General features: G+C 70.9%; 115 protein-coding genes and 4 tRNA genes (2 of these 119 only partly in view). 59 read left to right on the top strand and 60 right to left on the bottom strand.

Translation table 11 applies throughout. The features are described 5' to 3' along the window. Both ACYQ77_RS20125 and ACYQ77_RS20120 read left to right on the top strand, forming a co-directional pair. On the top strand, positions 1-274 hold the 3' portion of the coding sequence (locus ACYQ77_RS20125) for a DUF3566 domain-containing protein (RefSeq protein ID WP_459713964.1). It extends 455 nt beyond the left edge of the window; only the last 274 of its 729 coding nucleotides appear in the window; its start codon lies beyond the left edge, outside the window; it ends in the stop codon at positions 272-274. Positions 275-325: 51 nt separating this feature from the next. Beyond that, positions 326-399: transfer RNA gene (locus ACYQ77_RS20120), tRNA-Ile, on the top strand. A 61-nt stretch (positions 400-460) separates the two neighbouring features. Here the strand turns inward: ACYQ77_RS20120 and ACYQ77_RS20115 are convergent. Together ACYQ77_RS20115 and ACYQ77_RS20110 are read right to left on the bottom strand one after the other, a co-directional pair. Then, positions 461-787 (bottom strand): hypothetical protein, encoded by a 327-nt coding sequence (locus ACYQ77_RS20115; protein ID WP_459713465.1) that lies wholly within the window; start codon positions 785-787, stop codon positions 461-463. A gap of 407 nt (positions 788-1,194) precedes the next feature. After that, the gene (locus tag ACYQ77_RS20110; protein WP_459713463.1) at positions 1,195-1,374 is read right to left on the bottom strand and encodes a hypothetical protein; all 180 of its coding nucleotides are present in this window, start codon (positions 1,372-1,374) and stop codon (positions 1,195-1,197) included. Between the two features lie 551 nt (positions 1,375-1,925). Between ACYQ77_RS20110 and ACYQ77_RS20105 the strand changes: the two genes are divergently transcribed. Both ACYQ77_RS20105 and ACYQ77_RS20100 read left to right on the top strand, forming a co-directional pair. After that, complete coding sequence (locus ACYQ77_RS20105; protein WP_396108948.1) at positions 1,926-2,054, top strand: DLW-39 family protein; 129 nt, start codon at positions 1,926-1,928, stop codon at positions 2,052-2,054. Positions 2,055-2,104: 50 nt separating this feature from the next. Then, positions 2,105-2,177 (top strand) — tRNA-Ala (locus ACYQ77_RS20100). A gap of 160 nt (positions 2,178-2,337) precedes the next feature. Here the strand turns inward: ACYQ77_RS20100 and ACYQ77_RS20095 are convergent. Next, the gene (locus ACYQ77_RS20095; protein ID WP_459713461.1) at positions 2,338-2,580 is read right to left on the bottom strand and encodes a hypothetical protein; all 243 of its coding nucleotides are present in this window, start codon (positions 2,578-2,580) and stop codon (positions 2,338-2,340) included. On the opposite strand from ACYQ77_RS20095, the gene ACYQ77_RS20090 reads away from it, so the two are divergent. The 3 genes from ACYQ77_RS20090 (at position 2,573) to ACYQ77_RS20080 (ending at position 5,720) form a co-directional block, all read left to right on the top strand. Further along, the gene (locus ACYQ77_RS20090) at positions 2,573-2,899 is read left to right on the top strand and encodes an HAD family hydrolase (RefSeq protein ID WP_459713459.1); all 327 of its coding nucleotides are present in this window, start codon (positions 2,573-2,575) and stop codon (positions 2,897-2,899) included. The two genes, ACYQ77_RS20095 and ACYQ77_RS20090, sit on opposite strands and share 8 nt — an antisense overlap. 244 nt (positions 2,900-3,143) lie before the next feature. Next, positions 3,144-3,455, top strand: a complete 312-nt coding sequence (locus tag ACYQ77_RS20085; RefSeq protein WP_459713457.1) for a hypothetical protein — start codon at positions 3,144-3,146, stop codon at positions 3,453-3,455. A gap of 969 nt (positions 3,456-4,424) precedes the next feature. Further along, positions 4,425-5,720, top strand: a complete 1,296-nt coding sequence (locus ACYQ77_RS20080; protein WP_459713455.1) for a ferredoxin reductase family protein — start codon at positions 4,425-4,427, stop codon at positions 5,718-5,720. A gap of 1 nt (position 5,721) precedes the next feature. Here the strand turns inward: ACYQ77_RS20080 and ACYQ77_RS20075 are convergent, their stop codons facing one another. Further along, positions 5,722-5,958 (bottom strand): DUF6289 family protein, encoded by a 237-nt coding sequence (locus ACYQ77_RS20075; RefSeq protein ID WP_459713453.1) that lies wholly within the window; start codon positions 5,956-5,958, stop codon positions 5,722-5,724. Positions 5,959-6,018: 60 nt separating this feature from the next. Beyond that, a complete protein-coding gene (locus tag ACYQ77_RS20070; RefSeq protein ID WP_459713451.1) occupies positions 6,019-6,555 on the bottom strand; it encodes a DUF6506 family protein in 537 nt (178 codons plus the stop codon). Positions 6,556-6,606: 51 nt separating this feature from the next. Here ACYQ77_RS20070 and ACYQ77_RS20065 point away from each other — a divergent pair, with 51 nt between their 5' ends. Next, the gene (locus tag ACYQ77_RS20065; protein ID WP_459713449.1) at positions 6,607-7,146 is read left to right on the top strand and encodes a DUF2020 domain-containing protein; all 540 of its coding nucleotides are present in this window, start codon (positions 6,607-6,609) and stop codon (positions 7,144-7,146) included. A 54-nt stretch (positions 7,147-7,200) separates the two neighbouring features. Here ACYQ77_RS20065 and ACYQ77_RS20060 read toward each other — a convergent pair whose 3' ends face one another. Then, a complete protein-coding gene (locus tag ACYQ77_RS20060) occupies positions 7,201-7,884 on the bottom strand; it encodes a hypothetical protein (protein WP_459713446.1) in 684 nt (227 codons plus the stop codon). Positions 7,885-7,966: 82 nt separating this feature from the next. Between ACYQ77_RS20060 and ACYQ77_RS20055 the strand changes: the two genes are divergently transcribed. Then, positions 7,967-8,524 (top strand): peptidylprolyl isomerase, encoded by a 558-nt coding sequence (locus ACYQ77_RS20055; RefSeq protein WP_459713444.1) that lies wholly within the window; start codon positions 7,967-7,969, stop codon positions 8,522-8,524. After that, complete coding sequence (locus ACYQ77_RS20050) at positions 8,525-9,448, top strand: rhomboid family intramembrane serine protease (RefSeq protein ID WP_459713442.1); 924 nt, start codon at positions 8,525-8,527, stop codon at positions 9,446-9,448. Here the strand turns inward: ACYQ77_RS20050 and ACYQ77_RS20045 are convergent. Both ACYQ77_RS20045 and crgA read right to left on the bottom strand, forming a co-directional pair. Continuing rightward, positions 9,445-9,819, bottom strand: coding sequence for a PH domain-containing protein (locus ACYQ77_RS20045; protein ID WP_459713440.1), 375 nt, complete (start codon positions 9,817-9,819; stop codon positions 9,445-9,447). The genes ACYQ77_RS20050 and ACYQ77_RS20045 overlap by 4 nt on opposite strands. A 195-nt stretch (positions 9,820-10,014) precedes the next feature. Further along, positions 10,015-10,281 carry a cell division protein CrgA gene (gene crgA, locus ACYQ77_RS20040; protein WP_459713438.1) on the bottom strand — a complete coding sequence of 89 codons (267 nt, stop codon included), beginning with the start codon at positions 10,279-10,281 and terminating at the stop codon, positions 10,015-10,017. Positions 10,282-10,440: 159 nt separating this feature from the next. On the opposite strand from crgA, the gene ACYQ77_RS20035 reads away from it, so the two are divergent. Genes ACYQ77_RS20035 through ACYQ77_RS20025 form a run of 3 tightly spaced genes read left to right on the top strand, consistent with a single transcriptional unit; the run spans position 10,441 to position 12,166 of the window. Continuing rightward, positions 10,441-11,331, top strand: coding sequence for a class E sortase (locus tag ACYQ77_RS20035; RefSeq protein ID WP_459713437.1), 891 nt, complete (start codon positions 10,441-10,443; stop codon positions 11,329-11,331). Continuing rightward, positions 11,331-11,489 (top strand): hypothetical protein, encoded by a 159-nt coding sequence (locus tag ACYQ77_RS20030; RefSeq protein WP_459713435.1) that lies wholly within the window; start codon positions 11,331-11,333, stop codon positions 11,487-11,489. Before ACYQ77_RS20035 ends, ACYQ77_RS20030 begins: the two co-directional genes overlap by 1 nt. Before the next feature lie 23 nt (positions 11,490-11,512). Then, positions 11,513-12,166, top strand: a complete 654-nt coding sequence (locus ACYQ77_RS20025; RefSeq protein WP_459713433.1) for an aminodeoxychorismate/anthranilate synthase component II — start codon at positions 11,513-11,515, stop codon at positions 12,164-12,166. Between the two features lie 873 nt (positions 12,167-13,039). Here ACYQ77_RS20025 and ACYQ77_RS20020 read toward each other — a convergent pair. The 8 genes from ACYQ77_RS20020 to ACYQ77_RS19985 form a co-directional block, all read right to left on the bottom strand. After that, on the bottom strand, positions 13,040-14,095 hold the full coding sequence (locus ACYQ77_RS20020; RefSeq protein WP_459713432.1) for an NAD(P)/FAD-dependent oxidoreductase: 1,056 nt from the start codon (positions 14,093-14,095) through the stop codon (positions 13,040-13,042). Between the two features lie 13 nt (positions 14,096-14,108). Then, entirely contained in the window at positions 14,109-16,103 is a 1,995-nt protein-coding gene (pknB, locus tag ACYQ77_RS20015) for a Stk1 family PASTA domain-containing Ser/Thr kinase (protein WP_459713430.1), read from the bottom strand. 79 nt (positions 16,104-16,182) lie between these two features. Beyond that, on the bottom strand, positions 16,183-17,646 hold the full coding sequence (locus ACYQ77_RS20010) for a serine/threonine-protein kinase (RefSeq protein WP_459713429.1): 1,464 nt from the start codon (positions 17,644-17,646) through the stop codon (positions 16,183-16,185). A gap of 2 nt (positions 17,647-17,648) precedes the next feature. After that, a complete protein-coding gene (locus tag ACYQ77_RS20005; protein ID WP_459713427.1) occupies positions 17,649-19,154 on the bottom strand; it encodes a peptidoglycan D,D-transpeptidase FtsI family protein in 1,506 nt (501 codons plus the stop codon). Further along, positions 19,151-20,608 carry an FtsW/RodA/SpoVE family cell cycle protein gene (locus ACYQ77_RS20000; protein ID WP_459713425.1) on the bottom strand — a complete coding sequence of 486 codons (1,458 nt, stop codon included), beginning with the start codon at positions 20,606-20,608 and terminating at the stop codon, positions 19,151-19,153. Before ACYQ77_RS20000 ends, ACYQ77_RS20005 begins: the two co-directional genes overlap by 4 nt. Continuing rightward, a complete protein-coding gene (locus tag ACYQ77_RS19995) occupies positions 20,608-22,041 on the bottom strand; it encodes a PP2C family protein-serine/threonine phosphatase (RefSeq protein ID WP_459713423.1) in 1,434 nt (477 codons plus the stop codon). The genes ACYQ77_RS20000 and ACYQ77_RS19995 overlap by 1 nt, the downstream gene beginning before the upstream one ends. After that, on the bottom strand, positions 22,038-22,496 hold the full coding sequence (locus tag ACYQ77_RS19990; RefSeq protein ID WP_133904080.1) for an FHA domain-containing protein FhaB/FipA: 459 nt from the start codon (positions 22,494-22,496) through the stop codon (positions 22,038-22,040). The genes ACYQ77_RS19995 and ACYQ77_RS19990 overlap by 4 nt, the downstream gene beginning before the upstream one ends. 57 nt (positions 22,497-22,553) lie before the next feature. Next, entirely contained in the window at positions 22,554-23,711 is a 1,158-nt protein-coding gene (locus tag ACYQ77_RS19985; RefSeq protein WP_459713422.1) for a DUF3662 and FHA domain-containing protein, read from the bottom strand. Positions 23,712-23,826: 115 nt separating this feature from the next. Between ACYQ77_RS19985 and ACYQ77_RS19980 the strand changes: the two genes are divergently transcribed. The 3 genes from ACYQ77_RS19980 to ACYQ77_RS19970 all read left to right on the top strand — a co-directional run bounded on the left by ACYQ77_RS19980 (position 23,827) and on the right by ACYQ77_RS19970 (position 26,795). Further along, a tRNA-Leu gene (locus ACYQ77_RS19980) sits at positions 23,827-23,909 on the top strand. A gap of 1,672 nt (positions 23,910-25,581) precedes the next feature. Next, a complete protein-coding gene (locus tag ACYQ77_RS19975; protein WP_459713420.1) occupies positions 25,582-26,148 on the top strand; it encodes a hypothetical protein in 567 nt (188 codons plus the stop codon). Continuing rightward, a complete protein-coding gene (locus ACYQ77_RS19970) occupies positions 26,145-26,795 on the top strand; it encodes an SDR family oxidoreductase (RefSeq protein ID WP_459713419.1) in 651 nt (216 codons plus the stop codon). Before ACYQ77_RS19975 ends, ACYQ77_RS19970 begins: the two co-directional genes overlap by 4 nt. On the opposite strand, the gene ACYQ77_RS19965 is transcribed toward ACYQ77_RS19970, so the two are convergent. Then, positions 26,784-28,079 (bottom strand): D-arabinono-1,4-lactone oxidase, encoded by a 1,296-nt coding sequence (locus tag ACYQ77_RS19965; RefSeq protein ID WP_459713417.1) that lies wholly within the window; start codon positions 28,077-28,079, stop codon positions 26,784-26,786. The genes ACYQ77_RS19970 and ACYQ77_RS19965 overlap by 12 nt on opposite strands. Positions 28,080-28,104: 25 nt before the next feature. Further along, complete coding sequence (locus ACYQ77_RS19960; RefSeq protein WP_459713416.1) at positions 28,105-28,890, bottom strand: SDR family NAD(P)-dependent oxidoreductase; 786 nt, start codon at positions 28,888-28,890, stop codon at positions 28,105-28,107. 607 nt (positions 28,891-29,497) lie between these two features. On the opposite strand from ACYQ77_RS19960, the gene ACYQ77_RS19955 reads away from it, so the two are divergent. Next, entirely contained in the window at positions 29,498-30,709 is a 1,212-nt protein-coding gene (locus ACYQ77_RS19955) for an amino acid deaminase/aldolase (RefSeq protein WP_459713415.1), read from the top strand. Here the strand turns inward: ACYQ77_RS19955 and ACYQ77_RS19950 are convergent. The 3 genes from ACYQ77_RS19950 to ACYQ77_RS19940 form a co-directional block, all read right to left on the bottom strand. Further along, positions 30,706-31,308 (bottom strand): TetR family transcriptional regulator, encoded by a 603-nt coding sequence (locus ACYQ77_RS19950; protein ID WP_459713413.1) that lies wholly within the window; start codon positions 31,306-31,308, stop codon positions 30,706-30,708. The genes ACYQ77_RS19955 and ACYQ77_RS19950 overlap by 4 nt on opposite strands. Positions 31,309-31,649: 341 nt before the next feature. Then, positions 31,650-32,003, bottom strand: a complete 354-nt coding sequence (locus tag ACYQ77_RS19945; protein WP_184810914.1) for a hypothetical protein — start codon at positions 32,001-32,003, stop codon at positions 31,650-31,652. 13 nt (positions 32,004-32,016) lie between these two features. Next, positions 32,017-32,283, bottom strand: coding sequence for a hypothetical protein (locus tag ACYQ77_RS19940; protein ID WP_459713411.1), 267 nt, complete (start codon positions 32,281-32,283; stop codon positions 32,017-32,019). A 216-nt stretch (positions 32,284-32,499) separates the two neighbouring features. On the opposite strand from ACYQ77_RS19940, the gene ACYQ77_RS19935 reads away from it, so the two are divergent. From ACYQ77_RS19935 to ACYQ77_RS19925, 3 genes are all read left to right on the top strand, one after another. Next, positions 32,500-33,891, top strand: coding sequence for a helix-turn-helix domain-containing protein (locus tag ACYQ77_RS19935; protein ID WP_459713410.1), 1,392 nt, complete (start codon positions 32,500-32,502; stop codon positions 33,889-33,891). Positions 33,892-33,901: 10 nt separating this feature from the next. Continuing rightward, positions 33,902-34,834 carry a phosphotransferase family protein gene (locus ACYQ77_RS19930; RefSeq protein WP_459713408.1) on the top strand — a complete coding sequence of 311 codons (933 nt, stop codon included), beginning with the start codon at positions 33,902-33,904 and terminating at the stop codon, positions 34,832-34,834. 201 nt (positions 34,835-35,035) lie between these two features. Next, a complete protein-coding gene (locus ACYQ77_RS19925; RefSeq protein WP_459713406.1) occupies positions 35,036-35,338 on the top strand; it encodes a hypothetical protein in 303 nt (100 codons plus the stop codon). A 150-nt stretch (positions 35,339-35,488) separates the two neighbouring features. Here the strand turns inward: ACYQ77_RS19925 and ACYQ77_RS19920 are convergent, their stop codons facing one another. The 5 genes from ACYQ77_RS19920 to ACYQ77_RS19900 form a co-directional block, all read right to left on the bottom strand. Next, positions 35,489-36,511, bottom strand: a complete 1,023-nt coding sequence (locus tag ACYQ77_RS19920; protein WP_459713405.1) for a copper resistance D family protein — start codon at positions 36,509-36,511, stop codon at positions 35,489-35,491. Further along, complete coding sequence (locus tag ACYQ77_RS19915) at positions 36,508-37,071, bottom strand: copper resistance CopC family protein (protein ID WP_459713403.1); 564 nt, start codon at positions 37,069-37,071, stop codon at positions 36,508-36,510. Before ACYQ77_RS19915 ends, ACYQ77_RS19920 begins: the two co-directional genes overlap by 4 nt. Then, a complete protein-coding gene (locus tag ACYQ77_RS19910) occupies positions 37,068-37,829 on the bottom strand; it encodes a YcnI family copper-binding membrane protein (RefSeq protein WP_459713402.1) in 762 nt (253 codons plus the stop codon). Before ACYQ77_RS19910 ends, ACYQ77_RS19915 begins: the two co-directional genes overlap by 4 nt. Before the next feature lie 65 nt (positions 37,830-37,894). Further along, positions 37,895-38,431, bottom strand: a complete 537-nt coding sequence (locus ACYQ77_RS19905) for a hypothetical protein (RefSeq protein ID WP_459713400.1) — start codon at positions 38,429-38,431, stop codon at positions 37,895-37,897. Positions 38,432-38,820: 389 nt separating this feature from the next. Continuing rightward, the gene (locus ACYQ77_RS19900) at positions 38,821-39,183 is read right to left on the bottom strand and encodes a winged helix-turn-helix transcriptional regulator (protein ID WP_459713398.1); all 363 of its coding nucleotides are present in this window, start codon (positions 39,181-39,183) and stop codon (positions 38,821-38,823) included. A 55-nt stretch (positions 39,184-39,238) separates the two neighbouring features. Between ACYQ77_RS19900 and ACYQ77_RS19895 the strand changes: the two genes are divergently transcribed. Next, positions 39,239-40,072 (top strand): SDR family oxidoreductase, encoded by an 834-nt coding sequence (locus ACYQ77_RS19895; protein WP_459713396.1) that lies wholly within the window; start codon positions 39,239-39,241, stop codon positions 40,070-40,072. 11 nt (positions 40,073-40,083) lie between these two features. After that, positions 40,084-42,831, top strand: coding sequence for an FAD-binding and (Fe-S)-binding domain-containing protein (locus ACYQ77_RS19890; protein WP_459713394.1), 2,748 nt, complete (start codon positions 40,084-40,086; stop codon positions 42,829-42,831). Here ACYQ77_RS19890 and ACYQ77_RS19885 read toward each other — a convergent pair. Genes ACYQ77_RS19885 through ACYQ77_RS19865 form a run of 5 tightly spaced genes read right to left on the bottom strand, consistent with a single transcriptional unit; the run spans position 42,809 to position 45,881 of the window. Next, entirely contained in the window at positions 42,809-44,146 is a 1,338-nt protein-coding gene (locus ACYQ77_RS19885) for a HAMP domain-containing sensor histidine kinase (RefSeq protein WP_459713393.1), read from the bottom strand. The two genes, ACYQ77_RS19890 and ACYQ77_RS19885, sit on opposite strands and share 23 nt — an antisense overlap. Next, a complete protein-coding gene (locus ACYQ77_RS19880; RefSeq protein WP_459713392.1) occupies positions 44,143-44,811 on the bottom strand; it encodes a response regulator transcription factor in 669 nt (222 codons plus the stop codon). Before ACYQ77_RS19880 ends, ACYQ77_RS19885 begins: the two co-directional genes overlap by 4 nt. A gap of 18 nt (positions 44,812-44,829) precedes the next feature. Beyond that, a complete protein-coding gene (locus tag ACYQ77_RS19875) occupies positions 44,830-44,973 on the bottom strand; it encodes a hypothetical protein (protein WP_459713391.1) in 144 nt (47 codons plus the stop codon). Then, positions 44,970-45,347 carry a hypothetical protein gene (locus ACYQ77_RS19870; protein ID WP_459713390.1) on the bottom strand — a complete coding sequence of 126 codons (378 nt, stop codon included), beginning with the start codon at positions 45,345-45,347 and terminating at the stop codon, positions 44,970-44,972. The genes ACYQ77_RS19875 and ACYQ77_RS19870 overlap by 4 nt, the downstream gene beginning before the upstream one ends. Before the next feature lie 60 nt (positions 45,348-45,407). Then, the gene (locus tag ACYQ77_RS19865; RefSeq protein ID WP_459713389.1) at positions 45,408-45,881 is read right to left on the bottom strand and encodes a DUF6474 family protein; all 474 of its coding nucleotides are present in this window, start codon (positions 45,879-45,881) and stop codon (positions 45,408-45,410) included. Between the two features lie 82 nt (positions 45,882-45,963). Between ACYQ77_RS19865 and ACYQ77_RS19860 the strand changes: the two genes are divergently transcribed. Both ACYQ77_RS19860 and ACYQ77_RS19855 read left to right on the top strand, forming a co-directional pair. Continuing rightward, on the top strand, positions 45,964-47,604 hold the full coding sequence (locus tag ACYQ77_RS19860; RefSeq protein WP_459713388.1) for a TM0106 family RecB-like putative nuclease: 1,641 nt from the start codon (positions 45,964-45,966) through the stop codon (positions 47,602-47,604). A 691-nt stretch (positions 47,605-48,295) separates the two neighbouring features. After that, entirely contained in the window at positions 48,296-49,051 is a 756-nt protein-coding gene (locus ACYQ77_RS19855) for an SDR family NAD(P)-dependent oxidoreductase (RefSeq protein ID WP_459713387.1), read from the top strand. On the opposite strand, the gene ACYQ77_RS19850 is transcribed toward ACYQ77_RS19855, so the two are convergent. Then, entirely contained in the window at positions 49,048-50,010 is a 963-nt protein-coding gene (locus ACYQ77_RS19850) for an aldo/keto reductase (protein WP_459713386.1), read from the bottom strand. The genes ACYQ77_RS19855 and ACYQ77_RS19850 overlap by 4 nt on opposite strands. A gap of 126 nt (positions 50,011-50,136) precedes the next feature. Here ACYQ77_RS19850 and ACYQ77_RS19845 point away from each other — a divergent pair, with 126 nt between their 5' ends. Both ACYQ77_RS19845 and ACYQ77_RS19840 read left to right on the top strand, forming a co-directional pair. Beyond that, positions 50,137-51,075, top strand: coding sequence for an oxidoreductase (locus ACYQ77_RS19845; protein WP_459713384.1), 939 nt, complete (start codon positions 50,137-50,139; stop codon positions 51,073-51,075). Beyond that, positions 51,072-51,752, top strand: a complete 681-nt coding sequence (locus ACYQ77_RS19840) for a class I SAM-dependent methyltransferase (protein ID WP_459713382.1) — start codon at positions 51,072-51,074, stop codon at positions 51,750-51,752. The genes ACYQ77_RS19845 and ACYQ77_RS19840 overlap by 4 nt, the downstream gene beginning before the upstream one ends. A 1,341-nt stretch (positions 51,753-53,093) precedes the next feature. On the opposite strand, the gene ACYQ77_RS19835 is transcribed toward ACYQ77_RS19840, so the two are convergent. Further along, positions 53,094-53,930 (bottom strand): class I SAM-dependent methyltransferase, encoded by an 837-nt coding sequence (locus ACYQ77_RS19835; protein ID WP_459713380.1) that lies wholly within the window; start codon positions 53,928-53,930, stop codon positions 53,094-53,096. Between the two features lie 306 nt (positions 53,931-54,236). Here ACYQ77_RS19835 and ACYQ77_RS19830 point away from each other — a divergent pair, with 306 nt between their 5' ends. The 4 genes from ACYQ77_RS19830 (at position 54,237) to yidC (ending at position 58,395) form a co-directional block, all read left to right on the top strand. Then, positions 54,237-55,250, top strand: a complete 1,014-nt coding sequence (locus tag ACYQ77_RS19830) for a hypothetical protein (RefSeq protein ID WP_459713378.1) — start codon at positions 54,237-54,239, stop codon at positions 55,248-55,250. Next, positions 55,247-57,169 carry a glycosyltransferase gene (locus tag ACYQ77_RS19825; RefSeq protein WP_459713376.1) on the top strand — a complete coding sequence of 641 codons (1,923 nt, stop codon included), beginning with the start codon at positions 55,247-55,249 and terminating at the stop codon, positions 57,167-57,169. Before ACYQ77_RS19830 ends, ACYQ77_RS19825 begins: the two co-directional genes overlap by 4 nt. Positions 57,170-57,186: 17 nt before the next feature. Beyond that, a complete protein-coding gene (locus tag ACYQ77_RS19820) occupies positions 57,187-57,492 on the top strand; it encodes a DUF6412 domain-containing protein (protein WP_459713375.1) in 306 nt (101 codons plus the stop codon). A 69-nt stretch (positions 57,493-57,561) separates the two neighbouring features. Continuing rightward, positions 57,562-58,395 (top strand): membrane protein insertase YidC, encoded by an 834-nt coding sequence (yidC, locus tag ACYQ77_RS19815; protein ID WP_459713373.1) that lies wholly within the window; start codon positions 57,562-57,564, stop codon positions 58,393-58,395. Here the strand turns inward: yidC and ACYQ77_RS19810 are convergent. Further along, the gene (locus ACYQ77_RS19810; protein ID WP_459713372.1) at positions 58,392-59,168 is read right to left on the bottom strand and encodes an alpha/beta fold hydrolase; all 777 of its coding nucleotides are present in this window, start codon (positions 59,166-59,168) and stop codon (positions 58,392-58,394) included. The genes yidC and ACYQ77_RS19810 overlap by 4 nt on opposite strands. Positions 59,169-59,242: 74 nt before the next feature. Between ACYQ77_RS19810 and ACYQ77_RS19805 the strand changes: the two genes are divergently transcribed. Further along, positions 59,243-59,866: a TetR/AcrR family transcriptional regulator gene (locus ACYQ77_RS19805; protein WP_459713371.1), complete on the top strand. Its 624-nt coding sequence runs from the start codon at positions 59,243-59,245 to the stop codon at positions 59,864-59,866. Here the strand turns inward: ACYQ77_RS19805 and ACYQ77_RS19800 are convergent. From ACYQ77_RS19800 to ACYQ77_RS19730, 15 genes are all read right to left on the bottom strand, one after another. Further along, positions 59,796-59,999, bottom strand: a complete 204-nt coding sequence (locus ACYQ77_RS19800; protein ID WP_459713962.1) for a DUF4253 domain-containing protein — start codon at positions 59,997-59,999, stop codon at positions 59,796-59,798. The genes ACYQ77_RS19805 and ACYQ77_RS19800 overlap by 71 nt on opposite strands. A 130-nt stretch (positions 60,000-60,129) precedes the next feature. Then, positions 60,130-63,690, bottom strand: coding sequence for a glycosyltransferase (locus ACYQ77_RS19795; RefSeq protein WP_459713369.1), 3,561 nt, complete (start codon positions 63,688-63,690; stop codon positions 60,130-60,132). A gap of 22 nt (positions 63,691-63,712) precedes the next feature. Continuing rightward, a complete protein-coding gene (locus ACYQ77_RS19790; RefSeq protein ID WP_459713368.1) occupies positions 63,713-64,849 on the bottom strand; it encodes an SHOCT domain-containing protein in 1,137 nt (378 codons plus the stop codon). A gap of 104 nt (positions 64,850-64,953) precedes the next feature. Beyond that, on the bottom strand, positions 64,954-66,111 hold the full coding sequence (locus tag ACYQ77_RS19785) for an SHOCT domain-containing protein (RefSeq protein WP_459713366.1): 1,158 nt from the start codon (positions 66,109-66,111) through the stop codon (positions 64,954-64,956). Continuing rightward, complete coding sequence (locus tag ACYQ77_RS19780) at positions 66,065-67,183, bottom strand: acyltransferase family protein (RefSeq protein ID WP_459713365.1); 1,119 nt, start codon at positions 67,181-67,183, stop codon at positions 66,065-66,067. The genes ACYQ77_RS19785 and ACYQ77_RS19780 overlap by 47 nt, the downstream gene beginning before the upstream one ends. After that, the gene (locus tag ACYQ77_RS19775; RefSeq protein ID WP_459713363.1) at positions 67,180-68,091 is read right to left on the bottom strand and encodes a hypothetical protein; all 912 of its coding nucleotides are present in this window, start codon (positions 68,089-68,091) and stop codon (positions 67,180-67,182) included. Before ACYQ77_RS19775 ends, ACYQ77_RS19780 begins: the two co-directional genes overlap by 4 nt. Continuing rightward, a complete protein-coding gene (locus ACYQ77_RS19770; protein WP_459713362.1) occupies positions 68,076-68,648 on the bottom strand; it encodes a hypothetical protein in 573 nt (190 codons plus the stop codon). Before ACYQ77_RS19770 ends, ACYQ77_RS19775 begins: the two co-directional genes overlap by 16 nt. Positions 68,649-68,658: 10 nt before the next feature. Continuing rightward, positions 68,659-69,765, bottom strand: coding sequence for a methyltransferase domain-containing protein (locus ACYQ77_RS19765; protein WP_459713361.1), 1,107 nt, complete (start codon positions 69,763-69,765; stop codon positions 68,659-68,661). A 53-nt stretch (positions 69,766-69,818) separates the two neighbouring features. Beyond that, the gene (locus tag ACYQ77_RS19760) at positions 69,819-70,754 is read right to left on the bottom strand and encodes a lysylphosphatidylglycerol synthase domain-containing protein (RefSeq protein WP_459713359.1); all 936 of its coding nucleotides are present in this window, start codon (positions 70,752-70,754) and stop codon (positions 69,819-69,821) included. Then, complete coding sequence (locus ACYQ77_RS19755; protein ID WP_459713358.1) at positions 70,747-71,454, bottom strand: class I SAM-dependent methyltransferase; 708 nt, start codon at positions 71,452-71,454, stop codon at positions 70,747-70,749. Before ACYQ77_RS19755 ends, ACYQ77_RS19760 begins: the two co-directional genes overlap by 8 nt. Beyond that, positions 71,451-72,446, bottom strand: coding sequence for a glycosyltransferase family 2 protein (locus ACYQ77_RS19750; protein WP_459713356.1), 996 nt, complete (start codon positions 72,444-72,446; stop codon positions 71,451-71,453). The genes ACYQ77_RS19755 and ACYQ77_RS19750 overlap by 4 nt, the downstream gene beginning before the upstream one ends. Positions 72,447-72,457: 11 nt before the next feature. Further along, the gene (locus ACYQ77_RS19745) at positions 72,458-74,206 is read right to left on the bottom strand and encodes a hypothetical protein (protein ID WP_459713355.1); all 1,749 of its coding nucleotides are present in this window, start codon (positions 74,204-74,206) and stop codon (positions 72,458-72,460) included. Between the two features lie 83 nt (positions 74,207-74,289). After that, on the bottom strand, positions 74,290-75,996 hold the full coding sequence (locus ACYQ77_RS19740; RefSeq protein ID WP_459713353.1) for a hypothetical protein: 1,707 nt from the start codon (positions 75,994-75,996) through the stop codon (positions 74,290-74,292). A 9-nt stretch (positions 75,997-76,005) separates the two neighbouring features. Then, entirely contained in the window at positions 76,006-77,322 is a 1,317-nt protein-coding gene (locus ACYQ77_RS19735) for an alginate O-acetyltransferase AlgX-related protein (RefSeq protein ID WP_459713352.1), read from the bottom strand. A 19-nt stretch (positions 77,323-77,341) separates the two neighbouring features. Further along, positions 77,342-77,641, bottom strand: coding sequence for a hypothetical protein (locus ACYQ77_RS19730; RefSeq protein ID WP_459713350.1), 300 nt, complete (start codon positions 77,639-77,641; stop codon positions 77,342-77,344). Between the two features lie 143 nt (positions 77,642-77,784). Between ACYQ77_RS19730 and ACYQ77_RS19725 the strand changes: the two genes are divergently transcribed. Continuing rightward, positions 77,785-78,030 (top strand): helix-turn-helix domain-containing protein, encoded by a 246-nt coding sequence (locus ACYQ77_RS19725; protein ID WP_459713348.1) that lies wholly within the window; start codon positions 77,785-77,787, stop codon positions 78,028-78,030. A gap of 3 nt (positions 78,031-78,033) precedes the next feature. Here the strand turns inward: ACYQ77_RS19725 and ACYQ77_RS19720 are convergent. Then, positions 78,034-78,109 (bottom strand) — tRNA-Gly (locus tag ACYQ77_RS19720). A gap of 183 nt (positions 78,110-78,292) precedes the next feature. Here ACYQ77_RS19720 and ACYQ77_RS19715 point away from each other — a divergent pair. The 4 genes from ACYQ77_RS19715 (at position 78,293) to ACYQ77_RS19700 (ending at position 82,404) form a co-directional block, all read left to right on the top strand. Beyond that, the gene (locus ACYQ77_RS19715; RefSeq protein WP_459713346.1) at positions 78,293-79,702 is read left to right on the top strand and encodes a sigma-70 family RNA polymerase sigma factor; all 1,410 of its coding nucleotides are present in this window, start codon (positions 78,293-78,295) and stop codon (positions 79,700-79,702) included. A 73-nt stretch (positions 79,703-79,775) separates the two neighbouring features. After that, complete coding sequence (locus tag ACYQ77_RS19710; protein WP_459713344.1) at positions 79,776-80,228, top strand: DUF983 domain-containing protein; 453 nt, start codon at positions 79,776-79,778, stop codon at positions 80,226-80,228. Positions 80,229-80,255: 27 nt separating this feature from the next. After that, entirely contained in the window at positions 80,256-81,119 is an 864-nt protein-coding gene (locus tag ACYQ77_RS19705) for an Fpg/Nei family DNA glycosylase (protein ID WP_459713343.1), read from the top strand. Between the two features lie 43 nt (positions 81,120-81,162). Then, positions 81,163-82,404 (top strand): GAF domain-containing sensor histidine kinase, encoded by a 1,242-nt coding sequence (locus tag ACYQ77_RS19700; protein ID WP_459713341.1) that lies wholly within the window; start codon positions 81,163-81,165, stop codon positions 82,402-82,404. Here the strand turns inward: ACYQ77_RS19700 and ACYQ77_RS19695 are convergent. The 3 genes from ACYQ77_RS19695 to ACYQ77_RS19685 are packed head-to-tail and all read right to left on the bottom strand — an operon-like array spanning position 82,401 to position 84,756. Next, entirely contained in the window at positions 82,401-83,801 is a 1,401-nt protein-coding gene (locus ACYQ77_RS19695; protein WP_459713339.1) for a tetratricopeptide repeat protein, read from the bottom strand. The genes ACYQ77_RS19700 and ACYQ77_RS19695 overlap by 4 nt on opposite strands. 11 nt (positions 83,802-83,812) lie before the next feature. Then, positions 83,813-84,442, bottom strand: coding sequence for a hypothetical protein (locus tag ACYQ77_RS19690; protein WP_459713337.1), 630 nt, complete (start codon positions 84,440-84,442; stop codon positions 83,813-83,815). A gap of 11 nt (positions 84,443-84,453) precedes the next feature. After that, positions 84,454-84,756, bottom strand: a complete 303-nt coding sequence (locus ACYQ77_RS19685) for a hypothetical protein (RefSeq protein ID WP_459713335.1) — start codon at positions 84,754-84,756, stop codon at positions 84,454-84,456. A 47-nt stretch (positions 84,757-84,803) separates the two neighbouring features. Here ACYQ77_RS19685 and ACYQ77_RS19680 point away from each other — a divergent pair, with 47 nt between their 5' ends. The 10 genes from ACYQ77_RS19680 to ACYQ77_RS19635 all read left to right on the top strand — a co-directional run bounded on the left by ACYQ77_RS19680 (position 84,804) and on the right by ACYQ77_RS19635 (position 94,548). Continuing rightward, a complete protein-coding gene (locus ACYQ77_RS19680; protein ID WP_459713333.1) occupies positions 84,804-85,637 on the top strand; it encodes a S49 family peptidase in 834 nt (277 codons plus the stop codon). Positions 85,638-85,692: 55 nt separating this feature from the next. Next, complete coding sequence (locus tag ACYQ77_RS19675; RefSeq protein ID WP_459713331.1) at positions 85,693-86,526, top strand: LytR/AlgR family response regulator transcription factor; 834 nt, start codon at positions 85,693-85,695, stop codon at positions 86,524-86,526. Further along, on the top strand, positions 86,523-86,951 hold the full coding sequence (locus tag ACYQ77_RS19670; protein ID WP_459713329.1) for a hypothetical protein: 429 nt from the start codon (positions 86,523-86,525) through the stop codon (positions 86,949-86,951). The genes ACYQ77_RS19675 and ACYQ77_RS19670 overlap by 4 nt, the downstream gene beginning before the upstream one ends. Before the next feature lie 10 nt (positions 86,952-86,961). After that, positions 86,962-88,755, top strand: coding sequence for a sodium/solute symporter (locus tag ACYQ77_RS19665; RefSeq protein ID WP_459713327.1), 1,794 nt, complete (start codon positions 86,962-86,964; stop codon positions 88,753-88,755). Between the two features lie 60 nt (positions 88,756-88,815). After that, entirely contained in the window at positions 88,816-89,331 is a 516-nt protein-coding gene (locus ACYQ77_RS19660; RefSeq protein WP_459713324.1) for an RNA polymerase sigma factor, read from the top strand. Next, positions 89,321-90,193: a hypothetical protein gene (locus ACYQ77_RS19655; protein ID WP_459713322.1), complete on the top strand. Its 873-nt coding sequence runs from the start codon at positions 89,321-89,323 to the stop codon at positions 90,191-90,193. Before ACYQ77_RS19660 ends, ACYQ77_RS19655 begins: the two co-directional genes overlap by 11 nt. A 63-nt stretch (positions 90,194-90,256) precedes the next feature. After that, a complete protein-coding gene (locus ACYQ77_RS19650) occupies positions 90,257-91,273 on the top strand; it encodes a sensor histidine kinase (RefSeq protein ID WP_459713320.1) in 1,017 nt (338 codons plus the stop codon). Further along, positions 91,270-92,025, top strand: coding sequence for a LytR/AlgR family response regulator transcription factor (locus ACYQ77_RS19645; protein WP_459713319.1), 756 nt, complete (start codon positions 91,270-91,272; stop codon positions 92,023-92,025). Before ACYQ77_RS19650 ends, ACYQ77_RS19645 begins: the two co-directional genes overlap by 4 nt. Beyond that, the gene (locus ACYQ77_RS19640; RefSeq protein ID WP_459713317.1) at positions 92,025-92,375 is read left to right on the top strand and encodes a DUF485 domain-containing protein; all 351 of its coding nucleotides are present in this window, start codon (positions 92,025-92,027) and stop codon (positions 92,373-92,375) included. The genes ACYQ77_RS19645 and ACYQ77_RS19640 overlap by 1 nt, the downstream gene beginning before the upstream one ends. Positions 92,376-92,865: 490 nt before the next feature. Continuing rightward, on the top strand, positions 92,866-94,548 hold the full coding sequence (locus tag ACYQ77_RS19635) for a sodium/solute symporter (protein ID WP_459713315.1): 1,683 nt from the start codon (positions 92,866-92,868) through the stop codon (positions 94,546-94,548). Here ACYQ77_RS19635 and ACYQ77_RS19630 read toward each other — a convergent pair. Next, positions 94,521-94,736, bottom strand: coding sequence for a hypothetical protein (locus tag ACYQ77_RS19630; protein ID WP_459713314.1), 216 nt, complete (start codon positions 94,734-94,736; stop codon positions 94,521-94,523). The genes ACYQ77_RS19635 and ACYQ77_RS19630 overlap by 28 nt on opposite strands. Before the next feature lie 75 nt (positions 94,737-94,811). On the opposite strand from ACYQ77_RS19630, the gene ACYQ77_RS19625 reads away from it, so the two are divergent. From ACYQ77_RS19625 to ACYQ77_RS19610, 4 genes are all read left to right on the top strand, one after another. Beyond that, positions 94,812-95,636 (top strand): helix-turn-helix domain-containing protein, encoded by an 825-nt coding sequence (locus ACYQ77_RS19625; protein ID WP_459713312.1) that lies wholly within the window; start codon positions 94,812-94,814, stop codon positions 95,634-95,636. Between the two features lie 11 nt (positions 95,637-95,647). After that, the gene (locus ACYQ77_RS19620) at positions 95,648-95,827 is read left to right on the top strand and encodes a DUF397 domain-containing protein (protein WP_459713311.1); all 180 of its coding nucleotides are present in this window, start codon (positions 95,648-95,650) and stop codon (positions 95,825-95,827) included. Positions 95,828-95,965: 138 nt separating this feature from the next. Then, positions 95,966-96,301 (top strand): DUF485 domain-containing protein, encoded by a 336-nt coding sequence (locus ACYQ77_RS19615; RefSeq protein ID WP_459713309.1) that lies wholly within the window; start codon positions 95,966-95,968, stop codon positions 96,299-96,301. Then, a complete protein-coding gene (locus ACYQ77_RS19610) occupies positions 96,298-97,920 on the top strand; it encodes a solute symporter family protein (protein WP_459713307.1) in 1,623 nt (540 codons plus the stop codon). Before ACYQ77_RS19615 ends, ACYQ77_RS19610 begins: the two co-directional genes overlap by 4 nt. On the opposite strand, the gene ACYQ77_RS19605 is transcribed toward ACYQ77_RS19610, so the two are convergent. Together ACYQ77_RS19605 and ACYQ77_RS19600 are read right to left on the bottom strand one after the other, a co-directional pair. Continuing rightward, positions 97,917-100,343: a P-loop NTPase fold protein gene (locus ACYQ77_RS19605; RefSeq protein ID WP_459713305.1), complete on the bottom strand. Its 2,427-nt coding sequence runs from the start codon at positions 100,341-100,343 to the stop codon at positions 97,917-97,919. The two genes, ACYQ77_RS19610 and ACYQ77_RS19605, sit on opposite strands and share 4 nt — an antisense overlap. 15 nt (positions 100,344-100,358) lie before the next feature. Continuing rightward, positions 100,359-100,748, bottom strand: coding sequence for an SgcJ/EcaC family oxidoreductase (locus tag ACYQ77_RS19600; protein WP_459713303.1), 390 nt, complete (start codon positions 100,746-100,748; stop codon positions 100,359-100,361). A gap of 104 nt (positions 100,749-100,852) precedes the next feature. Here ACYQ77_RS19600 and ACYQ77_RS19595 point away from each other — a divergent pair, with 104 nt between their 5' ends. From ACYQ77_RS19595 to ACYQ77_RS19580, 4 genes are read left to right on the top strand one after another with little or no spacing between them, the layout of a single operon-like run. Next, entirely contained in the window at positions 100,853-101,359 is a 507-nt protein-coding gene (locus ACYQ77_RS19595; RefSeq protein ID WP_459713301.1) for a SigE family RNA polymerase sigma factor, read from the top strand. Further along, positions 101,352-102,227 (top strand): hypothetical protein, encoded by an 876-nt coding sequence (locus ACYQ77_RS19590; protein ID WP_459713300.1) that lies wholly within the window; start codon positions 101,352-101,354, stop codon positions 102,225-102,227. The genes ACYQ77_RS19595 and ACYQ77_RS19590 overlap by 8 nt, the downstream gene beginning before the upstream one ends. Before the next feature lie 47 nt (positions 102,228-102,274). Beyond that, a complete protein-coding gene (locus ACYQ77_RS19585; RefSeq protein WP_459713298.1) occupies positions 102,275-102,613 on the top strand; it encodes a rhodanese-like domain-containing protein in 339 nt (112 codons plus the stop codon). Between the two features lie 12 nt (positions 102,614-102,625). After that, a complete protein-coding gene (locus ACYQ77_RS19580) occupies positions 102,626-103,522 on the top strand; it encodes a DUF4328 domain-containing protein (protein WP_459713296.1) in 897 nt (298 codons plus the stop codon). A gap of 1 nt (position 103,523) precedes the next feature. Here the strand turns inward: ACYQ77_RS19580 and ACYQ77_RS19575 are convergent, their stop codons facing one another. Next, complete coding sequence (locus tag ACYQ77_RS19575) at positions 103,524-103,886, bottom strand: DoxX family protein (protein ID WP_459713294.1); 363 nt, start codon at positions 103,884-103,886, stop codon at positions 103,524-103,526. Between the two features lie 102 nt (positions 103,887-103,988). Between ACYQ77_RS19575 and ACYQ77_RS19570 the strand changes: the two genes are divergently transcribed. After that, on the top strand, positions 103,989-104,360 hold the full coding sequence (locus ACYQ77_RS19570; protein WP_459713293.1) for a winged helix-turn-helix transcriptional regulator: 372 nt from the start codon (positions 103,989-103,991) through the stop codon (positions 104,358-104,360). On the opposite strand, the gene ACYQ77_RS19565 is transcribed toward ACYQ77_RS19570, so the two are convergent. Further along, on the bottom strand, positions 104,357-105,538 hold the full coding sequence (locus ACYQ77_RS19565) for a cytochrome P450 (RefSeq protein WP_459713960.1): 1,182 nt from the start codon (positions 105,536-105,538) through the stop codon (positions 104,357-104,359). The two genes, ACYQ77_RS19570 and ACYQ77_RS19565, sit on opposite strands and share 4 nt — an antisense overlap. 23 nt (positions 105,539-105,561) lie before the next feature. Here ACYQ77_RS19565 and ACYQ77_RS19560 point away from each other — a divergent pair, with 23 nt between their 5' ends. The 3 genes from ACYQ77_RS19560 to ACYQ77_RS19550 are packed head-to-tail and all read left to right on the top strand — an operon-like array spanning position 105,562 to position 108,583. Beyond that, positions 105,562-106,368, top strand: coding sequence for a glycerophosphodiester phosphodiesterase (locus tag ACYQ77_RS19560; protein WP_459713291.1), 807 nt, complete (start codon positions 105,562-105,564; stop codon positions 106,366-106,368). 11 nt (positions 106,369-106,379) lie between these two features. Beyond that, entirely contained in the window at positions 106,380-107,321 is a 942-nt protein-coding gene (locus ACYQ77_RS19555) for a DUF5926 family protein (RefSeq protein ID WP_459713289.1), read from the top strand. 5 nt (positions 107,322-107,326) lie between these two features. Then, the gene (locus ACYQ77_RS19550; RefSeq protein WP_459713287.1) at positions 107,327-108,583 is read left to right on the top strand and encodes a DUF2185 domain-containing protein; all 1,257 of its coding nucleotides are present in this window, start codon (positions 107,327-107,329) and stop codon (positions 108,581-108,583) included. A 203-nt stretch (positions 108,584-108,786) separates the two neighbouring features. Here the strand turns inward: ACYQ77_RS19550 and ACYQ77_RS19545 are convergent, their stop codons facing one another. Then, on the bottom strand, positions 108,787-109,362 hold the full coding sequence (locus ACYQ77_RS19545) for a TetR/AcrR family transcriptional regulator (protein ID WP_459713285.1): 576 nt from the start codon (positions 109,360-109,362) through the stop codon (positions 108,787-108,789). Between the two features lie 41 nt (positions 109,363-109,403). Between ACYQ77_RS19545 and ACYQ77_RS19540 the strand changes: the two genes are divergently transcribed. Further along, positions 109,404-110,516: an MFS transporter gene (locus tag ACYQ77_RS19540; protein WP_459713283.1), complete on the top strand. Its 1,113-nt coding sequence runs from the start codon at positions 109,404-109,406 to the stop codon at positions 110,514-110,516. Here the strand turns inward: ACYQ77_RS19540 and ACYQ77_RS19535 are convergent. Beyond that, on the bottom strand, positions 110,513-111,031 hold the 3' portion of the coding sequence (locus ACYQ77_RS19535; RefSeq protein WP_459713281.1) for a ferritin. The gene runs 9 nt beyond the window's last position; 519 of the gene's 528 nt are visible here — the last part of the coding sequence; its start codon lies beyond the right edge, outside the window; it ends in the stop codon at positions 110,513-110,515. The genes ACYQ77_RS19540 and ACYQ77_RS19535 overlap by 4 nt on opposite strands.

The following is a 111,031-nucleotide window of genomic DNA, read 5'->3' as shown; positions in this document are numbered from 1 at the left end:
CGTGTGGCTGGTAGCCGTCGGCATCCTGTACGCCGTCCTCGACGGCATGGGCGTGTGGGACAACCTGAACGGCATCTCCGACGAGCTGCTGCAGGGCGCCAACGAGAGCGGCACCCCCCTCATCAGCGCAGGCAGGGTCTTCGGCGTCGCGGCGATCATCGGCGCGGTCAACATCGTGCTGTTCAGCGCCCTGTCCACGGTCGGCGCCTTCATCTACAACGTCTCCGCCGACCTGGCCGGAGGCCTGGAGGTAACCCTCGCCGAACGCGAGTGACACCCCGTTGGGAGCCCAACCGGCCGTGTTGTAGAGTTTCCCTCGCAACAGGGGCCTATAGCTCAGGCGGTTAGAGCACTTCGCTGATAACGAAGGGGTCGGAGGTTCAAGTCCTCCTAGGCCCACCGCATCTCAGGGCCGGTTTCCCAAGCCAGGGAAACCGGCCCTGAGACTCTAACTGGGCCACTAAGAGCCTGGCCCGCGTCGATTGTCGGGGGATCGCGGTCGTCGTACAGGAGGCTGTTCGTAGGAGAACAGTTCTGCGCTGTACCTGGTCATGACCACGTTCCCGACTTCCGTCTTGCCTTGCCGTTGTTTGTGCCACTGGTCGATCTCGTCCCAGCGGTCGGGTGACCAACCGCGCGTGACGCGACCATCGGTTTCGACGATTTCCACGTCGGGCGCAGGGAACGGATTCAGGGCGTCGGCAAACCGGTTGATCCACTTTGTGATGGTGCCGGTCGCAACACCGAGTCCCTCGGCAAGTTGAGACGCTCCCCAGTACTGGGCCATCGAACTCCTCCTGTCTCTGACTGTCTGCTTACCCGACAACCCGCGTAAGGTGCGAAAGGTCAGCGGGTCCCTCCGCTGTACGGCGAATCGACGGGGTTCGCGATGCGTCTGCCGGTCGGGTCGCGGATGGGTCAGATCCGGCGACACGACCGGCAGACGTCAATCAGTTACATGGTCGCCATGACCGAGGGATGTCAATCCTGATCATCACCTCCTGACCGGCTACGCCGACCAAGCACAGCAGCCATGATGGTGCCGACAGCGGAAATGATCGCTGCTAGCACGACGGGATCAGGCATCGACGGGGTTCTCCTTACCTACGCGCCGTACCGGACGGTTCCGGTGGGCATATGAGTAAGCGGCGAACCACCGCTTGATTACGCAGTTGGAGGGCTCGATCGGGTGATTCACCCGCTCGGTCCATCGTCTGATGCCTTGAAGATCCGATCCATCGCTTCAGCACCGTGCTCCATGATTGGCCCGAGCTGACGGCGGTAGACCAGTTCGGTCACCGCCATCGCGTTGTGGCTCATCAGCCAGGAGATCTGTTCGAGCCCCGGCCCGGCGCCTCGCGCTCTGCCTGCCACCTCGCCACGTCCTGCTGGTTCCGCCGGCCGCGCCCGGCATTGGCGCCCTCTCGCCTCGCTCTGTTCGGCCTCGCCGCCTTGCGCTTGACTGACCTCGCCCTCCTGGGTCTCGCGTCGCCGCGCCTGCCGCGTCTTCTGCGTTTCTCGCGTCCGCGGTACAGGCCTCGCTGTTCCTGTTTCGCCGTACCCGCGGTTACCGGCCGCTTCCTGCCGCTTACGGCGCGGCCTGCCGTTCTTGCCGTGCCTCATTCGCCCCCGCCCTGCCCTACTCGGGCCGTCGGCTCGGGCTGTCTTGTCTTGAGTGTCTCGTCCTCGGGTTCCGAACTCCGCTGCGTTGTCTTGCCTCCGCTCAGTTCGCCCTTGCGGTGTCTCGCGGTGGGTCCTCCGCTGGTGGTGGGCTCTCGTGTGGGCTGGGCTTCGGGTCTTGGGGTGGTTGTGGCGGGGGCTCCTCCTCCGGGTGGGGGGTTGTGGCAGACTTGTGGGGCCCCGGCCACAGGGATCGCAGGGGTCGTGGTTGGGCTTGATCTTGTTTGCCGAAGGAGGCAATGGACGTGAAGAAGCTTCTCGCTCTGGTGGCTGTCGCTGGCACCGTTCTCTTCGTGGTGCGCCGGAACAAGTCGGCCAAGGCGCAGGACGAGCTTTGGCGTGAGGCCACCGCGCCCGCCGGCAAGAAGGCCTGACGTCGGCTGCTTCACCCGCAGCTGTGCGTGGGCTCGGGGCCCGCGCGCTCGGGGACGTAGCTCAATTGGCAGAGCACTGCCTTTGCAAGGCAGGGGTTAGGGGTTCGATTCCCCTCGTCTCCACGACGTTGTCGAGGGAGAAAGTCCTAGTCAACTGACGATTGATTGGGCTTGCTCCCCTTGGGGTTCATCACGTCACGACGGAACGTGCCCCTCGCGTGCCCTAGCTACTTCGGGCCCTTGAGTGGACTCGTGGAAGTGATGTTGAGCTTGAGTTTTTTGCTCAGTCTTCGCGGGCATCCCCGCGTCTGTGGTCGCCGATCAACTTCGGAGAATCCTTGCCGAGGGCAACCACGTCGACCTGCCACCGGACGTTCAAACCTCTGACGACCCGTTCGATGTGCTCTTCTATGCCGCCAAACTCGGCCACGATGAGGCGCGCTACATAGAAGCAGCCTTTACTGCGCATGAAGTCGAGGCGGTGCAATCCGCCCAAGCGACGCCCGAACGTGGCGGTGGTGAGCAACAACAGCTGTGTCGCTGTCGAGACCTATCTCGACATCCATGATCTACGTGCGTTCATCGATGTCGTCTCGGCACGTGCCAGTGCAGACGTCACACTGCTCAAGCCCAGTCCGTTTTTGGTCGCTGAGGCCATAGGCAGGCTCGACGTCGCCGCATCGCAAAGCGTCCTGGTTGGCGAGTCAACTACCGATGTTCAAGCCGCGCATGCCGCGTCCGTTCGCGTCAGTGGCTACGCGAATAGACCGGCGAAGATACCCAGCCTCGATGCGCATGAACCCGATGTGATCACGACATCCATGGACTTGTTCGCCTACCTCTAGCTAGGTTGCATGCTTCGAACAAACGTTTGATCCTTGCCCGGGGGGATGCACCACGCTGAGCCCGCGACACGCCGAGGTGCGCGCAACACGCCGGGTTAGTTTCCACACCGCCTGTATATGGCTTGTGACCTGCGGGTTTGACCGCAGACGGGATGCGAGTACCCAGGTTGTCCCCAGGTGGCAGCGCTACCTGGGGACGTACAGGTGTGGCTGTTCACAGCCTGTCCACAGGGGTGTTTTGCGCGTGGCCGACTGGTGGTTCAAACTCCTCGCACGCACCGCAGCCAGTGGTGCCAATGGCAGCTCGACCAGCCTCGCGCCGTGCCCGACCTTCGACCGGTTGGGCCGGGCATACCGGCTCCGGCTCACGTCAATGAGACAGCCGGTACAGGAGGCGAGGGTGGCCAAGCGCCACGAAGAAGAGGGCGATGACCGCGACGATAGATCGCGGGCTGGCCGGAACAGGGATTGCAGCCCTGCCCGGCTCAGCACCATCGGCCTGGTGATTCAGATCATCGCGCTCATCCGCATGATCATCGAGTATCTGGATCACTAGGGGCGTCGCCGGGCGGGAGCTTGCTCTTCGCTCGGCGACCTGCCCAAACGGATCGATGCGGCGTGGCCTCTTGCCATATGGGCACGGCGACAGTAAGCCGCACTTGAGTCACCGTCAACGTGAGCCACCCGACCGAGGTCGCCAACCGCGAGAAAACCAGAGCAGGTCGGCGTCCCTGTCACCGGCAGTTCCGTCGGGTGAGCGGTGATGTTCGACGTCGCTCTACTGCCGAACCTGGCTCTATGGGATCAAGGCGGCGCGCAAGCGCGCCGCAGCCGACCGGACGGCCTGCCGCTCCGCTCACAGCCGCCGGTCGGCGACTTCAGGCTTACAGCACGCGGCTTGCCATGAGCCAGCGTTGGTACCAGCGCCTCACGAATGCCGACCCCTCAGACGCCCGGTGATCGTTTAACACCGGCCCGCCAGCATCAAGGGCACTTCGTGTCGCTGACGCGATCGAGCTTCGCTCGCCCCTTGACACTGGCGACCCGGTGCTAAGTGCGGCCGGGGCGAGGGGACGGCGGCGAGTAGGCGTCGACGAGACTGGACAGCTCGTGAGCTAGACGAAAGCACAGCTCAGGGCCGTGCCCCTGTCGTGCCCCTCACGTGCCCGGAGGAGGGGGGAGCCACGGGGAATCACGGCCAAGATCGGTCAGAAACTCACTCAGCGTCTAGCAAGGTGGAGATCAAGGTCGCGGCGCGTAACTGCAAGCACCTTTGCAAGGCAGGGGTTAGGGGTTCGATTCCCCTCGTCTCCACGAAAGTCACCTGAACAGCCGGCGCGGTTTCCCGTGAAACAATCGCGCTGCGCATGGTGTCATCGTCCTCAATAGACGTGTGGCGTGCTGCCGACGTCGCCTTCGCCCCTTCGGGCAGTGGTTGCCGGACAAGCGGGCAGACGACCTCCTCCTCTGAACCCTTCGCGGCTTTCCCGCGTGTCATCGGATGTCACAGGGGACGGGAGTTGCGATGGTCGTGCGGGCACGGTGGGCGTTGTGGACGTTCGTCCTCGTCAACGTCGTGATCGTGGAGGTGCTGTTCTTCACCGCGGGGGCGGGGAAGAACGACGTGCTGACGGTGGCGAAGTTCTTCGGGCTGCACGCCGCCCTGCTGTTGTTCATCCAGCTGCTGCTGATCGCGCGGCTGCCGTGGCTGGATCGCCGCATCGGGATGGACCGGCTCACCGTGTGGCACCGGTGGGTGGGGTTCGGGTTGTTCTGGACGATCCTGACCCACGCGTTCATCGTGGTGCTCGGCTACGCGGTGCTCGACGACGCGTCGATGATCAGCACCTTCCTCGCGCTGGCCGGGGTGCCCGCCTCGCTGCTCGGCATGTGCGCGGCGCTGCTCGTGGTGGTGGTCGCGACCGTCTCCACGCGGTCCGTGCGGCGCAGGCTGCGGTACGAGACGTGGCACGCGCTGCACATGCTGGTGTACGTGGTGCTGGCGCTCGCGTTCACGCACCAGCTGCTGGAGACCACCACGTTCACGTCGTCGCCGTTCGCGTTCGCCTACTGGTGGGTGCTGTGGCTGTTCTCCTTCGGCGCGTTGATCGCCGGGCGTGTGGTGCTGCCGCTGGTCCGCAACCGGCGGCACCAGTTCCGGGTCGAGGCCGTGGTGCCGGAGTCGGACAACGTGGTCTCGGTGTACGTGACCGGCCGCGATCTGGACCGGCTGCCCGCGCGAGCGGGCCAGTTCTTCGTGTGGCGCTTCCCCGGGCACCACGGCTGGTGGCGCGCCAACCCGTTCTCGCTCTCCGCCGCGCCGGGCGGTGGCCAACTGCGCCTCACCGCGAAGGCCGTCGGCGACACCAGCGCGAGCCTGCGGCACCTCCGCGTCGGCAGCCGGGCGTTCCTGGAGGGGCCGTACGGCGCGTTCACGTCGTTGCAGCGCACGTGCCGCGGCACGCTCCTCATCGCGGGCGGGGTCGGCATCACACCGATCCGCGCGCTGCTGGAGGAGGGCATGCCGGGCGACGTCGTCGTCCTCTACCGCGTGCGCGACGAACGCGACGCCGTGCTGCTCGACGAGGTGCGGTCGCTCGTCGCGGCCCGCGGCGGGCGGCTGCACCTGCTCACGGGCCGGACAGCCGACGGAGCCCGCCCGTTCACCCCGGACGGGCTCCGCGGTCTCGTCCCCGATCTCACCGACCGCGACGTCTACGTCTGCGGTCCCGCCGCCATGACGGCGACCGTGCGCGCGAGCCTCAAAGCCCTCGGCGTCCCGGAACGCCAGGTGCACTCCGAGCGGTTCGCGCTCGTCTGAATCAGTTGCACTGGGCCTGCATGGTCTCCACGTACGCGCTGGTGGTGCCCCAGCGGTCGGTGGTGCCGTCGCAGAACCTGGTGTAGCCGCCGACGGGCGTCTCGTAGGTGATGTCCGAGTAGTAGATGCGCGTGCACTGGTACCCGGCCAGGCACGCGGGGATGGACTGGGCGGGCACCGCCGTGAGCAGCGGCGCGATCACCAGGGCGGACACGAGCAGGGCGACTCTCCGAACCATGTGAATCCTCCCGAAGAACGTGACTCTATTTCACGTTAACGGGAGGATCACGCTGTGCAATCAGCCGTTCGGCGTCAGTGACGACTCGAAGCGGGCGCGGTACGCCGCCGCCGACGGCAAGGACTCGAATCCGAACAGCACCGTCGTCACCGGCACGTCGACCACCGCGCGCACGGCGGCCGCCGGCACCGGCCCCATGCCACCGCACAGCTCGATGCGGGTGGCGCCACCCGCCACCAGCGCCGCCGCGGCCGCCGGCGCCTCGTCCGCGGAGGCGACCGTGGCCACCGTCGCGCTGCCGAACCGCCAGGTCCTCGGCGCCGGGTCCTCGAACAGCACCCCCACGGCGGGTGACGGTTCGACCGCTCCCGCGAACCCCACCGGCACCCCCGGCGCGGCCGCGACGACCGCGGCCGCCGCGTCGATGCCCAGCCCGCCGTACAGCTCGATCAGGTCCAGCTCACCCGCCGACCCGACCACGGCGACCGCCTCGTCGACCGACGTCACCGGCACGATCGTCGTCGTCGACAGGTCGTCGGCGTGCACGACCGGCTCCGCCGGTTCGGCGACCAGCAGCAGGAAGAGGTTCCGGAACATCGTGACTCCCTCGGTCTCGGGCGACAACGCGTGTGGTTGACTCTCCGCCCTATGAAACGCGTGCTTCTGCTCGGGCCCGTGCTGCTGGCCGCGCTCACCGCGTGCACGGCGAAACCCGTCGACAACGCCACGGACGACGTCGCCACCGAGACCCTGTCCACGACGACGAGCGAGGCGCCGGTCCAGCTCCCGCCGGACCCGGAGCCGACCGCCGACGGGCCCTGCCCCTACCTCGAGGAAGCCTACGTCGAGGAGACCAACGGGCAGCGCGTGTCCAAGGTGCAGACCTCGGCGGACGACCCGCCTGCGTGCTTCTTCTACCGCCCGGACGGCAACGTGCAGCTGACCGTGCGTGTCTACAACGGCGAGGAAACGGTCGCCCGCGGCCTGGTCGACGCCGCCGCGCCGGTCGCGACCTCCAACCCGGCCGAGCTGTCCGGCGGCTGGGAGGGCGGCTCCGAGGCCAAGGACACCGGCGCGGTGTACGCGGTCGCCAAGGGCGGCACCGCGGTCGTCGTGACCACCAACCAGGAGCAGACGATCAAGGCCAAGCAGATCGCGCAGGAGTCGATCGGCGCGCTCGGCCTCTAGACACACACCGAGGGCCCGCCGGCACGTGACCGGCGGGCCCTCATGGTGTCACCGCTAGTTCTTCGCGGACGACGACTTCTGGTGCTGGCCGTTCAGCTGCGCGTTCGCGGTGGCCTCCGCGTCCGCCTTCGCCGTCTCCGGCTTGGCGGTCTCGTCCCGGCGCGGCTCCGGCACGGACTGCTCCTGTGCCGACGCCTTGCTGCGCACCACGTACGCGATCCCACTCGCGATGATCACGAGCAGCATCACCTTCGGCCAACGGCGCTTCGGCTTCGGCTTGGCGCCGACCGCCCCGGCGGCACGCGTCCTCAGCGCCTTCGCCTCGGCCTTGACCTGCGACTTCAGCTTCTTCGCGTCCGCCTTGGCCTGCTTGACGGACTTGCGCGCCTGCTTCGCCGTCTTGCTCTTCGCGGCGTCCTTGCGGGCCTGCTTCGCGGCCTTGGCGAGGTCCTTCCGCGTGTGCTTCGCCGTCTTCGCCAGCTTGCGCCGCGCACGCCGGGTGGTCTTCACGACCTCCTGACGCGCGACCTCGGCGCCCTCCGCGATTGCCTCCGCGACCTGGCGAGGCGCGAGCCCACGCTCCGTCAGCTTGCGGTCGGCGGCCTGCGCGGCCCGGGACGTGGCCTCCGCGCCGGCAAGACCAGCACGTTTCGCGTTGTGGCGCGCCGAACGCCAGCCGGAGCGGGCGGCCTTGCCGACCGTCTCTCCGGCCCGGGTCATGGCCTTCACATCGTCCATAGTCTGCTCCAGGGTGGCTTATCGGACACCTACCATCCTGCCCCTTCCGGACCGATCTCGCTGTGGATGGCACGATGACCGGGTGGCAGACAGCAACGAGTCCCTCGTCGGGGTGAAGGTTTCGGCAACCCTCCACACCACCAAGGGCGACATCCGGATCAACCTTTTCCCTGACTACGCGCCCAAGACCGTGTCGAACTTCGTCGGCCTGGCAGAGGGCACGAAGTCCTACAGCCCGCGCAACGCCAAGGGCGGGACCTCCGGCCCGTACTACGACGGCATGATCTTCCACCGCGTCATCGACGGGTTCATGATCCAGACCGGCGACCCGACGGGCACCGGCCGCGGCGGCCCCGGCTACGAGTTCGCCGACGAGTTCACCCCGGAACTGCAGTTCAACAAGCCGTACCTGCTCGGCATGGCCAACCCCGGCCGCCGGGACGCCAACGGCTCGCAGTTCTTCATCACGGTGGCGCCGACGACGTGGCTGAACTTCAAGCACACGATCTTCGGCGAGGTCGCGGACCAGGAGTCGCGCAACGTCGTGGACACCATAGCCACGACGAAGACGGCGCCGCCGCACGACAAGCCGCTGGAGGACATCGTCGTCGAACGGGTCACCGTCGAACGCGAGGGCTGAGTGTCCGTCAACAGGCACCAGGACCTGCCGGCCTGCGTGCGGCACCCGGACCGGCCGACCGGCCTGCGCTGCGTGCGGTGCGACCGGCCGGCCTGTCCGGACTGCCTGCGTGAGGCCTCCGTCGGCTACCAGTGCGTCGACTGCGTCGCCGACGGCAACAAGACGGTCCGCCCCGCCAGGAACACCGGCGGGGCGCGGACCCGGCCCGGTGGGCGCGCACTCGTCGTGGTGCCCGCGCTCATCGGGATCAACGTGCTGGTGTTCGTGGCCACCGCGCTGCAGGCGGGCAGCATCACGGACAACCAGCGTTCCGAGCTGTTCATGCAGGGCACGCTCATCCCGGGGACGGTCGCGGCGGGGGAGTTCTGGCGCCTGCTGACGTCCGGGTTCCTGCACTTCGGCAACTACGGCGGCTACGGGCCCGTCCACCTGGTGTTCAACATGTTCGCCCTGTGGGTCATCGGGCGGGACCTCGAGGTAGCGCTGGGCAGGGCCCGGTTCCTGGTCGTCTACCTGCTGGCACTGCTCGGCGGGTCGACCGCGGTGATGCTGTTCGGCGACCCCATGGGCAGCGTCGCGGGCGCCTCCGGCGCCATCTACGGCCTGTTCGGCGGCATCGCGGTGGTGGTGTTCCGCGCCAAGCTGAACCCCGCGCCGGTGCTGACCCTGCTGGGCATCAACATCTTCCTGAGCGTGGCGCTGCCGGGCATCTCCCTGCTCGGCCACCTCGGCGGGCTGGTGATCGGCGCGCTGGCGACGGCAGCGCTGGTCTACGCGCCCCGCCAGCACCTGGTGCGCTTCCAGACGATCGCGTGCGCCGCGATCGCCGTGCTGCTGGTGGTCATGCTCGTGACCAGCGCGGCCACCATGGGCGTGCACTGCGAGATCACGTCGTTCGACCGCGGGATCTGCTACGACGTCTAGGTCCGCAGGGCCAGCAGCTCCTCGACGACGTCCTCGGGATCGGCGCCGAGGTCCAGCCTGCCCAGCACGACCAGGGCGGGCGGCTCGGCGCCGTCCGCGTCGACCTCGAGGGTGGCGGTGTCGCGGCCGAGGCGGCGCGTGCGGACCAGCCGCACGTTCACCTCGCCCCACCGCCACGTCCTGGCGCCGGTGAGCCCGCGCACGGTGACGCCCTCGTGGTCGGCGGCGAGCCGCGGCCGTGCGACCGTGGCGAACACGGCGGCCAGGGCCATCAGCAAGGCCACGACCCCGAGTAACACCCGACCGGGTGGGTCATCGGTGAAGACGGCGCCCGCGGCGGCCACCACGGCCAGTACCCAGGCCAGGACCACGACGGAGGGCTGCGGAGCCCACGTTTTCGCTGATGGCTGGGCCACGGGCGTCGTCACGCTCCGAATTCACGAAGGCGGTCAACCAGAGTTATCCACAGCAGTTGTCCACACTGGGGATGACTTACACCCTTGTGGTTCAATCACGCTGGGCCAACCGGGTGTACGCGGACCTACTGCCGGTAGAGCGCAGGCAGGTCAGCGCCACCGCATCGTCATCAGCAGCCCGCCGATCATCAGGGCGAAGCCGATCGCGAAGTTCCAGTTGCCGAGGTCCGCCATGAAAGGGATGCTTTCCCCGGCGATGTAGTTGACCACCAGCCACGCGAGGCCGACGACCATCAGCCCGAGCATCACCACGACGTAGATCGGGTGGGAGGGACCCGCGGACTTCACCTTCACCGGCGTGCGGCGGTCGGTGGGTGGCGTGTAGACCGCCTTCTTGCGGACCTTGGACTTGGGCATCGGAGTCCTCACTGGCGTGTAACTTTGGGCGCGACAGTGTTGTGCCTGAACCCGACGCGCGCCTCATGCGTAGGAACCGGCACGAACACCACTCTGCAACACGTTAACGTAGCCGAGGGCCTCGGCGAACCAATAGGTCGGGGACCGAGAGGAGCGCGCGTGGGCACCGTGGAACACATCGGTCACGGCGCGGGTCGGATCTCCGGCGACCTGGGCGACCTCGTTCCGTCCCCCCGTCCGCGCGTGCGCCCGCCCGCGCCGCCGCCCAAGGACCCGCTCCGCACGGCCGTGCGGACGTTCGGCGAGGTCCTGATCACGCTGGGCGTCGTCGTCCTGCTGTTCGTGGTCTACGAGGTCTACTGGACCGACGTGATCTCCGCGGGCAAGCAGAAGGACGCGACGGTCGCGCTGGACGACAAGTGGAAGCAGGAGCGCCAGGAGCACTTCGACGGCCTCGGTGAGGGCGACGGCTTCGCGAAGATGTACATCCCCGCGTTCGGCGCCGACTACCACTTCACGATCGTCGAGGGCACCACCGAGGAGAGCCTGGAGATCGGGCCGGGCCACTACACGCAGACCGCGTACCCGGGGCAGACCGGCAACTTCTCCGTCGCCGGGCACCGGGTGGGCAAGGGCGCGCCGTTCAACGACATCAACCTCATCAACTCGTGCGACGCGATCGTCGTCGAGACGGCGGACAACTGGTTCGTGTACCGCGCGCTGCCGAAGGCCGAGGAGAAGGCGGGCTGGGCCGAGGGCAAGGGCAAGGAGGCGCAGTGCAAGGGCGTCTCGGTGCTCGGCGCGCCCTACGACAAGGTCGTCGGCCAGACGATCGTGCCGCCGACCGACGGGTCCGTGATCGCCCCGGTGCCGGGCGCCGACGTGGTGCCCAGCGCCGGCGAGCAGGTCGCGCTGATGACGCTCACGACGTGCCACCCCAGGTTCTCGGACAAGGAACGCCTGATCGTGCACGCCGTGCTGGTCAAGCAGTGGCAGAAGGACCCGGCCAAGCCCGACTGGACGCCGCCGGAGATGAAGGAGACCGCCTGATGTACGGGTGGATCTGGCGGCACCTGCCGGGCCCCGTGGCCGTGCGGATCGTGCTCGCGCTGGCACTGGTCGCGGGCGTGATCGCGTTGCTGATGTTCGTGGTGTTCCCGTGGGCGGAGCCGCTGCTGCCGTTCAACAACGTCACGACCGAGCAGTAGACCGGGCCAGTATCGTCTGACGTATGCGCGTCCTGGTCGTCGACAACTACGACAGCTTCGTCTACAACCTGGTCCAGTACCTGGCCCAGCTGGGGACGGAGTGCGTCGTGCTGCGCAACGACGCCCCTGAGCTGGCCTCCCCGGAGGTGCTCGACGGCGTCGATGCGGTGCTGCTCAGCCCCGGCCCGAGCACGCCGGAGCGGGCGGGCGCGAGCATTCAGGTCGTGCACTGGTGCGCGGCGGCGGCCAGGCCGCTGCTGGGCGTGTGCCTGGGCCACCAGGCGATCGGCGTCGCGTACGGCGGCACGGTCGGCTGCGCGCCTGAGTTGCTGCACGGCAAGACGAGCCAGGTCCACCACAAGGGCGTCGGCGTGCTGGCCGGCCAGCCGGACCCGTTCACCGCGACCCGCTACCACTCGCTGACCGTGCTCCCGGACACCGTGCCGGACGAGTTCGAGGTGACGGGCGAGACGGACACCGGTGTCGTGATGGCCATGCGGCACCGCGAGCTGCCCATCGAGGGCGTCCAGTTCCACCCGGAGTCGGTCCTCACCGAGGGCGGCCACCGCATGCTGGCGAACTGGCTCGCGTCGGCGGGTTTCGAGGTGCCCGCGGAACGGGTCCGCGAACTGGAGGACGGCATGCGCAACCTGGCGGAAGCAGCCGCCCGCCCCTGATGGGGCGCGGCCTCCGGCCCCCTCGAACCACGTTACCGGCGACCACCGACAACGCCGGGCTCGTGTGCGCGGGTTGTCCACAGGCTCGGCCCCGCTTGAACGGGGTTCGGCAGGTCGTCGCGCCACGGGGGCTGAACGCCCTTCGAACCAAGCACCGACACTGCGGAGCTTGCTCGAACGTGGTCGCGCGGCTCGGTCTCGAAGGGGCGGGGCATCGTCTGAACCGCTGCGAGCTGTGTGATGGCCTCCGGCCCCTCGAACCACGCTACCGGCGGGTACCGACGACGCCGGGCCCGCGCGAACGGGTTGTCCACAGACGTGCGGCCCCGCTTGAACGAGGCCCGACAGGCCGTCGCGCCACAGGGTCTGAGCACCATCGAGCCATGCTCCGGCAACCGACACTGCGGGCTTGTCGCGCGCGGCTCCGTCGCGAAGGGGCGGAGCATCGTCTGGACCGGTGCGAGCCGCGGGGCGCGGCCTCCGGCCCCCTCGAACCACGCTACCGGCCACCACTGACAGCGCCGTGCCGTGTGAGGGGGTTGTCCACAGCCTCGCGGCTCGCATTCCCGGCAGCGCACCGCGTCGCGGCTTCTCCCTGATGGGCGTGCCCTCCAACCACGTTCCCGCGACCACTGACAACGCCGGGCCCCGGGCATCGCGCCGAGGCGTCTGAATCGGCGCTCGTCGCCTGATGGGCGTGGCCTCCGGCCCCCTCGAACCACGCTACCCGCGACCACCGACAACACCGGGGCCCGTGCGAGCGGGTTGTCCACAGGTGAGGGGGTTGTCCACAGCCAGGCTCGGGACAACCCTCACTGTCGGTGGGCTGCCGTACGCTGGAAACCGGGGGGCCGGAGGCCGCCGGACCCGGGCTCACTCCGAGCGGGGGACCTGCGGCGACACGCCGTTCACCGCCGCGTTGGCCAGGGTCTGGCCGATCGCCGGGGCGTGCTTGAAGAGGTTCGCGCCCCAGATGACCGTCACCGGGCCGGTGGTCGCCACGTGGACTCCGTCGCCGAGGGTGGTCGGGGTGTCGCAGTAGACCTCTTCGACGATCTCCTTGCCCACGCCGACCAGGGTCTCGTGCACGTAGGTCACCGCCAGCTCGCGGGCGTGGGCGACGACCTCGTCGCGGCCGCGTTCCCACAGTTCCATGTCCAGGGGCAGGTTCAGGCCGATCGACCACAGGCCCGGGCCGGACGAGTGCTGGTAGCTGGTCACGCCCTCGCGCCACGACTCGGTCTGGTCGATCCAGCACGGCGGGTTCAGCTCCGGGTCCTTCAGCCGGAACGTGAACCGCACGTGGTGGGACAGCTGGGTCGGCAGGTACATGTCGACCTGCGCCGCCAGTTCCGTCGAACCGCGGCCTGCCGCGACGACCACGTGGTCGACCTCGTGCACGCCGCCCGAGCCGTGCACCTCGACCCAGTCGCCGTGCGGCTGGATGCGGTGGATGTGCTCGCGGCGCACCCTGTCGCCGATCGCGGCGCGGAGGAACCTGCCGGTCGCCGTGGCGTCGATCACGCCGCCCGCTGGGTCGATCAGCGCCGGGCCCGGCAGCGCCTCCACCGGCAGGCCCAGCTCGGCGGTGTCGAGGTCGTCCTCGTCCACGAACGTGTGATCGGCGCCGGCGGCGGCCATCGCGTCGGCCCATTCCTCGGCCTGTGGACCCGTCAGCACCATCGTCTGCTGCCCGAGCAGCCGGTTGCCCGCCCGGTGCGTCCAGTCCGCCCACAGGCCCGCCGCCGCGGCCGCGTACGCGACCAGGCCCGGGTCACCGTGTGCGAGCCGGAAGATCCGGGAGCTGCCCGCCGACCGCGCGGCCATCGGGGCGCCCGTCTCGAACACGACGACCTCGGAACCGTGCCGCAGCAGCGCGTACGCCGTCGACAGGCCGACCACACCGGCCCCGACGACGGCGGTACGCATCTGCATCAGTAGGTCAGCGCCCTCCGCCGCCTATGCCGAACTTGGCCACGACGATCCCGACGTCCTGGTCCTTGTCGATCTTGGAGTTGGGGCCCTGCTCCTGGTCGAGGATCTTGTCGGTCTGGGTCGGGTCTTCCGTCTCCTCCTCGACGACGTTGAAGTTGCCGGTCCAGCCCATGCCGCGGAGCAGCTGCTCCGCCTGGTTGACGGTCATCCCGCTGAGGTCCGGGATCGTGATCTTCTGGTCCTGCTGGTCACCCTTCGAGACCACCAGCGTGATCTCGGTGCCCGGCTCGTGCTCGCCGTCCTTCGGGTTCTGGTCGATGACCTGGTTGGCGGGCTTGTCGGACGACTGCTCCTCCCGCTTCACCGTGAACCCGAGGTTCTCGAGGTTCGACTTCGCGGTCTCGAAGTCCTGCCCGATCAGGTTCGGCACGCCGTTCTTCTCCTTGGCCTTGCCGATCGTGATCTTGACGGGGGTCTTCTGCGCCACCTGGGTACCGCTCGGCGGGTTCTGGCCGATGACCTTGCCGACCAGCGAATCGTCGTCGACCTCTTCCTCCTCGACCGCCGGGTCGAGGGTGAGGCCCGCCTTCTCGATCTCCGTCCGCGCCTGGTCACGGGTCTTGCCGGACAGCTCGGGCACGGTGGCCTTCGGAGCCGCCCGGCCGACGCGCAGCACGATCGGGTCCGACTTGCTCACCTTCGTGCCCGCCGCCGGGTTGGTCTCGATGACCTTGCCCACGGAGTCCGGGCCGCACTGGCCGGGCGCGTCCGTCGCGGTCGGCTGGCAGACGAGGTCGTCGATGCGCACCTCGAAGCCCCGGCCCTCCAGCTCGGCGCGGGCGTCGGCCTCCAGCTGCCCAACCACGTTCGGCACCGCGACCTGGTCGGACGCGGGTTCGTCGCCGAACGCGGTGCTCATCAGCCAGATCAGCACCGCCACCAGCGCCACACCGAGCACGGTGAGGAGCGCGATCAGCCAGCCCTTGCGGCGCTTGCGCCTGCGCTCCTCCTCGTCGTCCTCGTACGGGTCGTAGTCGTCGTAGTCGTCGGCGAGCGCCGCCGGGCGGTGCCTGCCGCGCTGCTGCGGCATCGCGGTGGTGCGGCCCTGCGACAGGATCGTCGTGCGGTCCTCGTCGGTCATCACCATCGGCGCGAGCGGCCGCTGGCCGGACAGCACGCGCACCAGGTCGGTGCGCATCTCGGCGGCCGACTGGTACCGGTTCGGGGCGCCCTTCGACATCGCCTTCAGCACGATCGCGTCCAGCGCCGGGTTGACCCTCGGGTTCAGCGCCGACGGCGGCTTCGGGTCCTCCCGCACGTGCTGGTAGGCCACCGCGACCGGCGAGTCACCGGTGAACGGCGGTTCGCCCGTGAGCAGCTCGAACAGCACGCAGCCCGCCGCGTACACGTCGGAGCGCGCGTCGACCTGCTCGCCGCGGGCCTGCTCGGGGGAGAGGTACTGGGCGGTCCCTATCACCGCCGCCGTCTGGGTGACCGCGGCCTGGCCGTCGTGGACGGCGCGGGCGATGCCGAAGTCCATCACCTTGACCGCACCGGTCTTGGTGATCATGACGTTGGCGGGCTTGACGTCGCGGTGGACGATGCCGTGGCGGTGCGAGAAGTCCAGCGCGGCGCACACGTCGGCCATGATCTCCATGGCGCGCTGCCCGGGGAGCGGGCCCTCGGTCTTGACGATGTCGCGCAGCGTCCGGCCGTCCACGTACTCCATGACGATGTACGGGAGCGGGCCGTTCTCGGTCCTGGTCTCGCCGGTGTCGTACACGGCCACGATCGCCGGGTGGTTCAGCGCTGCCGCGTTCTGGGCCTCGCGGCGGAACCGCTCCTGGAACTGCGGGTCGCGGGCCAGGTCCTGACGCAGGACCTTCACCGCGACATCACGCCCGAGACGGACGTCGCGACCCTTGTGCACCTCGGACATGCCGCCGTAACCGAGCGTGTCGCCCAGCTCGTAGCGGTTCGAGAGCAGTCTCGGTGTGGTCATCGGTCTTTCGTCTCGATCCTCGTCGGGTGTGCGCCGCTCGCGCCCATGATGCCTGTCCGGTGCCGGTGACGTCCGTCAATCATCGCGGCGGTTCCTCATCTTCTTCGCAGCGCACGACCACTTCCGTCGCCATCGGCACGTGTCCGTCGGGGGTGACCTCGGTCACCGCGCACCGGCTCAGGTCCTTCGGTGGTTCGCCGAACTGGTTGGTCACGGTCGGGGCAAGGCCCGCCTTCTCCAGCGTGTCCACGGCGAAGGCGGCCTGCCTGCCGACGAACAGCGACTCGTCGACCTCGACGTACTTCTCCTTCGTCGGGATCCCGGTCATCGGCGGGTTGCCCGGACCGTTGCCGCCGCCGTCCTCGTCCTCGTTGACGGGATCCTCGCCGCTGTCCGCGGGCGCCGACGTGGTGGTCTCCGGCGTCGACGTGCCGTCGGTGTCCCGGTCCGCGCCGAGCAACGATGCCACGCCGAGCACGGCGAGCACCAGGAGCACCACCCCGAGGACAATGAGCAGCGCCCACAGCCCGGCCCTGCTCCTGCGCGGCGGCCCCGGCGGCGGGCCCATCGGGAACGAACCCGTGCCCGCGGGCGTGTGCGGCGCGCTGGGCGGCCCCACCGGCAGCATGCTGGGGTTGCTGGCGCCCGGTGCGCCGACGTACTGCGCGACCCGCCCGGACGGGGCGGGCAGCGGGTGACCGGCGCGGACCGCGGCCACGGCGGCCGCGAACTCGCCGCCGCTCGAGTACCGCTGCGCGGGGTCCTTGACCAGGGTCGCCTCGATCACCGCGCGGGCGTACATCGGCACGTCCGGCGGCAGCGGCGGCGGTGCGTCGCGGATGTGCATCATCGCGACCGTCACCGCGTTCTCGGACAGGAACGGCCGGTGCCCGGCGAGGCACTCGTAGCCGACCACGGCGAGGGAGTACACGTCGCTGGCGGGCGACGCCTCGTGCCCCAGCGCCTGCTCGGGCGCGATGTAGTGGGCGGTGCCCATGACCATCCCGGACCGGGTCACCGGCGCGGCGTCGGCCGCCTTCGCGATGCCGAAGTCGGTCAGCTTCACCACGATCCGGCCGTCGGCGCCCGGGGTGACCATGATGTTGCCCGGCTTCACGTCCCGGTGGACGTACCCGCGTTCGTGCGCGGCCTGCAGCGCGTTGCCCGCCTGCTCGAGCACCTCGAGCGTGTACTCGGCCGACAGCCGGCGCTCCTTGGCGAGGATCGCGGCGAGCGGCTCACCCTCGACCAGCTCCATCACCAGGTACGCGGTGTCCTTGGGGCCGTCGACGATCGCGGCGGTCTCGCCGTAGTCGTGCACGGCGGCGATGCCGGGGTGGTTGAGCGACGCGGTCGTCCGCGCCTCCGTGCGGAACCGGTGCAGGAACTCGGCGTCCCCGCACAGCTCGGGCTTGAGCACCTTGATGGCGACGCGCCGGTCCAGGCGCGTGTCCGCGGCCTCCCAGACCTCACCCATGCCGCCGACGGCGATGCGGTTCGCGAGCCGGTAGCGGTCGGCCAGGAGCTGCCCTGACGTCAGCATGCTCAGCTCCCCCCGACCAGCGCGTTGATCGTCGCCCGCCCGACCGCGGCGGACAGCTTGCCGCCGGTCGCGGCGACGTCCTTGCTTTCTACCACCACGGCGACGGCGATCTGGGGGTTATCGGCAGGAGCGAACGCCACGTACCAGGCGAACGGCGGGGTGGTCTTCGGGTCGAGGCCGGTCTCGGCGGTACCGGTCTTCGAGGCGATGGTCAGGTTGTCCCGCTTGCCGTCGCCGCCGGTGTTCTCCTCCGACTTGACCATCATGTCGCGCAGCTCGGCCGCGTCCTCGCTCGACATGGCCTCGCCGAGGGACTCCTCGTCGTAGCCGGAGATCTCGTCGAGGTCCGGCGCCAGGATCCGCTGCACGAGCTGCGGGCGCATCCGCTCGCCGCCGTTGGCGATGGTCGCCGCGATCGACGCGTTCTCGAGCGCCGTCATGCGGACGTCCTTCTGCCCGATGCCCGACTGGAACAGCGACGGGCGGTCGGCGATCACCATGCAGTTGCCATCGGCACGCGGCCCGAGGCAGGACGGCACCACCGTCATCGGGATGCCGAGGTCGGTCTGGCCCATGCCGAACTTCTCCGCCTGGTCCCGCAGCTTGTCCGCGCCGAGCTGGTCGGCCAGCTGCGCGAACGCGGTGTTGCACGAGTGCTGCAGCGCGGACTGCAGCGTCCCGTCCCCGCAGGTGCCGCGGCTGTAGTTGGCGAGGCAGGTGCCCTCGGAGGTGTCGCAGTTCGTGTCGCCGTTGATCACGTTGATGCCCGGCGCCGTGGTCACCTGGCTGTTCTTGTCCTTGCCGTCCGCGAGCGCGGCGGCGGCGGTGACCAGCTTGAACGTCGAACCCGGGGTGTAGTTCTCGGAGATCGCCCGGTTCAGCATCGGCTTGGCCGGGTTGTTCGCGTCCCGGTACTTGTCCCATGCCTGCTGCTGCTCGGTGCCGTCCTGGCTGGCGAGCCCGCTCGGGTCGAAGGACGGCGTGGACACCATCGCGAGGATCTGCCCGTCGTCCGGCTTGATCGCGACGACCGCGCCGGTGAAGCCGTTCTTCGTCATCGCGTTGTAGGCGGCGGTCTGGACCTTGGAGTTGACCGTGGTCACGATGTTGCCGCCGCGCGGGTCGCGGCCGGTGATCAGGTCGGACAGGCGGCGCACGAACAGCCGGTCGTCGGAGCCGTTGAGGATCTCGTCCTCCGCGCTCTCCAGCCCGGTCGAGCCGTAGCGCACCGAGTAGAAGCCGGTGACCGGCGCGTACAGCGGGCCGTTCGCGTACGTCCGCTGGTACTGCAGCCTGCCGCTCGTCGACTTGACGTTGGCGATGATCTGCTCGTCCGAGGTGAGGATCTTGCCGCGCTGCCGCGCGTACTCCTCGAGCAGGACCCGCCGGTTGCGCGAGTCCGTGCGGTAGTCGTCGGCCTTGACGATCTGGATGTAGGTGAGGTTGGCCAGCAGCAGCACGATCATCGCGAGCATCGCGAGGCCGACGCGGCGCAGCGGGGTGTTCATTGGGGCCGCTCCACCATGACCGTGTGTGCCTCCGCGATCGGCGCCTGGTTCGCCGGCTTGGGCTTCTGCCCCGTCTGCGGCCGCCGGGCCGCGTCCGAGATCCGCAGCAGCAGCGCCACCAGGACGTAGTTGGCGAGCAGCGACGAGCCACCCGCGGACAGGAACGGCGCGGTGATACCGGTCAGCGGGATCAGCTTGGTCACCCCGCCGACGACCACGAACACCTGCATGACCAGCGCGAACGACAGGCCGCCGCCGAGCAGCTTGCCGAACGTGTCGCGCACGGCGACCGCGCTGCGCATGCCGCGCATCGCCAGCAGCATGTACACGAGCAGCACCGCCGCGAGCCCGATGAACCCGAGCTCCTCGCCGATGGCCGCGGTGATGAAGTCGCTGTTGGCGAACGGCACGATGTCCGGCCTGCCCGCGCCGAGGCCGGTGCCGCCGATGCCGCCGGTGCCGAGTCCGAACAGCGCCTGCACGATCTGGTAGCCGCCGCCGTCCGGGTCGGCGAACGGGTCCAGCCAGTTCTCCACGCGCAGCTGCACGTGGCTGAACAGCTGGTAGGCGAGCAGGCAGCCGACGGCGAACAGCGACAGGCCGACACCGACCCAGATGGCCCGCTCGGTCGCCACGTACAGCATCACGAGCACGGTGCCGAAGAACAGCAGCGAGGTGCCCAGGTCCTTCTCGGCGACCAGGACCATCACCGAGACGCCCCAGCAGAACAGGATCGGGCCCAGGTCACGCGCACGCGGCAGGTCCACGCCGAGGACCCGCCTGCCCGCCGCGATGAACAGGTCGCGCTTGGACACCAGGAACGCCGCGAAGAAGATCAGCAACATGATCTTCGCGAACTCGCCGGGCTGGATGGAGAAGATGCCCACCCGCAGCCAGATCTTCGCGCCGTTGATGGTCGGTGCGATCACGCTCGGCAGCACCGCGGGCAGCGCCAGCAGGAACAACCCGGCCAGGCCGAACGTGTAGCCGTACCGGGTGAGCGTGCGGTGGTCCTTGATCACGTAGAGCACCGCGAGGAACATCACCAGCGCGATCGTGGTCCACAGGATCTGCTTCGGGACCGCGTTCTCCCACTCGGACTCGGTCTGCAGCGCCGCCTCGGCCTTGGCCAGGTCGATCCGGTAGATCATCACCAGGCCGAGCCCGTTCAGCAGCGCGACGCACGGCAGGATCAGCGGGTCGGCGTAGGGGGCCCACTTGCGGACCGCGGTGTGCGCGATGCCGAACAACGCCAGGTAGGCGAGGCCGTACCAGAGGATGCGGATCGTCAGCGACTCGTTCTGGTTCGCCTCGACCAGCATCAGCGCGGCGGTCACCAGCCCGGCCGCGAAGGCCAGCATGGACAACTCGGTGCCGCGCCGGGTCGGAGCGGTCTTGCCTTGCGCGTCGCCGGACTGTCCCGCCAGCAACCCCGCCGAGCCCGGCTGTGCCATCAGCCGCCGCCCTCACGGGGTTCGCGGCAGTTCACGCCCGGCTCCGGCGCCTCGGACTCCTCGGTGGCCGAGGACGGGGTGCCGGTGGTCGCGCCGGTTGTCGTCGTGGGCTTCGCGCCCGTGGTGGTCCGGGGTGCGGCCGGGGTGGTCGTGGTCGTCGGCTGGCCGACGGAACGCTCCTGCTGCTTGCGCAGCGTCTCGCACGGGGGCAGCGGGTACTTCGTGCGCAGGTAGCGGATGAACTCGCGGGCGTCCGGGATGTTGTCGAAGCTCTCGGTGCCCTCTCGGACGGTGTCGCGGCCCAGCTCCCGCAGGTCCTCGACGTAGAACTTGTCGCAGGTGGGGACGGACGGGTCGCACGAACCCTGCACCTGCCGGTTCAGCGAGATGCCGAAGATGCTGCCGCGCACGCCCTGGAAGATCGCGATCTCGCCGTCCTGCGCCTCACCGACGAAGTACTGCTTGTTCACGACGACCCAGGTGGCGACGCCGCCGCCCGCGAGCAGCAACAACACCACGAACACGAGCGCGAACACGCGGAAGCGCTTGCGCCGCTTGGCCTTGGGGTCCGGCGGCGGGGGCGGCGCCTCCACCGGCTTCGGGATCTCGCGGGGCCCGGTGATCGCGCTGGCCCGCGCCGCGGGGGAGTCCGCTGGCTGGCCCTGGTCCTGGCCGTTGCCCGCCGCGCCGCCCACGATCGGGGCGTCCTCGCCGAAGTCGATGTCCACGACGTCCGCGACGATCACCGTCACGTTGTCCGGGCCGCCGCCCTTCAACGCCAGCTCGATCATCCGGTCGGCGCAGGCCTGCGCGTCCGGGATCTTGATCGTCTCGGCGAGCGTCTCGTGGCTCACCACACCCGACAGGCCGTCGGAGCACAGCAGGTAGCGGTCGCCGGCGCGGGCTTCCCGGATCGTGAGGTTCGGCTCGACCTCGTGCCCGGTCAGCGCCTTCAGCAGCAGCGACCGCTGCGGGTGCGTCGCCGCCTCGTCCTCGGTGATGCGGCCCTCGTCGATCAACGACTGGACGAACGTGTCGTCGTGCGTGATCTGCGCGAACTGGCCGTTGCGCATCAGGTAGGCGCGCGAGTCGCCGATGTGGACCAGGCCGATGCGGCTGCCCGCGAACAGGATCGCGGTCAGCGTCGTGCCCATGCCGTCGAGCTCGGGATCGCTGGCGACGAGTTCCGCGATGGCGCCGTTGCCGGCCTGGGTCGCCTCCCGGAGCTTGCCGAGGAGGTCCTCACCCGGCTCGTCGTCGTCGAGGGGGGCCAGCGCGGCGATGACGACCTTGCTGGCCACCTCACCTGCCGCGTGTCCGCCCATCCCGTCGGCGAGGGAAAGCAGGCGAGGGCCCGCGTACACGGAGTCCTGGTTGTTCGAACGCACCAGGCCCCGGTCGCTGCGGGCCGCGTAGCGAAGGACGAGGGTCATGACCGTAGCTCGATCACCGTCTTGCCGATTCGGATCGGGGCCCCGAGAGGCACCCGGAGGGGTGCCGTGACCTTAGCCCGGTCCAGGTAAGTGCCGTTCGTCGAGCCCAGATCTTCCACGTACCAGTCCGTTCCGCGCAACGAGATCCGCGCGTGGCGGGTCGACGCGTAGTCGTCGTCCAGCACCAGCGTCGAGTCGTCGGCGCGGCCGATCATGATCGGCCTGCCGTCCAGCGAGATGCGCGTACCCGCGAGCGCCCCGTGGGTCACCACCAGCTGGCGGGGCGCCTTCCCCCTGGTCTTCTTGGCCGCCGAACGGCGGAAACCGGGTACCTCGACCCGGATACCCGCTGCCGCGTAGAGGTCGGAACGAACAACCCTTAACGCGGCCAGCACGAACAACCAGAGCAGGGCGAGAAACCCTGCTCTGGTCAGCTGCACAACCAGCTCTGGCACCTGTAGCGAACGCTCCCGCCTTGAGGGGATAGGTGAGACCGCCCGGTCTAGACCGTGTCAGCCCTGAGTACGGAACACCAACGACGAGTGACCGATGCGGATCACGTCACCGTCGGCCAGCTGCCAGGTCTGCACCGGGGTGCCGTTCACCGTAGTGCCATTGGTCGAACCGAGGTCCGCCAGAGTCGCCGACTGGCCGTCCCACGTGATTTCCAGGTGCCGGCGGGACACCCCGGTGTCCGGCAGACGGAAGTCCGCGTCCTGGCCGCGGCCGACCACGTTGCCGCCCTGCTTCAGCGAGTAGGTGCGGTTCGACCCGTCGTCGAGCTGCAGGCTCGCGTTGAGCTGGCGGGGGCCGGTCTGCACAGCGGGGGGCGCGTAGCCCTGCTGGGCGTACGGGTCGCCGCCGCCCTGGCCGTAGCCCTGCTGGCCGTAACCCTGCTGCTGGCCGTAGCCCTGGTCGTAACCCTGCTGGCCGTAACCCTGGTCATAGCCCTGCTGGCCATAGCCCTGCTGCTGGCCGTAACCCTGGTCGTAGCCGCCTTGCTGGCCGTAGCCCTGGTCGTAGCCCTGCTGGCCGTAGCCCTGCTGCTGGCCGTAGCCCTGGTCGTAGCCCTGTTGGCCGTAACCCTGGTCGTAGCCGCCTTGCTGCTGGCCGTAACCCTGGTCGTAGCCCTGCTGCTGCCCGTAGCCCTGGCCTTGCTGGCCATAGCCGTACTGCTGTCCGTAAGGATCGCCCTCGGGCGGTTGGCCGTAGCCGGGAGGCTGGCTCATGGATCGGTCTCCTGCGTTGCGGGGTTGTGCCGACTGTGCATCCCCAGGTGCCCTGGCCGGAGCCTTGACGTCCGGGTCGACAGTCGAGCGTATTCGGAACTGTCCGGTGTGCAGCGCGTCGGAGCGCTCCAGGGAGACTACGACGTCACCGTATGTGTCCCACTGCTGCTCCGCGAGATACTCCTCGACACAGTCCGCGAGCAGCGCGGTGGTGCGGTCCGCTTCCCCGGCGAAGTTGCCGTAGTCCTGGGCGCCCAGTTGCACTATGTAGTGGTTCGGGGCCAGGAGCCGGCCGCCAGCCAGCTCGCGGAGGTTGACCTCACCTTCACGCAGCAGCGCCTGTGCCAGCTCCTGGGGCACCACACTGCCACCGAACACACGCGCGAAGGTGTTCCCCACGGCGTTCTCCAGCTTGCGGTTGAGCCGCTGCCCGAGGCCCATGGGTCCCTCCTTCCGTCGTGTGCTCCTCGGTCGATCGTATCCGGCTCCGGCCCCAACGACAGGGCGATGTGCAAACCCGATTCGGCACCGTGTACTGTTCGTCGCACACCACTCCGGGCGAGTGGCGGAATGGCAGACGCGCACGGTTCAGGTCCGTGTGTCCGCAAGGACGTGAGGGTTCAACTCCCTCCTCGCCCACGACCGATGGCCGATCTGTGCCTGCGGAAAGCGCAGGCCGGGTCGGTCGTTGTTGTATTGGGGGGCCGAGCCCCCCATGCCCCCACGGTGCGGCTGGTTCCTGACCCAGCTTGGCTGGGTTTCTCTGGGGTTGCGTTCGTCACGTTCGGGTCTGGCCGGTTCCTGCCCCTGGGGTGTTTGGGTTCGCAACTGATCTTCGGGGTTGCCACTTTCTTCGGGTGGTGGTGCGTCTCGGGATGTGTCTGGCGTGTATCTCTTGGGGGCTCCGCTTCGCGGTCGCTTGCTCCGCTGCCTGCTCTGTCTGTGCGGGTCCACCGCGGCCCGTGTCACCGATCCGCTGGCTCCCCTGGAGCTTTCGGCCGCCGGTTTGTCCGCTTACACAGCCCGTCCAGCCCGTCTGCTCACTCGGCCGAACCCACTTCTCCGGCCTAGCCCCGCCCGCGGGCCGGGTCGGGGTGCCCGGCTTGCCGCCCGCTCGGCTCCCCGGCCCACCCGGCCTCGTCTGGCCTGCCCGCCACTTTCGGTTGGTCCGGCTCGTCTGCTTGCTTGTTCTGCGCCTTCGCCCGCGCGGTCTTCTCGCCAACGCGGTTCACCCTGTGGGTGTCGGCTGCCTCTTCGACCGCTCGTCTGCGCCAGGCGCCTGTCTGGGCCAGCAGTGCCAGCTGCCCGGCCTTCGGCTGCCCGGCCTTCGGCTGCCCGGCCTTCGTCTCGCCCGTCCGTCTGTCCCGTTATTGGTCCGCCACCTCGCGTCCCTGCTTCGCTCGCCTGCCGGGTCGCTCACTCGGCCTTCTCGCGTCCCGGTCCGTCTGCCTGTCATCGCCGCCCACCTCGCGTCTCCTGCCTCGACCACTGCCGGGGTCGCTCGCTCGGCCCAGTGCCCTGCCGCCCGTCTGCCTGTGCTGGTGCCGTGCCGGTGGCTCCTCGGGCTGGTCCTCCTCTTGCGCGCCCCTCCTGCCGGGCCTCTCCTGCCGCTTCTTCTCTGCCTCGCCTCCCCGCCTGCTCTTGCTCGGCCGTTTCTTTCTCTTCTCCATTTGCGTTTGAGCTGCCCTTCGCCAGGGCTTCTGCCTGCTGTTTCTCTTCCGGATGTGCTCCTCTGTCCACTCCGGGCACCGCTTCTCCTCTTGTTGTTTTCTCCCTTCCGATTACGCGTGCGCGTTGAGCTGCTGTTTGGTGGTCTGGACCTCTTGTCGGGATTGAGTTCCGGTCTTTTCCCGGGGGCGTCCGGGTATTTCCTGGCTGTCCGCAGGGTGGGAACTCGGTGGGTTTTCCTGTTGTTCGGCTGCGGTTTTCTCGCGTGGGGTTGCGGGGCTTGGCTGCGGTGTCTTGTTGATCTTCTTGCTGGTGAGGGGGTGCTCGTGCACATTGCCGTGCGCGACTTTGGGTGTTGCCCTCTGTTCAACCGCCCGGCCTACGACTCACCCAGACGGCGGCATCGTCGGGCAGAAGTCCTAATGCCGGTCGTCGACCGGTCACCGACCGCTCAGCGCCGTCGGTCGCAGGAGGGTCGTTTCCGTCTGCGGTTGGTGGGGGCGGGGAAGGTAGGACAGTGAGGTAACCAAAAACGCCGCGCTTGGCAGGGGATGGCGAAGCCGACGGCACGGCGGTAGTGGAGAGGGTTGGGTTCGTGACGGGCATACCAGGACGCACGGCGGTTTCGGACAACCTGACGGCGGTGCCATCGCCGCTCGTCCCTCCCGTCGAGCTTCCCGCGAAGGCGGACGAGCTGGCGGCTGCCGCGGCTCGTGACCTCGGGTGGCAGGGCATCGTCCTCCCCGAGATGAAGCTGCTCGGCCGGCGCATCTCGCTCGTGGCGCAGCTGATGCCCGACGCGCACGCCGAGCGCATCTGCCTCGGCCAGGCGCCCGAGGTCGACCGCGCCACCGTCGCCACCTGGGTGTGGCCGGAGTTCAACGGCCGCGTGCCGGCACCCGCCGTGCGGATCGTCGGGGCGATCGCCGTCGCCCGGCACTGGCGGACCGGGCTGATCAACGCCGTGCCGTTCCTGCGCTACTGCGACGCCGCGATGGTGCTGCCGATGTCGGTCGTCATCACGAACGACTACCTGGTCAACTGCCTGCCGCGCGCCCGCGCGTACGGCGTGGCCATCGCCTCCGCGTCGCCCGGCCCCGAGGTCCGGATGGACCTTCCCGGCCGTCCCGACCGGGTCGCCGCCGACGTCGACGGCACCCACCGCTGGCTCGGCGAGCTCGCCTACGAGCAGATACTGTCCGCTGCGTGAGGGTTGTCATCGCAGGCGGTCACGGACAGATCGCACGTCGCCTGACCAGCCTGCTCGCCCAGCGCGGCGACACCGCGGTCGGCATCGTGCGCAATCCCGACCACGTCGAGGACGTGCGCACGGCGGGCGGTGACGCCGTCGTCCTCGACCTCGAGCAGGCCGGTGTCGACGAGGTGGCCGCGGCGCTCGCCGGGGCGGATGCCGTCGTCTTCGCCGCCGGAGCCGGGCCCGGCAGCGGGGTCGCGCGCAAGGACACCGTCGACCGGGCCGCGTCCGTGCTGTTCGCCGACGCCGCGGAGACGGCGGGTGTCCGGCGGTTCCTGCAGGTCAGCGCCATGGGCCTGGACCGGGCCGACGACCCGTCGATGGACGAGGTGTTCGCCGCCTACCTCCGCGCCAAGGACGCCGCCGACCGGGACGTCATGGCACGCACCGGCCTCGACTGGACCATCCTGCGGCCCGGGCGCCTCACCAACGACCCCGCCACCGGGACCGTCACGCTCGCCGAGCACGTCCAGCCCGGCGCGGTCACCCGCGACGACGTGGCCGCCGTGCTCGTCGCGCTGCTCGACCGGCCGGACACCGCCGGCCGCGTCTACGAGCTGGTCGGCGGCGACACCCCGATCGAGGCGGCACTAAGCGCCTAGGACCCGCTTCAGGTACGGGTTCAGGAACTTGCCCTCGGGGTCCAGTTCCGCCCGCAACGTCGTGAAGTCGTCGAACCTCGGGTAGCGGGCACGCAGCTCCTCCGCGCCGAGCGAGTGCATCTTCCCCCAGTGCGGCCGGCCGCCGACCGCGCCCGCGACCTGCTCGAACAGGTCGAAGTACGCCCGGTACGGCATGCCGACGAACTGGTGCACCGCGATGTACGCCGAGTCCCGCTCGTACGCCGTCGACAGCCAGATGTCGTCCGCGGCCGCCACCCGGATCTCCACCGGGAACATCACCGGGTCCGGCAGCTCCGGCACGCGCTTCCGCAGCTCAGCCAGCACCTCGGGGAGGGCGGCGCGGGGCACCGCGTACTCCGACTCCACGAACCGCACGTCCCGGTTCGTGACGAACACCTTGTGCGACACGTCCGAATAAGCCCGCGCCGACAGCACCGCGGACGACAAGCGGTTGAGCGGTCGCACGAGCGGACGAACGGCCCTCCCGACACGACAAACGGCACCGAACAGGGTGTTTTCCATGAACCGGTACTCGATGAACCGCCGCGCGGGCGACAGCGGCTCCGGCGTCGAACCGGCGGGCAGGCGGTTGTTGCGCTTGGTCAGCGCGTTGCGGCCGTAGGGGAACCAGTAGAACTCGAAGTGGTCGTTCTCCGCGCAGTTCGCGTCCAGGTTCGCGAGCACGTCGTCCAGCGGCTCCGGCCGCTCCTCGGCGGCCAGCACGAACGACGGCTCGGTCTTCAGCGTCACCGTCGACACCACGCCGAACGCGCCCAGCCCGACCCGGCCCGCCGCGAACAGCTCCGGCCGCTCGTCCGGCGAGCACGTCACCACCGACCCGTCCGCCAGCACCAGCTCCAGCGCGGCCACCTGGGTGGAGATCCCGCCGAACCGGGCGCCGGTGCCGTGCGTGCCGGTGGAGATGGCGCCCGCAATCGTTTGCGCGTCGATGTCGCCGAGGTTGGTCATGGCGAGCCCGAGCCGGTCCAGCTCGGCGTTGAGCGCCCGCAGCGTGGTGCCCGACCGCACGGTGACCAGGCCCGCGTCGACGTCGGCCGAGACGACCCCGGTCCACGCCGACAGGTCGACCGCCCGGTCGTGCGCGGCGCCGACCGCGGTGAACGAATGGCCGCTGCCGCGTGCCCGCACGGTCTGCCCCGCGCCGGCGACCGCCGACGTCAGCTCCTCGAGATCCCTCGGCCGCACGACCTCGGTGGCGACCGCCGCCTCGGTACCCGCCCAGTTGCGCCACGCCGTCGTCATGGGGGGATCTTCGCAGGTCGTCGTGTCAGTCGATGCCCGGGTGGCCGACCAGTTCCAGGCTGCGCCGCCACAGCTCACGCCGTGCGCTCGCGTCGTACGCCTGGGCGTTGGCCCTGGCCTCGCGGGTGCGGTCGAAGAACCTGCCGGTCGCGGAGCCCGCGTCGCCGACCGCCAGCCGGTGCACGGACTCGACGCCGGTCGCCAGGGTGTCGACGGAGTGGCCGATCTCCCGCAGCACCATCTTGGTCGGCATGTAGGTGCCGGGGTGGACGCTGGTGACCGCGACGTCCGGCGCCCTCTCGGCCAGCTCGAACCCGGACATGATCTGCGCCAGCTTGCTCTGGCCGTACGCGCGCGTGCCGCTGTAGCCGCGTTCGATCATGAGGTCGTCGAAGTCGATCGGGTGCTGACCGAGCGAGGCGACGTTCACGACGCGGCGCAGCAGCGGCAGCAGCTCCACCGTGAGCAGGAAACCCGCCAGGTAGTTCACGGCGAACCGCAGTTCGTGGCCGTCGACGCTGGTCCGCCGCTCGCGCCCGTCCGGTTCGCCGGAGCCGATGCCCGCGTTGCTGACCAGCACGTCGACGCGGTCGGTGCTGTCCCGGACCTCGGCCGCGAGCCGCCGCACCTGGGCCAGCTCGGCGAGGTCGGCGACGACGGTCCGCACGTCCGTGCTGGGCAGGGACTCGACGATCTTGTCGAGTTTTCCGGCGTCGCGGCCGTGCAGGATCAGCGGCCGCCCCTCGGCGGCGAACCGCTCGGCGAGCGCGCGGCCGAGGCCGTCGGTGGCGCCGGTGATGAGGATGGTCATGCGGCGATCCTTCCCGAGGACGGCCTCGCGGCCGTTTTGAACCGGGCTCAGGGGTTGTCCACAGCCGGTCCGGTTGTCCACAGGCAAGATCGACTTCCGTCCCTCTGTCGGTGGGTACCTGTAGACTGGCATGGCGGGTGGCCCCCGGGAATGGGTGGGGGTTCACGTACGTACTGGGTGGGGCGTTTTCGCAGGTCAGCGCCATTGTGGCGGTTCGTGTTCCCGGGTTTGGTGGTGTGCCTTGCCTGGGTTTTTCCCTCCGGGGGGTCCTCGCCGGACGGGCTGGTCTCCGGGATGGCAGCGGGTCTTGCACGGGGTTGGTTTGGCAAGGACTGGTTTCCGGGGTCTGCCTGCCATCCCGTCGACCTCCCGGAGGGCTATCACACCGCGTCAAGGGGGCCCGGCAGCTTTGGGCATGTGGGCGCGTCGTGCTTCGGGCCCCCTTGACACGGTGTGATCGGGCTTCGCCAGGTCGACGGGATGGCAGGCAGGCAGTCCTTGTGTAGTGGGCTTACGCCCCTCGGTGGGGCCTTGGTTGCAGTGGCTTGACCTGCGGCTTTGGTGGGCGTGGGTGGTTGGGTGCCCTGGGTGGCCGTAGTGTTGGTTCGTGTCTGATGAGACGTTGCGTGCCCGCCTTGATGCGGCCACCAAGCAGCTCGAAGCGCCCCTCGCCGTCGTTGATCTCGCTGCTTTTGATCGCAATGCCGGTGATCTCGTGCGGCGGGCTGCCGGGCGGCCGATCCGGGTGGCCAGCAAGTCCGTGCGCTGCCGGTTTCTCCTCGAGCGGGTGCTGCGCCGGGACGGTTTCCGGGGCGTGATGTCCTACTCGCTGCCAGAGGCGCTCTGGCTGGCCGGCGCGTGGGCCGACGGCGATCTGCGCGACGTCGACTTCCTCGTTGCCTACCCGACCGTCGATCACTCCGCGCTTCGGCGGCTCGCCGGTGACGAGCACGCCCGCGGGCTGATCACGATCATGGTTGACTCCGTCGCTCACCTCGATCTCGTCGACGCCGCGCTCGGGGACGGGCACCCCGAAATCCGGGTCTGTCTCGAGCTCGACGTGTCCTGGCGACCCGTCGCCGGACGTGAGTTCGCTCACATTGGGACCCGTCGGTCGCCCGTTTTCACCGCCGGGCAGGCCGAGGCCCTGGCGAAGGTCATCCGGGAGCGGCCCGGGTTTCGGCTGGTCGGGTTGATGGGGTACGAGGGGCAGATCGCCGGGCTCGGTGACCAGCCCGCCGGTAAACCGCTCATGGGCGCGGCGCTGCGGTGGATCCAGGACCGTTCGTCGCGGGAGCTTGCCGTTCGGCGGGCGGAGGCTGTTCGGCGCATCGGTGACCTGGAGTTTGTCAACGGCGGGGGCACCGGCAGCATCGAGACCACCGGGTTCGACGACTCCGTCACCGAGGTCGCGGCCGGGTCCGGGCTGATCGGGCCCACGTTGTTCGACAACTACCGGCGGTTCTCGCCGGATCCGGCCGTGCTGTTCGCCCTGCCCGTGGTCCGCAAGCCGCGGCGGAAGACGGCGACCCTCTTCTCCGGCGGCTACATCGCGTCCGGGCCGCCCGGCAAGGACCGGTCGCCGACGCCCTACCTGCCCGCGGGGCTGTCACTCCTCGGGTTCGAGGGTGCCGGCGAGGTGCAGACGCCCGTGACCGGTCGCGCCGCACGTGACCTGCGGGTCGGCGACCGCGTGTGGCTGCGGCACACGAAGGCCGGTGAGCTGGCCGAACGGTTCACCGAGTACCACGTGCTGGAGGGCGACCGGATCACGCGAACCGTGCCGACCTACCGGGGCGAAGGGCGCTGCTTCGGCTAGTCCTTCTGGTGCATCTGCCCGGCGAGGTAGGCCTTGACCACCTGTTTCGCCTCGTTGATCATCTCTTTCTCGTCGAAGAGCTTGCGGCGGAACGCGAGCGCGAGGATGGCGTCGCCGATCTCGCTCGCGACGGTGATCTGCTTGTAGAGGCTCTCGACCGGCAGGTTGTGCTTGCTCGCGACGACGCCCGCGATCTGCTCGGCGATCACCGAGTTGTTGTCGCGGCCGTCCTCGATGAGGCGGATGTCGATGACGTCACCGAACCGGACGCGGCTGAAACCGGGGATGGTCCGGTACATCTCGACGTAGATGTCGATGATCTTGTCGACGCCGTCCCACCAGTGTTCGAGGTGCTCCCAGTCGAGCCGCTGCTCGATCTCGTTGGTGAAGTGGTCCAGGTGGCGCTTGGTGAGCGCCTGCACGACCGCCCGTTTGTCGGGGAAGAACTGGTAGAGCGACCCGACGGCGACCCCGGCCCGTTCCGCGATCAGCGTCGTGGTGACGCCGTCGTAGCCGAGTTCGTCGATGAGGGCGGCGCAGGCCTCGAGCATCTGCTCGACGCGCTTCGCGCTGCGCTGCTGCACGGGTTGCTTTCGCAACGGCACTTGGGTCGACACAACACCATCCTGCCCCGAGTGGACCAGACCTTCCACCAGATTGTGTATACGAGATGGCCCGAACGACGCAGGACTTTCGGGCAACCGGCACAGCACACGGCCCCGGACCGCGTGATCGCGGGTCCGGGGCCGGTAGTTGGAGCCGAGAACCGATGCTGGTCGGGGGAGGGGAGTACTGCAGCACCGGTTCTCGGAGACTGGAGCTGTGGCGGCGGTTCGTCCGTCTCGCTCGGGGGTGCGTACGAACGAACCGCCGGCCACAGGTGGCGTCCCTCCTGGCCACACGCCGCGCGGGGTCGCGGCGGGCGGGGGATCGCCCTCGTTTACCTGGCGCCCGTGGCCAGCCGGCCGGTGTGCGTCACGCGTGTGCGGGTCGCGTGACGGGCGGGCTGCGGTGTAGGCGCGAGCCCGCCGGCAACCAGGTGCTCGTAGGCGGCCTGCCACACAGAGCAAGGCGCCTTCTGTTGCCGCCACCGCGACGAGCACGCGGGGCAGTTTCCCTTCTCGTCGGGCTCGTGAGCGGCGAGCATCGCCCGCCAGCCCTCGGTCAGCCTGGGAAGTTCGGAACGCGCCACGGACAGCAGGGACGGTGCGTCCGCGCGGTTGGCCAGCTCCGACAGCATGTCGAGCCGCTCCCACACCGCGTTGCGGAGCACCTGTCCGAGGATCTCGTCCATCGAAACGTCACCGCTACCTTTCCGCCTGCTCGGCGGCCTCGCGAAGCGCGGTGCGCAGCTGGCCGAGCTGGCCAGACGTCAGCACCGCGGTTTCGCCCGGCGGCCCTACCAGGACCACCCGATTACGTTCTACGAGCACGGTGAGGCAGCGTTCCCGGTTGACGACATCGCCACAGTTGATGCGCCAGACCTTCCGCCCGAGTGCCGAGCCGTGCAGCTCGCCGCGGTGGTCCGCGTCCTCGGCATCAAGTCGAGGTGGTGCCGTCCTGACCAGTTCCACAGTCTCGGCTTCCCTCCGTGCTCGTACGCTTACAAGCAACTACATTGGTGGCTTGAGACACAGATTGGTGCGTCATAGCGCCGATCGGCGGCCGTTTCACGGTAAGCGGTCGAGTAACTTCGGTCGGGCCGATCAGGTTCGCCGATCCGGACTTTTAGTAGCTCGTGAAGTGCGCTTACTCTGCGCCTGACGCCCAGCGGACTGTGAGGGGGCGGAATGAACTCCATCGGGTCTCAGAGCTCTTCTGTTACGCCAGAGGCGTGGGAAGACCAAGAGATGCGGAACGCGCTCGCCGCGCGGGAGGTCAGCACGATCTACAAGCTGCTACGGCGCAAGGGCGTGTCCCAACGCCAGATCGCCGCGATGACCGGTCAGTCACAGTCCGAGGTGTCGGAGATCCTCAAGGGTCGTCAGGTCATGGCCTACGACGTCCTGGTGCGGATCGCCGACGGCCTGGGTGTCCCCAGGGGATACATGGGCCTCGCGTACGACGAAGTCACCGCGCAGCGGGTGGCCGAGCGGAGCGAGACCCCGGAGGCTGAGGAGCCGGAGAACGTGAAGCGTCGGAAGTTCCTTGCGCACGCGGCCGCGGTCGCGGTGGGTGCGCATGTGCTCGGCGCGGACTCGGGATCGTGGGTGTCCAACCCGGTGTTGACGCCGGCGCCGGGCCGGATCGGCATGACCGACGTCCGGCAGGTCGAGGCCGCGACCAGGGCACTCCGCTCGCTGGACTACCAGTACGGGGGCGGGTTCTGCCGCGACGCGGTGGTCGCCCAGCTGTCCTGGGGCCAGCAGATGCTCAACTCGTCGGGGACCGACGTCGTCAAGCAGCGGCTCCACGTCGCGCTCGCCGACCTGCACAACCTCGCGGGCTGGACGTCGTTCGACGTCGGCCTGATCGACTCCGCGCGCAACCACTTCGGCCGGGCGCTGGAGCTGGCGAAGGCGGGCGAGAGCGACGAGCTGGTCGCGAACATCCTGTACCGCATGGGCCGCGTCTACCTGCACAAGGAAGCCCCGGACGACGCGCTGAAGATGTTCCAGCTCGGCCAGATCGCCGCCCAGCAGTCCGGGTCCGAGCTGGCCGTGGCCGTCATCTGCGCGAACCAGGCCTGGGCCTACGCGATGATGGGCCACGAAGAGCAGACGATGAAGCTCATCGGCAGAACCCGGGACGAGTTCGCCCGCGCCAACCACGGCGAGGCCGCCGACTGGGTCAAGTTCTTCAACGAGGACGACGTCTACTCGATGATCGGCACCGTGCACACGGTGCTCGCGCAGAAGGTCGACGCCCGGCACACGAAGTACGCCATCCCGGCGCTGACCAGGGCGATCGACTCCTACGGCGACGAGGTCGCGCGCAACAAGGCGTTCAACCTGTCCTCGCTCGCCACGAACCACCTGCTCGACGGCGACATCGACCACGGGTCGAAGGTGGGTGTGCAGGCCGTCGACCTGGCGCAGCACCTGAAGTCCAAGCGCGTCCGCGACCGGCTGGAGCCGCTGCGGGTCGAGGCGGAGAAGCGGCGCAACTTCACCGACGCCCGCGAGCTCGCGGACCTCATCGGCCGGTTCACCGACGACGACCACGGCGCCACCGCGGTGTGACGAGGCCGACGTGACGGTGTTACCGACCCCGGAGTCCACCTCGGACACCGTCCGGGGCGGTCCGTTCTCCGGCGAGCGCCTCGCCGAGGCGCTGGCGGGGGTCTGTGCCGCCGCCGGGCTCGACCCGGAGGGCGCGACGCTCATCAAGTGCACGGCCAACGCCGTGTTCCGGCTGGCCGGCGCGCCCGTGGTGGTCCGCATCGGCGCCTCCACGGCCCTGAACCACCGGGTCGAGAAGGTCGTCCACGTGGCCACCTGGCTGGCCGAGAACGACGTGCCCGCCGTGCGCCTGCTGCCCGGGGTGCCGCAGCCGGTCACCTACGACGGCTACGTGGCCACGATCTGGGAGGCGGTGCCCGCGGGCGGCAAGCGGCCACGCGGTCGTGACCTGGGCAAACTGCTCCGCCGGATCCACGACCTGCCGGAACCGGCGTCGTGGCTGCCGCCGTGGCGACCACTCGCCGACGTGGCCGCGCGGATCGGCGAGGCCACCGACCTCGCCGACGCCGACCTGGCGTTCCTGCGGGACCGCTACGCCGAGGTGGCGGACCAGCTGTCGCGGCTGGAGTTCCCGTCGCCGCCGTCGCTGGTGCACGGCGACGCGCACCTCGGCAACCTCATCCCCGGCCCGGCGGGCCCGGTGCTGTGCGACTTCGACTCCTCCAGCTACGGCCCGCCGGAGTGGGACCTGACGCCGCTGGCCGTCGGCGTGATCCGGTTCGGGGAGCCCGCGGGCCGGTACCGGGAGCTGGTCCGCACGTACGGCATGGACGTGACCACATGGCGGGGTTTCCCCGTGCTGCGAGCCGTGCGGGAGCTGAAGCTCATCACCAGCGTGCTGCCGATCATCGGCACCCGCCCCGCGGTGCGCGCGGAGTTGTTCCGGCGGATGGCGGACGTCCGCTCGGGTAACACGTCCGCGCGCTGGGCCCGCTACACCTGACTCGTCCGGCCCAGCCCCCGTAACGCTGCGTCGCCGGGATCCGACACCTCATGTGTGCCTGCGGGGATGTCTTCGCAGGTCGTGGCGGTTGCCCGGAAATTTCACTCGTTTGGGTGACCGGGAAGGGTAGTCGTTGGCGCGAAGCGCGCTACGCTGTGTCGAACTAGCCTCTATCCGCTCCCCGAACGAGGTGTCCACCAAGTGGCTAGGGTGATCAAGCAAAGTCGCAGGGCGCGCCGCGCCCTCGCATCGGCACGGGTTCTCGACCAGGTCGTCGAGAATCAGCTGCCGCTTGTCGCCCGCCTGCCGGAGGGCCGGAGCAGGACGCGGGCCGCGGACTTCCTCGCCGAGCTGGTCCTGCTGTCGCAGGCGTACCGGCACCACGCGGAAGGCTGGATCACCCGCCGCGAACTCGAACGGCGCGGCCACGCGACCATGCGGAAGCTGTCCAGGATCCGCGAGCGCTCTCCCTTGTCGCACACGCAGTTCACCGAGCAGGACTGACCACTCACCGTTGGTCCGATTCGCGGCCCTTCCTCGGCTCTGTGGCCCAGCGCACACCGCCGATCGGACGCCGAACGGTCGTTGGTCTGCCGCTCACCGTTCGCCGCCACCGAACTCGGTGCTGAATCGAACAAGACGAGCAACCGAAACCTAGCCGACCGGCGTCCGCGTCAGCACGACCGCGAACCCGAAGGCCGCGCACATGACAGCGAGCTCGAGCGCGGCCCAGCCGATGAGCGCGGTGCGCTGGTGGCGCACGACGCCGGGCAGCAGCCGCCACCGGATGTGGGCGCCGAGCGCGGCGAGCCCGGCGAAGCAGGACAGCTTGAGGATGACGAGCGTCCCGTAGCCGGTGCCGACGAGCACCTCGAGCAGGTTCCTGCCGGGTACGGACGTCAGCTCCACCGCCGCGTTGAACACGCCGGTCGCCGCGACCACGCACAGGCAGGCCGTCGCGAGCTTCGAGAACCGGGGCAGCGTGTGCGCGAGCAGCGTGCGGTTCGCCGCCAGCACCACCGCGACCGCGCCGAGCCCGCCGGTCCACACGGCCGCGCCGAGCACGTGCAGCTCCATCGAGATCATCGCGTAGTCCTGCCAGCGCCAGTTCGTGGCGTGCCCGGTGACCGGCAACGGCAGCAACGCGAACAGCGCGACCGCCGCCCGCAGCTCGGCGGGCACCGACTCACCGGCCCGCACCGCCCACAGCGACAGCCCGCACGAGACGAGCGCGACCGCGGCGACGAACACCAGCGCCTTGCCCGCGCTCACCGTCGTCACGTACTCGCTGACCAGCCCGAACGAGATGGCCTCCGCCTCCGGCAGCACCTCGGCGGTCTGCAGCACCAGCGTGACGAGCGCCGTCACGGCGAGTGCCAGCGCGCTGAACGCGGCCGCTCGCCGCGCGCCGAGCAGCACCCGCTCCGCGCCCTTCGGCCGGGCGAGCCCGACGAGGATCGGCAGCAGGTTCAGCCCGACGGTGGCGACGGCGGCCAGGTCGAACAGGACCCGTACGACCGGGAGGCCGTACCGGACCACCGCGTCCGGCTCGAGCACGCCCGTGATCGGGCGCACCGGGGTGAGCACGAGACCGGCGAGCACCGCGAGCAGTGCCGCGCCGATCCCGATCCCGACCAGGTGCAGCCGGGAGAACGCGGTGGTCCGGCCGTGGGTCATTCCGGCTGCTTACCGCCGCCGATGCGCAGCGCCACGAACAGCCCGGCGCCGAGCAGCACGACCGCGCCGACGAGCCACACCCAGATCGGCACGCCACCGTCGTCACCGCCGGAGTCGCGGCCGGCGCTGCCGTTGGTGTCGATCCAGCCGGCGTCGCCCTCGGCGGCCGGGGTGCCGTTGCCCGCCTTGCTGAGCATGAACGTCAGCTCCCCGGACACCGGGTGACCGTCGGCCGACACGATCCGGTAGCCGATCGTGTAGGTCCCCGACGGGCCCAGCTCACGGACCGGCGCGGTGACGACGTTGCTGTCGACCGTCGCCGGACCGCCCTGCCACTGCTCGCCGTCCGGTCCGGTGACGGCGATGGAGTTCAGCCCCTCGCCCTCCTGGACCGGCTGGTCGAACGTGAGCACGATCTCGGCGGGGCCCGCGTCGAGCACCGCCTTGTCGGCCGGGTTGCTGCCGGTCAGCGAGTTGTGCGCGAACGCGGGCGAGGCCAGGGCGAACAGCCCGAGCCCCGTCAGCACGAGCACGGAAAGACCCTTGGCGAACTTCCTCATGACTGGCTCTTCGCCGACCCAGCCTTGCGGGCCCGCATCGTCGCGCCGACACCGAACCCGAGGCCGAGCGCGCCGACCACCAGACCGGCGCCACCCAGCCAGCGGGCGGTGTCGTCGGTGCCCGCCGCCGCGGCCTCGTTGCCGTCGTCGTCCGACTCGGCGGACGCGTTCTCGACCGCGGGGTTGCCGCCGCCGTGGGCGTCGCCCTCCTCGGCTGCCAGCTCGATCACCGGCGCCGGGTGCTCCGGCTCGGAACCGTCCTCGGCGGGCGGCTGGTCCCACGCGACGACCTTGCCGCCCTCGTAGGTCTGGATCGCGGGGATGACCAGCTGCTCGGTCTCCGGCAGCGGGCCGACGGACAGCTCGAACTCCTCGAACTCACCGGGCGCGATGCGGGTGCCTGCGGCCGCGGTCCAGGTGACCGTGCTGACGGCCTCCTTGATCTCGGCGCCGTGCACCGTGATCGGCTTGTCCAGCGTGACCTTGGTGATCTTCGCGGTCCAGCCCGCCATGGGCTTGGTCCGCGCACCCGTGATCGGAGCGTCGGCGGGCAGCTTGACCTCGAGCTTCACGGTGCCCGCTGCGTCGTCCTCGTTCGGCACCCGGAACGTGATCTTCGAGTAGCCGCCCTGCTGGGCGGCCTCGCCGAGAACCTTCGCGGTGACGTGCGCGGACGCGAGGCCGGTGCTCAGCATCGTGGCCACGCCCGCGGCGACGGCGACGACGCCGGCGCGCGCGAGGAAGCGTGTGGTGGACATGTCTCTCCTGAGATAGGTGGGAATGCCGGACGCGCGGGGGCGCGTCCGGTGGGGTGTCTGGTTTCTCAGGAGTGGACGGGCGGCCCTCGACGGCCGCAGACCTCGCGGAACAGCACCTCGAGCAGCGCGCCCGGGCGTGCGGGCAGCGGCGAGCCGACCGGGTTCGCCGTGGCGCGCACGGGCCCGCCGACCAGCGCGGTGAGCCGCGAGAGCAGCCAGGCGAACGCGCAGGAGACCACCGCCAGCGCCGTGCCGGCCCTGGTCAGCAGTACCGCGGTCAGGACCGTGGCGACGGCGTGCGCGGTGAACATCGTCCAGGGGTCGAACAGCGCCTGCCGGTGGCCGTGCCCGTTCGCGAGCTCGGTGAGCAGCAGGTGCTGGCAGAGCTGTGTCACCCCGAGCACGCCGACCAGCGCGGGCGTCCCGCCCCGCCGGGCGAGCGACATGCCACCCCACGCGAGCAGCGTGGCCAGCAGGACGGTGAACAGCGAGTCGGACGCGGCCCCACCACCGACACCGTGCGCGGCGATCGCCAGCGCGGCCGACGACGAGGCGAGCAGCACGCCACTGGCGTGCTCGGTCCGCGCTCGTCTCCCGCTCACGGGTCACAAGCGTACTGGCCCGGTCACCCCTCCCGGCTGTCCTCGATTGCTCGGAACCGCCGCCGAGGTGGCGGAGCGCCCAGTGGAAGATCCCGTCGACGGTCCGGAGAAGCCCGGCGTGCCCCCATGGCACCCGGCACGGACGTGCCGGCCCGGTCGGCCTCCGGCCCCCGGTCACCACGCTACGGCACACCACCGACAACCCGGCCCGTTCGCGCGGGGGTTGTCCACAGGTGGCCCGGTTGTCCACAGGCAAGATCGACATCCGGGGTTCCGTCGGTGGGTACCGGTAGACTGGCAAGGCGGGTGGCCCCCGGGAACGGGTGGGGTTCGACGTACGTACTGGGCGGCGGGGTTTTCGCAGGTCAGAGCCCTTTTGTGGGGGGTGGCTACCTGGCGTCGTAGGCCGCTCTGGCGGCCATGACCTCCGGCATCCGTCCCTCGAGCAGCTCGATCAACACGTGCAGCTGCTTCGCCACGTCCTCGCCCAGTGGCGTGAGGCTGTACTCGACGTGCGGCGGGATCGTCGGTCGTGCCTCGCGCAGCACGAGGCCGTCCCGTTCCAGCGCCTGCAGCGTCTGGCTGAGCATCTTCTCGCTGATCCCGTCGACCCTGCGCCGCAGCGCGTTGAACCGGGTCGTGCCGTCCAGCAGCGCCACCAGCGACAACGTGCCCCAGCGGCCGGTCGCGTGCTCCATCGTCTCGCGCGACGTGCAGTTGCGGGCGAAGACGTCGAACACCAACTCGTCCATGAGGTATATGGTAGTACTAACCAACAGAAAGTACTAACCAAAGGAGAGTGCCAGGATGATCGTCGTCACCGGGGCCACCGGGCAGCTCGGGCGTCTTGTCGTCAGCGGGCTTCGCGAGCGCGGGGCCGCCGTCGTCGCCGGGGCGCGCAACGCGGGCGCCGACCTGGGGGTGGAGGTCCGCGAACTGGACTACGACCGGCCCGAGACCATCGCGCCCGCGCTCGCTGGCGCCGACCAGGTCCTCCTGATCTCCGGCAACGAGCCCGGCAAGCGCGTCCCGCAGCACACGGCCGTCGTCGACGCCGCCGTGCGCGCCGGGGTCCGCCACCTCGTCTACACCAGCGCCCCGTTCGCCGACACCACGCCGCTCGTCCTCGCGCCTGAGCACAAGGCCACCGAGGAGGCCATCCGCGCCAGCGGCCTGCCCTTCACCTTCCTGCGCAACGGCTGGTACCACGAGAACTACGTCGACACGATCCGCCAGGGCGCCGCGACCGGCGAGATCGTCGGCGCCGCGGGTGACGGCCGGGTCGCCTCCGCCGCGCGCAAGGACTTCGCCGACGCCGCCGTCGCCGTGCTCACCGGCACCGGCCACGAGAACAAGGTCTACGAGCTCACCGGCGACACCGCGTGGACCTTCCCGGAGCTCGCGGCCGAGATCGCCGACGTGGCGGGCAGGCCCGTCACCTACCGGAACCTCCCGGCCGCCGAGTTCCGGCAGTTCCTGGTCGACCAGGGCACGCCCGCCGAGGTCGCGGGCTTCGTCGCGGCACTCGAGCAGAACATCGCCGAGGGCACGCTCGCGCACACGCCCGGCGACCTGCGCACGCTCATCGGCCGCCCGACCACCCCGGTCGCCGACACGATCAAGGCCGTCCTCGCCGCCTAGCATCGGAGGCCATGGAGGACCTTCAGCGCAGGCTGGCCGAGACCGTCCACGGTGACGTGCGGTTCGACGCGGGCACCAGAGCGCTGTTCACCATGGACGCCTCCAACTACCGCCAGGTGCCGCTCGGCGTGGTGCGGCCCGCGTCCGTCGACGACGTCGTGGCCGCGGTCGCCGCCGCCCGTGAGCACGACGTGCCGGTCGTGGCGCGCGGCGGCGGCACCAGCCTCGCCGGCAACGCCACCGGCGGCGGGCTCGTGCTCGACATGACCCGGCTCGACCACGTCACGATCGACCCCGTGAGCCGCACGGCACGGGTCGAGCCGGGCGTGGTGCTCGACGACCTGCGGGCGGCCGCCGCCGAGCACGGGCTGACGTTCGGGCCCGACCCGTCCACGCACAGCCGCTGCACGCTCGGCGGCATGATCGGCAACAACTCGTGCGGCTCCCACTCGGTCGCCTGGGGCACGACGCTCGACAACGTCGTCGAGCTGGACGTGCTCACCTACGACGGCAGGCGCATGACCGTCGGCCGCGACCGCGAGCTGCCCGCCGAGCTGCGCAAACTCGTCGACGACAACCTGGCCGTGCTGCGCACGGAGTTCGGCAGGCTCGGGCGGCAGGTGTCCGGGTACGCCCTGCACCACCTCCTGCCTGAGCGCGGCCGCGACCTCGCGAAGGCCCTGGTGGGCACGGAGGGCACGTGCGTGACGGTCCTCGGCGCGACCGTCCGGCTCGTGGCACTGCCGAAGGAACGCGTGCTGCTCGTGCTCGGCTTCGCCGACGACGTCGCGGCGGCGGACACGGTGCCCGCGATCCTGCCGCACAAGCCGTTGACCGTGGAGAGCATGGACGAGCGGATCGTCGCGCTCCGCGCCGCCCGCAACCCCGAACCCCCGCCCGCGCTCCCGGACGGCGGCGCGTGGTTGTTCGTCGAGGTCGACGGGCTCGCGGCGGCACAGGCCATCGCCGCCGCTGTCGGGGTGCCGCACCAGATCCGCACCGGCGCCGCCGAACAGCGCGCGCTGTGGCGGTTGCGGGAAGAGGGCTCCGGCATCTCGACCCGCATGGCCGACGGGTCGGAGGCGTGGCCCGGCTGGGAGGACACCGCCGTGCCGCCGGACCGGCTCGGCGCGTACCTGCGCGAACTCCGTGCCCTGCTGGGGAAGCACGGCCTGCGCGGCGTCACCTACGGACACTTCGGCGAGGGCTGCATCCACATCCGCATCGACTTCGACCTCGTCACCGACGCGGGCCGCGCGGTGTTCCGCCGCTTCATCGAGGAGGGCGCGGACCTCGTGGCGCGGCACGGCGGTTCGCTGTCCGGCGAGCACGGCGACGGCCAGGTGCGCGCGGAACTGCTGCCCCGCATGTACTCGCCGTCGGCCATGGCGTTGTTCGCGCGGTTCAAGGCGTTCTGGGACCCGCGCGACCGCATGAACCCGGGCATGGTCGTCCGCCCGTACAAGATCGACGAGAACCTGCGGTTCGTCCCGCTGTCGCGGGTGCGGACCGCGTTCGCCTACCCGCACGACGGCGGCGACTTCGGGCAGGCCATGCGGCGGTGCGTCGGCGTCGCGAAGTGCCGAAACCACAGCGGTTCCGTGATGTGCCCGAGCTTCCAGGTGACCGGCGAGGAGCGGCACTCGACCCGCGGCCGGGCGCACCTGCTGTACGAGATGCTCGCCGGCGAGGTGATCACCGACGGCTGGCGCTCGACCGAGGTGCGGGACGCGCTGGACCTCTGCCTGTCGTGCAAGGGGTGCAAGAGCGACTGCCCCGTCAATGTCGACATGGCCACGTACAAGGCGGAGTTCCTGCACCACCACTACAAGCGGCGGCTGCGCCCTGCGTCGCACTACTCGATGGGCTGGCTGCCCGTGTGGTTGCGCGCCGCGGCACGGATGCCGAGGGCGGCGAACGCGGCGATGACCGGACCGCGGCTCTCGCGGATGCTCAAGCGCATGGGCGGTATCGCGCCGGAACGCGCACTGCCGGTGGTCGCGCGGGAGCCGTTCACCCGGTGGTTGAGCCGAAATCCCGGCACCGGTCGCCCGGTCGTGGTGTGGCCGGACACGTTCACGAACTTCTTCACCCCGTCGGCGGGCATCGCGGCGGTGCGCGTGCTGCGGGCGGCGGGCTTCAACCCCGTGCTGCCCAAGGGATCCGTGTGCTGCGGGCTGACGTGGGTGTCGACCGGCCAGCTTTCGGTGGCACGCACGGTGATGCGCCGCAGCCTGAAGGTGCTGACCCCGCACCTCGACGCGGGCACGCCGATCGTGGGCCTGGAACCGAGCTGTCTCGCCGCGTTGAAGACGGACGTGCCGGAACTGACCGGCGACACCCGGACGGTGTCGAACACGTTCACACTGGCGGGTTTCCTGCGCGCGTACGCTCCGGAGTGGACACCGCCGCCCGTGCCGCGCGCGGCGATCACCCAGGTCCACTGCCACCAGCACGCCACCCTCGGCTATGCCGCGGAGACGGCCCTCCTCGCCGAGGCCGGTGTGGACACGACGGCGCTGCCCGCCGGATGTTGTGGCCTGGCAGGGAACTTCGGCTTCGAACGCGAGCACTACGCGGTGTCGCAGGCACTCGCGGAACGCGCGCTGCTGCCCGCGGTACGCGCGGCCGACGACAGCACTGTGGTCGTCGCGGACGGTTTCAGCTGCCGAACCCAGGTGGCGCAGGGCAGTGCCCGCACGGCCGTGCACATCGCGGAAGTGCTGGCGGCCGGGCTCAGCGAGGAAGCGTCACGCTGAACCTGGCGCCGCCTTCCGGCGCTGGCCCGGCGTCGACCACCCCGCCGAGCCGGGTCACGAGACCGTGCACGAGCGCGAGCCCGATCCCGGTGCCCACGGGCCGAACCCCTTGGTACCGCGAGTGGAGCACGCCCTTCCGGAACGCGGCGCGGTAGTCGTCGTCGGACAGGCCGGGTCCGCCGTCGCGGACCTCCAGCACCGCGCCACCCGGCACGACCCGCAACGCGAGCACCACCGGCGCGCCCTCCGGCGTGACACGTACCGCGTTCGACGCCAGCCCGTCGAGGACCTGCCGCAGCCTGCGCGGATCGGTCCGCACGACCACCGGGTGCGCGAGGTTCTCGGCCCGGAAACCCGCGCAGCGGCTCGCCCACACCCGCGCGGTCTCCGCGACCAGCGCGGTGAGGTCGACGTCGGTGATGTCCAGCCGGAAGTCGTCGGCGCCCAGCCGTGCCAGGTCCAGCAGATCGGACACGAGCCGGTCCAGGCGCGCGGCCTCGGTCTCGATGGTGCGGCCGACCTCGGGCACCTCGTCGCCGGTCACCACGCCGTCGGCGAGCGACTCGGCGAACCCGCGCACGGACGTGAGCGGCGTGCGCAGCTCGTGCGACACCGACAGCAGGAACTCCCGCTGCCTCGCCTCACTGCGGGCGAGCGCGTCCGCGAGCGCGTTGATCGACTCGCCGACCTCCACCAGCTCCTTCGGGCCCTCCGGCGGCACCCGCAGGTCACGCCTGCCGTGGCTCATGCTGACGGCGACGTCCGCGGTCCGCCGCAACGGCCGCGCCAGCAGCCGCGACAGCACCACCCCGGCCAGCGCGGCGGCCCCGATGCCCACCAGCAGCGCCAGGAGCACGCTGCGGAGCAGGTCCCGCCCGGTGCCCTTCGCGACGTCGACCTGCTGCACGAGCGCGACCGCGCCCCGGCCGTCCACCGCCCGCCCCTCGACGAGGAAGGCGACGCCGCCGACGGTCGCCGTCCCGTGCAGGGGCCTGCCGGCGGTGACCCGCGCGAACCCGGCCCGCCGCGCCGCACGCACGGCACGCTGGTCCGCGCCGGTCATCCCGCCGTTCGGCCCCTGCCGGACGACCTCGACGCCGAGCCCGTCGAGGATCTCGGTCACCCGCCGCCCGGCCACCGGCAGGTCGCCGAGCTGCGCCGCCACCACGTCCGCCTGCGCCGAGAGCTGCTCGGCCAGCACCTCCCGCGACTGCCCGGCCACGAGCTTCGCGACCACCAGCCCGGCCACGACCGCGGTGACCGCGGCGACCACCAGCCCCAGCAGGGTGGTCCGCACCCACAACGGCCTGCTCATGCGGGGTCCGCTGCGTAACCGATGCCCCTGACGGTCCGGATCGGGCTGGCGTCGCCGAGCTTCGCCCGCAGCTGCGCCACGTGGACGTCCACGGTCCTGGTGCCGCTCACCGAGTAACCCCAGACCGCGCTGAGGAGCTGCCGCCGCTCGAAGACCTGCCCCGGGCGGCGCATCAGCTGGGCGAGCAGGTCGAACTCGGTGGCGGTCAGCGGCACCTCCACCGCGTCCGCCCACACCCGCCGCCGCGTGACGTCGACGCGGGTCCTGCCGACCTCGAGCACCTCGGCCGCCGCCACCGGACCCCGCCGCAGCACGGTGCGGACCCGCGCCACCAGCTCACGCGGGCTGAACGGCTTCGTCACGTAGTCGTCGGCGCCGAGCTCCAGCCCCAGCACGCGGTCCACCTCGTCGTCGCGGGCGGTCACGAACAGGATCGGGGTCCAGTCACCCGCCGTGCGCAGCGTCCGGCAGATCTCGACGCCGTCCATGCCGGGCAGGCCGACGTCCAGCACCACCGCTGCCGGGCGCAGGGTGCGCACCGCGGCCAGTGCCCGCGCGCCGTCCGTCTCGACGTGCACGCCGAACCCGTCCCGCAGCAGGTACCGCTGCACGAGATCGGCGATGGCCGCGTCGTCCTCGACGACCAGGACGAGCCCCTCAGGCATGGCTCTGTATAGCACCCATCAGTCGCCCGCCAGCTCGGACTCGACCGCGTCCAATGTGGATTCCACGTCGCCGACCTCGTGGTCGACGCCGGGGGCGCTCTCGCCGCGGCAGCCGGTGCCCAGCACCAGCACCACCGCGAGAGCGCCCGCCAGCCGCCTCACTTGGCCCCGCAGTGGTCGGTGCGGAAGTCCGCGGCCCACTGCTTGATCTTGGTCAGGTCGTCGACCCGGCCCAGGCGGCGGTCCGCCCGTTCATCCAGCAGCTGCGCGCTGGTCTCGCGGCCCGCTTCGCGTTCGGCCGTCGCGCGGGCCCGCAGCCACGCGGCGGACCCGCGGACCCCGGCGTCGCCGTTGATCCGGGTGAGCAGCCGGTCGGCACGCTTCTCGATCTTCGGCAGGCGCTTCTCGCAGAGGTGCTGCACCTGCTCCGGGCTGAGCGTGATCGTGACCGGCTCGTCCGTCTGGGCCACGGCCGTGGCCGTGCCGGTCAGCACCAGGCCCGCGGTGATCACCGCGGTGAGGAGTGTGTTTCGCATGGCCCCACCCTGACGGGCCCAGGTGAGCGGAAGGGCAGGGGAATGTTCGGGTTCTGTAAGTCAGATCCCGAGCCGGTGCAGGAGGCGCTCCTCCAGCTGGTCCAGCTCGGTCGACGCGGCCTTGTGGGCGGCCTTGCGCCGGGCCGACGGCATCCGCTCCGCCGCCCGGACGGCCGCGGCCAGCTGGCGCAGCGTGGTGTCGGCGCGGTTCGCGAAGGCCTTGTCGTCCGCGGTCGCGCCGGGGCGTTCCCGCAGCTCGGTGACGGCGTCGGCGGCGCCGGAGATCCGCGCGTGCAGTGCGCCGCCCCGGCCGGAGAAGCGGGACAGTTCCTCGATCGGCACCCCGAGCCGCCGGGCCTTCGCGCGGTCGTACCGGTCACGCACCTCACCGAACGCGCGTAGCACGTGCGGCGCGACCACCGGGATCACGGCCGGGCCGATGATCTTGGCGACGGCCAGCGCGTTCTTCGCCCTCTTCGGCGTGAACCGCGGATCGGCCACACCCTCGGCGGCCTTGCGCTTCCTCAGTGCCATGGGGAGAACCTATCGGTGCTGACCAGCCCCGGCACCCGCTGCCCGCCGGGTTCTGTCGGTGGTCCCGCCTAGACTGCGTACCGTGACGACATCGGTGCTACTCGACTCGGGCGTGGTGAACCGCTGCCGCCGTCGGGTGCACCTCGAGCACGACCCGACGATGGCCGACGCGCCCACCGCGCCGCCCGATCCGACGGGCGAGCAGCGCAAGGCCGACGCGGCCGCGCACCGTCGCTCGATCGCCGACGAGATCGCGGGCCTGGTCGGCCCGGGCTGGACGGAGATCCCGCGCGGTTCCGAGGTGCGCGCGAGCGACCGCGAGCAGATGACCCTGGACGCGATGGCGGAGGGCGCCCGGTTCATCTGGGCCGCCCAGCTGCCGCGCGACGAGGCGGGTGGCCGCAGAGGCCACATGGACCTGCTGGTAGCGGTCGACGGCGGGTACGTGCCGGTGCTCGTGGTGCGGCACAAGGTCAGCGACCCGGGTTCCGGCGCGCAGACCACGCCGCTGTCGAAGCCGTGGCCTTCTCTGCGGCGCGCGGACAAGCGCCGCCGGGTCCGTCCCCAGCCCCGTGACGTGCTGCGCCTCGCACACACCTACCGCCTGCTGCAGGCCTGCGGGTACGCCGCGCCGGGCCCCGCGATCGCGGGTGTGATCGGTCTGGACGGCGACGTCGTCGTGTGGCACGACCTGGAGGCCCCGACGTGGCCGGGCGGCCGGGACGCGCTCGCCGAGTACGACGCCCGCTTCGCCGACCGCGTCGCCGTGGCGACCGCCGCGGCCACCGGCGCCCCGGCGCTGGCCCAGCCGTCGCGGATCGTCGAGTGCCGCACGTGCCCGTGGTGGCCGATCTGCCAGGTGGAGCTGCAGAAGGCCAGGGACGTCAGCCTCGTGGTGCGTGGCGAGGAGGCGGCGAGCCTGCGCGCGGCGGGCGTGCGGACCGTCGACGACCTGGCCGTGCTCGACCCGGACGACGAGTCGCTGCCGCCGACGGGCATGCCGATGTCGGACGCGGTGGGCCTGGCGAAGGCGTGGCTGGCGGACCTGACCGTGGTGCGCAGGATCCCGGAGATCCACGTGCCCCGCGCGGACGTCGAGGTCGACGTCGACATGGAGAGCTTCGGCGACGCAGGCGCGTACCTGTGGGGCGCCCTGCTGACCGGCGCGGACGTCGGGGAGGAGCCGGGCTACCGGGCCTTCGCGACGTGGGAGCCCCTGCCGACGGACGACGAGGCCAGGTCGTTCGCCGCGTTCTGGCAGTGGCTCACGGTCGTGCGCCTCCGTGCGCGTGCGAGGGGGTTGAGTTTCCGCGCGTACTGCTACAACGAACTGGCGGAAAACCGCTGGCTCCTGTCGTCGGCGAAGCGCTTCGCGGGCAAGCCGGGCATCCCGACCACGGAGCAGGTGCAGGCGTTCATCACCTCGGACGCGTGGTTCGACCTGTTCGGCAGCGTCCGCGACCACTTCCTGTGCTCCCGCGGCAAGGGCCTGAAGACGATCGCCCCGGCAGCGGGCTTCGCGTGGCGGGACGCGGAGGCCAGCGGCGAGAACAGCATGCGCTGGTACCGGGACGCCGTGGGCATGGACGGCGGCCCCACGAACGACGTCCAGCGGGTACGGCTGCTGGAGTACAACGAGGACGACGTGCGAGCCACCCACGCCCTCCGCACGTGGATGTCGTCACCGGCCGTGTACGACGTGCCTTACGTGGGTGACCTGTAGCACATCGTCACCTCGGTCATCCCCCAGAAGGATGGCGAAACACCCCTCTTGGGCGACGCGCACACGGCGACGCTCCTACCAGGGTGGATGGCATGGAACTCCTCGCCGCCGCCGGCCTGTTCATCGCACTGGCCCTGCTGGCCGCCATCCCCCTGGTGATCCTCCTGCACGTGACACAACGTCGTTGGGACAGCAAGAGCTGACCCGCCACGCAACCACCGCCCCGAGGACATCCTCCCGGGCTCGCCCCGCAATCGAGCCACGACCAGCCGCACTCCCCGCGACAACTGCTCGCCCGCCAGCCCGAACCACGACCATCGGCGGCTATCGCCCGGTCAGTTTGATCCAGGCCGCCCACCTCGGCGCGCCGCCGTTCTCGATCGCGCCCAGACGACCGCTCACAACCGTTGACCCTCACCCGGGCCGCCCAGGGACGGCCTCCGGCCCCCGGTCACCACGCTACGGCACGCCACCGACAACCGGCCCTGGCTCACCCCGAGTTGTCCACAGCCCACCCAGTTGTCCACAGCGCGGCAGAAAGTCGCGCACATGCCGGCCCCACCTGGTAGACTGGCAAGGCGGGACGCCCCCGGGATCGGGTGGGGGTTGGGCACCGGGCGGTGTGCGCGTTCGGGGTGCGGTGACGCGATGCTCGACCACGCAGAAGTGATCGAGCGTTAACCTGTGCGGCATGCTGATCAGTGACACCTCCGCCATCGTGACCGGAGGCGCTTCCGGGCTGGGCGGCGCGACCGCCAGGGCGCTCGCCGAGCAGGGCGCTCGCGTGTTCGCCGTCGACCTGCCGGTCGCCATCGACAAGGCGCCCGAGGTCGCCGGGGTCACCTACGTCGGTGCCGACGTGACCGATCCCGACCAGGTGCAGGCCGCCGTCGACGCGGCCGGGGCGCACGGGCCGCTGCGGACCGTCGTGAACTGTGCCGGTATCGGGCCCTCCGCCCGCATCCTGTCGAAGAAGGGGCCGCACGACCTCGCGCTCTTCCGCAAGGTCGTCGAGGTCAACCTGATCGGCACGTTCAACGTGGTCACGCTCGCCGCGCAGGAGATCGCCAAGACCGACCCGCTCGAGCACGGGCAGCGCGGCGTCGTGATCAACACCGCGTCGATCGCCGCGTTCGACGGGCAGATCGGGCAGGTCGCCTACGCCGCCTCCAAGGGCGGGGTCGTCGGGCTGAACCTGCCCGCCGCCCGCGACCTGGCGTCGTCCGGCATCCGCGTCTGCACGATCGCGCCCGGCATCATCGACACCCCGATGCTCGCGACGGTCAGCGACGAGTTCCGCGCGGGCCTCGCCGCGGGCGTGCCGTTCCCGAAGCGCCTCGGCCTGCCCGAGGAGTACGCGAAGCTCGCGCTGTCGATCATCGACCAGGACTACCTGAACGGCGAGGTCATCCGGCTCGACGGCGCGCTGCGGATGGCGCCCCGCTAGCGCCTGCCGGGCGGGCAGATCTCGTCGAGCCCGGCCAGGTCGTCGGCGCTCGGGTGCCACTGCGCGGCGGCCGCGTTCGCGATCACCTGGTCCGGCGTGGTGGCACCCGCGATCACCGACCCGACCGTCTTCTGCGCGGCCAGCCAGCCGATGGCGACCGTCGCCATCGGCAGGCCGCGCTCCTCGGCGAACGCGCGCAGCTTCTCGATCCGGTCCCACGGCGCGTCGGACAGCAGCCGCGTGCGGCCCGCCAGTCGCGCGTTCGCCGGCGGGTCGGTGTCGCGGTGGTACTTGCCGGTCAGCAGGCCGTTGGCCAGCGGGAAGTACGGCAGCAAACCCAGCCCGAACCGCTGGCACGCCGGGATGATGTCCCGTTCCGCCTCGCGTTCGAGCAGTGAGTAGTGGTTCTCGGCGGCGATCACGCCCGCCCAGTGGTTCGTGCGGGACAGCCACACGGCGTCCGCGATCTGCCAGCCTGCCAGGTTGCACACGCCCGCGTACCGGATCAGCCCCTCGCGCACGAGGTCGTCCAGCGCGGACAGCGTCTCCTCGATCGGCGTGGTCGTGTCGGCGCGGTGCAGCTGGTACAGGTCGATCCAGTCGGTGCCGAGCCTGCGCAGCGACGCCTCGACCGCGCGTTTCACGTACCGGCGCGACCCGCGGGCGCCGAAGTCCGGCCCGTTCGCGCCCTGCATGTCCACGCCGAACTTGGTGGCGATCACGGCGTTGTCCCGCCGGCCGGACAGGGCCTGGCCGAGCAGTTCCTCACTGCGGCCACGCGGCGCGCCGTACACGTCGGCGACGTCGAACAGGGTGATGCCGGCGTCCACCGCGGCGGCGATGAGCGCACGGGAGCCGGCCAGTGACTCCGCTGCCGTGCCCGGGCGGCCCAGGTTGTTGCAGCCGAGGCCGACCGCACTGACCACGAGACCCGATTCTCCCAGGTGACGGAGTTCCACGGCGACAGGCTACTGAGCGTGGCGCTTCCGATCCAGCTGCCAATCGGGTTGGCATTGACATTCGACACATCGGGTATTCCGCCAGGCAGGGCCAATTTCCGGGTTCAGTGAGGCAGGCTGTGCGGCATGAGCAAGGCTGAGGTGGACAAGCCGTCGGCGGCGGACTGGCTCGCCGACCACGTCGCGAGCCAGGTCGGACGCGTTTTCGTGGTGACGGGCGCGAACAGCGGACTCGGCCTGGAAACCGCGCGGACACTGGGCACGCTGGGCGGCACGGTGATCATGACGGCCCGCGACATGGAGAAGGGCGAGGCCGCGGTCGCCGCGCTGCGTGCCGAACAGCCGTCCGGCAACTTCGACCTGCGCGAGCTCGACCTCGCCGACCTGGACTCGGTGCGCCGGTTCGCCTCGGACGTCGAGCACGTGGACGTGCTGATCAACAACGCCGGCGTGATGATGCCGCCGCGCACGCTGACCGAGCAGGGCTACGAACTGCAGTTCGGCGTGAACCACCTCGCGCACTTCGCGTTGACGATCCTGCTGTTCAACACGTTGCTGCAGAGCGAGGACCCGCGCGTGGTGACGGTCAGCTCCGGGCTGCACAAACGCGGCCGCATCCACTTCGAGGACCTGCACGGCGAGCACGGCTACCACCGCACCAAGTACTACTCGCAGTCGAAGCTCGCGAACGTGGTGTTCGCGCTCGAACTGCACCGCAGGCTGCGCACCAACGGTTTCGCGTTGCGCAGCGTGCTGGCCCATCCCGGCTACACGGCGACAAATCTGCAGTCCAGCGGCCCGACCGGGGTCGGTAGACTGATCATGAAGGTCACCAACAAGGTCATGGCACAGGACGTGACCATGGGTGCTCTGCCGCAGATCTACGCGGCGACGGGCGCGGACGTGGAGAGCGGCCAGTTCTGGGGCCCGGACGGCCGCAACGAGAGCAAGGGCTTCCCGGCGCTCGTCGAGCCGCTCGACGAGGCGCGCGACCGTGAACTGGGGAAACGTCTGTGGGACATCTCGGAGGAACTGACCGGAGTGCACATCGACCTGGCCCCGTGACGGGCAGGCACATCCGCTCGGTCGAGGACGTGCTGACCCTGCTGGACGGCATGTTCGAGGCACCGGGGTGGGACGACTTCTACGCCGACCGCGACCGCCCGGTGCCGTTCTTCGCGGACAAGCCGGACGAGAACCTGGTGTCGTACCTGGATCGCGGGCTGGTCAAGCCGGGCCGCGCACTGGACCTCGGCTGCGGCCACGGCCGCAACGCGGCCCACCTGGCGGCGGCGGGCTTCGAGGTCGACGCGGTCGACCTGTCGCCGTCGGCCATCGAGTGGGCCCGCGAACGCACGACCGACGTCCGCTTCCTGTGCGGCAACGCGTTCACGTTGGAGCTGGGCGAATACGACCTCGTCTACGACTCCGGCTGCTTCCACCACCTGCCGCCGCACCGCAGGGTCAGCTACCTGTCGCTGCTGGACCGCTGCCTGAAACCGGGCGGCCACCTCGGTCTGGTGTGCTTCGCCGCGGGTCGGATGGGCTCGGAGACCCCGGACGCGGACCTGTACCGGCGGGCCGGCCTCGAAGGCGGCCTCGCCTACACGCCCGAGTCCCTGCGGTGGATCTTCGCGGAGCTGACCGAGGTGGAACTGCGCGGCATGGCCGAAGAACCGCCCGACTCGCCGCGGTATGGCGTCCCGTTCCTGTGGACGGCGCTCTTCCAGCGCCCGAAGTAATCCACAGCTCACCCGGTTGTCCACAGGCAAGATCGACTTCCGTCCCCCTGTCGGTGGGTACCGGTAGACTGGCATGGCGGGTGGCCCCCGGGAATGGGTGGGGGTTCACGTACGTACTGGGTGGGGTGTTTTCGCAGGTCAGCGCCGTGGTGGCGGTTTGTGTGCCCGGGGTTTGGTGGTGTGGCTTGCCTGGGTTTTTCCCTCCGGGGGGTCCTCGCCGGACGGGCTGGTCTCCGGGATGGCAGCGGGTCTTGCACGGGGCTGGGTTGGCAAGGACTGGTGTCCGTGGGTGCCTGCCATCCCGTCGACCTCCCGGAGGGCTATCACACCGCGTCAAGGGGGCCCGGGCGGTTTGGTCAGCTGGTTGCGTCGTGCGTCCGGGCCCCCTTGACACGGTGTGATCGGGCTTCGCCAGGTCGACGGGATGGCAGGCAGCAGTCCTTGGTGTGTTGTGGGGCTTGCGCCCTTCGTTTTCTTTCGTTTTCTCTTGCGGGTCATACCTGTGGGGGAGGCGGTTCGCGCCTTGGTGGGACGGTTTTCCCGTCTTTCGCGACGACGCTGGTCGCATGGTCACGATCAGGTATGCGGTGGGGTGGGCGGCTGTGGTGGGGACGATTCCCTACCTCGCCTTGAAGACGGTTTGGTTGGCGGGTGGCATGGTCGGGGTCGTCGACGTCGGCGTGTTCAGTGAGCCCAGTGCCTTCGTGCTCAACGCGGTGACCGCCGGCATGGATCTTGTTGCCATTCTTGTCGCGCTCTTGTTCACCTACGGGTGGCGGGCGCCCGCGATTCTCGTGCTCGTGCCGATCTGGGTGGGGACCGGGTTTCTCGTGCCCATCGCGGTGACGTTGCCTGCGATGGACTTCTCGGCGCCGCAAACGTTTCTCGAGCCGTGGGTGCAGCCGCTGGTCTACGGAGGGTTCGCTTTTCAGGGCCTCATGTTGGTGATCGCGTTCGTGTTCTACGCGCTTGAGCGGTGGGGCTTCGTCTTCCGGCTCGACACGGCCGAGATCCCCGCCGCCGGGGTGGTTCGGGCGGTCGCCGCGCACGTCGGGGCGTTGCTCGCCGCGGCCGCCGCGGTTCGGTACCTCGGCGGTGGTGACTTCGTGTTCGGGGTGTTCGCGTCGGGGGCGGCCGTCGGGACGCTGGTGATGACGCACCGCGTCCGGGGGCGTTTCTGGGTGCCGGTGGTCGTCACCTGGCTCGGGGCCGGGGCGCTCTTCGCGTGGGGGTCCTGGAGTGCCGTCAACGCACTCGCCGCCACCTTCCTCGCCCACGGCGCACCGCTCTGGCCGCCGCTGCTCGATCTCGCAGGCGGGGCGTTGATCGGGCTGACGTCCCTCAGCGTGTTCGCCGGCCTACGACCGTGTACAGCAGCGTCCGCCGGCCACCCGCGTACGCGTGGTGGTAGGTCAGCTCCGTCTGCTCGAACCCCAGCACACCCACCCACCGGCGGACGGTCTCCGGGCTGATGTGCCACCACGTGTCGCCGTACGCGTGGTCCCAGAACTGCGGCAGGAACGTCGCCTTCGGCTGGCCGTGGGCCTCCGGCGGCAACGGGTTGACCACGCCGTCCTCCGGGTCCGGCGCGTCGACGAAGTCGCCGACCAGGTGGTACTCGGAGCCCGGGTACACGTCGGTCACGATGACCATGTCCTTGACCAGCCGCAGCGACGTCTGCAGCGCCAGGAACGGGTCGCGCAGGTGCAGCAGGATGCTGGCGAACGTCGCCACGTCGACCTGGCCGATCTCCTGCGGCACCGTGTACACCGTGCCGTGGACCATGCGTGCCGACAGGCCCTGCGCCTTGTGGTTGAGCCAGAAACCGTTGTTGAGCCTGCGGAGGTGGGCCCGGTGGTCGGCGGCGATCCGGTCGGGGTCCCAGCCCGCCCACGGCACCGCGTCCCACATGTGTTCTTCCGACAGGTCGTACGCGACGACCTCGGCGCCCTGGTGCTCCATGTAGGTGGTGAGGAAACCGCTCGCGGCACCCAGTTCCAGCACCCGCTTGCCGGACAGGTCCACGCCGCCGAGGTAGCGGAACTCGTCGCCGCGCAGGTCCCACTCGCCGGTCACCTCGCCGTACCCGGGGATGTCCATCGAGTGGTAGAAGTGGCAGTCCTCGATGCTGTCGACCTGCCGTGGTCGCGCGTACAGATCCGTCGCAGCACTGGTCATGTCCCGCCGTCCCCTCAGCTCCAGGTGCGGGACAATCTAGCTGTCGGGGTTGCCCTGTCGTGACGGGCGGTCGTACAGCGCGACCGTGAGCCGCACCAGGAAGATCACGGCCACGACGCTCACGACCAGAATCTGCATGAACACCTGTCGCCTCCTGCTCCCGTGGACCCGACTGCGACGGGGGCGATGGTCGTCCCGTTCCCGCCGCCGGTGCGGGATGTGACGGGGGACACGCCGAATGGCTTAACTCGAACGGCTGAATACGGTCGGTATCGCGGGGGTTCCCCGGGTGGGTACAGTCTCGCCGTGCCAGCACCAAGTACCGGGGTGGGCGCGGTCGCGATCTGGACGTCGGCCGACCAGCCCGGCCTCGGAGACCAGTTACTCGGACGGGTGATCCAGCAGGAGCTGCTCGCGCGTCTGCCGGGCTGGCGGATGACCCTCTGCTCACCGGACGGCTGGCGGCGGCCCGCCGTCGCGGACGGCGGGCTCGTCACCGAACCACTGCGTGACCGCTCGCCGGCGGAGCTCACCGAGGGCGCGACGCTCACCGTCGTCTGCTCGGACGACCCGTTCACGCTCGACCTCGCCGCGCGCCTCGACGCGGACCACCCGCTGGTGCTGTTCGGCGTGCGGGACGTGCCCGACGAGCTCGCCGAACGCGCGGCGTTCGTCGCCGAGGCGGACCCCGCGCTGCTGCTGGACCGGGTCGTCGACGCGGCCTCGCTGCCGGTCCGGGTCACGCAGCTGCGCCGGCTCGGCGAGCTGGGCGACGAGGACTACGACGTCACCGAGCTGCCGGACGACCTGGTGTTCGAGGACCGGCTCGCGATCCTGTCCGCCGCGAACTCCGTGACCACCGACGACCCGCACACCGCCGCCGCCTGCGCGTGGCTCGGTGTGCGGTGCGAGGGCCCGGCGCCGCGCGGCACGGTCGTCGAGCTGCGTGCCGAACTGGACCGGGTCGCGGACCTCGCCGAGAAGGCGCTGGCCGAGCAGGGCGACGACCTGCCGACCCGCGTGACCCTGCTGGCACAGGAGAACCACGCGCTGCGCCAGTCGCACTGGCAGCTGCGGCAGCGGATGTTCGTCGAACGGCAGCGGCTCGTCGAGCCGTACGCCGAGCTGCTGAAGCAGCGGGACGAGGCCGTCGCCGAGGCCGCCCGGCTCCGCACCGCGAACGACGAGCTGACCACGCGGAACGAGCAGCTGGCCGCCCGGCTCGCGCACGTCGAGTCCGAGCTTTCCGCCTGGCAGAGCACGAAACTCGTGCGCTGGACGCGCCCGCTGCGCGACGCGTACGGGAAGGCGCGCGGATGACGCCGAGGATCACCTTCGTGCTCGTGTCGTACGGCGGGCGCGACCTGGTGGTGCGGTGCCTGGAGCTGCTCGCCGAGCACACCCCCGAGCCGTACCGGGTGATCGTCGCCGACAGCGCGTCCCCGGACGGGACCGGCCAGTGGCTCGAGGAGAACCTGACCGGCGCGACCGTGCTGCGGATGAAGGAGAACCTCGGGTTCGGCGCCGGCGGCAACCTCGCCGTGCGGCACGCCGACACCGAGCTGCTGTGCTTCCTCAACGCCGACATCGAGGTCACCGAGGGCTGGCTGGCGCCGCTGCTCGCGTTCCTCGACGCGCGGCCCGAGGTCGGCGCCGTGTCGCCGGTGCTGCTCAACCCGGACGGCAGCGTCCAGGAGGCGGGCAGCGTGATCGGCGGCGACGGCTGGTGCCGTGCGGTCGACGAGGGCCCGTTGTTCGTCCGCGAGGTCGACTACGCGTCCGCCGCGTGCCTCGTGGTGCGGCGCGCGGCTTTCCTGCAGGCGGGCGGGTTCTCGCCGGAGTACGAGATCGCGTACTTCGAGGACGTCGACCTGATGCTGTCGCTGCGCGCGCACGGCTGGCAGACGTGGGTCGAGCCGACGTCGAAGGTCGTGCACGAGCGGCACGGCAGCAGCTCGTCGGCCCGCGCGAACGAGCTGATGCGGCTCAACCACGGCACGTTCACGCGGCGCTGGCCCGGCGAGCTGGCGACCCGCCCGCCGGTGGTGGGGCTCGACGAGCGGCCGCACCACAAGTTGTGGCTGCGCGACCACAACGCGCCGTACCGGGTGCTCCTGATCGACGACCGCGTGCCGCAGCCGGACCGCGGCCGGGGCGACGGCCGCACGATGGCCGTGGTCAACGCGTGGCGCGAGGCCGATCCGCGCGCCAGGATCACGTTCTTCGCGGTGTCGCCGGAGCGCGCCGAACAGGTCGCGCCCGCGCTCGCCGCGCGGGGCATCGAGGTCGTGTGGGGCGTCGACGACCCGTGCGCGTGGTCGCGGGACCGCGCGGGCCTGTACGACGTGGTCGTCGTGTTCCGGCCGCACAACTTCGTCGGCTACGGCAAGCCGATCGCGGACGCGCAGCCGCAGGCGGTGAAGGTGTACGACGCGGAGGCGTTGTTCCACCGGCGGCCGGAGCAGCACTTCGGCACCGCGGAGGACATGCAGGAGCGGCGTGGGTGGGCCGTGCAGGCGGATCTGTTGCGGCGCCAGGAGACCGAGGCGTTCACGTGGGCCGACGTCGCGGTCTGCGTGAGCGAGGAGGAGGCGCACTGGGCGCGGCGGGTCGCGCCGGGTGTCTCCGTGCACGTCGCGTGCTACCCGTCGATCGTGCCGGACGAGGTGCCGGGGTTCGACGCGCGCCGCGACATCGTGTTCTTCGGCGGTTTCGACTCGACCCCGCGCACCCCCAACGAGTTCGCGGTGCTGGAGCTCGCCGACGAGGTGCTGCCACCGCTGCGTGAACGGCACCCGGACCTGCGGCTGCGGGTGGTCGGCGCGGACCCGTCGCCCGCGGTGCTCGCGCTGGACGGTCCGGCGATCGAGGTGGTCGGCAAGGTGCCGGACCCGCGGCCGCTGCTGGAGTCGGCGCTGCTGCACGTGGTCCCGATGCGCTACGGCGCGGGCGTGAAGATCAAGTTCGTGGACTCGATGGCGGCCGGGCTGCCGTTCGTGACCACGCCGGTCGGCGGCGAGGGCCTGCACCTCGGCTGGACCGCGCGGCACCTGATCGGCGCGTCGCCGGCCGAGCACGTCGAGCTGTGCCACACGCTGCTGACCGACCCCGTGCTGTGGACCGAGGTGCAGCAGGGGCTGCTGGAGATCTGCCGCACGCACTTCTCGGCCGCGGAGTTCCGCCGCGCCATGGGGGACGTGCTGGTGGCGTGCGCGGTCCCGCCGCCCGTGCCCGTCTGACCCGTACAGTGGACGGCATGGCGCGGGTGTCGGTGGTGATGCGGGCGAGGCTGCTGCTCGCCCTCTTCCTGCCCGCGCTGTTCATCGCGCTGCCCGTCGCGAACGGGCTCGGCGGCATGGCCGCCGCGCTGACCGTCGGCCTCGCCGCCGCGCTGGTCGTCACCGTCGTCCTGCCGGTGCGGCTGGAGACCGCACCCACCCGGGTCCGCACCCTCAGCCTGCGCGAACGCGCGAAACTGACGGTGTTCCTGCGGTTGCGCGATCCCGACGCGCCAGGACGCACCCGGCCACGAGCACCAGGACTCGGCAGCGCGGCTGCCTGAGTTCCTTTCCCGGTAAGGCAGTCGCTCCCGCCTGCCCATGTCATTCCGCATGAACTCCTGGAGCGACCCTTGTTCGACATCTTCCTGTACCCGGTCTCGGCCATTCTGTGGTGCTGGCACAAGGTCTTCGGCACCCTGCTCAGCCCCGACAGCGGCGTGGCGTGGGTGCTCGCCATCGTGTTCCTCGTCTTCACCATCCGCACCCTGCTCGTCCGTCCGGCGCTCGGTCAGCTGCGGGCGGCGCGGCGCAACCAGAAACTCGCGCCGCGGCTGAAGAAGATCCGCGAGAAGTACGGCAAGGACCGCCAGCGCATGGCGGCCGAGATCCAGAAGCTGCACGCGGACAACGGCACCAGCCCGTTCGCCGGCTGCCTGCCCGCGCTGCTGCAGATCCCGGTTTTCCTGAGCCTGTACTGGGTGCTGCGTGACTTCACCCCCGGCGCGGGGTCCAACCACGTCTTCGACCGCGCCGGTGTCGAGTCGTTCCTGAACGCGGACCTGTTCGGCGCGAAGCTCGGCAACTGGGTGAGCCAGCCCGTGGCGGACCTGGTGGCGTTCGGCACCGACCGCCCGCACATGATCGCCGTCGGCATCCCGCTGATGCTGGTCGCGGGCGCGGCCACGTTCCTGTCGATGCGGGTGTCCCTGCGGCGGCAGACCGAGATGAACCCGCAGATGGCGGGCATCAGCAAGGCGATGATGTACCTGGCGCCCGTGGGCATGCTCGTGTCGGGCTCGTTCTTCCCGGTGCCGATCGGGGTGCTGCTGTACTTCCTCGCCAACAACGTGTGGACGTTCGGGCAGCAGCACGTCCTGACCGCGAAGGTCGACCGCGAGGAAGCGGCGGAGGCGAAGCCGAAGGCCGTCGCGCCCCGGCCAGGTCAGAAACCCAAGCGGCGCTAGGCGCAGAAGTCGGTGATGGCCGCGGCAAGGTCCGCGGCCGCCACCCCGTGCCACTCCCCGGGCAGGCTGAGGTGGGTGCCGCCGGGCAGTGCCGCGGCGGTGTCGCGAGCCCAGGTGCGCAGCCGCTGGTCACTGCTCTCGCTGTCGACGACGAGCGTCGGCGTCGTGATGCCCGCGAGGTCGGCCGTGGTCAGGGACGGGGTGATGGTGAGGTCGTAGACGAGGGTGTGCGCCATCGCCGCCATGACCGGCCAGGCAGGCGACTGGCGCAGCCCCGCGACCAGTTCGTCCGGCACGCCGATGCCGCGGTGGAAGTGCTCGACGGCGTCGCCGCGGCGACCCGCCTCGACCAGGGCCGTGATCTCCGCCTTCAGGCCGGGGTCGTCCCCGGGCGGCTCGCCGGTGATCGGCGGCTCCAGCAACACCATCCTGCGCACCGGCAGCCCGGACCGGGCCGCCGCGAGCGCCAGGACCCCGCCGGACGAGAAGCCGTACACGAACGCGGAGCCGCCGACCGCGTCGATCACGGCCCGCAGGTCCTCCACCTCGCGTGCGACGGCGTAGGGGAGGGTGTCGGTGCTCTCACCCCGGCCGCGCCGGTCGTACGCGACGACCGTGAAGCGCCCGGCGAGCTCGGGGACCAGCGCCGGGGTCGGCCCGACGCCCCGGCAGCAGCCCGCCGCGTCCACCAGCACGATCGCCGGACCGCTGCCGGTCCGTTCGAACGCGATCGAGGTGCCGTCGGCCGACGTGACCTTCTCTGTTCCCACCATGACTGACTCCCGGCTCGAAGGGTACGGTACGGTACCGTACCCAATGCGAGACTGTCCAGGAACGAGGAGGCGCCATGGCCGGCACGACGGACGAGCGGACGGCCCGCAGGCGCGCGTCGATCATCGACGCGGCGCGGACGGTCTTCCTCGACAAGGGCTTCGCGGGCGCCAACATGGACGAGGTCGTCACGCTCGCGTCGGCGTCCAAGCGGACCGTGTACGGGCACTTCCGGGACAAGGAAGGGCTCTTCACCGCGGTGATCACCAGCGACATCCACGCCGCGGAGCGGCAGTCACAGGCCATCGTCGAGGCACTCGCCGTCACCGACGACCTCGAGGCGGACCTGCGCGCGTTCGCGCGCAAGCACATCGCGATCGTCACCCAGCCGCACCTGGTGCGGCTGCGCCGCCTGGTCATCGGCGAGGCGGAGCGGTTCCCCGCCCTCGCCCGCGAGTGGCACGCCAGCGGCCCGGGCCGCAGCCACGACACGTTCGCACGGGTGTTCTCCGCCCTGGCCGACCGCGGGCTGCTGACGGTGCCGGACCCGCTGGTGGCGGCACAGCACTTCAACTGGCTCGTGCTGTCGATCCCGTTGAACACAGCCATGTTCCGCCCGGCGGACACGTTCAGCACCGCCGAACTGAACCACTGGGCCGACGAGGGCGTCCGCGTTTTCCTGGCCGCGTACGGGAGCTAGTGCGCTGGTCCCACCAGAACGCCCAGCTGTCGGAGTCGACGAGCTGCTCGGCGTAACTCGCGAGGGTGGTTCCCGGGGCGGCCTGCCAGATGTTGTCTGGGCAGAACGCGAAGCGTTCCGCGGCCACGTGCAGCGCCTGCCGTCGTCGTCCTTCGAGACGAGCAGGGGCCAGAACCCGGATCGGGGGCGGGCAGTTCGACGGGAAGCGGTTTCGCCCGCCGGGGACAGCACGCGGAGGTCCTCGCGCAACGGGCGGCCACCGGCTAATCCAGTGGGTGCGGTGGCATCGCCGGGAGGCGCAACCGCTTGGCGCGCAGCGACTTCCACCGGACCGCCGCTGCCAGGAGCCTGCGTTCCGCGCCCGCGGTCTCCGGGCGGTCGGCGCGGGCGCGGGTGGTGAGCGGCTTGAGGTCGTGCTCGACGCGGGTCAGCTCCGCGAGCCTCTCCCGCACCTCGCCGAGGCGGTGCCACGTGCGCATCAGGAGCACGGTCGTGAACTGGGCGACACGCCGCAGTTCGTACTCCGCGACCGCCTCCAGTTCCGGGTCGTCGGCGCGGGTGCCCAGTGCCAGGCCCAGCCAGCCGATGCCCTTCGGCACGTCCATGTCGAGGCGGTCGTCGCGGCGGCCGCTCACCGCGGCGCCGTGCTGGCGGTAGGAGTGGAGTGGGCGGTCCACGAACTCGATGTGGCCCGCGGCCAGCGCGGTCGCGGCGATCCACTGGTCGTGGAAGGACGACGGGGTGCCCGGCGGGAACGGCAGCGCCAGGTCACGCACCACGTCCGCGCGCACCATGGCCGCCGCGCCCGTGACCGTGTTCAGCAGCAGCAGCGCGTCCAGGTCGGTCCACTGGTTGCGGCGGTGCCGCCAGAACGACGGCGCGACCACCGCGTCGTGCTCGTCGATCAACCGCATGTCCGCGTACGCCAGGGTGACGGCCGGGTCGTCGAAGCGTTCGACCAGCGTGTCGAGCTTGTCCGGGTCCCACACGTCATCCTGGTCGGACAGCGCGACGAAGTCGGCGTCGGCCGGCACGTGGGTCAGTGCGCGTTCGAAGTTGCGGTAGAAGCCCGCGTTCTCCTCGTTCGCGACGACGACGAAACGGGGGTCGCCGTCGGTGAGGCCGCGGATCGTGGCCACGTGGTCGTCGCCGGACGCGTCGTCGGAGATCACGCACACCCAGTTGCGGTGCTTCTGGGCGCGGATCGAGTCCAGCTGGTGCGCCAGGAACCCCGGGTCCGGGCGGTAGGTGGCCATGCAGATCGCGACCTTCGGGCCGTCCGCGGGCCACCGCACCTCGGCGGGTGCCAGGTTCGTCGCCGTCAGCGTCACCTCGGGCAGTGCGCGCGTCAGCGTCGTGCCGTCGACCAGGTCCACGACCAGCGTCAACGGGAGTGTGCCCGGTGCGTCCGCGCCCGCGACGGGGACGCGGAACGTCACGCCGCTGCCGTCCGGCACCCGCACACCGCCGGGGCGCAGCCGTGCCGCCACGTCCGGGCGGTGGTGGCCGAGACTGCCGGGGACCTCCCGGGACCCGGCCCGGACGACCACCGACCGCACGGCGACCGACGCGTGCGTGACCCAGCCGTCCAGCTCCAGCACCTGACCGGCGCCGACCGCCAGCGTCGCCGGCACCGGCAGGTCGAAGTGCAGGCCCGCCTCCCGCGCGGACACCGCCGACCGCCGGTAGCGCGCGGCGACCTTCCTCGTCAGCCCCGGCGCCTTCGCCCCGAGCCTGCGCAGCAGGCCGTCCGGCTCGTCGCCCGGCCTGCCCAGCGCCAGGTCACGGACCCCGCGCGCGAGCCTGCCCGCGGGCCACAGCGTCCTGTGCGCGATCCGCACCAGCTTCGCGTTCTCCAGCGCGTCCAGGCGGGCCCGGGTGCGGTGCAGCCGGTCACGCAGGCTCGCGGCCTCCGCGTCCAGCGCCGCCCGCGCCGCCTCGGTCCGCTCGGTGACCTGCCACGCCTCGGCGGCCTCGGTGACCGCCGTGGTCAGGTCGCTGAACGCCTGCGCGAGGCGGTCGTCCTTCATGTCCATCTCGGACCGCGCCATCGCGAGCCCGTGCTCGGCACGCGCGGTGCGCTCGGTCAGGTGCTCGAGCTGCTGCTTGTGCTCGGCCAGCTCGTTGGTCAGCCGGTGTTCGCGCCGCAGCGCCGAGTCCCGCTCGTACTGCGTGGTGCGGAGCGCGTCGTCGACCTCGCGCAGCCGCCGCAGCCCGCCGGGCAGCTGCCACAGCGGCTCGCCGTGGTCGGTGTCGGCGTCGTGTTCCAGCGCGGCCGCGATGCGGTCCGCCGGGTGCCCGGTGACCTGCTCCTGCAACGCCGCCTCGGCCGCCACCAACTCGGCCCAGCGGGTGTCGAGCGCGGTGGTCAGGCCGGTCAGCGCGCACAGCTCGGCGAGCACCTCGCGGACGGTTGTCCGGTCCGGCCACGGGTGCGGCGCGTGGCCCTGCACGGTCTCGCGCGCGAACTCCAGCAGCGCCCGCAGCATGACGAGCTCGGCGTCCACGCCGTGGCCCGCGTGCCACTCCAGGTCGACGCGGGTGACCGAGCCGTCCGGCCCGATGATCAGGTTGCCGGGGTGCACGTCGAGGTGGTCGGCGGGCAGCACCGGCACGTCCTGGCGGTGCGGCAGGTACGGGTGCGCGGGGTCGGCCGGGTCCAGTGGCCTGGCCGCGGCCGTGCAGGTCCGCCGCCACAGGGCGAACAGCCGCGCCAGCTCGTCGCGGTCGCCCGCGCGCATGGCGTCGTGCAGGCACGCGTCGAGCGGGCGGCCGGGGTGCAGCGGCTCGTCGACCAGGTGTTCCTGGCGCAGCCACGACCCGGGGTCGCCGGGCCCGCTGTGGACGGTCCGGAGGGTGTGGTCGGTGCCGAGCCGCCGCGTCCGCCGCCACGCGGGCCGCCGCGCGCCGCTGATCAGCCACGCGAGACCCGGCTGCGTCACGTTCGCCAGCGCCTGCGGCGACCGCGACGCGACGACCAGGAACGACGGCGCGACCGCCTGGCCCATGCCCTCGGTCATCGCGAGCCGGTGCGCGATCCGGCCCGACACCACGCCGTCGTTGCCACCGAACGAGCCCTGCAGCGGGTCGCGGACGAGCTTCTCCACCAGCTCCGGTCCGCCCCGGAACGCGGCCTCGTCGAGCACCACCCTCGGCAGCTTGTAGTCCGGGTACGGGAACAGCCACCGCTGGGCCGTCAGCCCCGCGCCGGCGAGCAGGTCGCCGAGCGCGCGCCGCGTCCACGTCCGCGGGCCGTGCTCGGCGCCCGGGTAGTCCGCGAGCCCGATCCACGACTTGTCGTGGTGGTCCTCGATGCCGCCGAGCAGGTACCGCAGTCCCAGCTGGTTCTCGATCGCGAGCACCACGACGCCGTCGTCGGACAGCGCGTCCACGACGGCGGGCAGCAGCGCCGCCGGGTCGTTGTACTCGAGGACCCCGCACACGAGCGCGAGGTCGAACGGGCCGGCGCCCGCGAGCCCGTCGGCCAGCGTGGCCTGCACGATCCGCACGTCGGCGAGGTCGCGGCAGCGTGCCACCGCGGCGGCCGCCCGGTCGGGCACGCCCTCGATGCCGAGCACGGACGCGCCCGCCTCGCCGAGTGCCCTGGACAGCACGCCGGAGCCGCAGCCGAGGTCCACGACCCGCAGCCCGGGCGCGATCCGCAGCGGTGCCAGCAGGCCGAGCCGGGCCGGGGAGAAGTGGTAGGCCGTCTCCCACGTCTCCACCAGCCGTGCCAGCTCGGTGGACCCCGCGCTCACGTCCTGCGCGGACCGCAGCGCAGCCAGCACCGCCGACTCGGCTCCGTCGGCGTAGTCGATCGTCATGAGCGCGCCGGGGACGACGACGTCACGACAGCGGCGGGAACTTGTCGGTCTGTTCCGCGATCAGCTCGCCGAACGTCGACTCCACGTTCGCCGAGTCCTTGCCGTACACCTCGACGCGGACCATGTAGCCGTCGTCGGTGACGTAGTGCGCGCGGATCGCGGTGTCGTCGCCGGGCTTGGGCGCCGCGAGCTTGCGGACCTTGACCCCGTTGTCGTCGCTCAGCAGCTGGTACTTGGCCGCCTGGTAGAGCTGGTCGATCGACTTGAGCGCGGTGGCCGGGTCGCCGCCCTCGGCGACCTTGAACGCCCAGATGCCGGTGCGCAGCCCGGTCTCGTCCTCGGTGACCAGGCCGCTGACCTCGGCGACGCCCGCGGCCTGCAGCAGCTTCGCCTCCGGCTCGGTCGGCTGCTTCTCGGCGACCGCCTGCGCGATCGGGATGGTCCGGTTGTAGACCTTGTTGCCTGGCAGGTCGAGGAACGGGCCCTCGGGGATGTCCGGGGGCGGCGGCTTCGACGTGGTGGTCTTCTTCGGCGACGTCTGCTCGGTGGTGCCGCCACCGCCCGCCTGCTGGTTGTCGCCGGTGTCCCGGAACCCGAAGAACCAGACGGCGCCGCCCGCGAGCGCGAGCACCACGACGATCGCCACGATGATGCCGACGATCTTGCCCGCGCCGCCGCCGGACTTCTCCTCGAACACCTCCGGGCCCTGCCGGGGCCAGCTCTGCTGCCCGAACTCGGGCGGCAGGTCCTCGTTCGCCCACGGGGGCGGGGTCATGGCCTGGGGGTGCGGCTGCTGGCTCTCCCACGGCGGCGGGGGTGGCGGCGGTGGGAAGTGCGGCTGCTGGTGCACGTTCGGCACGATCTGGGTGCTGTCCGCGTCGGAGGAGCCGACGACCTGCGTGTGCTCGTTGCCGGGGCCCTGGCCGGACACGATCTGCGTGCGGTCGACGCCATCGAAGCCCTGCTGCGGCTGCGGCTGCACGGGCCGGAACACCGCCGTCGGCTCGGCGCCCTGCTGCGGCTGCTGGGGTTGCTGCGGCGCACTCTGGCCGGACGCCTGGGCGATCACGCGGTCGCGCCGGGTCCGGTACTCGTCCGCGGAGATCTGGCCGGACGCCAACGCGCTGTCGAGCTGTGCGAGCTCGTCTTGCCAGGACATGAAGTCGCCCTCCAACCAGATGAAATAGCCGCCGGCTCAGTGCCCCGCCGCGGCTCGGGAAAGACTATTCGGTACGGGGTGCGGTCACACTCCCGGGTGGTCGCTCACTTCGCGGGTGGCGCGGCGTCCGTGACCGCCTGCATCGCCCGCTGGAACTGCACCCGCATCTCGTCGGCGTCCCCCGCCGGGATCTGCAGCACGAACATCTGGATCGTGGTGTCACCGTAGGTGTAGACGCCGCGGATGCCCGCCGCCTCCGCGTTGGTCACCGTGGACACGTCGACAGTGCCGGGCACGCCCTCCACCTCGGTCGGCTTGAAGCCGAGCTGCTTCTGGACGTCGATGATCCCCGCGGTCAGCTCCTCGGCCGCCTTCGCGTCCGCGCTCTTGTACGCGTAGAGCATGAAGTGGAACTGGCCGTCGGACGTGCCGTTGTAGACGAGCTGCTTGGCGCCCGCGCCCGCGAGCAGCGTGGCCTCGGCCGGGGCGATGACGTTCAGCTCGCCCGCCCGCTGGATGTCCATCTCGCCGCTGTTCGGGCCCGCCTCGCCGGGCAGCTCGATCTTGGTGATGTCGACCGGCTCGGGCAGCGGCTCCTCCTGCGCGGTGGTGGTCTGCTGCGTGTCGTTGTCGTCGGCGGCCCGCGGGTCGTCGCCGCCGCGGAACGCGAAGAACCACACGGCGCCGCCCGCGAGCGCGAGCACGACCAGCACCACGAGCCCGATCAGCCACGGCTTCTTGCCACCGCGCGGGGGCTTGTTGCTGGTGAACAGGTCCTGCGCGTCCATGGGCGTCACGGTCGGGCCCGCCATCGGCTGCGGCGGCCGGGGGAACGGGCCCGCCTGGGCGTTCGGGTCGGGCAGCTGGGCCGCCCAGACCGGCTGCGGCGGCGGCGCCTGCTGGGGCTGCGGCGGCGCCTCCGCCGTCACGACCTGCGTGCGCTCGACGTCGCCCGCGGCGGTTTCCTTGGTCTTCTCGTCCGGCGCGCCGCTCGCGGTGCCCGCGTCGATGATCTGGGTCTGCTCGGCCTCGCCCGCGTCGACGTTCACGATCTGCGTGACCTCGGCGTTGTCGGTCTCGGCCACGGCTTCCGGCGTGATCACGGGCCGGGGCCCGGTGGGCGGGCCGATGACGGGCGAGGGCGGCTGTGCGGACGACGCCGCTGCGAGGATCTCGTCCCGGCGCTTGCGGTACTCGTTGGCGGCAAGCTCCCCCTCAGCGAGCGCGCTGTCGAGTTTCCTCAACTCTTCCTGCCAGGTCATCCGGCGCCCTTTCCGCAGTGCTCTGTCCGCGATTTTCCCACCTGCGACACCAGCGCAGCGCGGGTGCCTCCACGAGCCGGTACAGCAGGTCGGCGATGACCGCCGTGCCCGTCATGGCGACGAGAAAGGCCAGTGTCGTACCCGCGGGTGTCGAGATTAGGTGAGGAGTCACGTACAGCACTGGCACATGCACCAGAAAAACGGCATAAGTTCGGCTCGCCGTCCCCCGGAGCCAGCGCCCGGCCACCCCATCACCGGGCATCCGGCAAAAGACGATCGCGAGCAGCGCTATGCATATCACCATCCGGGTGTATCCGGGAACCGCGGGCGTGAAATCGCTGGTGAGATCACCTCGCACGATCAACAGCCAGTGCAGGACGGCGTAGGCGACGCCGGCGAGCGGGTGCAGGCGGCCCGTCCTGACCAGCGTGATGACCTGGCCGATGAACAGGATCGGCAGCAGCGTCACGACCACCCGCAGCGTGTGCAGCGCGACCGGTGACTCGGTGTGCACCACCGACAGCAGCACCGACACCACCGCCACCGACAGGGCGGGCGGCAGCCACGGCCACCGCCGCAGCAGCGGGATCGTGGCGGCCACGAACAGGTAGAACGCGAACTGCACGACCAGCGTCCAGGTGACGAGGTCGAGCCCGGGGACGCCGGCGAAGAAGAAGTTCGTGAGCGTCAGGTTGCCGAACAGCGTCCCCGCCGTGACCTCGCCGGTCACGCCGATCGGCACGCCCGCCCTCGCCACGACCCACACGACCAGCAGCACGGCCCACATCGCGGGCAGGGTCCGCGCCGCCCGCCGGAACAGGAACCGGCCGGGGCGCTCCCGGAACGCGGCCTGCGTGATCACCAGGCCGCTGATCAGGAAGAACGTGGTGACCCCGAGCGGCACCAGGAACGTGTCGACGTGCAGCGGCCCCATGACGGCCGCTGTGAACACCTCGTCGAACCGCCACCGCTCCCCGCCGACGACGAACCAGTCGCGGGTGTGCGTGTAGACGACCGCGGCGGACGCGACGATCCGCAGCACGTCCAGCCCGGGGTAGTAGGCGGCTTTCACGGGAGGGCCCTTCGGGTGGCGCGGTGGCAGAGGTCGGCGGCGACCGCGGTGACGGCGAGCGCGACGACCATCCCCACGGGCACGGGGACGACCCAGCGCAGCGCGCCGAGCACGGCGAAGCCGGCGACCCCGCCGAGCAGGAGCAGCCATTCGGCGCGGTCGGCGAGCCAGCGGGTCACGGGGTGCGCGGCGACCGCGGCCGCGGTCGCGGTCGCGCCCGGCACGTGCACGGCGACCAGGAACAGCAGGACCGCGTACGTCGCGGCGACCGGGTACCACCACTGCGCGAGCGCCGGGAACGCCAGGTCGGCGCCGGCCACCGCGCCCACGCAGCCCGCGCCGAGCAGCACCCCCGCCCACGACGGCAGCGCCCCGTCCAGCACCCGCCGCACCACGAGCCCGGCGAGCACGAGCGGCAGGAACAGCAGCGGCCTGCCCGCGGAATCGGGCGCGAGCACCGACAGCACCCCGGTCGCGACGAGCGTGGCCACCACCGCGGGCCACGTCCGCCGGTCGAGCGCGATCAGCCATCCGATGACCTGCGCGCCCGCGATCCACGCGAGCGGGGCCAGCACGCCGCCCACGGTCGTCACGTCCGTGAGGCCGAGCCACTCCCCGGCCACCGCGAGCGCCGATGCCACCACCGCGGGCAGCAGCACCCGCCATGGCGACAGGCGCTCGGCGGTCCAGCCCGCGCACACCAGCAGCAGCATCACGCCCAGCGGTCCGAAGTCCTCGCCGAGGCCGAGCGGCCGGACGACCCACTCCCGCACGGCCGCCACCGGCGCCGGGTGCGACGCGTACTTCGCGAGCCACAGCGTGACCACGTACCCGTACAGGCCGAGCAGGACGCCGCCCGCGCGCAGCAACGTCACGGGCACGGTCGTGGTGATCACCGGGGTGGCCACTGCGCGAGCTGCCTTCCGAGGAGGGTCGCGAACTCGCGGCCGACCCGGTCCGGGTCCGGTCCGTAGGCCTCGACGCGGATCACGTACGGCCCGCGCACGTAGTGGGCGCGGTACGCGACGAGCGGTGTCACCTGCCTGCGCAACAGCACACCCGCGGGCGCGTCGGCCTCGGTCCAGCCGCCCGCCGCGTACAGGTCGTCGAGCGCGTCGAGCGCGTCCGCCGGGGAGGCGCCGTCGCGGACGGCGAACTCCCACACGCCCTGGTTGAACTCGCCGTGCCGGCCGACCCGCGCCTTGACGTACACCGCGCCCGCGTCGCCGAGGGCCTTCGCCTCGCCCTCGGGCAGCACGGCGGCGAGCGCGGCGCCCCGCTTCTCGTGCGTGGTGTCCATGACGAGCAGCCCGGACGGCCGCACCAGCGCCACCGCCTCGGGGTTGACCGGCAACCGGGGGTCGGCGTCGGGAACCGTCACGGTGCCGCCGGCCCTGGCGGGGTCGGTGCCGGTGCCCCACACGGCGATCGCGGCGAGCGCCACCGCGGCGAGCACCGCGTGCACCAGGGCTTTGCTAGGCACTGCCGCGCCGGATCACGTGGGTGAAGCTCTCCCACTCCGCGCCCGCCATCGTGTCGGCCACGGTGTGCACCACCTCGGACCCGCAGTGCGCGAACGCCAGCCGCACCAGCCGGGGGTCCATGCCGTACATCTCCATGCCGCCGTCGTCGCGGCCCCGCGGCGCGGGCCGCGGTTCGATCTCCTGCGCCGGCCCCGGCGCGGGCACGTCCACCGCATCGGGCACGACCTCGACCGCGGTCCTCGCCGGGGTGCTGCCCGCGTCCGCCCACCACGACACCGCTTCCTGGACCACGTCCAGCTCGAGGTCGTAGCGGCCCGGTTCGCCGGGTGCGGTCACCGGCAGTTCCAGCTCGACGGACGCACCCGGCGCGAGGTCGTGCGGCAGGTCGGCGCGGCCGTCGTTCCAGCGCACCGGTGTGCCGTCGCGGTGCCAGTGGTTGCCGAGCCGGACCAGCTGCCCCGCGGGCCACGTGTGCGTGCTCAGGTTGGTGATCCCGGCACGCACCGGCACGACCTGCCCGGCGCCGACCGGTGTCGGCACGGACAGCGGCTCGATCCGGGCCCGCATGGCCGCGGAGGGCAGCGCGTCCGGCTTCGCGGGCCGGGACGGGATCTGCAGGACGAGCACACCGCCGGTGCGCACCACGCGCTGCAGCTCCAGCAGGCACGCCAGCTGCACCGCGGGCGGCGAGTGCTGGATGGAGATGAGGCTGACGGCGGAGTCGAACGACTCGTCGGCGAACGGCAGCACCTGGCCGTCGTAGGCGGTGAACGAGACCCGGTCGGGGCACCGGTTGATGCGGTTCGCCTCGTCGACCATCGACTGCGCGATGTCGACGCCGACGACCTCGCGGGCGTGCGCGGCGAGCGCACCCGAGAGCCGTCCCGCGCCGCACCCGAAGTCCAGGACCCGGTCGCCCAGCGACAGGCCGGTGGCGTCGACCAGCCCGCGCACCCACGCGACCGGCTTCTCGCCGGTGTCGAGGAACTCGTCGACGTCCCAGCCACCGTGCCTGCGCTCGGGGTCGGTGAGCACGGCCCACAGCGGGTCGGACCGCCCGAGGTCCTCCCAGGTCGACTTCAGCCGCCGCACCGCCATACCCGACTCCATTCCGCTGAACGGAGTAAGGCTAACCGCCGGATGTCGCAGTGCTACACGGTGGCGGGTTGCTGCCGGTTCGCGCGGGCGCGGATGAGCCCGTACCGCAGTGCCAGCACCAGGTCGGCGAGCGTGTGCCCGACGCGGAGCATCAGGCTGACCGTGGCCGCCGCGGGCGCGCCGAGCAGCGGGGTGAGCGCGAGGATCAGCACCGCCTCACGCGCGCCGACGCCCGCCGGGGCGAGGAACACGAGCAGCCCCACCAGCCAGCCGAGCGCGAACGCGCCCGTGCACACGAGCGCCAGCTGCCATACCGAGTCCGTGAACGGGTCGGCCAGCACGTACCCGGCGACGCCGTAGCCGGCCCACGCGGGCAGCATCCACAGCAGCGGCTTGACCAGGCCGGACCAGCGCAGCACCGGCGGCTCGGCCCCGGACCGCTTCGCGAGCTTGGCGGCCAGGAAGTTGATCACCTTGGGGTGCAGCACGACCAGCGCGAGTGGCACGCACAGCCCCGCCCAGCCGAACCTGTTCACCAGCGCGGGCTGGCTGACCAGCAGCAACGCGCCGACGAGCACCGAGGTCACGGTGTGCACGACCAGGAACACCGACCCGGCCAGCAGCGCCATGCCCCCCGGCACCCCGCGTTCGCGCGCGAACTTCATCTGCGCGAGGAACGGCCACACCGACCCCGGCAGGTACTTGCCGACCTGGGCCGGGAAGAAGATCTCGCGTGCCGCCCGGGACGACACCGGCGAGCCGAGCGCGGCGAGGCAGTGCTTCCACACCTCGGCCGTCGCCAGCAGGCCGAGCACGATCCCGGCGAACGCCACGACCGGCCGCCACCACGAGATCTTGCCGAGCGCGTCGACCATCGACGGGAAGTCGTCGCGCAGCGCCCACACGGCGACGCCGACGGCGACCACCACGAAGACCAGGGCCAGCAGGTCCGCCCGCCGGCTCGGTTTCGGGGCAGCCGGCTCAGTCACGCCAGATCAGTCCGGTAGTGGTGGGATACGGCAGCGTCGGCGTGCCGCCCTTGAGCAGCTCGATCCGCAGGCCCGGCATGGCCGAGAGGACGTCCCAGTACCGCTTGCGCTTGATGTTGTCGAACACGACCACGCCGCCCTCGGCGAGGTGGTCCAGCGAGCGGCGGAACGCGTCGACGCGGGCCCGGCCGTCGACCACGATCAGGTCGAACGGGCCGCCGACCTGGTCGATCGTCGACACGTAGTCGGCGAAGTCGAGGTCGGTGTGCCCGACGCGGCCGGACCGGACGACGGTGTCCTCGGTGGCCGCGGTCGGCGGCACGGCGTGCAGCTTCACGTTGCCGGGGGAGCCGGCCAGCATCTCGCGGACCTTCTCCGCCCACGCGGTGTCGTGCTCGACGCTGTCGACCTGCGCGGCGCGCTTGGCGAGCCACAGCGTGCTCGCGCCAGCGCCGTACTCGAAGATCCGCGCGTCGGGGCGCTCGGCCAGGAACGCGTCCACGCGCTCCATGGCCGGGTAGCTCCACCACGCCATGTCCATGCGGACCATGTCGGCGGCGTCGAAGATCGAGAACAGCGTGCGGACGTGCCGCGCCTTCGGCGAGGAGCTGTTCTCCAGCTTGGTCAGCAGGCCCGTCTTCTCGGCGGCCTTGCGGATGGTCTTGACACCGCTCACGTAGGCGCCACGCACGCCGCTCATGCTTCAACCTTCTCGGAGACCTGGACCTCCGCGTCGCGGGCGGTCGGCTCGGCAGGGGTTCGTTCCCGGATGAGGTCCGTCGCTTCCCGCCGGTTCGCCGTCCGGTGCAGCACGATCTCGGCGATCAACCCGATCGAGATCAGCTGCACGCCGAGGATCACGAGCAGGATGCCCAGCATCAGCAGCGGCCGGTCGCCGATCGCCTGCCCGCCGAACAGCTTCACGACCGTCAGGTACGCCAGCGTGACGAAACCGAGGAACGCCGACAGCAGGCCGATGCCGCCGAACAGGTGCGCGGGGCGGCGGCCGTACTTGGTGATCGTCATGACCGTCAGCAGGTCGATGGCGCCGCGGACGTACCGCTCGAGGCCGTACTTCGACTTGCCGTGCTCACGCGGGCGGTGGTTGACCGCCAGCTCACGCACCTTGTAGCCGGTCTGGTGCGCGAGCGCCGGGATGTAGCGGTGCAGCTCGCCGTACAGCGGCACCCGGCGGTACACCTCGGTGCGCGCGGCCTTGAGCCCGCAGTTGTGGTCGTTGATCTTCAGCCCGGTCATGACGTTGGTCATGAAGTTGAAGAACTTCGACGGGATCCGCTTGCCCAGCGGGTCCTTGCGGTCCGCCTTGTGCCCGGACACCAGGTCGGCGCCGTCGTCCAGCTCGGCCAGCAGGCGCGGCACCTCGGCCGGGTCGTCCTGCAGGTCGGCGTCCATGGTGACGACCCGCTCGCCGCGTGCCTCGTCGACGGCGGCGGCCAGCGCGGCGGCCTTGCCGAAGTTCCGGCGGAACCGGATCGCGCGCACGCGCGGGTTCTCCGCGGCCAGCCGCGACATGACGTCCCAGCTCGAGTCGGTGCTGCCGTCGTCGACGAAGATGACCTCGTACTCGGTCTCGAGCGGCGTGAACGCCTCCTCGATCTGACCGACCAGCGTGGCCAGCGTCGCCTCTTCGTCCTTGACCGGTATCAGAACGCTGACCTGCACTTCAGGCACTGTTTCCATACTCACTTCTGGTCCTCGTCATCCGGAACTTCAGCCGGCATCCAGCGCTTCGCACCGCTCTGGAGGACCACCACGACGCGGAGGCCATCCTCGTCCGGTCCCACCATCCCGAACCCGGTGTCGGCGTTGATGCCCAGGTACTGCTGGGCGATGTCCGAACGCACCCGGTCGCTGACGCCGCCCCCCACGACCTTGCCGGAGGAGTCGACAAGGACGGTACAGCGCACCGGGTCCTTCACGCCCGTCGCCCATCCCCACACGAGGCGTGACCCCGGCTTCTTCTCCACCAGGTCGACCACGCCCGACGGGGACGCGGGGGTCCGGCCGCCCTCCGGGAAGCCCATCTCCTCGACACCGGTGAGGTCGATCGTGTCACCCAGTTCGGGGCCACCGCAGCCGAGGGTGAAGTCGTCGTTGAACGGGTAGTGGCCGAGCGCCTCGAGCCTCGGCACCAGCTTGTGGCCCTCCGGGGGCAGGGCCCACCCGAACGCGTTGAGGTAACCGGCACGCAGCGCAACCGCCTTGATCTCGTGGTCGGCGTCCTCGGCCCGGACGGTGTCCGCGGTCGGCACGCCGAGCGCGAACCCGGTGACACCCGCGACGGCGAAGGCCACGGCGATCTTGCGCCAGTGCCGCGCGGCGAAGGAGTGGACGACCGTGCCGATGATGACCAGCAGCGGCAGCGAGACCAGCACGGACACCGACGTGTAGCGGCTGTGCTGGCTGTAGTCGAGGCCGAAGTCGATGCGCGAGATCGCGATCATCGCGGAGCCGAAGAACCCGTGGCAGCCCAGGCCCCACCAGAACCGCAGCTCGGGCGCCTTGGCCGCCCGCACGGTCGCCATCGCGGCGTACCCGGCGACGATGACCGCGCCCGCGAGCACCGCCATGCCGGTGTTGTTGGCCGTCCACACCTTGCCGATGACCGCGAACAGGCCGTAGATGGCGGTGCCGATGTCGCTCTCGGTGCCGGAGCCCGCCGCGTTGTGGTTGACCGACATCCAGCCGACGACGATCACCGCGCCCAGCCCGAGCGGCAGGACCCGTCGCCACATGGGCTCCTTGCGCAGGATCGCGACCAGCGCCAGCGACGGCCACGCGGCGAACGCGGTGCCGTAGGTGATGCTGCCGAGCAGCGCCATGCCCCACGCCGGCCACCACTTGCCCTTGACCGCGAACAGCAGCGCGCCGACGGAGATCAGGTTCGCGGTCAGCCAGGCCGCGCCGCTCATGGCGTGGGTGAAGTTGTGCAGGCCGTGCAGGCTGTAGAGCAGCGCGGACGAGGCGAGCACGATCGACGCGCGCACCACCGCCGGCAGCGACTTCGGGATCGCGAACCGGATCAGCACCACGGTCGCGAGCGCGATGAGGATGTCCAGGTAGCCGAGGATCCGCTGGTTGCCGCCGAAGATCGTCGCGTCGCCGTAGTAGAGCATCGACGGGATCGCGATCAGGTGCTCGTTGGACGCCTTCCACAGGCCGCCGAAGTTGAGCGACCCGTCGAGGTTCACGAACCGGACCAGCGCGTACCAGTAGTCGACGAAGTGCAGCTCCGGCGCCTTGGCCACCTCGACGGTCATCGCGGCGGCCGGGACGAGCGCGAGGAACTCGATGAGTCTCGCCAGCCAGCGGGTGGTGGCGAACCGTTCCAGCCGCTGCCGCCACGTGCCGGCCTGTGCCGGTGCGCTGTCGGTGCGTTCCTGGTCAGGCGCCGATTCCGGCTCCGACTTGTCCGTCACCGTGCTCGTCACGTCACATTCCTCCGCGCCAGGTCCACGCCGACCAGCCTGTCAAAGCCCGGCACGACGGCGTCGCGCGGGCCCGTCCGAATGGCCTACTCACGCACCGGGAGCGGGAGCCAGAACTGCCATCCGTCGTCCAGGAGGAAGACCACCCGGCCCTCGGGATCGCCCTTCCCGATCGCCGTGAAACCCGGGTCCCTCGGGCCCCAGCCGAGCAGGTTCTCCACGTCCGGCCTGGGCAGATGGTATTGGCCGCCGCCGGTGACCTTGCCGTCGGCGTCGACGACGAGCACGCACGTGACCTTGCTGCGCCCGCCGACGGCCCACCCGCGCAGCAGCACGGAGTTCCCGTGGAACTGGGCGTCGTCGATGGCGGCGGTCGGCCGTTCCTGGTCCTCCTCCGGTTTGGTCATGGGCCGCATCTCGTCCATGTCGAGCCGGTCGCCCAGCTCCGGCCCGCCGCAGCCGAGCGTGAAGTCGTCGTTGAACGGGTAGTGGCCGAGCGCCTTGAGGCGGGACGCGATCCGGCGCGTCGGGGGGAAGCCGGGCCAGAAGCGGTCGTCCAGCTGGGCGCGCAGCGCGATCGCCTTCAGCGGGGTGTCCTCGGTGCCGCTCCGCACGACGGTCACCGTCGGCGCGCCGAGCGTGAACCCGAGCAGGCCGACCGTGACGACCGCGATCGTGAACCGCGACCAGCTGCGCGGCCACTTGCGGAACGCGACGGTCACCACGATCACCAGCAGCGGCAGCGAGGTCAGCACCGACAGCGAGGTGTACCGGCTGGCGAGGCCGACGTCGTTGCCGAAGTCCTCCCGGGCGAGCGCGATCATGCCGCTCGCGAGCACCCCGTACAGGGCGAGCGCCCACCAGAACCACAGCCGCCTCGTGCGCGCGAACGGCACGGTGAGCATCGCGACGAGCCCGGCGAGGACCAGGGCGCCCGCGATGGCGGCGAGGTCGGCGGACCGGCCCGTCCACAGGTGCCCGACCAGCGTGATGAACGCGTGCACCAGGTTGCCGATGTCGGCCTCCTGGGACTTGTCCGGCACGAAGTCCGGCCGCATCCGCAGCCACTCGGCGACGACGACGATGCCGAGGACGACCGTCGTGATCCGGATCCACCAGCGTTCCCGGACCATGAACCCGATCAGCAGCAGCGCGGGCCACACGGCGAACCCGGTGCCGTAGCTCAGGCACGCGACCAGGCCGGCGGCCCACGCCACCCACCACTGGCGCTTCATCGCGAAGATCAGCGCGATGATCACGAACAGGTTGGCGGTGAGCCACGCGGCGCCGCTCATGCCGAGCGCGAAGTTGTGGGTGCCGTGCAGGCTGAACACCAGCGCGGACGTGGCCACGACCAGGCCCGCGCGCAGCACGTCGGGCAGCATGCGGGGCAGTGCGAAGCGCAGCAGCAGGACGGTGGCGGCGGCGATCACGACCGTGAGGTAGCCGAGGATCCGGTTGTCGCCGTCGAAGTAGCGCGCGTCCACCCAGTAGAAGAACGACGGGACGATCAGCGGGTGCTCGTTGTGGAGGCTCCAGACGCCGCCCCAGTCGAAGGTGCCGTCCGGGTTGACGATGCGCAGCAGCACCGCCCAGTAGTCCAGCTGCTGCAGTTTCGGTGCGGCGGCGACCTCGAGCGCCATCACGAGCGCGGGCAGCACGGCGAGGATCTCGATGCCGTACGCGAGCCTGCGGTCGTGGAGCCACCAGCGGCGTGCCGGCGCCGGAGCCGCCTCGCGGTGTGGTGCCTGTTCCTGCCCGGCCATCGTCCTGGGCGAGGCTCCCTCTGTCACCGGCCGACTCTAGCGAACGGGGTGTTTCTGCAGCTCTTCGTCCAATCGGTCCAGGAACCGCTGGTCCAGAAGGTCTATCGCGCCCGCCGCGATGTTCCGCTCGACCGCCTCGAACACCACGATCTCGGCGTCGGTGAAGGTGTCGATGACCTCGTCCGGCCGGTTCGTCGACGACCGGTAGTACTGCATGGTGAGGTCGGCGAACGCGGCGGGCAGGTAGCTGGACGCGTACACGAGGAACGAGTCGCCGAGCACCGCGGTCGGCGCGTACACCATGCCCTCGAGTTCCTTCGAGTTGTAGTGCTTCTGCTCGATGAGGTCCACGGTGGCCTTGCGGGCCCGGTCGTAGCGCCCGTCCGGTTTGAACCGGTAGTTGACGATCTCGTTGTCGCCCTTGCGGCCGACGAGCTTCGGCAGGTCGGCCGTCACCAGCTCGGAGTCCTTGCGGTGGATGCGCCACTTCTCCGCGACCCCCGGCTTGACCTCCTGCGCGACGGCCTTGACCATCTCGATCGCGCCCTCGGACGTCCAGTGGGTGTCCTGCGGGTAGTACATGGGCTTGCCGTAGCGCTCGGCGGCGGCGGCGAGCCGGGGCCGCATGTCCAGCCCGCCCGCGATCTCGATGGCCTGCTGCCAGACCTGCGGCGTGATGGGCGCGGCGCAGTCCTTGTAGGGGTAACGCTCCGGCAGGTACTCGGGCACCATCGTGGTCTTGTCCGGCACGAGGACCAGCACGAACTCGCGCCCTGACCGTTCTACGACCGCCCGCAGCTTGGCGAGCTGCCCGATCGTCTGCCGGAGGGGCTTGTTCGGGTGGCACTTGGACAGGGCGTCGGCCCCGAAGTACAGCCAGCCCTCCGCGCCCTCCACCACCTGCCGGTACCCGCCCTGGTCGGAGCCCGGCGGCACGACGATGGGGCCGTCCTTCTCCGGTTCCGTGCGCGTGTCCGGCTCCCCGGGCGTGCCCGGCAGCGGCCCGGTCGGCGTCTTGCCACCCTGGTCGAACGGCGGGGGCTCACCGAAGAAGGTGCGGCTGACCCAGTCGGCTGCGCTGATGGCCTCCTCGCGGAACACGAGGTTGTCGGTGGCCCACCCCTCCATGCCGGTGAAGAACCCCCAGCCGTCGCCGAGGCTGGGGAACCCCGCGAGCTCGTGGTTCTCGATCTCGCTCGGCCGCATGCCCGCCACCCACATGAGGGCGGGGGCCGCGAAGAAGACCAGGGCGCTGATCAGGGCGGTGAGCTGCCGCTTCCCGTGCCGCGGGCGGTGCAGGGAGTGCTCCCGTGGCAACCACGCCTCGTGGACGGGCGGCAGCTCGGTGGTCACAGGTGCACGCTAGCCGGTCTCATGCCCGGCTTTCGTCAGGATCACCCAGCTCGTCGGCGATCGAGGTGTTGACCACAGTGGTCTTGTCCTGCGTGCCCACGATCTGCGTCATCTCCCCGGACGGCGCCTCCCAGGCCGCGGAACGGGGGATGTGCACCCGCTGCCGCCCGGCGGGCTGGGTCTCCGCGGCCGCGTTCGCCGCCGCCTCCGCGTCCGCCTCGGCGAGGATCCCCTCGCTCGACCGCCGGTAGTCGTCCGTGGTGATCTCCCCGGCCGCCAGCCGGTCCCCGAGTTCCCGAAGCCGCTCCTGCCAGCTCATGCCCACGTTGGTACCACGACCGCGCCTCGTAGCCCGTTCGCACCTCACCGGTTCGCCTGTGAGAACGATCTTCCGCCCGGCGCTGACAAACCGGTTGCCCCGGTGGTGGAATGCGCTCCAACGACGGGGCGAAGGGGAACACGATGAGCACGACGTGGTTCCGTGCGGTGGACGTGACCGAGGCGCAGACCGCCCGGTGGGACGCGGAGGACTCCGGCCGCCTGGTGCAGCTCATGCGCGAGGAACGTGGCTGGACCCGCACCCGCCTGGCCAAGCTGGCCGGCACGTCGCACGCAGAACTGGCGAGCTTTGAGATGGGCCGCACGGTCCCCGCGCAGCCGATGCTCATCCGCTACCTGAACGCACTGGGCTACCACGGCCGCCAGTGAAAGTGGAGCGGACGACGGGATTCGAACCCGCGACCCTCACCTTGGCAAGGTGATGCGCTACCAGCTGCGCTACGTCCGCAATACCGAGAAGCATAGCGGATGGGCTTAACACCCTTCGCAGGCGGCCGGACGACGCAGTCCGGAGGGCCGGTCGGCCTAATACCTTCGTAGGTATCGCCTTCACGTTCTTAACGTTTGCCGTCCACTCGAAACGGTGTGTGGCATGTTTGGCGAATCCCGTGGCGGTCGGGATGGAGGTGTCGTGACCAGCGAGGCTGTGGAAGCACCCGAGGGTGAGGACCGGGCACTGTTGGAGCGTCTCCGCGCGGGCGAGGACGCCGCCTTCGGTGAGTTGTTCTCCCGCCATTCCGCCGCCGTCCACCGGCTCGCGCTAGGGCTCGTGAACGACCGGGCCGAGGCGGACGACCTGACCGCGGAGGCGTTCTTCCGGGTCCTGCAGGCGATCCGGCGTGGTGCGGGTCCGGTCGACAACGTGCGTGGCTACCTGCTGATCGTGGCGCGGCGGGTCGCGTGGGAGTGGAGCCTGCGGCGCAAGGAACTGCCCGTCTCCGACGAGGAGCTGACGCACCGCGCACCGTCCGATCCGGACACCTCCGGGCAGTTCACGGAGCGCAACCTGATCCGCCGCGCGTTCACGTCGCTGCCGGAGCGGTGGCGGCGGGTGCTGTGGAAGATGGAGGTCGAGGGCGAGCGGCCGGCCGCGGTCGCCACGAACTTCGGTCTGTCACCGAACGCGACGGCCGCCCTCGCCCGCCGGGCGAGACAGGGGCTGCGTGCCGCCTACCTGCAGGCCCACCTTGCCTCCGAGCGCAGTGCCGTCGGCTGCCGGTCGGTGCTGGAGAAGCTCGGCGCCTACACGGCGGGCACCACCTCGGGCATCGAGCGCCGCCGCATCCGGGCGCACCTGTCGACGTGCACGTCCTGCACCGCCATGTACGCCGAGCTGCGGGACATCTTCGTCGGTCTCCGGCCGCACACGGGGCTCGCGGCCGTGCCGGTGGTCGGGGTGGCGCTGTGGCAGCTCGGCGCGACCGTCAAGGGCCTGCTCGCCAGCACGAAGATCCAGATCGGCATCGCGGCGACGTCCGCGGCCGCGGTCGGCGCGCTCGGGTTCGCGTTCGCGCCGTGGGGCGGCGGTGACGAGGTCGAGCCGGTCGACCTGGCGGGCAAGCGGGCCATCGAGACCGGGCTGAACGCGCACCCGGTGCTCCCGTCGAGCACCGTCGACGTGCGGCAGGGCAGCCTGGACGGCTCGATCGAGCCGCCTGCGCGCGACGACGAGACCGAGGACCGCGAGTACGACCGCGAGTACGGCGAGCAGGAGACCGGCACACCGGTGACCCCGACGTCCGCCACGCCCGCGCCGACCAGCGCGAGCGAGCCTGCCGTCGACGACGGTGGCCGCACCCTGCCCGAGTCGACCGAGAACGCGTCGTTCGACGAAAGCGCCCCGATCGTGTACCGCGAGACCACGGTCGAGACCTACAGCACCGAGTACGAGGAGTACACGCTCGTCCAGGAGACCACCACGGTCACGGAGGTGAACTCCCTGGACCAGACGCGCACGACCAGGTCGACGACCTCCTACACGCAGCCGAACGAGGGCGAGGCGACCGCCATGAAGGCGAGCGAACCGCCACCAACCACCTGACCGGGCCCTGACAACGCCCCCCGCGATGCGCCATCATTGAAGTTGATGTTGCCGGCCGCCGGGAGGCGATCGAATGACGCGCGTTGTGCGCGGGGCTGACGGACGCATGTGGACCCTGCGCAGCGAGATGGAATGGCGCCAGCCCGCCACCGCCGACGACTTCGAGCACGACGTGACCGGCGGCAACCTGTCCGCGTACGTGCTGCTCGGGCTCGTCGTCGTGCTGGCCGTGGTGCTGGTCGTGGCGATCCCGGACGACGTCGTCGCGCCGTGGAGCAGCAAGATGCTGTGGCTCGGGCTGCTGATCGTGCTGGCGATCCTGTTCTTCCCGGCCCGGTGGGCGCTGCGCAGGCCGTGGACGGTCGTCGCCGAGACCGGGGACAACGGCGAGGGTGAGCCGGAGGAGCGCTGGACGGGCACCGTCCGCGGCATGCTCACCGTCCGCCAGCAGATCAACCGGATCGCGAAGGACATCCAGCTCGACTCCCAGCCGGGGCTCGAGGGTCCGTTGCAACCCGTGGCGTAACCGCCGGAATCGGGCAAGACTGGGGCCGTGCCAGAACTACCCGAGGTCGAGGCGCTCGCACAGCACATCCGCGAGCACGGTGTGGGTCGCACCGTGGCGCGGATCGACGTCGCCTCACTGTCCGTGCTCAAGACCGTCACCCCGCCGTGGACCGAACTGCACGGCAGGGAGGTGACCGGTGCGACCAGGCACGGAAAGTTCCTGGATGTCGAGATCGGGGACCTGCACCTGATCATCCACCTGGCCCGCGCAGGCTGGCTGCGCTGGGCCGACACGCTCTCGGCGGCGCCGCCCAAGCCGGGCCGGGGCCCGCTGGCGTTCCGCGTGCACCTCGGCCCGCCCGGCCAGGGCCCCGGTTTCGACCTGACGGAGGCGGGCACGAAGAAGGGTCTTGCCGTGTGGATCGTGGCCGACCCGGCGGAGGTGCCGGGCATCGCGGCGCTCGGCCCGGACGCGCTGGCGCTCACGCGTGACGAGTTCGTCACAGTGCTCTCCGGGCACACCGAGCGCCTGAAGACCGCGCTGACCACCCAGAAGATCATCGCGGGGATCGGCAACGCGTACTCCGACGAGATCCTGCACATGGCGAAGCTGTCCCCGTTCGCGACCGCGGGCAAGCTCGACGACGATCAGGTCGACCGGTTGTACGAGGCGATGCGCGAGATACTGACGAGCGCCGTGAGCAGGTCCGTCGGGCAGCACGCGGCGACGTTGAAGGGCGAGAAGCGGTCGGGGCTGCGGGTGCACGCCCGCACCGGCATGCCGTGCCCGGTGTGCGGCGACACCGTCCGCGAGGTGTCGTTCGCGGACAAGTCGTTCCAGTACTGCGCGACCTGCCAGACCGGGGGAAAGCCGCTCGCCGACCGCCGCATGTCGAGGTTGCTGAAATGACCCCTCCTTGCCACGGAGGGTGCGATGGCCGGAGCATTGACGGGTGACCGACCTGTTGAACGAACGCACCATCGTCGGCGGGATCGCGATCCTCGTCGTCGCGGCGGTGTTCGCCTTCTGGATCCGGTCCCGCAAGACCGACAACTCGGTCGACGACGCGGTGCTGGACGCCGTGCAGCGACTGTCGAAGGCGGCGCCCGCGATGCGCAGCGGGCTGACGGAGGAAGCGGCTGACCAGGCCGCGAAGCACCTGGTGGAGATGCTCAAGTGCGTCGCCATCGGGATCACGGACGCGTCCGGGACCCTGCTGTCCTGGGACGGCGGCGCGAACGAGCACTACGCGGACCTGACGGGCGCGATCGACGTGGCGATCCGCAACGGCCAGCGCGCGCACATCCACCACACGAACCTGTCCTGCGACCACCGCAGCCGCTGCCCGATGCGCACGGCGGTGATCGTGCCGCTGATCCCGGATGGCCAGGTGGAGGGCACGCTGATCGTGGTCGGCGGCGTCAACTCGAAGCGCCTGATCCGGGCCGCGGACGAGGTGGCCCAGTTCGTCGCCATCCAGCTGGAGCTGGCGAAGCTCGACGAGTCGAAGCAGCAGCTGGCGAAGGCCGAGGTGCGGATGCTGCGGGCGCAGATCTCGCCGCACTTCCTCTACAACGCGCTGAACTCGATCTCGTCGCTGATCCGCACCGACCCGGAGCGCGCGCGGGACCTGCTGCAGGAGTTCGCGGACTTCACCAGGTACTCGTTCCGCACGTCCGGCCAGTTCACGACGCTGGCCGAGGAGCTGCGCAACATCGACCGGTACCTGACGATCCAGAGCCAGCGCTACGCGGACCGGCTGAACGTGCGCATCAAGATCGCGCCGGAGGTCCTGTCGGTGGTCGTCCCGTTCCTGGTGCTGCAGCCGCTGGTGGAGAACGCGGTGCAGCACGGGCTCTCGCCCAAACCGGGTGGCGGCACGGTCACGGTGGTGGCGCAGGACAACGGCAACGAGGCGCTGATCAGCGTGGAGGACGACGGCGTGGGCATGGACGCCGACCGCCTCTTCGCCGACCTGCGCGACGCCCACAAGACCGGCGCCCACGTCGGCATCGGCAACATCAACCAGCGCATGCGCCAGGTCTTCGGCGACGAGTACGCCCTGATGGCGGAGACCGCCCCCGGCGCGGGCATGAAGGTCATCCTGCGCGTCCCGAAGTTCTTCCCCGGCGTCCGCCCGGACCTCCCCAAGTTCGGCGAGGAGGAGAAGACGGCCCAGACGTCGACCACCTAGTCCGGCCGCGGCGTGGTCATCCTGGCCGCGAGCTCGGCGAGGGACCGGCGTTCCTCCTGGTACATCTCGGCGAGCGCCGTCGCGAACGCGACCGGGTCGTCCGGCCCGGCGGCGCGGAGTGCCTCGTCGAGGTACCCGGTGACGACGCCCTCGTACTCCGGGTAGGTGGCCGAGCGCGCGCCGACCCAGCGGTCCGGGCGCGGGAAGAGGTCGACGAGGTCGTTCCCGGGCCGCAGGTGCAGCAGCCGCGCGACCGCGCCGAAGAGGCGGTCGGCGTCGGCGTACCGGCCGCGGCGCAGGCGCACGTAGGCCAGGTTGACCGCGTCGGTGATCGCCTGCTCCAGCCGGCGCGGGTACGCCATCAGGTCTTCGAGGAGCCGGTCCGCGGCCTCGAGGTCACCGAGCCTGGCGTGCGTGAGTGCCAGGTTCAGCTGGACGTCCTCGTGCCTGCCCGGACACTCGTGGGCACGGCGCAGCAGGTCGAGACCGGCGGCGAGATCGGGTGCGCCGCCGAGGCACGCGGTCCGCGCCCGCGCCATGAGCCGGGACGCCAGCAGCCTGCCGGTCATCTGCTCGGTGATCTCGTCGTCGAACTCGGCGACGGCCGGGCAGGAGACGGCGGTCATGCGGATCTCGTAGGCCCGTTCCACGTACCCGAGCGCCAGGGCGGCCCGCACTGCCGCCGGCTTGAGCTGCTGGTCGTACGGGAACTTCTCGGCGGCGACGTCGTGGGCGACGAGCACGTGGCCGTGGTTGCCCGCCGCGAGACCGGCGATGCCGGCGTTCACCACGTAGGCGAGGAGGTTCGGCTCGACGTCGAAGCAGCGCGCCGCGAACCCGGCCGCCACCTCGGGGTCGCCGGAGAGGATGCCGGAGAGGTTGAACAGGGCCACCGTGTGGTCGGGGTTCACGTCGAGGACGTCCAGGTACAGCCGGGCCGAGCCCTCGACGTCGCCCGCGCCGTGGAGTTCCGCGGCCTTGTCGGCCATCTCGGCGGTCGGGGAGTCCCCGGGCTCGAACGGGACCCCGATCGCGGTCTGGAGCGTGACGACCGCGGGCACGTCGGGGGCCGTGAACAGTCCCGGTACCAGCATCTCGTCCGGCATCATGAAGCCGCCGACCCAGTCCTGCCGCGCGGTGGGCTCGTCTGCCAGCTCTCTCGTCTGGAGGCGGCCGGTGTGGTCCCAGCGCACCTTGCCGAACGCCGTCGCCGGCTCGCGGTGGATCTTCAGCATGTGCATCGTCAGCCCGGAGCGCGTGTTGCGCACGGTGCAGACGACCTTCTCCATGCCGACGGCCACGATCTTCGTCACGAGGTACTCGCGCCCGTGGATGTCGACCGTCTTGCCCGCGTACTCCTCGGGATCGTGCTCCGCGAGGTCGAGCGGCTCGGACACGGGCAGTCCTCTCAGAGGGCGAAGTGGCCGTACGCGGGGCCTCTGCTGAGTTTGAGGTACAGCGGGGTGCCGTAGATGTCGTCGCCCTGGCGGTCGAGCAGCACGAACACGCCGCTCAGCCGCAGTTTGACGACGCCCTGGAAGAACAGGTGGTTGCCGGAGTGGAACAGGTACTGCTCGCCGTTCCCCTCGCTGAAGTGCCGCAGCGAGCACGAGAGGTGCAGCCGCGCCGCCTCCAGCTCCGCGGTCAGCTGCACGACGTCCCGTTCCGTCGGCGCCGGGCCGAGGTCGGTCACCCCGAACCGGGCGTCGGCGTGGAAGTACACCTGGCCGTCGTCGACCGGCTCGCCGTCGAGCAGGTCCTCGACGTCGGGGATCTGCCCGTGGTCGGCGGCGATCGCGAGCAGCACGGCGCGGAGCTTGGCGGTGTAGGCGGTCTTGACCTTCCGCTCCAGCTGCACGGTGTCCTTGCGGCCGTAGGTCAGGCTGCCGTCGATCACCGCGCCGATCTTGCTGTGCACGGTTCCGCCACGGCTGCGCTCCGAGATGATCTGCTCGGCGACGTCGCTGTACTGCTCGGGATCGAGTTCCGCGTACAGCGCGTCCACCTTGGTGCGCGAGACGTAGCAGAGGTAGTCCATCCCGCCATTCTTCACGGGCGGCGCTCGCCAGGGCTGCGCCAGTGGACGCGGCCGTCGACGACGTCCGCGTCCAGGCCGGCCCAGTGCGGGTCCTGGGTCCAGCTCGCCACGGCGCCGGGTGTCTCGTCCTGGTAGGTCCCCCGGTCGACGGACCCGAACACCGACAGCCCCGGCCGCGCCCACACGGACGTGAGCCGTCGTTCGACCCACGCTCGTGCCGCCGCGCACGACGCGAACTCCGCTACATCGATCTGGGACAGGTGCGACTCGTCCCCCATGCCGAGCCACGCCCGCCACCGCACTCGCGACCCCATGTGGAACATGAGCGAGCGAACCCGCCGGGGATACGTAGGGTGGTTCCATGAGTGTCACGGAAAAGCTGACCGCACGTCTTCCGATGAACCGGGCCACGGCCAAACCCGTCGTCGCGGTGGTCAAGCTGCACGGCGTCATCACCCCGACCCCGTCGCCGTTGAGCCGGGGCACGATCAACATCAACACCGTCGAACAGGCCCTCACCAAGGCGTTCGACCACGACCGGTTGTCCGCGGTCGCGCTCGCGATCAACTCGCCGGGTGGCGCGCCGACGCAGTCCGCGCTGGTGAGCGAGCGGATCCGGGAGCTGGCGGACCGCAAGAAGGTCCCGGTCCTCGCCTTCTGCGAGGACGTCGCCGCGTCCGGCGGGTACTGGCTCGCGTGCGCCGCCGACGAGATCTACGCGCACTCGTCGTCGCTGGTCGGCTCGATCGGGGTGGTCACCGCCGGGTTCGGGTTGAACGGGCTGCTGGAGCGGATCGGCGTCGACCGCCGCGTCTACACCGCCGGGGCGCACAAGGTGCGCCTCGACCCGTTCCGCCCGGAGAAGGACGAGGACGTCGAGTGGCTGAAGGGGCTGCAGGCGCAGCTGCACGACCAGTTCGTGTCGTGGGTGAAGCAGCGCAGGGGCGACCGGCTGAACGACGGCGACGACCTGTTCACCGGCGAGGTGTGGACCGGGGCGAAGGCCGCTGAGCTGGGGCTCGTCGACGGCGTCGGCAACCTCCGGGCGGTGCTGAACAAGCGGTTCCCGGACGCGGAGCTGTCCGTGGCGGAGCCGAAGCGCCCGCTGCTCGCCCGCCTCGGACTGGGTGGTGCGACACAGTCCCTGCTCACGGCCGTCGAACATCGGGCACTCTGGTCGCGTTACGGTCTCTGATCGTGTCACCCACGAGGGGTAACACCATGGACAGGCGACAGTTCCCATCGGCAAGATGCGGGTCACCGTGAGTACTTCACCCAACACCCCCGGTCTCGTCGTCCTCGCCGTGGACGACGAGAAAGACGGCATGGACCTGATGGTCGAACGCCTCGAGGCGAACCGCTACGTGCGGCGCGTCATCCAGGCCTTCGACGCGACCGAGGCGCTGCGCGAGCTCGGCGGCGGCGACCCGGAGCTGACCGCGCGCCGCAACGCGGGCAAGCCGATCGTCGACGCGGTCTTCTCCGACCTGCGGATGCCCGGCCTGACCGGCATGGAGATGGCGAAGGTCCTCGCCGGCTTCAAACCGTCACCCGTGCTGGTGTTCATCACCGGGCACGGCGAGGGCAACGACGCGGTCGAGGCGTTCGACCTCGGCGCGGTCGACTTCATCCCCAAGCCGTGCGACCAGACCCGCATGGACCGCGCGGTGCAGCGGGTGATCTCGAAGCTGCGCGGCGACGGGCTGGTCGGCGAGGCGCCGCAGGTCGCGTCGGAACCGGCGGACGACGAGGTCATCCCGGTCGAGCTGGCGGGCAACACGAAGCTCATCCCGCGTTCGTCGGTGCGGTGGGTGGAGGCGCAGGGCGACTACGCGCGCCTGTTCACCACCGAGGGCTCGCACCTGGTGCGCATCCCGCTGTCGCAGCTGGAGGAGCGGTGGGAGAAGGCGGGTTTCGTCCGCATCCACCGCTCGTACCTGGTGCCGATCAACCTGATCACCGAGCTGCAGCTCGGCGGCAACGGCTACCACGTGGTCATCGGCGACGAGGAACGGAAGCTGCCGGTGAGCAGGCGCCACACGCGTGAGCTGAAGGACCGGATCGTGCGCCGCGGCGGGTTATGAGTCGGCACTCTGCCGGGCCTGGGCGGGAGGAACAGGGGGCGCGGCGGTCGTACTCGGACCCGCCGACGAAACCGCGCCGCAAGCGGGTCGTGCTGGCCGACTCCCGTGCCCCGGTCACCCGCCTGCGCACGGTCGACGAGCTGGAGGAACAGACCAGCTACGGCGAGGAGCTGGTGCGCCAGCTCATCCGCGCGCAGTTCAAGAAGGCGATGAAGTTCTGGCTGTGCACGCTGGCGTTCTTCCTGGCGCTGCCCGCGTTGTTCTTCTTCTTCCCGCAGCTGTCGCTGGTGACCGTCGCAGGCGTGCGACTACCGTGGCTGGTGCTCGGTTTGCTGCCGTTCCCGTTGTTGTTCGGCGTCGGGTACTGGTACAACGTGGTTGCCGAGCGGCAGGAACGCGACTTCGTCGCGATGGTCGAGAAGTAACAGAGGACCGGTGAGCGCAAAGATCTTCGCCCTTTCCGGGGCCTTTGCGGTCATCGTCGCGACCTTCTACATCGGCTGGCGCTCGTCGCGCACGGCCAGCACCGCCCAGGATTTCCTCGTCGCCCGCCGCACGGTCCGGTCCCGCCGCAACGCGGCCGCGGTCTCCGGCGAGTACCTGTCCGCGGCGTCGTTCCTGGGTGTCGCCGGCCTGGTGCTGAAGGACGGCGCCGACGCGCTCTGGTACCCGATCGGTTTCACCGCGGGCTACCTGGCGCTGATGCTGTTCGTCGCCGCGCCGCTGCGCAGGTCCGGCGCCTACACGCTGCCCGACTTCTGCGAGGCCCGCCTCGGTTCGCGTGCGCTGCGCGGCATGGCGGCGGTGTTCGTGGTGTTCATCGGGATCCTGTACGTGGTCCCGCAGCTGCAGCTGGCGGGCCAGGCGCTGGCGAACATCCTGCCGGTGCCCACGTGGGTCGGCGCGACCGTGGTGACGGTCGTGGTGATCGTCAACGTGTTCGGCGGCGGCATGCGCGCGATCACGGTCGTGCAGGCGTTCCAGTACTGGCTGAAGCTGTTCGCGATCGCCGCGCCGACGTTCGTGATGTGCCTGCTGTTCATCGGCAGCGGCGGGGTGCGCGACGGCCAGACGACGACGCTGACCGAGCCGCTGCCGCCCACGTTCACGAGTGCCACCACCATCGACGTGAAGACCCCGGTGCTGCTGCAGGTCGACGACCCGGTGTGGCTGAGCGCGCGGGGCGAGGTCGACGGCGCGCCCGCCGCGGGCACCGTCCTGTGGCCGCCCGGCACGCACGAGGTCAGCGCGGGCACCACCCTGCACTTCTCGAAGGGCTCGTCGGTGCCGGTGGTCGTCGGCGCACCGGCCGACAACGCGAGCTGGCTGGCGCCCGCGTCGAACGCGGGCGACCTGTTCAGCACGTACTCGCTGATCCTGGCGCTGTTCCTGGGCACGATGGGCCTGCCGCACGTGCTGGTCCGCTTCTACACCAACCCGGACGGCAGAGCGGCACGCAGAACGACCCTGCACGTGCTGCTGCTGTTGTCGCTGTTCTACCTGTTCCCGATCATGCTGGGCGCGCTGTCGCGGCTGTACGTGCCGGAACTGCTGGTCACCGGCGAGACCGACGCGGCGGTGCTCAAGCTGCCTGCGGGGATCGCCCCGGGCCTGCTCGGCGACATCCTCGGCGCGGTGATCACCGCGGGCGCGTTCGCCGCGTTCCTGTCGACGTCGTCCGGCCTGGTCGTGAGCGTGTCCGGGGTGCTGTCGACGGACGTGCTGCGCGGCCGCGTGCGCGACTTCCGCTTCGCGACGGCGGTCGCCGGCGGGGTGCCGCTGGCGCTCGCGATCGCGGTGCGCCAGTCGGACATCTCGCTGACGGTCGGCATGTCGTTCGCGCTGGCCGCGTCGACGTTCTGCCCGATCCTGCTGCTGGGCGTGTGGTGGCGGAAGCTCACGTGGGTGGGCGCCGCGGCCGGCATGGTCGTCGGCGGCGGTCTGGTGCTGACCGCGCTGGTGGTCAACACGATCAGCCGCCTGACCGGCAACTGGGCGCCGAGCGTGTTCAGCCAGCCCGCGCTGATCACGGTCCCGGTCGCGTTCCTCACGGTGCTGATCGTCAGCAAGGCGACCCCGGCGAAGATCCCGTCGGACGTGGCGCAGATCCGCCTGCGCATGCACGCCCCGGACAACCTGGGCCTCACCCGCGACCGCGCGGTGGCGAGCTTCGGCACGGCGGAGGAACGCTCCCGCCTCGCCGACGGCCGCCACCGCAGGGAGCTGTGACGTGGCTCACTGAACACCGGTACAACTTCCGGGGGCCGACGGCGTGTTCCAGGTATGGATGTGAGCGCGGACCCGGTCGTCCCGGTCCTCGAGGTCGTGCTTGAGCAGCAGTGGATGCCGCTGGTCCGGCTGGCCACGCTCCTGTCCGGCGACGTCGACACGGCACGGGACGTCGTGCAGGACTGCTACGAGGCGGTGTGGCGGCTGCGGCCTGACCTCGGCGACCGCGAGCACGTCGTCGCGTACCTGCGCAAGGCCGTGGTCAACCGGTCCCGGTCCCGGTTGCGGCGGCTCCGCACGGTCCGCCGGTTCCTCGCCCAGGCCCGGCCACCTGCCGACGCGCCGCCCGCCGACCGCGAACTGCTCGCCGCCGAGCGGCACCGCGAGCTGGTGCACCACGTCGACCGCCTGCCCGCGCGGCAGCGCGAGGTGATCGTGCTCCGGTACTACTGCGGTCTCTCCGAGGCGGAGACGGCTGCCGTGACCGGTGTTTCCACGGGCACCGTGAAGTCGTCCGCCCACCGCGCACTCGCTTCCCTCCGCCGTCACATGAAGGACTTCTCCGATGAACGCTGACCTCGAAGACGCCCTGGCCGAGGCACTGCGCGCGAAGGCGGACGCGGTGCCCCCCACGCCCATGCCGCGGCTCGGCGAGCCGGTGCGCCGCACGCGACTGGTGCCGGTCGCGGCCTCCCTGTTCGTCGCGGCCGCGGTCGTCGCGGCCGCGGTCCTGTTCGTGCCCCGCGACGAGCAGGCGCCCCCGGCCGCGGTGACCACGACGACCACGACGGCCGTGCCGTCGGACGGCGGCGTCTACTACTCGCTGCGCCTGTCCTCGATCGCCGGCGGCAAGGTCATCCGCGAGACACAGCTGTGGCAGGAGCGGGAGCGGACCGGCGAGTGGCGCCAGCGGGTGGTCGACGGCTCGTCGATCGAGAACGGCCGGGTCGTGCCCGGTCCCGGCCGCGTCGACGCCCCGGACGGCGGTGCGTGCTACCCGTCCTTGAGTGCGACCGAGGAGTTGTGCACCACGCCGGGCACGTGGATGAACCCGACGGTGGACTTCCTCGCGACGGCGCCCCGCGACCCGGCGACGATCGCCGCGCAGCTGCACGCGGAGGCGGCCGCGGTGAGCGCCGACCTGGCGCCGGTCCTGGAACTGCGCGCGGTCGGCCTGCTGCTCGGGGGCAACGGCGTGCCCGAGGACCTGCCGGGCGTGTTGCGCGAGGTCGTCGCCGGGCTGCCGGGCGTCGAGGTGGTCACGGACATGGCCGACCTGACCGGCCGGAAAGGCACCGGCTACCGCCTGCCCCACCCCGGCGGTCAGGTGGTCGTGATCTTCGACGGCGACGACCGGTACCTCGGCTCACCGACGGAGGCCGTGCGGCACGGCATCGCCCCTGGTCTGGGCGAGCCGCCGGCGCGGATGTTCGACTGACGCCAACCGGCGCTCCCGCCATTACCATCTACGCGAGCCCGATCACGGTAGATGGGAGCCCGGATGGCGGTGTCAGTGCTCAGCATGGCACGCCACATCGCGGACGAGTTGAAGGACGGCCTGTCCGGTGCGGGCGTGCGGACGGCGGCCCGCGGTCTGCGCAGGCTGCTGGACGCCGACTACGTCGCCCTGGCCGACCTGTCCGGCCGAGCCGTGTGGGCACCCGACGAGCCACCGTTCTACGCGGACGCGCACGCGCTGGTCGAACGCGTGCTGCACAGCGAGAACCGCGAGGGCCGGTCCCCGCTGGTGGCGGTGCCGCTGCACGTGGACCACGAGCTGGCGGGCGTGATGGTGGTGGCGGGCGCGTCGCGGCGGGCCGCGGTCCGCGAGGCGGCGACGTGGGTGGTCGAGGCGCTCGAACGGGGCAGGCTGGAGGCGTCGGCCGAGCAGGCGGCGCAGGCCGAGCTGCGTGCGTTGCGTGCGGAGATCTCGCCGCACTTCGTCTACAACGCGCTGACGGTGATCGCCGCGCTGGTCAGTTCCGAGCCGGACCGGTCGCGTGAGCTGATGCTCGACTTCGCCGACTACATCCGGTACAGCCTGGCGAAACACGGCGAGTACACGACGGTCGCCGACGAGTTCCACGCGATCGAGACGTACCTGGCGCTGCAGCGGGCGGTGCTGGGGGAGAGGCTGCAGGTCCAGGTGCGGGTGGCGCCGGAGGTGCTCGCGGTGGCGCTGCCGTACCTGGTGCTGCAGCCTCTGGTGGAGAACGCCGTCCGCCACGGCATCGAGCCGCGCACGGGCACCGGGCACGTGCAGCTGCGCGGCGAGGCGGAGGGGAACGACTGCGTGATCAGCGTGGAGGACGACGGCGTCGGCATGGACCCGGAACTGGCCGAGGCGATCCTGGCCGGCCGCGGCGGCGCCGACAGCGTCGGACTGGCCAACGTGGACCGGCGGCTGCGCAGCGTCTACGGCCCCTGGTACGGGCTGGTCGTGGAGACCGCGGTCGGCGAGGGAACCCGTGTGGTGGTGCGGATCCCGCGATTCCAACCGGGAGTGATGCCGGGATGACGGGTCTTTCCGTACTGGCCGTCGACGACGTCCCGCCCGCGCTGGCGGAACTGTGCCGCCTGCTGGACGAGAACCCGGACGTGTCGGACGTGGCGAGCGCGGGCGACGCCCTGTCGGCTCTGCGCATGATCCAGAACGGCCGCTACGACGCGGTGTTCCTCGACATCGCCATGCCGGGCCTCGACGGCTTGGAGCTGGCGAGCCTGCTGTCCCGCATGAACGAGGCGCCGGTGATCGTGTTCGTGACCGCGTACGAACAGCACGCGGTGGCGGCGTTCGGCATCGGCGCCGTGGACTACCTGCTGAAACCGGTGCGCGCGGAACGGCTCGCGGACGCGCTGGCCAGGGTGAACCGCATGATCCCGGACGCCAGCCCGGTGCCGGAGACCCCGGACGCGATGGCCGCGCTGCCGGTCGAGTCGGACGGCCGGATCAGGTACGTGCGGCGCACGGAGGTGCACTACGTCGAGGCGCACGGGGATTACGTGCGCCTGCACGCGGTGTCGGGGGTGCATGTCGTGCGCATGCCGATCTCGCGGCTGGAGGAGTACTGGGCGCCCGCGGGTTTCGTGCGCGTGCACCGGAGTTTCCTGGTGGCACTGGCGGCGGTCCGCGAGTTGCGCAGCGACTCCATGGGCGGCCTGCTGGCGCACACGGACCTGGGTGACGTGCCGGTGTCCCGCCGCCACGCCCGCGACCTGCGCGAGAAGCTGCTGGCCGCGGCGAAGTCCGGCCAGCTGGACCGCCGGTAATGCCCGGCCACAAGCGCATCGCGGTGATGAGCCCGCAAACCCGCCTGGCCCATTCGCGCCGCCGGGCGAGAGGCCGCTGGCGCGTCCCGAAGCTGGATGGCCCGGACGCCGAACGCGCGGTGGAACTGCACCGCCGCCAACTGCGGCTCGCGGTGGCACCCCTGGCGTTCCTGTTCGCGGGCATCCTGGGCCTGCCACTGCTGTTCGCCGTGTTCCCGGCCCTGGACGAGGTCCGCGTCCTGGGCATCCCGGTGTCGTGGCTGGCGCTGGCGTTCCTCCCGTACCCGGCACTGACCCTCCTGGCAGGCTGGCAACTCCGCAGAGCCGAAAAAGCGGAGGACCACCGTTGACCGCCCCCCGGCACTCGCGAGTCACGCTCTCACGCACACCGAGTTACGTTCTCGTGCAGAAAGTTGTCCACAGCCACACCGGTTGTCCACAGCCAAGATCGACAACCATCCCCCGGTCAGTGGACCCCGGTAGACTGGCTGGGCGGGGGGCCCCCGGGACTGGGTGGGGCTTTCCCTTGGGTACTGGGGGCGGGCGGATTCTGTTTTTCGCCTGGGGCGGGGCGGGTCCTCATGTGCGGATCAGCGGCTTCTTGTGCCGTGGAAGGCGCGTTCGCGGCATTGCTCGTGCTGTGAAAGGCGCGTTGAGTGCCGGGAACGCGCCTTTCGGGGCATCAGGGGTGCCGTCAGCGCGCCTTTCGCCGCATGGGGGCCTGGGCGGGGGCTTCTGCTGGGGTGGGTGGTTTTTTCGGTCCCGTTCGGCGGCTGGTTCCTGTGAAAGACGCGTTCGGGACGTTGCGCCTTTCAGGACACGGCGAGTGTGGGGGCCCGCGTGATCCTCGCATTCGCAGTAGCGCCCGTCGTGCTGATCACGTTGCTCATCGGGCTTCGTGGGGTGGCTGCCATGCGGACCACCTCCGACTTCCTTGTCGCCTCGCGGCGGGTTTCTCCGTTGCTCAACTCCGCGGCCGTGTCCGGGGAGTACCTCTCCGCGGCTTCCTTCCTCGGCGTGGCCGGGCTCGTGGTCAAGGACGGGATCGGGTCCCTCTGGTACCCGGTCGGGTTCACGGCCGGGTACATCGCGATGCTCGTGCTCGTCGCCGCGCCGATGCGGCGGTCCGGGGCGCTGACCGTGCCCGACTTCGCCGAGGCGCGGCTCAACTCGCCGGCCCTCCGGCGGGTGACCGCCGCCGTCATCCTCGTCATCGGCGGGCTGTACCTCGTCCCGCAGTTCCGCACCGCCGGGCTGGTCCTGTCCGCGGTCAGCAACACGCCCTACTGGGTCGGCGTCGTCATCGCGGGCACCGGCGTCGCGATCACGCTCGCCCTCGGCGGCATGCGCGCCGCCACCTACGTGCAGGCCTTCCAGTTCGTCCTCAAGCTCGTCCTCTTCATCGTGCCCGCCGTGTGGCTGCTCATCCAGGTCAGCCCGCAGGTCCGCGACGAGGCCGTCCACCCCGTCGAGTTCACGACCTTCCGGGAGGACACGTCGGTGCACTTCCGCATCGGCACCACGCTCGAGCTGGACGGGCGGCGCTGGGACGTCCCCCAGGGCGCCACCCTCGAGTTCGCGAAGGGTGAACCGGTCCCCGAAGTCGTCGGGGAGGCGCGCCCCGGCGGCGCCGGCTGGGGACGTCCCCTCCTCGACCTCGCCGACGCCGGGCACCCGCTGCTCAGCACGTGGGCCCTGACCGTCGCCCTCGCGCTCGGCACGATGGGCCTGCCGCACGTGATCATGCGCTTCCACACCAGCCCCGACGGCCGCGCCGCACGCCGCACCGCCGCCTTCACGGTGGGACTGCTCAGCATCTTCTACCTGTTCCCCGGCATCTACGGCGTGCTCGGCCGCGTGCTCGTCCCGCAGCTGTACCTCTCCGGCGCCACCGACACCGCGGTCGTCGCGCTGCCCGCGCAGGTCGACGCCGGCTGGCCCGGCAGCGCCTTCACCGCCCTGCTCACCGGGGGCGCGTTCGCCGCGTTCCTCGCCACCTCGCTCGGGTTGCTGCTGGTGGTGTCCGGCGCCATCGCCTACGACCTGCTGCCCGGCGGCCTCCGCAGGCTCCGCGTCACGGTGGTGCTGGCGGCGGCGGTGGTGGTTCTCCTTGCGCTGCAAGCGATCCGGTTGGACGCCGGGGTGCTGGTCACCTGGGCGTTCACGGTCGCGGCGTCCACGTTCTGCCCGCTGCTCGTGCTCGGCATCTGGTGGTCACGCCTCACCGTCACCGGTGCCATGACCGGCGTGCTCGTCGGGCTCTTCGCCTCGTCGGGGGCGATCGCGGGCACGCTGCTGGGACTGCCGGTGAGCGGGTGGCTCGCCATCCTCGTCGCACAGCCCGCGCCGTGGTCGGTGCCGTTGGCGTTCCTGACCATGGTCGTCGTGTCGATGCGGGGACGACCGCCGTCGTGGGCGCGCACGGCCATGCTGCGCCTGCACCTCAACGAGAACCAGACGCCCGCCGACCGGCTGCGCGCGCTGCGGGAACGTGCTCAGTCCTCCCAGACGAGCCGCAACTGAAATGTGGTGCCGTAACGGCGGAGTGCACTTTCCGCATTCGAGTGCAGTCCGAAAACCGTCTGGTTGGTGACAGGATTGCGGCAATAGGTCACGGCTTCCTGCTCGTCGGCCGTCGTGATCTGCATTCCCCATGCGAAGACGTCGGCTTCGTTGTCGGCGCTGACCAGTGTGAAGAGTCGTCCTTCCATGGAATCCCAGTGTCCCGATGAACTCGCCAGCAGTGGGTTTCCCATTGTTGGGCGCGTCAACTGCGATCATGAGTCGTGGCCAAACGAGCACCGTTCCTCCGGCGGCGGCTGGGACGCCGGTTGCGGGAGATCCGCGAGGGCGCCAACCTGACGCTGGCCGAGGCCGCGAAGCGCCTGGACAAGACCCGCAGCGCCCTCCAGCGGATCGAGACCGGCGTCACCCGCGCGGACGTGCATTTCATTCGTTCCGCCATGGACATCTACGACCACTACGACGAGACCCTCGTCGCCGAAGCCCGCGAAGCGGCCAAGCCCCCATGGTTCCGCGCATACGGTGTCAAAGATCTGGGCTACGTCGATGTCGAAACATATGCCGCTTCGGTGAAGGAATTCTCGGGCCTCATGCTCCCGGGTCTCCTGCACACCGAGGACTACATGCGCGCGCTCTTCGCGCACAGCCGCCGCAGGCGCTCAGCCGAAGAACTGCAGAGCGACATCCAGATTCGCCTCATCCGAAAGGAGCGATTGACCAGCGAGAGCAACCCGCTCGAGCTGTCGGTGATCATCGATGAGTCGGCTCTGCGCAGAAACATCGGTGGCCGGAACGTGATGCGCAAGCAGCTCGACCACCTCGTCGAGATGGCCGAACTGCCAAGTGTCACCATCCAAGTCCTCCCGCTGAAGATGCACAGCGCCTTGGATGGGGGTTTTACCCTGCTGTCGTTCCAAGATCGCGATGAACCCGACCTGCTCTACGTCGAATACGCCACGGGAGCCCTGCATATTGAAGAAGGTGACGAGGTCCGGGCCTGTAGACTCAAGTTCGATCGGCTTGGCGTCGAAGCGCTGAGCCCTGACGACTCGATCGCGCTGATCAAGCTCATCAGCCAAGACCGATAGAGGGCAGCCCCATGGACCTTTCCTGGCGGAAGAGCAGCCGCAGCAGCCAGGACGGCAGCAACGGCAACTGTGTCGAGGTCGCCTTTGATGGACGCTCAGTAGCGGTCCGCGACTCGAAGTCACCCGATCAAGGGATGCTGGTGCTCCCGGAAGCGGGCTGGACGTCCTTTCTGAGTGTGTCCAAGATGTGACCTGCGCCACTCGTCGCGCATTTTGACCGTTCGTCGACCACTCGTCGTGCGACGAAGCGGTTGATCCACGAACGATTCACGCCACCTCACCTGCTTCCTAGGGTCGTAGAACCCCGGTTCACTTCCCATGGAGGCAACGTGAGCACCACCGATCAGGGCCCGCCCGGCCCCGACTGGGAGACCATCCAGCAAAGCGCTGAGTTCACCCAGCTCCGCCGCCGTCTCCGCGGCTTCGTGTTCCCGATGACCGCCGCGTTCCTGGTCTGGTACCTGCTGTACGTGCTGCTGTCCGACTACGCGCACGGCTTCATGAGCACCAAGGTCGTCGGCAACATCAACATCGGCCTGATCTTCGGCCTGCTGCAGTTCGTCTCCACGTTCCTGATCACCTGGCTGTACGTCCGGCACGCCAACCGGAGCCTCGACCCGGTCGCCGACAAGATCCGGGACGACATCGAGGGAGGCGCGCGATGAAGCTGGCAGCGGGCGTCGAGGGCAGCAACACCGCCCTCAACATCGGCATCTTCGCGTTGTTCGTCGTCATCACGCTGTACATCGTGTTCCGGGCGAGCCGGAAGTCGAAGACGGCGGTCGACTACTACGCCGCGGGCCACTCGTTCACGGGTGTGCAGAACGGTGTGGCGATCTCGGGTGACTACCTGTCGGCGGCGTCGTTCCTCGGCATCGCGGGCGCGATCGCGCTGAACGGCTACGACGGCTTCCTGTACTCGATCGGCTTCCTCGTCGCGTGGCTGATCGCGTTGCTGCTGGTCGCGGAGCTGCTCCGCAACACCGGCCGCTACACGATGGGTGACGTGCTGAGCTTCCGGATGCAGCAGCGCCCGGTGCGCGCGGCGGCGGCGGTCTCCACGCTCGTCGTGTCGTTCTTCTACCTGCTGGCCCAGATGGCGGGCGCGGGCGGCTTGGTCGCGCTGCTGCTCGGCATCACCAACAAGGCCGGCCAGGCGCTGGTGATCGCGGTCGTGGGCGTCATCATGATCGTCTACGTGATCATCGGCGGCATGCGCGGCACGACGTGGGTGCAGATCATCAAGGCCACGCTGCTGATCGCCGGTGCGTTCGCGATGACCGTGTGGGTGCTCGGCAAGTACGGCTTCAACCTGTCCAGCCTGCTCGGCGACGCGGTGGCGAAGGTCGGCGAGGGCGGCGAGAAGCTGCTCAACCCGGGCGCGCAGTACGGCAAGACGGAGACGTCGAAGCTCGACTTCGTGTCGCTCGCACTCGCGCTGGTGCTCGGCACCGCCGGCCTGCCGCACGTGCTGATGCGCTTCTACACCGTGCCGACGGCGAAGGAAGCGCGGAAGTCGGTGGTCTGGGCGATCGTGCTGATCGGCGTCTTCTACCTGTTCACCCTGGTCCTCGGCTACGGCGCGGGCGCGCTGGTGGGCGCGGACGTGATCAAGGAAGCGCCGGGGAAGGCGAACTCGGCGGCGCCACTGCTCGCGTACGCGCTGGGCGGCACGGTGCTGCTGGGCATCATCGCCGCGGTGGCGTTCGCGACGATCCTCGCGGTGGTCGCCGGCCTGACGATCACGGCGTCGGCGTCGTTCTCGCACGACATCTACGCCAACGTGATCAAGAAGGGCACGGTCGACGACAAGCAGCAGGAGGTCAAGGTCGCCCGCATCACCGCACTGGTGATCGGCGCCGTGGCGATCGTCGGCGGCATCGTCGCGAACGGCCAGAACATCGCGTTCCTCGTGGCACTCGCGTTCGCGATCGCCGCGTCGGCGAACCTGCCGACCATCCTCTACTCGCTGTTCTGGAAGCGGTTCAACACCTCGGGCGCGCTGTGGAGCATCTACGGCGGTCTCATCGTCTGCCTGGTGCTGATCGTCTTCTCGCCCGCGGTGTCGGGCAAGCCGGCGACCGCGCCGACCCCGTCGATGTTCCCGAACGTCGACTTCCACTGGTTCCCGCTGGAGAACCCGGGCCTGGTGTCGATCCCGGTGTCGTTCCTGCTCGGCTGGCTCGGCACGGTCCTGTCGAAGGAACGCAACGACGCCAAGTACGCCGAGATGGAGGTCCGCAGCCTGACCGGCGCCCACGCCGAGAAGGCCGTGGCCCACTAGTCAGAAGCGGTTCGCGAGGCCCCCGGCTCCGGCCGGGGGCCTCGCCCGTCCCCGAACGAGAACCGCCGCACGAGCGGCAACCACTCGCGGTACTTGTCGGCAGGCAGGGCGACACCGACCAGCTCGGTGAGCCAGGCCAGGTCCGGCTCGGTGTCGAACCGGTCGAACACCGCGGCACCGGAGCCGGCGTGCAGTGCCAGCAACACCAGGACCGCCCGGTGGTCACCGTCCTGCACGAACCGGTCCAGCTCGTGGTCCGACAACCGCGCCCGCACCAGCCGGTACAGGTTCATCAGCCGCTTCGCCGCCCGCGGGGTCGGCACCAGTGCCGCCAGGGACGCGAGGAAACCCAGCTCGACGTCCGACACGTGCAGCTGGCGGGGCCGCAGGAACGGCCGGACGGGCGGGGCCGGTGCCGTCTCGGGTGCCAGCGGGTCGACGGTGATTCGACCGCCCCAGACCAGTTGCGACACCGGGTACCGGTCCGGGTCGGACGTGACCTGCTGGTCGTGCGCCACGTCCTCGATGCCGGACAGGTCCCACACCAGGCGCCGGAAGCCGTCCTCGTCCATGTCGGGCAGCCGGAAGGGGATCTGGAAGATCTTCTCGAGGTAGTGCGCGGGCGTCACGACGTGGTCCGGCAGCATCGTCGCGTAGTGCAGGCGGATGGCCTGGTGCAGCCACCTCGGGTCGACGGCGACCACCACGACGAAGACCGGCAGCGCCACCAGCAGGTGCACGGCCTCCAGCACCTTGATCACGACGGCGGGCGGGCACCGGTCGAGGTCGTCGACGTAGAGGACGACCCGTTCCAGGCCGCCTTCGGTCGCACGCTCCTTGTCGAGGATCGCGGCGAACGTCTCCAGGTCGCGGCGCAGCACCGAGACGATGCCGAGGTGACCGCGGTACTCCCCGCTCTCGTACCGGGACTTCGCGAACGCGGTCGCGTCGTGGCCGGTGGCCAGCTCCGCCACGGCCCGCTCCAGCCGGGCCGTCTCCTCGTCGAGCTCAGCGATCCGCTGGTCCAGGGCCGCGTCCGCGCTGTCCGCCGCGCGTCTGATCCGGGCCATGGCCTCGCGCACCCGGGTCACCACGGGGAGCGCGCCGACAAGAAGCGGCACCGCGGCCGCCAGCACCGGCCACACGGGGGAGCGCACCAGCACCGCCAGTGCGACCGCCAGCACGATCGCGACCGCACCCATGACGAGCGCGAACCTGCTGCGCCGCAACAACGCCCACACCCGCCGTGCCTCCACACCGGCACCGCCGAGCTCGGTGGCGAACCGCCGCACCTCGGTCGTGGTGGCCTCATCCACCCCGAGTTCCTGCGCTACCCAGGCGAAGTCCTCGCCCGTGAGGTCGAGGCGGACCGGCCGCCGCTCCTGCTGCGCGGCGACGAGCCGCCGTTCCAGCCGTACGGCGGACAGCTGGGTGAGCAGCGACTGCTCGGCCTGCCGCAGCTCGGCGAGGTCGTCCGCGCGGCGGCGCAGGACGTCCTCCGCACCGCCCGCGGCGAGGCCGTCGAAGATGTGGGTCGCCAGGCTGGCCCACAGGTTGGCCTCGGCGTAGTGCCACGCGTTGAACGTGATCTGGCGTATCGACGAGCAGTACGACGACACGTCCCGGCCGCGCTCGCCCGCCCTGCGCTCCTCGTCCGCGGCGGCGTCGGCCAGCTCGCGGACCCGCGCCCGCATCTGCCGCATGAAGAAGCTCTTGCCGCTGCCCCAGTTGCCGAACAACCCGATCGACAGCGGTGGCCGCACGAGCCGGGACGCGACCAGGTCCGCCAGCATCCGCACGTCGGTGTCGATGCCGAGCTGGTCGGTGCCCTCGTCGGTGTCCGCGTGGTACCCGGCCGCGTGCCGGACCGGGGCGGATTCGGTGCGGTCGAGCAGCGCGGTCAGGTCGCTGAGGTAGTCGACGTCGGCGTCGAACAACCTCTTGGCCGTGGCCACCTCGCGGTCACTGAGCTGGTTGCCGATGTGCACGACCGCGGGGCGCAGCTCGTCGAGCAGGCGCCGGAGCCCACCGAGCCGGGTGTCGGCGGCGCCGATGAGCACCACCACGTAGCGGCCGGGTGTCCGCAACCGGCGAACGGTCGTGGCCGCCGCGCTGACGCCGCCGGGTTCGTCCTCCAGCAGGTCCACCCAGACCGCCGCGCGGTCGGGCACCTCGTCTTCGTCGAAGCGTGGGACCTGCACCAGCGGCAGGTTCGGGTGGTTGCGGAGCAACGCCTCATACACCGACCGGCGTGCGCCCGCCCCCGTCTCGTGGGTGACCAGCACCAGCCCAGGCCGGACGAGTGCCCGGTCGAGAACGCCGTCCACGTCTCGCGGGAGGTAACGCTCCAGCTTCCCGCGACGCGGCGGGGCGGCCAGCAGCGTCATCGGATCCGTGTCGCGTACGGGGAGTGCCTCGGCCACGCGTCACAGCGTGCCCTATCGCGGCACCAACGTGTTCTGCCGCGCGGTGATCAGCCAGCGGCCGTCCTCCTTCACGAGCACGTACAGCGCGCACATGGTGTGGTCCAGGTCGATCGGCTCGCCGTCGGCCGTCACCGCGTACGCCTCCTTGTAGGCCAGCGCCACGTCCGGGCGCACGAACCGGACGTCCTTCACCTCGTACCTGGCGTACTGGTCGCGCAGCGGCCCCGCGAGCCCGGCCTCGCTCGCCGCCATCACCTCGTCGATGCCCACCAGCCGCACGCCCATGGCGCTGACCAGCGTCGCGTCCGGGGCCACGTGCTTGTTCATCAACGCGGCGTCGTTGGTGTTGAACCCACGCTCGACGTCCGCCACGACCTGCCTGATCTCCTCGATGTCGCTCACGTCCCCCAGCCTGTGACCTCCACCAAGGACGAGGTCAACCCCGCCGTGCAACCCGCGCCGGGGGATCGGCGTAGAAGGGTCAGACTGAGGTGGGAGGCGATGGGGTGCGAGGGCGAGACCAGGAGTTCGCCGAGTTCTTCTCGGCGCGCTTCGAGGGGGCTCGGCGGATCGCGTACGCGATGTGCGGTTCGTGGCCCGACGCTGAGGAGATCGCGCAGACCGCGTTCGTGAAGCTGTACGCGCGGTGGTCGAAGATCCGCATCGAGACCGTCGACGCGTACCTGCGCACGGTCGTGACCAGGGTCTTCCTGGACACGAGGCGCCGGGGGCGGGCGCGTGAGCAGGTCGTCGCCGAGCTGCCCGACGTGGTCGCGCCGCCAGAGGCCGGGCCTGCCGAACGGATGGCGTTGCGTGCCGCGCTGCTGTCCGTGCCGCCGGGGCAACGCGCGGTGCTGGTGCTGCGGTTCGTCGCCGACCTGTCGGTCGACCAGGTCGCGGAGACGCTCGGCTGCACCCCCGGCACGGTCAAGAGCCAGACGGCGCGCGGCCTCGCCGCCCTGCGCGCCGCGTTCCGGAAAGGCGAGGTCAGCGTGGAGGTGCGGGGTGCGTGACATGGTCGACGACGACGCGGCGGGCCGCGCGCTGCGGACGCTGAACGACGACCCGGCCCCGCCGGTCGCGACCTCGATCGACCAGGTGCTGCGCCGCGGTCGGCGGCGTGTGTTCGTGCAGCGCGCGGCCGCGGTCGCCGGGGTGGTGGCGGTGGTCGCGGGGATCGGCACGGCGACCGTCCTGCTGCGGTCGTCGGGGGAACCCGGCGGGGGCGGCGTGGAGGTGGCGGTGTCGACCACGGCGCCGCCGACGCCGACCGGACCGCTGCCCGGCTGGGAGACCATCCAGGTCGACAAGACGACCTGCCAGCGGAAACCGCTGCAGAGCGTCCCGGGGAGGCCGCCGTCGACGCTGCTGCCCCAGTCGGTCGTGCAACCCGCGTTCACCAGCGCGATCGAGTCCGTCGTCGGCGTGGGGACGACGGCGACCGAGGCGGTCTGGGAGGACTACTCGCCGAAGGCCCAGGGCCCCCGCGGCTACCTGGCGGTCGAGGTGCCCATGGACAACGGCAACGGCCAGCTCCAGCTGGAGGCGGAGGTCTACCCCGGCACGCCGGCGCAGATGGCCGACGCCTCCCTGTTCACCTACGGCGACTGCAAGCCGCCCGCCCGGCACGTGATGCCCGACGGGACGGTGCTCCAGTTGTTCCAGCCCAACCCCTACCACCCGGAACAGCCGATGCAGCACCTGCAGGTCTACCGCCCGGACGGCCGCATGTACGTGATCACCGCGGCGGGCTGGAGCGACGCGGACCTGGTACCACTCGGCGGCGGCGGGTACACGGTCGAAGGCGGTCGCGGCAAGCTCCCCGTCACCCAGCAGCAGCTGGCCGACATCGCCACCGGTCTGGTGGCGAAGCTCGGCTGACCAGCTCACGCGCGTCCTACGGGCGCTCGTGGCAGCATCGTGGTGTGATGCCACACCAGGTGCCCACCGTGAACATCCCGGACATCCCGGAGTCCCTCCCGGCGGGCGTGACGCTGCTCGACGTCCGCGAACCCGACGAGTGGGCCGCCGGTCACGCGCCGGACGCCGTCCACATCCCGATGGGTGACCTCGCGGCCCGCCTCGACGACCTGCCCGCCGACGACGAGGTGTACGTGGTGTGCCGCAGCGGCGGCCGGTCGGCCCGCGTGACCGCGTTCCTCAACGCGAACGGCTGGGACGCCAAGAACGTCGAGGGCGGCATGCAGCAGTGGCAGGCCGCGGGCCGTCCGATGGCAGCGGACAGCGGCGAACCGACGGTCATCTGAGAGCCGGCTGACGTGACACAGCCCCGCCAGCGCTGGGTAGCGACCGTGCCCCCGGGCGCCGGCCGCCGCCCACGCCCGCGCAGACGGCTGCCCTACATGGGCCCGCCCGCGTACGGCACGACCCCGCGGTGGGGCTTCCCGGCGCTCGCGTGGCGCTGGCCGACGACCATCCCGGGCACCGGCCCGGACCAGCCGGTGACCGTCGAACGCGTCCGCGCGGTCGCGGGGCACGCCTCGGCCATGATGTGGGCGCTCGCGTGCCTGGCGGTGATCACCGCGGGCGGCGAGGTCTGGCGGTACGTGCTGCTGCTGCGGAGCCGCACGGGTGCGCTGTCGTCGCGCCTGGTCGGCACGTCCGACGCGGTGGTGACCATCGGCGGCGTGCTCACGCTGGCGTTCTCGGTGCTGGCGGCGGTCGTGGTGCTGTGGTGGCTGTACCTGGCGCGCCGCGCGGCGGCGGACCTGGCAGGCCAGCTGGTCGGCCGCCCCGACTGGCAGGTGCTGGTGTACCTGCTGGTACCGGGCGTGAACCTGGCCATGGCGGGCGTCGTCCTGACCGAGCTGGAACACCAGGTGCTGCGCCGCCCGGCGACGGAACGCCCGCGCCCGACGAAGCACGTGGTCGTCTGGTGGGCGACCTGGGCCGGCGCGGGACTGTTGTTCGCGGTGACCGTGATCTGGCGGTTCCGGGACAGCGTCCAGGCACACGCGGACAGCGTCGTGCTGAGCGCACTGACCGACCTCGCGGCGGCGGCCGTCGCCGTGCTGACCGCGATGACGGTCCGCCGCCTGTCCACGCTGCTGGCCCCCATCGACCCGGCGAACGTCCGCTACCTGCGGGTCGTCCGCGTGGAAGGCGCGCCGGAGCCACCACTGCGGGCCACGCGCCTGCTCCCGTCCCGCCGCTGACTCACCACACCGTCGCCAGCCACGCCGCGACCACGGCGAGCGCGATCAAGGGCACGTTCAGGCCGGTCTCCTTGACCTCCTTGCGGGAGAGGTGCAGACCCGCCGCCATCACCTGCAGCACGGCGAAACCGATCGCCGCCACCACCGCCAGAACGGGCGCCACGCCGGTCAGTGGCGGCAGCACGAGCCCGAGCGTGCCGAGCACCTCGACGGCGCCGATGCCGCGGACCACCGGCATGGGGATCGTGTCGACCCAGCCCATCATCGGCGCCAGCTGCTCCCTGGTCCGCACGACCTTGATCCCGCCCGCGTACAGGTAGAACACCGCCAGCAACCCGGCGACGACCCAGTATGCGATCTCCATGCCCGCTCCAATGGTTACGACTTGTAAGTAGCCACATGATGGGTGACTATCGGAGGCGGTACAAAAGGAACACGGGTGTGCGTAACTGACAGGAGCGTGCGCATGTCGCGGTACGAACGCGTCTGCCTGATCCGCGGCGACGGGGGTCGCGCCATCCGCGGCGTCCTCGACCGGATCGCCAACAAGTGGACGCTGCTGGTGATCGCGACCCTCCACGACCAGCACATGCGCTTCACCGAGCTGCAGCAGCGCATCCCCGGCGTCTCACAGCGGATGCTGTCGCTGACGCTGCGCCACCTGGAACGCGACGGCCTCGTCTCGCGGACCGCCTACGCGGAGGTGCCGCCGCGCGTCGAGTACGCGCTCACCGACACAGGCCGCACCCTGATCGAACCCGCCGTGCGGCTGGCCGAGTGGGCGGTCGAGCACAACCCCGACATCGAGCGGAGCAGGCGCGAGTACGACGACCGCTAGGCCGTCACCGGCAGGTTCCGCAGCCCGCGGATCACGAACTCCGGCCGCCGTTCCGGTTCCGCGGCCAGGCGCAGCCCGGGCAGCTCGGTGGTCAGCGCCTCCAGCGCGGCCGCGATTTCGACCCGCGCCAACGGGGCACCCACGCAGTAATGGATGCCCGCCCCGAACCCCAGGTGCGCGTTCGGCGTACGCCCCACGTCGAGCCGGTCCGGCTCGTCGAACACCTCCGGGTCACGGGCCGCCGCGCCGAGCAGCGCCGCGATCTTGTCGCCGGGCGCCAGGGCGTGGCCCGCGATGGTGACCGGCGCGGTCGCCGTGCGCTCGAACAGCTGCAGCGGCGCGTCGAAGCGGATCAGCTCCTCGACCGCGGTCGGCAGCAGGCCGGGGTCCGCGACGAGGCGCTCCCACTCGTGCCGGTGCGTCAGCAGGGCGAGGACGCCGTTGCCGATGACGTTCACCGTCGCCTCGTGGCCGGCCATGAGCAGGAGCACGGCGGTGCCGACCAGCTCGTCGTCGGTGAGGCGGTCGGTGCCGTCGCGCTCCGCGACAAGACCGCTGATGAGGTCGTCGCCGGGGGCCTTCGCGCGGTCGGCGGCGAGGTCGCGGAGGTAGTCGACGAACTCCTGCGCCGCTCGTTCCGCGGCGTCGGCCTGCTCCTTCGGCAGGGCGTACTCGTACATCTTCACGATCGCGTTCGACCACGGCTGCAGCCGGTGCCGGTCCGTGCCGGGGACGCCGAGCAGCTCCGCGATCACCTCGACCGGCAGCGGCGCGGCCACGTGCGCCAGCAGGTCGGCGGACCCGTCGGCCTTGATCGCCGCGGCCAGCGACCCCACCAGCGTCGACGACAGCGACCGCACCCACGGCCGCAACCGCTCCGTGTGGCCGCGGGCGAAGGCGCCCGCGATCAGGCGCCGCAGCCGGGTGTGGCGGGGCGGTTCGTTCTCCAGCAGCGAGTTCTGGTGCAGCAGGTTGAACGCGACGAAGTCGGACGCCGGCTCCTTGTCCCGCCACAGCCGCCCGGCCGAGCGGCTGCGCAGCACCTCCGAGCACGCCGCGTGCGACACCGCGACCGCGAGCCCCATCTCCTCGTGCCGGTGCACCGGACCCTCGGCCCGCAACGCGGCGAAGGTCGGGTACGGGTCGGCGAGAAAGGCCGGGTCACGCGGGTCGAACACCATGGCCCCACGGTAGCTGTGCGATGATCCGCGCCGTGCAGCCCGCTGTCGTCGCGCACCGGGGTGCGTCCGCGCACCGGGCCGAGCACACCGTCGCCGCCTACGCGCTCGCCATCGAACAGGGCGCGGACGGACTCGAGTGCGATGTGCGCCTCTCCCGCGACGGTCACCTCGTGTGCGTCCACGACCGCCGCGTCGACCGCACGTCGTCCGGCCGCGGGGTCGTGTCCACGCTGACGCTGGCACGGCTGTCCGAACTGGACTACGGCAGCTGGCACCCCGGCATGCCCGACAACGCCGACGAGCTCGTGCTGGGCGCACCGGACGAGTCCGAGCGCGGCGTGCTCACGCTCGAGTCCCTGCTCGAGCTGGTGGAAGCGCACCCCGGCGTGCAGTTGTTCGTCGAGACCAAACACCCCGTGCGGTACGGCGGGCTGGTGGAGGCGAAGCTCATCGCCATGCTGCGCCGGTACGGCCTCGCCCGCCCGAAGTCCAAAGAGGACTCGCCGGTGGTGATGATGTCGTTCTCGGCGCGGGCGGTGCGGCGCGTGCGTGCCCACACCGACACGCTGCCGACCGTGCTGCTGCTGGAGAACCTGTCGGTCGCCCGCTGGGACGGCGCCCTCCCGCCGTACGCCGACTACACGGGTCCGGGCGTGCACCTGCTGCGGACCGACCCGGACTACGTCGAGCGGGCCAGGTCGTTCGGGCACGAGACGTACGTCTGGACCGTGGACGAACCCGCGGACGTGGCCCTGTGCGCGAAGCTCGGCGTCCGGTACCTCGCGACGAACTCCCCGGCGAACACCATGCGCCTGCTCAACCGGTAGCGTCTCGCTCCATGGCCAAGCGTTCCGCCGTGAAGAGCAAGAAGACCACCGACGGCATCAACCCGAGGCAGGCCTGCCCGTGCGGGTCCGGCAAGCGGTACAAGGCGTGCCACGGCCTCGCCGGCGGCCCGGTCGAGATGCCGGTCGGCCGCCCGTTCGAGGGCATCGTCAGCGAGTGCGAGCTGATCGCGCTGCGGGAGTTCGTGCCGTCGGCGACGTCCCCGCTCACGCTGTCGGTCGACACCGACCGCACGGTGACCCTCGCGACCGTGCTGCCCATGGCCGCGGCCGCCCTGGTCCGCGCGGACGGCAGCGCGTTCGTCGGCCTGCAGGTGCAGACCAGGTCCAGCGACGTCAGCCGCGACCTGGCCCGCGCGCTGCGCTGGGCGCTCGACGCGAAGCCCGGTGACGTGCTGCCGGTCGTGGGCCCGGAGACCGAAGAGGGCGAACGCGAGCGCCTGCAGGACCTGCTGGACCCGAAGACCGAGCTGGACCCGACCCTGCACAGCGACTTCTCGTGGTGGCTCCCCGAGGGCGAGGAGCCGGCGGGCGAGGTCGCGCTGTCCCTGGAACGCGCGAACCAGGCCATCATGCCGACGGAACGCATCGGCCCGGCCGCGTACTGGGTCGACGCCGGTGACCGCGCCCACCTGCGCTGGGTCCGCCCGGAGCCGGAGGAGCAGCTGCTGTACGCGCTGGCCCGCCTGCACGCCCGCGGCGAGCTGGGTCTCGGCGAGGGGTCGCGGTACGCGGGCTCGTTCCGCGCGCACGGCCTGCTGGTGCCGGTGTGGGACCTCGACCGCGAGCTGCACGCCCGCGAGTGGACCAAGCCGGCCGAGGAGCTGGGCACCCGCCTGGACGAGGCACTGGCGTCGCTGGAGAAGACTCCGCTGACCAGCGACGAACGCCGCGCCCGCGACGGCCTCATCGGCCGCCAGGTCACCATCCGCTGAGCCGGATGCCGGAGTCGCTGGGGAGCGTCTCGTTCCCGTCCGGTGATCTGCTGGTGATCGACTTCGGGTTGCTGCGCGCGTGGTGCGGCGAGCCGGCCGAGGGCACGGACTTCGAGATCACCGGCCCGGACGCGGCCGAGGTCGCCGGCCGGCTCGACCTCGCCATGGTCAAGGGCCGGTACGCGTTCGACTTCCCGGACGGCGACCCCCTGGCGAAGCGGGTCGACGGGTTCGGCCTCGACGCGTCCCTGGTGCGGATACCGAAGGTGCCGCACCACGCCCGGGTCCAGCGCCTGCTCGCCGACGCGCCCGGCGGTGTCGAGGTGCCGTTCCCGGCGGGCTGGGCCGTGGCCGTGCGCGGTGTGCCCGCCGACCGGGAACTGCCGGTGCACGGCGTGCGCATGGACCCGGACGGCCCGGACGCGGGCAGGTGGCGTTCGGTGTGGGTGGAGTGCGCGGAAGGCGAACCGGCGCGGTCCGTCGAGTGCGGGTACGTGCTCGTCGAGGAGGCGCGGCTCATGTTCGCCGACCCGGCCGCGCTGACCGGCTGGCGCAACGACGAACCGCACGACGGCCTGTTCGACCTCGTGTTCTGGGGCCGGGACGCCACCGCGGTCGCCGAACGGCTGTCGGCGCCCGCCCTGGACCAGGACACGTTCGGGTGGACCGACCTCACCAAGGCCGAGCTGGCCAGTCACTACTCGCGGCTCAGGGCCGAGGACGAGGCGAAGTTCCACACCGACGTCCGTCCGCACGACGACCACCACCGGCTGCTGAGCCGGATGCGCGGCGCACCGACCGAGTCGGGCGTGGTCGAGGTCGGCGGCGCGCTGATGACCGGCTGGTACACCAGCTGGGGCGACGGCGCGTACCCCGTCCACCGCGACCTCGCCGAGGACGGCACCCTGCTGCGCGTGCGGGTCGAGCTGGGCGCCGAGGAGATCGTCCGGCGGCAGCGCCGCTTCGAACGGCTGTGGTTCGGCGACCTGGCGCAGCTCGCGATCGTGTCGAACCGCGTCGCCCGCGACGGCGAGCCGGCGGGCTGGCTGTACCGGGAGGGCCCGGACAACGAGCGGGACAGCGGCTGGCGCGTGTTCGCGGGCGACGAACCGGAGGAGTACGTCGACGACGTCGGCAACTGCTCGCTCGTGCCGCTCCGCGAACTGATCAGCGCCGACCCGCGCGTGGAGGCCGTGCTCACCACACCGGCACCGGCCGCCTTCGAACGCAGGGACGACGAGTTCGTGCCCGTCGACAGGTGAGTTGTCCACAGCCCACCCGGTTGTCCACAACTAGCGGCTGAGCCCCTGGTTCTGTCGGTGGGTACCGGTAGACTGGCATGACGGGTGGCCCCCGGGATCGGGTGGGGGTTGGCATCGCGCGCGCGAGCGGTGTGCGCCGACCTCGGTGTGCCGGGCGCTGCGCGCCCGCTTCGGTGGGGGCCGCGCGTTTCGCTGGTCAGCGGCTATTTCGTCCAGCTGTCCGCCAGGGCGCACAGCTCCGCGAGCGCCGCCTCCACACGGGCCGTCTCGCCCGTCGTCAGGTGATCCGCCTGCAGGCCCGCGTACGCGTTGTTCAGCAGCGTCGCCTTCGTCAGCGCGTCCGCCGGCGACAACCCGCGCACCTCCAGCGCCTGGGCCACGAACGCCGCCCGCCCGCTGACGAACGCCGGCACGTGCGCCGCCAGCCGGCCCGCCGCCGCCAGGCCCTCGATCTCCTGGATCAACCGCGTCCTCGGCAGCTCCGCCGGTGACAGGTGCCGCCGCCACGCGTCCCGCACGATCGACCCGATGCCCACCGCCGGGTCCGACCACCCCGGCGTCGACCGCAGCGCCTCGTGCTGCTGCTCGTCCAGCCGCGCCAGCACCGCCGCCAGCAACGCGTCCTTGTCCGCGAAGTGGTGCGTCAGCACCCGCGTGGACCGCCCGAGCGCCGCGGCCAGCGTACGCAGCGAAAACGTCGCCAGCCCGCTCGACGACAGCTCCACGATGATCGCGTCGATCAGTTCGACGCGCCGTGCCGGGTCCGCGGTCCGAGCCATGCCCCCAACCCTATTAAGGTAACGACTGTTACCTTTATGAGGTGTACCTCGTCGCCCTCACCCTCGCCGCCTTCGCCGTCCAGACCGACGACTTCGTGATCATCGGGGTGCTGCCCGCCATCGCGGGCGACCTCGGCGTCGCCACCGGCGCGGCCGGTCAGCTCGTCACCGTGTTCACGCTCGTCTACGCCCTCGCCGCGCCCCTGTCCGCGGCACTCCTCGGCCGCGTCGACCGGCGCGCACTGCTCGTCGGCGCGCTACTCGTCTTCTGCGCGGCCAACTTCGTGGTCCCGGCCGTCGACGCGTACCCGCTGCTCATGGCCCTGCGCGTGGTCGCGGCCCTCGCCGCGGCGACCGTCCTGCCCGCGGTCCTCGCGCTCGCCACGCACCTCGCCCCCGAGGGTGCGACCGGCCGCCACCTCGCCACCGTCATGGCGGGCATGACCGGCGCGATCGTCCTCGGCGTGCCCGCCGGCACGTGGACCGGCGCCGCGTTCGGCTGGCGCGCCACGTTCGTGCTCGGTGGCGTGCTGGGCGCGCTCGCCCTGCTCGCGGTGCTGATCTGGCTGCCGCGCACCACGCTCGACCGGCCGCCGTCACCTCGCGGCCTGCTGACCGCGCCCGTGCTCAAGGTGCTCGCCGTGACCGTCGCCGCGGTCGCGGGCAACCTCGCCTTCCAGACCTACCTCGCCACGTTCCTCGCCGGGCTCGCCGACGTCACCCCGGCCGTCCTCGGCGTCCTGCTGGTGGTCGCCGGGGTGGCGGGCATCGCGGGCGCGCGGTTCGCGGGCACGCTGATCGACAGGTGGGGCCCGCAGCGCGCGTTCGCCGCCGCCGCAACGGCTTTCGCGGCCGTGATGGTGATCTTCGCGGTCTGCTGGGGCGCGCGCCCGGCGCCGCTGTGGTTGACCGTCGTGTTGCTCGTCGGGTGGTCCGCGGCCGCGTGGGCGGTGCCGCCCGCCATCCAGGCGCTGATGCTCGCGCGGGCCGGCCACGAACACGCGACCGCGGCGATGGCCGTCGTCAGCAGCACCGTCTACATCGGAGCGGCCGCGGGCGGCGCGGCGGGTGGGCTGCTGGTCGGCGTGTCCCCGGGCGCGGTGCCGGTGTTCGCCGCGGCGTGCGCGCTCGCCGCGATCGCCCTGCGTGCCTAGAGCAGGCCGCCCGCCGCGTTCGGGGCCAGCGGGTCCGCGCCACCGTCGCCGACGGCCTCACGCGCCAGGAAGTTCTCCACGTCGAACAGGTTGCCGTTGGCCCGGCGGACCACGTTGAGCAACGTCGTCATGCCGGCCACCTCCTCGACCTGCTCCTTGAGGAACCACTGCATGAACTGCTCGCCCTTGTAGTCGTCCTCGTCGCGGGCGGCCTTCGCGAGCGCGATGATGTCCTCGGTCACCTGCTTCTCCTGCTTGAGCGCCAGCGCGACGAGATCGGCGGCGTCGGAGAATTCGTTGCGAACCGCGTCCACACCCGGAATCTCGGGCTGGATGTCGTTGTCGAGCAGGTATTGCACGATCATCATCGCGTGGTTGCGCTCCTCCAGCGACTGCCGGTAGAAGTGCCTGGCCAGCTGGGGGAGGTCCTGGCCGTCGAACCACACCGCAAGAGCCACGTACTGCTGGGACGCGGTGAACTCGTTGCGGATCTGCTCTTGCAGCATGGTGTTGAA

This window comes from Actinophytocola sp. KF-1 (genome assembly GCF_054661535.1).
The sequence above is the reverse complement of the archived record's forward strand: the minus strand, read 5'-3'. Positions and strand labels throughout refer to the sequence as shown.

Excerpts from the sequence above, each read along its gene's own strand:
- ACYQ77_RS19865 (WP_459713389.1), bottom strand. The coding sequence starts at position 45,881 with ATGGCACTGAGGAAGCGCAAGGCCGCCGAGGGTGTGGCCGATCCGCGG.
- ACYQ77_RS19820 (WP_459713375.1), top strand. The coding sequence starts at position 57,187 with ATGGCGCGGGTGTCGGTGGTGATGCGGGCGAGGCTGCTGCTCGCCCTC.
- ACYQ77_RS19845 (WP_459713384.1), top strand. The coding sequence starts at position 50,137 with ATGAGCAAGGCTGAGGTGGACAAGCCGTCGGCGGCGGACTGGCTCGCC.
- ACYQ77_RS19755 (WP_459713358.1), bottom strand. The coding sequence starts at position 71,454 with ATGAGCGGCGTGCGTGGCGCCTACGTGAGCGGTGTCAAGACCATCCGC.
- ACYQ77_RS19985 (WP_459713422.1), bottom strand. The coding sequence starts at position 23,711 with ATGGGCCTCGGGCAGCGGCTCAACCGCAAGCTGGAGAACGCCGTGGGG.
- ACYQ77_RS19675 (WP_459713331.1), top strand. The coding sequence starts at position 85,693 with ATGCGGGTCACCGTGAGTACTTCACCCAACACCCCCGGTCTCGTCGTC.
- ACYQ77_RS19730 (WP_459713350.1), bottom strand. The coding sequence starts at position 77,641 with ATGAGCTGGCAGGAGCGGCTTCGGGAACTCGGGGACCGGCTGGCGGCC.
- ACYQ77_RS19895 (WP_459713396.1), top strand. The coding sequence starts at position 39,239 with ATGATCGTCGTCACCGGGGCCACCGGGCAGCTCGGGCGTCTTGTCGTC.
- ACYQ77_RS20005 (WP_459713427.1), bottom strand. The coding sequence starts at position 19,154 with ATGAACACCCCGCTGCGCCGCGTCGGCCTCGCGATGCTCGCGATGATC.
- ACYQ77_RS19945 (WP_184810914.1), bottom strand. The coding sequence starts at position 32,003 with ATGGACGAGATCCTCGGACAGGTGCTCCGCAACGCGGTGTGGGAGCGG.
- ACYQ77_RS19825 (WP_459713376.1), top strand. The coding sequence starts at position 55,247 with ATGACGCCGAGGATCACCTTCGTGCTCGTGTCGTACGGCGGGCGCGAC.
- ACYQ77_RS19995 (WP_459713423.1), bottom strand. The coding sequence starts at position 22,041 with ATGACCCTCGTCCTTCGCTACGCGGCCCGCAGCGACCGGGGCCTGGTG.
- ACYQ77_RS20075 (WP_459713453.1), bottom strand. The coding sequence starts at position 5,958 with ATGGTTCGGAGAGTCGCCCTGCTCGTGTCCGCCCTGGTGATCGCGCCG.
- ACYQ77_RS20020 (WP_459713432.1), bottom strand. The coding sequence starts at position 14,095 with ATGCGTACCGCCGTCGTCGGGGCCGGTGTGGTCGGCCTGTCGACGGCG.
- ACYQ77_RS19890 (WP_459713394.1), top strand. The coding sequence starts at position 40,084 with ATGGAGGACCTTCAGCGCAGGCTGGCCGAGACCGTCCACGGTGACGTG.
- ACYQ77_RS19685 (WP_459713335.1), bottom strand. The coding sequence starts at position 84,756 with ATGGGGTCGCGAGTGCGGTGGCGGGCGTGGCTCGGCATGGGGGACGAG.
- ACYQ77_RS19550 (WP_459713287.1), top strand. The coding sequence starts at position 107,327 with ATGCCGGAGTCGCTGGGGAGCGTCTCGTTCCCGTCCGGTGATCTGCTG.
- ACYQ77_RS19965 (WP_459713417.1), bottom strand. The coding sequence starts at position 28,079 with ATGACGACGGCGTGGCGCAACTGGGCGGGTACCGAGGCGGCGGTCGCC.
- ACYQ77_RS19680 (WP_459713333.1), top strand. The coding sequence starts at position 84,804 with ATGAGTGTCACGGAAAAGCTGACCGCACGTCTTCCGATGAACCGGGCC.
- ACYQ77_RS19785 (WP_459713366.1), bottom strand. The coding sequence starts at position 66,111 with ATGACCTGGCAGGAAGAGTTGAGGAAACTCGACAGCGCGCTCGCTGAG.
- ACYQ77_RS19640 (WP_459713317.1), top strand. The coding sequence starts at position 92,025 with ATGCCCGGCCACAAGCGCATCGCGGTGATGAGCCCGCAAACCCGCCTG.
- ACYQ77_RS19885 (WP_459713393.1), bottom strand. The coding sequence starts at position 44,146 with ATGAGCAGGCCGTTGTGGGTGCGGACCACCCTGCTGGGGCTGGTGGTC.
- ACYQ77_RS19630 (WP_459713314.1), bottom strand. The coding sequence starts at position 94,736 with ATGGAAGGACGACTCTTCACACTGGTCAGCGCCGACAACGAAGCCGAC.
- ACYQ77_RS19670 (WP_459713329.1), top strand. The coding sequence starts at position 86,523 with ATGAGTCGGCACTCTGCCGGGCCTGGGCGGGAGGAACAGGGGGCGCGG.
- ACYQ77_RS20060 (WP_459713446.1), bottom strand. The coding sequence starts at position 7,884 with ATGGACGATGTGAAGGCCATGACCCGGGCCGGAGAGACGGTCGGCAAG.
- ACYQ77_RS19560 (WP_459713291.1), top strand. The coding sequence starts at position 105,562 with ATGATCCGCGCCGTGCAGCCCGCTGTCGTCGCGCACCGGGGTGCGTCC.
- ACYQ77_RS19910 (WP_459713402.1), bottom strand. The coding sequence starts at position 37,829 with ATGTCCACCACACGCTTCCTCGCGCGCGCCGGCGTCGTCGCCGTCGCC.
- ACYQ77_RS19610 (WP_459713307.1), top strand. The coding sequence starts at position 96,298 with ATGAAGCTGGCAGCGGGCGTCGAGGGCAGCAACACCGCCCTCAACATC.
- ACYQ77_RS20080 (WP_459713455.1), top strand. The coding sequence starts at position 4,425 with ATGGTCGTGCGGGCACGGTGGGCGTTGTGGACGTTCGTCCTCGTCAAC.
- ACYQ77_RS19555 (WP_459713289.1), top strand. The coding sequence starts at position 106,380 with ATGGCCAAGCGTTCCGCCGTGAAGAGCAAGAAGACCACCGACGGCATC.
- ACYQ77_RS19870 (WP_459713390.1), bottom strand. The coding sequence starts at position 45,347 with ATGCGAAACACACTCCTCACCGCGGTGATCACCGCGGGCCTGGTGCTG.
- ACYQ77_RS19900 (WP_459713398.1), bottom strand. The coding sequence starts at position 39,183 with ATGGACGAGTTGGTGTTCGACGTCTTCGCCCGCAACTGCACGTCGCGC.
- ACYQ77_RS20010 (WP_459713429.1), bottom strand. The coding sequence starts at position 17,646 with ATGCTGACGTCAGGGCAGCTCCTGGCCGACCGCTACCGGCTCGCGAAC.
- ACYQ77_RS20115 (WP_459713465.1), bottom strand. The coding sequence starts at position 787 with ATGGCCCAGTACTGGGGAGCGTCTCAACTTGCCGAGGGACTCGGTGTT.
- ACYQ77_RS20025 (WP_459713433.1), top strand. The coding sequence starts at position 11,513 with ATGCGCGTCCTGGTCGTCGACAACTACGACAGCTTCGTCTACAACCTG.
- ACYQ77_RS19725 (WP_459713348.1), top strand. The coding sequence starts at position 77,785 with ATGAGCACGACGTGGTTCCGTGCGGTGGACGTGACCGAGGCGCAGACC.
- ACYQ77_RS19880 (WP_459713392.1), bottom strand. The coding sequence starts at position 44,811 with ATGCCTGAGGGGCTCGTCCTGGTCGTCGAGGACGACGCGGCCATCGCC.
- ACYQ77_RS19960 (WP_459713416.1), bottom strand. The coding sequence starts at position 28,890 with ATGACCATCCTCATCACCGGCGCCACCGACGGCCTCGGCCGCGCGCTC.
- ACYQ77_RS19645 (WP_459713319.1), top strand. The coding sequence starts at position 91,270 with ATGACGGGTCTTTCCGTACTGGCCGTCGACGACGTCCCGCCCGCGCTG.
- ACYQ77_RS19920 (WP_459713405.1), bottom strand. The coding sequence starts at position 36,511 with ATGACCCACGGCCGGACCACCGCGTTCTCCCGGCTGCACCTGGTCGGG.
- crgA (WP_459713438.1), bottom strand. The coding sequence starts at position 10,281 with ATGCCCAAGTCCAAGGTCCGCAAGAAGGCGGTCTACACGCCACCCACC.
- ACYQ77_RS19710 (WP_459713344.1), top strand. The coding sequence starts at position 79,776 with ATGACGCGCGTTGTGCGCGGGGCTGACGGACGCATGTGGACCCTGCGC.
- ACYQ77_RS19690 (WP_459713337.1), bottom strand. The coding sequence starts at position 84,442 with ATGGACTACCTCTGCTACGTCTCGCGCACCAAGGTGGACGCGCTGTAC.
- ACYQ77_RS20030 (WP_459713435.1), top strand. The coding sequence starts at position 11,331 with ATGTACGGGTGGATCTGGCGGCACCTGCCGGGCCCCGTGGCCGTGCGG.
- ACYQ77_RS20070 (WP_459713451.1), bottom strand. The coding sequence starts at position 6,555 with ATGTTCCGGAACCTCTTCCTGCTGCTGGTCGCCGAACCGGCGGAGCCG.
- pknB (WP_459713430.1), bottom strand. The coding sequence starts at position 16,103 with ATGACCACACCGAGACTGCTCTCGAACCGCTACGAGCTGGGCGACACG.
- ACYQ77_RS19805 (WP_459713371.1), top strand. The coding sequence starts at position 59,243 with ATGGCCGGCACGACGGACGAGCGGACGGCCCGCAGGCGCGCGTCGATC.
- ACYQ77_RS19650 (WP_459713320.1), top strand. The coding sequence starts at position 90,257 with ATGGCGGTGTCAGTGCTCAGCATGGCACGCCACATCGCGGACGAGTTG.
- ACYQ77_RS19835 (WP_459713380.1), bottom strand. The coding sequence starts at position 53,930 with ATGACCAGTGCTGCGACGGATCTGTACGCGCGACCACGGCAGGTCGAC.
- ACYQ77_RS19790 (WP_459713368.1), bottom strand. The coding sequence starts at position 64,849 with ATGTCCTGGCAAGACGAGCTCGCACAGCTCGACAGCGCGTTGGCGTCC.
- ACYQ77_RS19620 (WP_459713311.1), top strand. The coding sequence starts at position 95,648 with ATGGACCTTTCCTGGCGGAAGAGCAGCCGCAGCAGCCAGGACGGCAGC.
- ACYQ77_RS19570 (WP_459713293.1), top strand. The coding sequence starts at position 103,989 with ATGTCGCGGTACGAACGCGTCTGCCTGATCCGCGGCGACGGGGGTCGC.
- ACYQ77_RS19915 (WP_459713403.1), bottom strand. The coding sequence starts at position 37,071 with ATGAGGAAGTTCGCCAAGGGTCTTTCCGTGCTCGTGCTGACGGGGCTC.
- ACYQ77_RS20065 (WP_459713449.1), top strand. The coding sequence starts at position 6,607 with ATGAAACGCGTGCTTCTGCTCGGGCCCGTGCTGCTGGCCGCGCTCACC.
- ACYQ77_RS19545 (WP_459713285.1), bottom strand. The coding sequence starts at position 109,362 with ATGGCTCGGACCGCGGACCCGGCACGGCGCGTCGAACTGATCGACGCG.
- ACYQ77_RS20000 (WP_459713425.1), bottom strand. The coding sequence starts at position 20,608 with ATGGCACAGCCGGGCTCGGCGGGGTTGCTGGCGGGACAGTCCGGCGAC.
- ACYQ77_RS19795 (WP_459713369.1), bottom strand. The coding sequence starts at position 63,690 with ATGACGATCGACTACGCCGACGGAGCCGAGTCGGCGGTGCTGGCTGCG.
- ACYQ77_RS19575 (WP_459713294.1), bottom strand. The coding sequence starts at position 103,886 with ATGGAGATCGCATACTGGGTCGTCGCCGGGTTGCTGGCGGTGTTCTAC.
- ACYQ77_RS19655 (WP_459713322.1), top strand. The coding sequence starts at position 89,321 with ATGAACGCTGACCTCGAAGACGCCCTGGCCGAGGCACTGCGCGCGAAG.
- ACYQ77_RS19855 (WP_459713387.1), top strand. The coding sequence starts at position 48,296 with ATGCTGATCAGTGACACCTCCGCCATCGTGACCGGAGGCGCTTCCGGG.
- ACYQ77_RS19765 (WP_459713361.1), bottom strand. The coding sequence starts at position 69,765 with ATGGCGGTGCGGCGGCTGAAGTCGACCTGGGAGGACCTCGGGCGGTCC.
- ACYQ77_RS19585 (WP_459713298.1), top strand. The coding sequence starts at position 102,275 with ATGCCACACCAGGTGCCCACCGTGAACATCCCGGACATCCCGGAGTCC.
- ACYQ77_RS19935 (WP_459713410.1), top strand. The coding sequence starts at position 32,500 with ATGAACTCCATCGGGTCTCAGAGCTCTTCTGTTACGCCAGAGGCGTGG.
- ACYQ77_RS19810 (WP_459713372.1), bottom strand. The coding sequence starts at position 59,168 with ATGGTGGGAACAGAGAAGGTCACGTCGGCCGACGGCACCTCGATCGCG.